This window comes from Diaphorobacter sp. B2A2W2, from assembly GCF_056730635.1.
Genome location: NZ_JBWZOR010000006.1, coordinates 55,817 through 168,697 on the forward strand (window position 1 = coordinate 55,817; position 112,881 = coordinate 168,697).

Annotated in this window: 109 protein-coding genes, 1 pseudogene and 1 riboswitch (2 of these 111 only partly in view); of the genes and pseudogenes, 57 read left to right on the plus strand and 53 right to left on the minus strand. The window is 65.6% G+C overall.

Translation table 11 applies throughout. The annotated features are described in order from the left end of the window. Positions 1-435, plus strand: partial view of a nitronate monooxygenase gene (locus tag AC1PPL_RS11815; protein WP_479973321.1) — the final stretch only. Its footprint begins 1,044 nt before the window's first position; only the last 435 of its 1,479 coding nucleotides appear in the window; the start codon falls outside the window, past its left edge; the stop codon is at positions 433-435. Between the two features lie 49 nt (positions 436-484). On the opposite strand, the gene AC1PPL_RS11820 is transcribed toward AC1PPL_RS11815, so the two are convergent. After that, a complete protein-coding gene (locus AC1PPL_RS11820) occupies positions 485-1,942 on the minus strand; it encodes an aminotransferase-like domain-containing protein (RefSeq protein WP_015914376.1) in 1,458 nt (485 codons plus the stop codon). 144 nt (positions 1,943-2,086) lie between these two features. Here AC1PPL_RS11820 and AC1PPL_RS11825 point away from each other — a divergent pair, with 144 nt between their 5' ends. The 9 genes from AC1PPL_RS11825 to AC1PPL_RS11865 all read left to right on the plus strand — a co-directional run bounded on the left by AC1PPL_RS11825 (position 2,087) and on the right by AC1PPL_RS11865 (position 11,335). Then, the gene (locus AC1PPL_RS11825; RefSeq protein ID WP_011806930.1) at positions 2,087-2,686 is read left to right on the plus strand and encodes a LysE family translocator; all 600 of its coding nucleotides are present in this window, start codon (positions 2,087-2,089) and stop codon (positions 2,684-2,686) included. Then, complete coding sequence (locus AC1PPL_RS11830; protein WP_088888260.1) at positions 2,683-3,621, plus strand: DMT family transporter; 939 nt, start codon at positions 2,683-2,685, stop codon at positions 3,619-3,621. Before AC1PPL_RS11825 ends, AC1PPL_RS11830 begins: the two co-directional genes overlap by 4 nt. Before the next feature lie 165 nt (positions 3,622-3,786). After that, positions 3,787-4,965, plus strand: a complete 1,179-nt coding sequence (locus tag AC1PPL_RS11835) for an aminotransferase-like domain-containing protein (RefSeq protein ID WP_172208743.1) — start codon at positions 3,787-3,789, stop codon at positions 4,963-4,965. A 114-nt stretch (positions 4,966-5,079) separates the two neighbouring features. Beyond that, positions 5,080-5,955, plus strand: a complete 876-nt coding sequence (locus AC1PPL_RS11840; RefSeq protein WP_015914380.1) for a PhzF family phenazine biosynthesis protein — start codon at positions 5,080-5,082, stop codon at positions 5,953-5,955. Next, complete coding sequence (locus AC1PPL_RS11845; RefSeq protein ID WP_479973322.1) at positions 5,952-6,929, plus strand: threonine dehydratase; 978 nt, start codon at positions 5,952-5,954, stop codon at positions 6,927-6,929. Before AC1PPL_RS11840 ends, AC1PPL_RS11845 begins: the two co-directional genes overlap by 4 nt. A 174-nt stretch (positions 6,930-7,103) precedes the next feature. Next, complete coding sequence (locus AC1PPL_RS11850; RefSeq protein WP_011806935.1) at positions 7,104-8,192, plus strand: cyclase family protein; 1,089 nt, start codon at positions 7,104-7,106, stop codon at positions 8,190-8,192. 33 nt (positions 8,193-8,225) lie between these two features. Beyond that, positions 8,226-9,485 carry an ABC transporter substrate-binding protein gene (locus tag AC1PPL_RS11855; RefSeq protein ID WP_287740255.1) on the plus strand — a complete coding sequence of 420 codons (1,260 nt, stop codon included), beginning with the start codon at positions 8,226-8,228 and terminating at the stop codon, positions 9,483-9,485. After that, complete coding sequence (locus AC1PPL_RS11860) at positions 9,482-10,603, plus strand: SDR family oxidoreductase (protein WP_287740256.1); 1,122 nt, start codon at positions 9,482-9,484, stop codon at positions 10,601-10,603. The genes AC1PPL_RS11855 and AC1PPL_RS11860 overlap by 4 nt, the downstream gene beginning before the upstream one ends. Before the next feature lie 60 nt (positions 10,604-10,663). Continuing rightward, on the plus strand, positions 10,664-11,335 hold the full coding sequence (locus AC1PPL_RS11865) for a histidine phosphatase family protein (RefSeq protein WP_479973323.1): 672 nt from the start codon (positions 10,664-10,666) through the stop codon (positions 11,333-11,335). Positions 11,336-11,400: 65 nt separating this feature from the next. On the opposite strand, the gene AC1PPL_RS11870 is transcribed toward AC1PPL_RS11865, so the two are convergent. Further along, complete coding sequence (locus AC1PPL_RS11870) at positions 11,401-12,228, minus strand: creatininase family protein (RefSeq protein ID WP_479973324.1); 828 nt, start codon at positions 12,226-12,228, stop codon at positions 11,401-11,403. Positions 12,229-12,278: 50 nt separating this feature from the next. On the opposite strand from AC1PPL_RS11870, the gene AC1PPL_RS11875 reads away from it, so the two are divergent. After that, positions 12,279-13,031 carry an alanyl-tRNA editing protein gene (locus AC1PPL_RS11875; protein WP_479973325.1) on the plus strand — a complete coding sequence of 251 codons (753 nt, stop codon included), beginning with the start codon at positions 12,279-12,281 and terminating at the stop codon, positions 13,029-13,031. A gap of 52 nt (positions 13,032-13,083) precedes the next feature. Next, positions 13,084-15,300, plus strand: a complete 2,217-nt coding sequence (locus AC1PPL_RS11880; RefSeq protein ID WP_479973326.1) for a protein-disulfide reductase DsbD family protein — start codon at positions 13,084-13,086, stop codon at positions 15,298-15,300. On the opposite strand, the gene AC1PPL_RS11885 is transcribed toward AC1PPL_RS11880, so the two are convergent. Continuing rightward, positions 15,301-16,347: a formylglycine-generating enzyme family protein gene (locus AC1PPL_RS11885; protein ID WP_479973327.1), complete on the minus strand. Its 1,047-nt coding sequence runs from the start codon at positions 16,345-16,347 to the stop codon at positions 15,301-15,303. 181 nt (positions 16,348-16,528) lie between these two features. On the opposite strand from AC1PPL_RS11885, the gene nhaA reads away from it, so the two are divergent. The 3 genes from nhaA to AC1PPL_RS11900 are packed head-to-tail and all read left to right on the plus strand — an operon-like array spanning position 16,529 to position 19,715. After that, positions 16,529-17,770 (plus strand): Na+/H+ antiporter NhaA, encoded by a 1,242-nt coding sequence (nhaA, locus tag AC1PPL_RS11890; RefSeq protein WP_479973328.1) that lies wholly within the window; start codon positions 16,529-16,531, stop codon positions 17,768-17,770. Between the two features lie 49 nt (positions 17,771-17,819). Further along, positions 17,820-18,335 carry a CoA-binding protein gene (locus AC1PPL_RS11895; RefSeq protein WP_270174375.1) on the plus strand — a complete coding sequence of 172 codons (516 nt, stop codon included), beginning with the start codon at positions 17,820-17,822 and terminating at the stop codon, positions 18,333-18,335. 54 nt (positions 18,336-18,389) lie between these two features. Further along, positions 18,390-19,715 (plus strand): O-acetylhomoserine aminocarboxypropyltransferase/cysteine synthase family protein, encoded by a 1,326-nt coding sequence (locus AC1PPL_RS11900; RefSeq protein ID WP_479973329.1) that lies wholly within the window; start codon positions 18,390-18,392, stop codon positions 19,713-19,715. Between the two features lie 52 nt (positions 19,716-19,767). On the opposite strand, the gene AC1PPL_RS11905 is transcribed toward AC1PPL_RS11900, so the two are convergent. Beyond that, positions 19,768-20,751, minus strand: coding sequence for a TerC family protein (locus tag AC1PPL_RS11905; RefSeq protein ID WP_015914391.1), 984 nt, complete (start codon positions 20,749-20,751; stop codon positions 19,768-19,770). 125 nt (positions 20,752-20,876) lie between these two features. On the opposite strand from AC1PPL_RS11905, the gene AC1PPL_RS11910 reads away from it, so the two are divergent. The 5 genes from AC1PPL_RS11910 (at position 20,877) to AC1PPL_RS11930 (ending at position 27,268) form a co-directional block, all read left to right on the plus strand. Next, complete coding sequence (locus tag AC1PPL_RS11910) at positions 20,877-21,803, plus strand: LysR family transcriptional regulator (RefSeq protein WP_479973330.1); 927 nt, start codon at positions 20,877-20,879, stop codon at positions 21,801-21,803. A 101-nt stretch (positions 21,804-21,904) separates the two neighbouring features. Beyond that, positions 21,905-23,017, plus strand: coding sequence for a uroporphyrinogen decarboxylase (hemE, locus tag AC1PPL_RS11915; protein ID WP_287802318.1), 1,113 nt, complete (start codon positions 21,905-21,907; stop codon positions 23,015-23,017). 649 nt (positions 23,018-23,666) lie between these two features. Then, positions 23,667-25,841, plus strand: a complete 2,175-nt coding sequence (gene priA, locus AC1PPL_RS11920; RefSeq protein WP_479973331.1) for a replication restart helicase PriA — start codon at positions 23,667-23,669, stop codon at positions 25,839-25,841. A gap of 239 nt (positions 25,842-26,080) precedes the next feature. Next, complete coding sequence (locus tag AC1PPL_RS11925; RefSeq protein ID WP_479973332.1) at positions 26,081-26,461, plus strand: hypothetical protein; 381 nt, start codon at positions 26,081-26,083, stop codon at positions 26,459-26,461. Next, positions 26,462-27,268: a hypothetical protein gene (locus tag AC1PPL_RS11930; RefSeq protein WP_479973333.1), complete on the plus strand. Its 807-nt coding sequence runs from the start codon at positions 26,462-26,464 to the stop codon at positions 27,266-27,268. A 75-nt stretch (positions 27,269-27,343) separates the two neighbouring features. Here the strand turns inward: AC1PPL_RS11930 and AC1PPL_RS11935 are convergent, their stop codons facing one another. Then, positions 27,344-28,294, minus strand: coding sequence for an AEC family transporter (locus AC1PPL_RS11935; RefSeq protein WP_088888243.1), 951 nt, complete (start codon positions 28,292-28,294; stop codon positions 27,344-27,346). Between the two features lie 177 nt (positions 28,295-28,471). On the opposite strand from AC1PPL_RS11935, the gene AC1PPL_RS11940 reads away from it, so the two are divergent. The 4 genes from AC1PPL_RS11940 to AC1PPL_RS11955 all read left to right on the plus strand — a co-directional run bounded on the left by AC1PPL_RS11940 (position 28,472) and on the right by AC1PPL_RS11955 (position 32,831). Beyond that, a complete protein-coding gene (locus AC1PPL_RS11940; protein WP_479973334.1) occupies positions 28,472-30,541 on the plus strand; it encodes an ATP-dependent helicase in 2,070 nt (689 codons plus the stop codon). A gap of 109 nt (positions 30,542-30,650) precedes the next feature. Beyond that, entirely contained in the window at positions 30,651-30,980 is a 330-nt protein-coding gene (locus AC1PPL_RS11945) for a hypothetical protein (RefSeq protein ID WP_238526544.1), read from the plus strand. 41 nt (positions 30,981-31,021) lie between these two features. Beyond that, complete coding sequence (locus AC1PPL_RS11950; protein ID WP_479973335.1) at positions 31,022-32,203, plus strand: phospholipase A; 1,182 nt, start codon at positions 31,022-31,024, stop codon at positions 32,201-32,203. A 241-nt stretch (positions 32,204-32,444) separates the two neighbouring features. After that, complete coding sequence (locus AC1PPL_RS11955) at positions 32,445-32,831, plus strand: hypothetical protein (RefSeq protein ID WP_011806955.1); 387 nt, start codon at positions 32,445-32,447, stop codon at positions 32,829-32,831. Positions 32,832-32,906: 75 nt separating this feature from the next. Here the strand turns inward: AC1PPL_RS11955 and AC1PPL_RS11960 are convergent, their stop codons facing one another. After that, positions 32,907-33,395, minus strand: a complete 489-nt coding sequence (locus AC1PPL_RS11960; RefSeq protein ID WP_088888240.1) for a universal stress protein — start codon at positions 33,393-33,395, stop codon at positions 32,907-32,909. Between the two features lie 102 nt (positions 33,396-33,497). Between AC1PPL_RS11960 and tgt the strand changes: the two genes are divergently transcribed. Both tgt and AC1PPL_RS11970 read left to right on the plus strand, forming a co-directional pair. After that, a complete protein-coding gene (gene tgt / locus AC1PPL_RS11965; protein WP_015914401.1) occupies positions 33,498-34,670 on the plus strand; it encodes a tRNA guanosine(34) transglycosylase Tgt in 1,173 nt (390 codons plus the stop codon). Between the two features lie 79 nt (positions 34,671-34,749). Beyond that, positions 34,750-35,502 carry a DUF72 domain-containing protein gene (locus AC1PPL_RS11970; RefSeq protein WP_479973336.1) on the plus strand — a complete coding sequence of 251 codons (753 nt, stop codon included), beginning with the start codon at positions 34,750-34,752 and terminating at the stop codon, positions 35,500-35,502. Here AC1PPL_RS11970 and AC1PPL_RS11975 read toward each other — a convergent pair. The 5 genes from AC1PPL_RS11975 to AC1PPL_RS11995 all read right to left on the minus strand — a co-directional run bounded on the left by AC1PPL_RS11975 (position 35,499) and on the right by AC1PPL_RS11995 (position 39,142). After that, positions 35,499-36,659 (minus strand): serine endopeptidase, encoded by a 1,161-nt coding sequence (locus AC1PPL_RS11975; RefSeq protein WP_479973337.1) that lies wholly within the window; start codon positions 36,657-36,659, stop codon positions 35,499-35,501. The genes AC1PPL_RS11970 and AC1PPL_RS11975 overlap by 4 nt on opposite strands. A 78-nt stretch (positions 36,660-36,737) precedes the next feature. Beyond that, complete coding sequence (locus AC1PPL_RS11980) at positions 36,738-37,538, minus strand: DUF2145 domain-containing protein (RefSeq protein ID WP_479973338.1); 801 nt, start codon at positions 37,536-37,538, stop codon at positions 36,738-36,740. Positions 37,539-37,540: 2 nt separating this feature from the next. After that, positions 37,541-37,999 (minus strand): hypothetical protein, encoded by a 459-nt coding sequence (locus tag AC1PPL_RS11985; RefSeq protein WP_172208781.1) that lies wholly within the window; start codon positions 37,997-37,999, stop codon positions 37,541-37,543. Between the two features lie 23 nt (positions 38,000-38,022). Further along, positions 38,023-38,505 carry a YiaA/YiaB family inner membrane protein gene (locus tag AC1PPL_RS11990; RefSeq protein WP_015914406.1) on the minus strand — a complete coding sequence of 161 codons (483 nt, stop codon included), beginning with the start codon at positions 38,503-38,505 and terminating at the stop codon, positions 38,023-38,025. A gap of 190 nt (positions 38,506-38,695) precedes the next feature. Beyond that, entirely contained in the window at positions 38,696-39,142 is a 447-nt protein-coding gene (locus AC1PPL_RS11995; RefSeq protein ID WP_479973339.1) for an Lrp/AsnC family transcriptional regulator, read from the minus strand. 140 nt (positions 39,143-39,282) lie between these two features. Between AC1PPL_RS11995 and AC1PPL_RS12000 the strand changes: the two genes are divergently transcribed. Further along, positions 39,283-40,299: a 1-aminocyclopropane-1-carboxylate deaminase gene (locus AC1PPL_RS12000; protein WP_479973340.1), complete on the plus strand. Its 1,017-nt coding sequence runs from the start codon at positions 39,283-39,285 to the stop codon at positions 40,297-40,299. Between the two features lie 39 nt (positions 40,300-40,338). On the opposite strand, the gene AC1PPL_RS12005 is transcribed toward AC1PPL_RS12000, so the two are convergent. Beyond that, a complete protein-coding gene (locus tag AC1PPL_RS12005) occupies positions 40,339-42,294 on the minus strand; it encodes an MFS transporter (protein ID WP_479973341.1) in 1,956 nt (651 codons plus the stop codon). A gap of 134 nt (positions 42,295-42,428) precedes the next feature. Here AC1PPL_RS12005 and AC1PPL_RS12010 point away from each other — a divergent pair, with 134 nt between their 5' ends. From AC1PPL_RS12010 to AC1PPL_RS12020, 3 genes are all read left to right on the plus strand, one after another. Next, positions 42,429-43,172 (plus strand): helix-turn-helix domain-containing protein, encoded by a 744-nt coding sequence (locus tag AC1PPL_RS12010; RefSeq protein ID WP_047349278.1) that lies wholly within the window; start codon positions 42,429-42,431, stop codon positions 43,170-43,172. A gap of 161 nt (positions 43,173-43,333) precedes the next feature. Continuing rightward, the gene (locus AC1PPL_RS12015) at positions 43,334-43,900 is read left to right on the plus strand and encodes a bifunctional pyr operon transcriptional regulator/uracil phosphoribosyltransferase PyrR (RefSeq protein ID WP_287803437.1); all 567 of its coding nucleotides are present in this window, start codon (positions 43,334-43,336) and stop codon (positions 43,898-43,900) included. Further along, positions 43,897-44,547, plus strand: coding sequence for a phosphoribosyltransferase (locus tag AC1PPL_RS12020; RefSeq protein WP_479973342.1), 651 nt, complete (start codon positions 43,897-43,899; stop codon positions 44,545-44,547). The genes AC1PPL_RS12015 and AC1PPL_RS12020 overlap by 4 nt, the downstream gene beginning before the upstream one ends. 83 nt (positions 44,548-44,630) lie before the next feature. Here AC1PPL_RS12020 and AC1PPL_RS12025 read toward each other — a convergent pair whose 3' ends face one another. The 3 genes and pseudogenes from AC1PPL_RS12025 to AC1PPL_RS12035 all read right to left on the minus strand — a co-directional run bounded on the left by AC1PPL_RS12025 (position 44,631) and on the right by AC1PPL_RS12035 (position 46,781). After that, entirely contained in the window at positions 44,631-45,287 is a 657-nt protein-coding gene (locus tag AC1PPL_RS12025; RefSeq protein ID WP_479973400.1) for a dienelactone hydrolase family protein, read from the minus strand. Between the two features lie 18 nt (positions 45,288-45,305). Beyond that, positions 45,306-46,318 (minus strand): annotated as a pseudogene (locus AC1PPL_RS12030) (zinc-dependent alcohol dehydrogenase family protein). Positions 46,319-46,343: 25 nt separating this feature from the next. Further along, on the minus strand, positions 46,344-46,781 hold the full coding sequence (locus AC1PPL_RS12035; RefSeq protein ID WP_479973343.1) for a host attachment protein: 438 nt from the start codon (positions 46,779-46,781) through the stop codon (positions 46,344-46,346). A gap of 362 nt (positions 46,782-47,143) precedes the next feature. On the opposite strand from AC1PPL_RS12035, the gene AC1PPL_RS12040 reads away from it, so the two are divergent. The 5 genes from AC1PPL_RS12040 (at position 47,144) to AC1PPL_RS12060 (ending at position 53,017) form a co-directional block, all read left to right on the plus strand. Continuing rightward, positions 47,144-47,560, plus strand: coding sequence for a YXWGXW repeat-containing protein (locus tag AC1PPL_RS12040; protein ID WP_103738087.1), 417 nt, complete (start codon positions 47,144-47,146; stop codon positions 47,558-47,560). A gap of 166 nt (positions 47,561-47,726) precedes the next feature. After that, positions 47,727-48,713, plus strand: a complete 987-nt coding sequence (locus AC1PPL_RS12045) for a Bug family tripartite tricarboxylate transporter substrate binding protein (RefSeq protein WP_011806970.1) — start codon at positions 47,727-47,729, stop codon at positions 48,711-48,713. A gap of 32 nt (positions 48,714-48,745) precedes the next feature. Beyond that, complete coding sequence (locus AC1PPL_RS12050) at positions 48,746-50,224, plus strand: NAD(P)-binding domain-containing protein (protein WP_123676806.1); 1,479 nt, start codon at positions 48,746-48,748, stop codon at positions 50,222-50,224. Next, on the plus strand, positions 50,221-51,330 hold the full coding sequence (locus AC1PPL_RS12055) for a peroxidase-related enzyme (protein WP_287740274.1): 1,110 nt from the start codon (positions 50,221-50,223) through the stop codon (positions 51,328-51,330). The genes AC1PPL_RS12050 and AC1PPL_RS12055 overlap by 4 nt, the downstream gene beginning before the upstream one ends. 171 nt (positions 51,331-51,501) lie before the next feature. After that, a riboswitch (glycine riboswitch) is annotated at positions 51,502-51,613 on the plus strand. A 93-nt stretch (positions 51,614-51,706) separates the two neighbouring features. After that, positions 51,707-53,017 (plus strand): D-amino acid dehydrogenase, encoded by a 1,311-nt coding sequence (locus AC1PPL_RS12060; protein ID WP_479973344.1) that lies wholly within the window; start codon positions 51,707-51,709, stop codon positions 53,015-53,017. Between the two features lie 71 nt (positions 53,018-53,088). On the opposite strand, the gene AC1PPL_RS12065 is transcribed toward AC1PPL_RS12060, so the two are convergent. Then, complete coding sequence (locus AC1PPL_RS12065; RefSeq protein WP_123676808.1) at positions 53,089-54,354, minus strand: FIST signal transduction protein; 1,266 nt, start codon at positions 54,352-54,354, stop codon at positions 53,089-53,091. Between the two features lie 40 nt (positions 54,355-54,394). Further along, a complete protein-coding gene (locus AC1PPL_RS12070; RefSeq protein ID WP_479973345.1) occupies positions 54,395-55,366 on the minus strand; it encodes a PhaM family polyhydroxyalkanoate granule multifunctional regulatory protein in 972 nt (323 codons plus the stop codon). 220 nt (positions 55,367-55,586) lie between these two features. On the opposite strand from AC1PPL_RS12070, the gene AC1PPL_RS12075 reads away from it, so the two are divergent. Continuing rightward, positions 55,587-56,006, plus strand: a complete 420-nt coding sequence (locus tag AC1PPL_RS12075) for an HU family DNA-binding protein (protein ID WP_011806976.1) — start codon at positions 55,587-55,589, stop codon at positions 56,004-56,006. An 86-nt stretch (positions 56,007-56,092) separates the two neighbouring features. Here the strand turns inward: AC1PPL_RS12075 and AC1PPL_RS12080 are convergent, their stop codons facing one another. Further along, positions 56,093-56,845 (minus strand): tyrosine-protein phosphatase, encoded by a 753-nt coding sequence (locus AC1PPL_RS12080; protein WP_312844271.1) that lies wholly within the window; start codon positions 56,843-56,845, stop codon positions 56,093-56,095. 416 nt (positions 56,846-57,261) lie between these two features. On the opposite strand from AC1PPL_RS12080, the gene AC1PPL_RS12085 reads away from it, so the two are divergent. After that, positions 57,262-57,438 carry a hypothetical protein gene (locus AC1PPL_RS12085; RefSeq protein ID WP_479973346.1) on the plus strand — a complete coding sequence of 59 codons (177 nt, stop codon included), beginning with the start codon at positions 57,262-57,264 and terminating at the stop codon, positions 57,436-57,438. A 337-nt stretch (positions 57,439-57,775) separates the two neighbouring features. Here the strand turns inward: AC1PPL_RS12085 and AC1PPL_RS12090 are convergent, their stop codons facing one another. From AC1PPL_RS12090 to AC1PPL_RS12110, 5 genes are all read right to left on the minus strand, one after another. Continuing rightward, the gene (locus AC1PPL_RS12090) at positions 57,776-57,991 is read right to left on the minus strand and encodes a helix-turn-helix transcriptional regulator (protein ID WP_479973347.1); all 216 of its coding nucleotides are present in this window, start codon (positions 57,989-57,991) and stop codon (positions 57,776-57,778) included. Between the two features lie 483 nt (positions 57,992-58,474). Continuing rightward, a complete protein-coding gene (locus AC1PPL_RS12095; protein ID WP_150982218.1) occupies positions 58,475-58,936 on the minus strand; it encodes a hypothetical protein in 462 nt (153 codons plus the stop codon). Between the two features lie 20 nt (positions 58,937-58,956). After that, a complete protein-coding gene (locus AC1PPL_RS12100; protein WP_020200504.1) occupies positions 58,957-59,205 on the minus strand; it encodes a hypothetical protein in 249 nt (82 codons plus the stop codon). Positions 59,206-59,221: 16 nt separating this feature from the next. Beyond that, positions 59,222-60,430: an XRE family transcriptional regulator gene (locus AC1PPL_RS12105; RefSeq protein ID WP_479973348.1), complete on the minus strand. Its 1,209-nt coding sequence runs from the start codon at positions 60,428-60,430 to the stop codon at positions 59,222-59,224. After that, positions 60,427-61,083, minus strand: coding sequence for an alpha/beta hydrolase (locus AC1PPL_RS12110; RefSeq protein ID WP_479973349.1), 657 nt, complete (start codon positions 61,081-61,083; stop codon positions 60,427-60,429). The genes AC1PPL_RS12105 and AC1PPL_RS12110 overlap by 4 nt, the downstream gene beginning before the upstream one ends. A 225-nt stretch (positions 61,084-61,308) precedes the next feature. Between AC1PPL_RS12110 and AC1PPL_RS12115 the strand changes: the two genes are divergently transcribed. The 15 genes from AC1PPL_RS12115 (at position 61,309) to AC1PPL_RS12185 (ending at position 83,683) form a co-directional block, all read left to right on the plus strand. Next, positions 61,309-61,914, plus strand: a complete 606-nt coding sequence (locus AC1PPL_RS12115) for a type IV toxin-antitoxin system AbiEi family antitoxin domain-containing protein (protein WP_062794306.1) — start codon at positions 61,309-61,311, stop codon at positions 61,912-61,914. Then, positions 61,911-62,774 (plus strand): nucleotidyl transferase AbiEii/AbiGii toxin family protein, encoded by an 864-nt coding sequence (locus tag AC1PPL_RS12120; RefSeq protein WP_479973350.1) that lies wholly within the window; start codon positions 61,911-61,913, stop codon positions 62,772-62,774. The genes AC1PPL_RS12115 and AC1PPL_RS12120 overlap by 4 nt, the downstream gene beginning before the upstream one ends. Positions 62,775-62,856: 82 nt before the next feature. Continuing rightward, positions 62,857-63,312, plus strand: a complete 456-nt coding sequence (locus AC1PPL_RS12125) for a hypothetical protein (protein ID WP_479973351.1) — start codon at positions 62,857-62,859, stop codon at positions 63,310-63,312. Positions 63,313-63,472: 160 nt separating this feature from the next. Next, positions 63,473-65,038, plus strand: a complete 1,566-nt coding sequence (locus tag AC1PPL_RS12130) for a recombinase family protein (protein ID WP_479973401.1) — start codon at positions 63,473-63,475, stop codon at positions 65,036-65,038. Next, positions 65,035-65,946, plus strand: a complete 912-nt coding sequence (locus AC1PPL_RS12135) for a ParB/RepB/Spo0J family partition protein (RefSeq protein ID WP_479973352.1) — start codon at positions 65,035-65,037, stop codon at positions 65,944-65,946. The genes AC1PPL_RS12130 and AC1PPL_RS12135 overlap by 4 nt, the downstream gene beginning before the upstream one ends. Next, positions 65,943-66,821, plus strand: coding sequence for a plasmid partitioning protein RepB C-terminal domain-containing protein (locus AC1PPL_RS12140; RefSeq protein WP_479973353.1), 879 nt, complete (start codon positions 65,943-65,945; stop codon positions 66,819-66,821). The genes AC1PPL_RS12135 and AC1PPL_RS12140 overlap by 4 nt, the downstream gene beginning before the upstream one ends. A gap of 355 nt (positions 66,822-67,176) precedes the next feature. Then, positions 67,177-68,088, plus strand: coding sequence for a helix-turn-helix transcriptional regulator (locus AC1PPL_RS12145; protein ID WP_479973402.1), 912 nt, complete (start codon positions 67,177-67,179; stop codon positions 68,086-68,088). 10 nt (positions 68,089-68,098) lie between these two features. Next, positions 68,099-68,554, plus strand: a complete 456-nt coding sequence (brxF, locus tag AC1PPL_RS12150) for a BREX-3 system P-loop-containing protein BrxF (RefSeq protein ID WP_479973354.1) — start codon at positions 68,099-68,101, stop codon at positions 68,552-68,554. 22 nt (positions 68,555-68,576) lie between these two features. Then, positions 68,577-72,329, plus strand: a complete 3,753-nt coding sequence (locus AC1PPL_RS12155) for a DUF6079 family protein (RefSeq protein ID WP_479973355.1) — start codon at positions 68,577-68,579, stop codon at positions 72,327-72,329. Between the two features lie 2 nt (positions 72,330-72,331). Further along, on the plus strand, positions 72,332-74,197 hold the full coding sequence (locus tag AC1PPL_RS12160) for an RNA-binding domain-containing protein (protein ID WP_479973356.1): 1,866 nt from the start codon (positions 72,332-72,334) through the stop codon (positions 74,195-74,197). Next, the gene (locus AC1PPL_RS12165) at positions 74,194-76,992 is read left to right on the plus strand and encodes a DNA methyltransferase (protein WP_479973357.1); all 2,799 of its coding nucleotides are present in this window, start codon (positions 74,194-74,196) and stop codon (positions 76,990-76,992) included. Before AC1PPL_RS12160 ends, AC1PPL_RS12165 begins: the two co-directional genes overlap by 4 nt. Positions 76,993-76,994: 2 nt before the next feature. Next, positions 76,995-79,838, plus strand: coding sequence for a DEAD/DEAH box helicase (locus AC1PPL_RS12170; protein WP_479973358.1), 2,844 nt, complete (start codon positions 76,995-76,997; stop codon positions 79,836-79,838). After that, positions 79,835-81,856 (plus strand): BREX-3 system phosphatase PglZ, encoded by a 2,022-nt coding sequence (pglZ, locus tag AC1PPL_RS12175; protein WP_479973359.1) that lies wholly within the window; start codon positions 79,835-79,837, stop codon positions 81,854-81,856. Before AC1PPL_RS12170 ends, pglZ begins: the two co-directional genes overlap by 4 nt. Further along, the gene (locus AC1PPL_RS12180) at positions 81,853-82,575 is read left to right on the plus strand and encodes a hypothetical protein (protein WP_479973360.1); all 723 of its coding nucleotides are present in this window, start codon (positions 81,853-81,855) and stop codon (positions 82,573-82,575) included. Before pglZ ends, AC1PPL_RS12180 begins: the two co-directional genes overlap by 4 nt. A gap of 16 nt (positions 82,576-82,591) precedes the next feature. Then, positions 82,592-83,683, plus strand: a complete 1,092-nt coding sequence (locus tag AC1PPL_RS12185; protein WP_479973361.1) for a hypothetical protein — start codon at positions 82,592-82,594, stop codon at positions 83,681-83,683. Positions 83,684-83,898: 215 nt separating this feature from the next. Here AC1PPL_RS12185 and AC1PPL_RS12190 read toward each other — a convergent pair whose 3' ends face one another. The 28 genes from AC1PPL_RS12190 to AC1PPL_RS12325 all read right to left on the minus strand — a co-directional run bounded on the left by AC1PPL_RS12190 (position 83,899) and on the right by AC1PPL_RS12325 (position 109,492). Next, positions 83,899-84,399, minus strand: a complete 501-nt coding sequence (locus tag AC1PPL_RS12190; RefSeq protein WP_479973362.1) for a hypothetical protein — start codon at positions 84,397-84,399, stop codon at positions 83,899-83,901. Further along, positions 84,396-84,896, minus strand: coding sequence for a lysozyme (locus AC1PPL_RS12195; protein WP_479973363.1), 501 nt, complete (start codon positions 84,894-84,896; stop codon positions 84,396-84,398). Before AC1PPL_RS12195 ends, AC1PPL_RS12190 begins: the two co-directional genes overlap by 4 nt. Then, positions 84,893-85,120, minus strand: a complete 228-nt coding sequence (locus tag AC1PPL_RS12200; RefSeq protein WP_054066618.1) for a DUF7940 domain-containing protein — start codon at positions 85,118-85,120, stop codon at positions 84,893-84,895. Before AC1PPL_RS12200 ends, AC1PPL_RS12195 begins: the two co-directional genes overlap by 4 nt. After that, positions 85,117-85,422 carry a DUF6127 family protein gene (locus AC1PPL_RS12205; protein ID WP_115075718.1) on the minus strand — a complete coding sequence of 102 codons (306 nt, stop codon included), beginning with the start codon at positions 85,420-85,422 and terminating at the stop codon, positions 85,117-85,119. Before AC1PPL_RS12205 ends, AC1PPL_RS12200 begins: the two co-directional genes overlap by 4 nt. A 79-nt stretch (positions 85,423-85,501) precedes the next feature. Beyond that, positions 85,502-85,723, minus strand: a complete 222-nt coding sequence (locus AC1PPL_RS12210) for a hypothetical protein (RefSeq protein WP_479973364.1) — start codon at positions 85,721-85,723, stop codon at positions 85,502-85,504. Then, entirely contained in the window at positions 85,716-87,743 is a 2,028-nt protein-coding gene (locus tag AC1PPL_RS12215; protein ID WP_479973365.1) for a hypothetical protein, read from the minus strand. The genes AC1PPL_RS12210 and AC1PPL_RS12215 overlap by 8 nt, the downstream gene beginning before the upstream one ends. A gap of 3 nt (positions 87,744-87,746) precedes the next feature. Further along, positions 87,747-88,142, minus strand: coding sequence for a hypothetical protein (locus AC1PPL_RS12220; RefSeq protein WP_479973366.1), 396 nt, complete (start codon positions 88,140-88,142; stop codon positions 87,747-87,749). Continuing rightward, complete coding sequence (locus AC1PPL_RS12225; RefSeq protein ID WP_479973367.1) at positions 88,139-89,224, minus strand: hypothetical protein; 1,086 nt, start codon at positions 89,222-89,224, stop codon at positions 88,139-88,141. Before AC1PPL_RS12225 ends, AC1PPL_RS12220 begins: the two co-directional genes overlap by 4 nt. 3 nt (positions 89,225-89,227) lie before the next feature. Further along, complete coding sequence (locus tag AC1PPL_RS12230) at positions 89,228-90,493, minus strand: hypothetical protein (RefSeq protein ID WP_479973368.1); 1,266 nt, start codon at positions 90,491-90,493, stop codon at positions 89,228-89,230. Between the two features lie 47 nt (positions 90,494-90,540). Then, positions 90,541-94,149: a hypothetical protein gene (locus AC1PPL_RS12235; RefSeq protein ID WP_479973369.1), complete on the minus strand. Its 3,609-nt coding sequence runs from the start codon at positions 94,147-94,149 to the stop codon at positions 90,541-90,543. Then, positions 94,149-94,559 (minus strand): hypothetical protein, encoded by a 411-nt coding sequence (locus AC1PPL_RS12240; RefSeq protein WP_479973370.1) that lies wholly within the window; start codon positions 94,557-94,559, stop codon positions 94,149-94,151. Before AC1PPL_RS12240 ends, AC1PPL_RS12235 begins: the two co-directional genes overlap by 1 nt. Positions 94,560-94,595: 36 nt before the next feature. Beyond that, positions 94,596-98,576 (minus strand): tape measure protein, encoded by a 3,981-nt coding sequence (locus AC1PPL_RS12245; protein ID WP_479973371.1) that lies wholly within the window; start codon positions 98,574-98,576, stop codon positions 94,596-94,598. Between the two features lies 1 nt (position 98,577). After that, positions 98,578-99,222 carry a DUF6441 family protein gene (locus AC1PPL_RS12250; protein WP_479973372.1) on the minus strand — a complete coding sequence of 215 codons (645 nt, stop codon included), beginning with the start codon at positions 99,220-99,222 and terminating at the stop codon, positions 98,578-98,580. Beyond that, complete coding sequence (locus AC1PPL_RS12255) at positions 99,197-99,406, minus strand: hypothetical protein (RefSeq protein WP_479973403.1); 210 nt, start codon at positions 99,404-99,406, stop codon at positions 99,197-99,199. Before AC1PPL_RS12255 ends, AC1PPL_RS12250 begins: the two co-directional genes overlap by 26 nt. Beyond that, a complete protein-coding gene (locus tag AC1PPL_RS12260) occupies positions 99,403-99,801 on the minus strand; it encodes a hypothetical protein (protein WP_479973373.1) in 399 nt (132 codons plus the stop codon). The genes AC1PPL_RS12255 and AC1PPL_RS12260 overlap by 4 nt, the downstream gene beginning before the upstream one ends. 11 nt (positions 99,802-99,812) lie before the next feature. After that, complete coding sequence (locus tag AC1PPL_RS12265) at positions 99,813-100,565, minus strand: phage tail tube protein (RefSeq protein WP_479973374.1); 753 nt, start codon at positions 100,563-100,565, stop codon at positions 99,813-99,815. Then, a complete protein-coding gene (locus tag AC1PPL_RS12270; RefSeq protein ID WP_479973375.1) occupies positions 100,562-100,780 on the minus strand; it encodes a DUF7210 family protein in 219 nt (72 codons plus the stop codon). The genes AC1PPL_RS12265 and AC1PPL_RS12270 overlap by 4 nt, the downstream gene beginning before the upstream one ends. A 5-nt stretch (positions 100,781-100,785) precedes the next feature. Then, complete coding sequence (locus AC1PPL_RS12275) at positions 100,786-101,232, minus strand: hypothetical protein (protein ID WP_479973376.1); 447 nt, start codon at positions 101,230-101,232, stop codon at positions 100,786-100,788. A 4-nt stretch (positions 101,233-101,236) separates the two neighbouring features. Beyond that, the gene (locus tag AC1PPL_RS12280; protein WP_479973377.1) at positions 101,237-101,539 is read right to left on the minus strand and encodes a head-tail joining protein; all 303 of its coding nucleotides are present in this window, start codon (positions 101,537-101,539) and stop codon (positions 101,237-101,239) included. Continuing rightward, entirely contained in the window at positions 101,539-102,561 is a 1,023-nt protein-coding gene (locus AC1PPL_RS12285; RefSeq protein ID WP_479973378.1) for a major capsid protein, read from the minus strand. The genes AC1PPL_RS12280 and AC1PPL_RS12285 overlap by 1 nt, the downstream gene beginning before the upstream one ends. Before the next feature lie 74 nt (positions 102,562-102,635). Beyond that, positions 102,636-103,013: a head decoration protein gene (locus tag AC1PPL_RS12290; RefSeq protein ID WP_479973379.1), complete on the minus strand. Its 378-nt coding sequence runs from the start codon at positions 103,011-103,013 to the stop codon at positions 102,636-102,638. A gap of 3 nt (positions 103,014-103,016) precedes the next feature. Next, on the minus strand, positions 103,017-104,324 hold the full coding sequence (locus AC1PPL_RS12295) for a S49 family peptidase (RefSeq protein ID WP_479973380.1): 1,308 nt from the start codon (positions 104,322-104,324) through the stop codon (positions 103,017-103,019). 1 nt (position 104,325) lies between these two features. Continuing rightward, entirely contained in the window at positions 104,326-105,858 is a 1,533-nt protein-coding gene (locus tag AC1PPL_RS12300) for a phage portal protein (protein ID WP_479973381.1), read from the minus strand. A 2-nt stretch (positions 105,859-105,860) separates the two neighbouring features. Next, a complete protein-coding gene (locus AC1PPL_RS12305; protein ID WP_009521720.1) occupies positions 105,861-106,082 on the minus strand; it encodes a phage head-tail joining protein in 222 nt (73 codons plus the stop codon). Then, complete coding sequence (locus AC1PPL_RS12310) at positions 106,082-106,474, minus strand: hypothetical protein (protein ID WP_024958053.1); 393 nt, start codon at positions 106,472-106,474, stop codon at positions 106,082-106,084. The genes AC1PPL_RS12305 and AC1PPL_RS12310 overlap by 1 nt, the downstream gene beginning before the upstream one ends. Further along, the gene (locus AC1PPL_RS12315; RefSeq protein WP_024958054.1) at positions 106,474-106,965 is read right to left on the minus strand and encodes a hypothetical protein; all 492 of its coding nucleotides are present in this window, start codon (positions 106,963-106,965) and stop codon (positions 106,474-106,476) included. The genes AC1PPL_RS12310 and AC1PPL_RS12315 overlap by 1 nt, the downstream gene beginning before the upstream one ends. Before the next feature lie 17 nt (positions 106,966-106,982). Next, entirely contained in the window at positions 106,983-108,944 is a 1,962-nt protein-coding gene (locus AC1PPL_RS12320) for a phage terminase large subunit family protein (protein ID WP_020200544.1), read from the minus strand. After that, positions 108,944-109,492 carry a hypothetical protein gene (locus AC1PPL_RS12325; protein ID WP_029043081.1) on the minus strand — a complete coding sequence of 183 codons (549 nt, stop codon included), beginning with the start codon at positions 109,490-109,492 and terminating at the stop codon, positions 108,944-108,946. The genes AC1PPL_RS12320 and AC1PPL_RS12325 overlap by 1 nt, the downstream gene beginning before the upstream one ends. Positions 109,493-109,609: 117 nt before the next feature. Between AC1PPL_RS12325 and AC1PPL_RS12330 the strand changes: the two genes are divergently transcribed. From AC1PPL_RS12330 to AC1PPL_RS12350, 5 genes are all read left to right on the plus strand, one after another. Then, a complete protein-coding gene (locus tag AC1PPL_RS12330) occupies positions 109,610-109,807 on the plus strand; it encodes a DUF6900 domain-containing protein (RefSeq protein ID WP_479973382.1) in 198 nt (65 codons plus the stop codon). A 94-nt stretch (positions 109,808-109,901) separates the two neighbouring features. Continuing rightward, positions 109,902-110,465, plus strand: a complete 564-nt coding sequence (locus tag AC1PPL_RS12335) for a DUF3489 domain-containing protein (RefSeq protein ID WP_024958058.1) — start codon at positions 109,902-109,904, stop codon at positions 110,463-110,465. Between the two features lie 129 nt (positions 110,466-110,594). Further along, entirely contained in the window at positions 110,595-110,954 is a 360-nt protein-coding gene (locus AC1PPL_RS12340; protein ID WP_024958059.1) for a hypothetical protein, read from the plus strand. 97 nt (positions 110,955-111,051) lie between these two features. Then, on the plus strand, positions 111,052-111,414 hold the full coding sequence (locus AC1PPL_RS12345) for a hypothetical protein (RefSeq protein WP_024958060.1): 363 nt from the start codon (positions 111,052-111,054) through the stop codon (positions 111,412-111,414). Next, positions 111,414-111,653, plus strand: a complete 240-nt coding sequence (locus tag AC1PPL_RS12350) for a hypothetical protein (RefSeq protein WP_479973383.1) — start codon at positions 111,414-111,416, stop codon at positions 111,651-111,653. The genes AC1PPL_RS12345 and AC1PPL_RS12350 overlap by 1 nt, the downstream gene beginning before the upstream one ends. On the opposite strand, the gene AC1PPL_RS12355 is transcribed toward AC1PPL_RS12350, so the two are convergent. Together AC1PPL_RS12355 and AC1PPL_RS12360 are read right to left on the minus strand one after the other, a co-directional pair. Beyond that, complete coding sequence (locus AC1PPL_RS12355; protein WP_479973384.1) at positions 111,598-112,839, minus strand: site-specific DNA-methyltransferase; 1,242 nt, start codon at positions 112,837-112,839, stop codon at positions 111,598-111,600. The genes AC1PPL_RS12350 and AC1PPL_RS12355 overlap by 56 nt on opposite strands. Next, on the minus strand, positions 112,836-112,881 hold the 3' end of the coding sequence (locus tag AC1PPL_RS12360) for a site-specific DNA-methyltransferase (RefSeq protein ID WP_479973385.1). 1,388 nt of this gene lie beyond the right edge of the window; 46 of the gene's 1,434 nt are visible here — the last part of the coding sequence; its start codon lies beyond the right edge, outside the window — the gene reads right to left on this strand; it ends in the stop codon at positions 112,836-112,838. The genes AC1PPL_RS12355 and AC1PPL_RS12360 overlap by 4 nt, the downstream gene beginning before the upstream one ends.

A 112,881-nucleotide genomic window follows, 5' to 3' on the forward strand; every position in this document is an offset into this window, starting at 1 on the left:
GCGGAGCGCGAGCGCCACGCCCCACTCATCGCGCGGCTGGACGAGCTGCTGGAAGCCGAGCGCGCCGGCGCGCGCGTGGCGCTGCGCAGCCGCACCGAAACCGAGGACGAAGCGCTGCGCGCGCTGATCGACGCCATCCACCGCGACGAAGTGAAGTGGTGCGGCATGCTGATGCGCGCCATCCGCACGCTGGAGGGCACGCCCGGCAGCCGCACGGGCGACTTTTACGACAAGGCCATGGCCGTGCCCGATCTGCGCGAGCGCCTGGCCTTCCTCAACCGCGGCCAGGGCTGGGTGGCCAAGAAGCTGCGCGAACTGCTGCCGCTGGTGGACGATGCGGGCATCCGCGCCGGGCTGCAGGAGATGCTGCAGGCACACGTGGACAACCTGGACAAGGTGAACACCGCCTTGGGGCTCACGCCGCCGCGGCGTTGACGCCAACGCTACGCAAAAGAGAGCTGCTTGCGCTTGCCCATCAAGCGCTTCAGCCCGATTGGACCACTCTCTTCCACGTGCGCCAGAACGCCGGGTCCTGCGTGGTGCAGAAGTTGATGCGCATCAGCGTGCAGGGGCGGCGCGTGGCGTGGAACAGCGCGCCCGGCGCGATGAGGTAGCCCTCGTCCAGCATGCGCTGGGCCAGCATGTCGGTGTCCACGCCGGTTTCCACCCAGCCAAACATGCCCGCGGGCTCGGCGGCAAAGCTGCAGCCCGCCTCCAGCGCCAGTTGCACGCTGCGCGCGCGGGCCTGCGCCAGGCGCAGCCGCATGCGGTCGGCATGGCGGCGCAGCTGGCCCTGCTCGATGCACAGCGCGAGGGCCTTTTCCAGCAGCGAGGGCGTGGTCAGCGTGGACAGCAGCTTGGTGTCCAGCAGCCGCTCCACCAGGTCGGGCGGCGCGGCCAGGTAGCCCACGCGCCAGTTGGGCGCCAGGATCTTGGCGAAGCCGCTCACGTAGATGGTGCGGCGCAGCCCGTCCAGCGCCGTGAGGCGCGTGGCGTGGTCGGCGGCGATGTGGCCATAGGTGTCGTCCTCGACCACGTGGAAGTTGTGCTGCTGCGCCAGCTGCAGCACCTGGTGCGCGCTGCCCGGCGACAGGCTGTAGCCCGTGGGGTTGTGCAGCACGCTCACGCTCACGAAGAGCTTGGGCGCATGCAGCTCGCAGTAGCGCGCCATGACGGCGAGGTCCGGCCCCTCGGGGCCGCGCGGCACGGGCAGCACGCGCATGCCCAGCGCGTCCAGGCGCGCGAACTCCACCGACCAGCCGGGCTCCTCCACCATCACCGGGTCGCCCGCCTTGAGCAGCGTGCGGCTCACGATGTCCAGCGCCTGCGTGGCGCCCACGGTGGTCATGATCTGATCGGGCTGGGCGTGGATGTTGATGTCGGCCATGCGCCGCGCCAGCGCCTCGCGCAGCGCGGGCTCGCCCATGGGCTCGCCGTAGCTCAGCGAGCCGTCGCGCAGCGCGCTGCTGCCGGTGATCTTGCGCACCGCGGCGCCCATGAAGCGCGCCTCGTCCAGCCAGCCGATGGGCAGCACGCCCGCACCGGGCTGGGGCTTGCTCGACGCCTGGTGGAACATGCCGCGGATCAGCGCCGTCGCGTTGATGTGCGAGCCCGACAGGCGCATGCCGACACCGGTCAGCGGCGACACATTTTTTGCTCCTTTTGTAGGAGCTGTCAGCGCTTGCCCCTCGGGCATCGGAGCCTGTTTTTGCACAAAATCGCGCACGAAGAAGCCACGCTGGCGCCGAGCCTCCACCAGCCCCTGGGCCAGCAGCTTGTCGTAGGCTGCCACCACGGTGTAGGGGCTCACGCCCTGCTGGCGCGCGCATTCGCGCACCGAAGGCAGGCGGGCACCTGCGGGCAGCAGCCGCGCGCGGATGCGCTCGGCAAAGCGCTCGGCGAGCTGTTCGGTCAGGGTGCGGTCGGGGGTGCGGGTCAGCATGGAGGCGTTTCCTGAGCCGGCACTGTGCCAATGCAATTGCCGATACAGTGCATGAAATTGTGGGGTTTGACTGTATTGGTACTGTAATGGACTTTGCCCCTACAGTGCATCGCATAACTTCATTCCCAACGATGGACCCCACCCATGCCCCTGGTTGAATTCACCGCCCTGCTGGTGCTGGCCACCGCCATGAGCTTTACCCCCGGGCCCAACACCACCCTGTCCACCGCGCTGGCCGCCAACCGCGGCCTGCCCGCCGCCATGCGCTTCGTGGTGGCGGTGCCCGTGGGCTGGAGCCTGCTGCTGGTGCTGTGCGCTGCCGGGCTGGGCGCGGTGGTGGTGGCGGTGCCGGCGCTGCGCTGGGCCATCAAGGCCCTGGGCATCGGCTACCTGCTGTGGCTCGCGTTCAAGCTGTCGAACACGGGCCGTCTGTCCGAGGCCGATGCGGCACGCCTGTCGGTGGGCTTCTGGCAGGGCGTGGCGCTGCAGTTCGTGAACATCAAGGCCTGGCTGCTGGCGCTGACCATCGTGGCCGGCTGGGTCATCGGGCGCGACGACAGCCTGCAGCGCATGGCCGTGGTGCTGCCGGCGATGGCCTTCTTCGCACTGACCAGCAACTTCACCTACGCCGCCACGGGTGCGCTGCTGCGCCACTGGCTGGCCCACGGGCAGCGCCTGCTGTGGTTCAACCGCGCCATGGCGGTGGTGCTGCTGGCCACGGCGCTGTGGATGGTGGCGGCATGAGCACGCGCCCTCCGTCGGCCCCAGCCGTGGCTCCACCGGGCGAGCCGTTGTCCGCCGAGACACGCGGCCTGCTGCTGGGCTTGCTGGGCGTGGCGATCTTCGCGCTCACACTGCCCATGACGCGCCTGGCCGTCGGCACGCCCGAGGCACCGCTGATGTCCGGCCTGTTCCTGGCCATGGGCCGCGCGGCGGTGGCCGGGCTGCTGTCGGCCGCGCTGCTGCTGTGGCAGCGCGCCCCATTGCCGCAGCGCGGCGACTGGTGGCCGCTGGCCGTGACGGCGCTGGGCGTGGTGTTCGGCTTTCCGCTGCTCACCTCCATCGCCATGCGCTACGTGGGCGCCGTGCACGCGGCCGTGATCATCGGCCTGCTGCCGCTGGCGACCGCCACCGTGGGCGCGCTGCTGCACCGCCAGCGACCGTCTGCCGCGTTCTGGGCCTGCGCGCTGCTGGGCTCGGCGCTGGTGGTGGTGTTCGCGGTGCTGCGCTCGGGCCGGCAGGGCCTGTCGCTGCATCCAGCCGATCTGCTGCTGATGGCCGCCGTGGCCTGCGCCGCCGTGGGCTACGCCTGGGGCGGGCGGCTGGCGCAGCACATGCGCGCCGATGCGGTGATCTGCTGGGCCCTGGTGCTGTCGCTGCCCGTATCGCTGCCGCTGGCCTGGCTGGCATGGCCGCAGGCGGCGGTGCCTGCCGCGGCCTGGGCTGGCTTTGCCTACGTGGCGGTGTTTTCGATGTGGCTGGGCTTCTTCGCCTGGTACCGCGGCCTGGCCCTGGGCGGCACGGTGCGGGTGAGCCAGGTGCAACTGGCCCAGCCGTTCATGAGCATGCTGTTTGCCGTGCCGCTGCTGGGCGAGTCGCTGGACGCGGTGAGCGTGGCGTTTGGCCTGGCGGTGCTGGCCACCGTGGCCCTGGGGCGGCGCATGCCGGTGCGCCGGTGAACCGCCGCCCCGTGAAAACCCTGGACCCGGCGCCGCGCCCCTCGGGCGGTGCGCCGTTGCCGTATGCTGCGCGCGCTGCCCCACCCGCAGGGCCGCACACCGCCGCACAACGGCATTTCTGAGTGGATAGACGGCGCGCAGCAGCGCGCCATTGGAGATAAACGAATGACGAACTGGACCCTGGCCGCACGCGCCGAAAAGATGAACCCCTCGGTGATCCGGGAAATCCTGAAGGTGACCGAGAAGCCCGGCATCATCAGCCTGGCCGGCGGGCTGCCCTCGCCCAAGACCTTCCCGATCGAGTCCTTCGCCGCCGCGGCCGCGTCCGTGCTGGCCACCGACGGCGCATCGGCGCTGCAGTACGCGGCCAGTGAGGGCTATACCCCGCTGCGCGAGGCCATTGCCGCATTCCTGCCCTGGGACGTGCACCCCGACCAAGTGCTGATCACCACCGGATCGCAGCAGGCGCTGGACCTGATCGGCAAGGTGCTCATCGACGCGGGCAGCCGCGTGCTGGTGGAAACGCCCACCTACCTGGGCGCGCTGCAGGCCTTCGCGCCCATGGAACCCCAGGTGGTGTCGGTGGCCAGCGACAGCGAGGGCGTGCTGATCGACGACCTGGCGGCCAAGGCCGGCAGCGGCGCGGACAAGGCGCGCTTCCTGTACGTGCTGCCCAACTTCCAGAACCCCACGGGCCGCACCATGAGCGAAGCCCGCCGCGAGGCCCTGGTGGCCCAGGCCGCCGCGCTGAACCTGCCGCTGGTGGAAGACAACCCCTATGGCGACCTGTGGTTCGACCAGGCGCCCCCCCAACCCCTGACGGCGCGCAACCCCGAGGGCTGCATCTACATGGGTTCGTTCTCCAAGGTGCTGGCCCCCGGCCTGCGCCTGGGCTACGTCGTCGCGCCGCGCCAGATGTACCCCAAGCTGCTGCAGGCCAAGCAGGCGGCCGACCTGCACACGCCCAGCTTCAACCAGCGCCTGGTGTCCGAGGTCATCAAGAACGGCTTCCTGGACCGCCACGTGCCCACCATCCGCCAGCTCTACAAGGAGCAGTGCCAGGCCATGGTGGCCGCGCTGGAGCAGGAGATGCAGGGCCTGGGCGTGACCTGGAACCGCCCCGACGGCGGCATGTTCCTGTGGCTGCGCCTGCCCGAAGGCATGAGCGCGCTGCAACTGCTGCCGCGCGCGGTGGAGCGCAACGTGGCCTTCGTGCCCGGCGCGGCCTTCTACGCCGACCAGCCGGACGACCGCACGCTGCGCCTGTCCTTCGTGACGGCCTCGCAGGGCCAGATCCGCACCGCGATTGCCGCGCTGGCCGCCGCCATCCGCGAAGCGGCCTGACGCCCTTCAAACCCTGACCTTCCCGCGCGGGATGGTGCCTGCCGCCCTGCGCACGCGCAGGTGCCGCCGCCGCATGCCCGCCCCATCCTCTATCACCACCACCGGAGCCGTTCCATGCGCCTGCGCCCGTTCCAGCAAGTCGATGTCTTCACCGCCACGCCCTACCTCGGCAACCCGCTGGCCGTGGTGCTGGACGGCGAGGGCCTGTCCACCGAGGAGATGCAGCGGTTCACCAACTGGACCAACCTGTCCGAGGCCACCTTCGTGCTGCCGCCCACGCCTGAAGGGCATGCGGCCGGCGCGGACTACCGCGTGCGCATCTTCTGCCCTGGGCGCGAGCTGCCCTTTGCCGGCCACCCCACGCTGGGCACCTGCCACGCCTGGCTGCAGGCCGGCGGCCAGCCGCGCGCCACGGGGCGCATCGTGCAGGAATGCGGCGTGGGGCTGGTCACACTGCGGCGCGACGGCGAGCAGCTTGCCTTTGCCGCGCCGCCGCTCGTCAAGAGCGGCCCGCTGGCCGAAGACGACGTGCAGCTCATCGCACGCGGCCTGGGCGTGGCACGGGACGACATCGTGGCGCATGCCTGGTGCGACAACGGCCCCAACTGGCGCGGCGTGATGCTGCGCTCGGCCGAGCAGGTACTCGGGCTCAGGCCCGACGGCGCGGTACTGGCCGGGCTGGACGTGGGCGTGGTGGGGCCGCGCGGCAAGGTCGGCGTGGTGGGTGCCAGCGATGCCGAGGGCATTGCGTTCGAGGTGCGCGCCTTCTTCCCGGGCAACAACGGTCTGGCGGAAGACCCCGTCACCGGCAGCCTGAACGCGGCGCTGGCGCAATGGCTCATCGGCGCGGGCCTGGCGCCCAGCCGCTATGTGGCCAGCCAGGGTACGGCGCTGGGCCGCGCCGGGCGCGTGCATGTGCAGCAGGACGGCCCGCAAATCTGGGTGGGCGGCCACTCCGTCACCTGCGTGCGCGGCGAGGTGCGGCTGTGACGCGCGCCGCAGCACCGCTGCCCACGCTGGCCGACATCGAAGCCGCGGCACGCACCGTCTACCAGGAGCTCCAGCCCACGCCGCAGTACCGCTGGGGCCTGCTGGGCGAGCGCCTCGGCACGGAGTGCTGGCTCAAGCACGAGAACCACAACCCGGTGGGCGCGTTCAAGATCCGCGGCGGCCTGACGTACTTCGACCAGCTGGCGCAGCGGGGTGAGCTGCCGCACGAGGTCATCAGCGCCACGCGCGGCAACCACGGCCAGAGCATCGGCTGGGCCGCGCGACGCCATGGCGTGGCCTGCACCATCGTCGTGCCGCACGGCAATTCGGTGGAGAAGAACACGGCCATGCGCGCACTGGGCGTGAACCTGGTGGAACACGGCGACGACTTCCAGGCCGCCCGCGAGCACGCTCTGCAACTGGCCGCCGAACGCGGCGCCCACATGGTGCCCAGCTACCACCCCGACCTGGTGCGCGGCGTGGCTACCTACTGGTGGGAATTCCTGCGCGCCGTGCCGCACATGGATGTGGCCTATGTGCCCATCGGCCTGGGTTCCGGCGCCTGCGCTGCCGTGGCGGCCAAGCGGGCATTGGGACATGGAGTGCGCCTGGTGGGCGTGGTGAGCTGCCACGCCACCACCTATGCCGACTCATTCGCCGCGGGCCATGTGGTGGCGTCGCCCGTCAGCACGCAGATCGCCGACGGCCTGGCGGTGCGCATGGCCGACCCGGACGCATTGGCCGTGCTGCTGCCTGAACTGGACCGGGTGGTGCAGGTCAACGATGACGCAGTGGCCGCCGCCATGCGCGCGCTGTTCACGGACACCCACAACGTGGCCGAGGGCGCGGGCGCGGCGGCACTGGCTGCCGCGCTGCAGCAGCGGGAAGCTCTGCGCGGCCAGTGCGTGGGCCTGCCGCTCACGGGCGGGAATGTGGATGCGGCGTTGTTCGCCCGGGTACTGATGGGGCAGTGACTGCGGGTTTCGTCCTGCAAAACACGCCGCACGAGGCCGGCCAGAGAACGCCAGGGTTTTCCCGGCGGGTGATTTCAACCAACAAAACTTTCATCGCGGTGTTTGACGCAGCCCTGCCTGCGCCAACACCATTGCTTCCAAGCCGCACCCATCCGCGGCGCTGGAGACACCAATATGCGATGGAGACAACGCCCCGCCGGCTCCAACTGGGGTGACTTCGGGCCCGACGACCAGTTGGGCCGCACCAACCTGATAGGCCCGGAACAGGTGCGCAAGGGCGTGCAGGAAGTGCGCGAGGGCATCAGCCTGTGCCTGTCGCTGCCGCTGGACTACCCCGGCGGCAACGTGCTGAACGCGCGCCGCCTGCCGCCCCAACTGCGCCCCACGCGGCGCGAAGGCATTCCGTACGTCAACTTTCCGCTGGGCCATGTGTACCCCGGCGCCACCGACGTGGTCAGCGACGACCAGGTGCTGCTGTCGTTGCAGTACTCCACGCAATGGGACTCGCTGGCGCATGTGGGCGCGCTGTTCGACCCCGACGGCGATGGCCAGCCGCGCACGGTGTACTACAACGGCTACCGCGGCCACGAGCACATCCTGGGTCCGCAGGACCATGGCATCCCCGCGCGCGACGGCGACGGCGCGGCGGCACGTTACCAGCCCGTGTGCTGCGCCGGCCGCGCGCCGGACGAGAGCGTGGCCCGCGCGCTGGGCGTGGAGCACCTGGCCGTGAAGGGCATGCAGGGGCGCGGGGTGCTGGTGGACCTGGAGCGCGCCTACGGCACCGACTTCCGCGACATCGGCTACGACGAACTCATGCGTGCCATGGAGCGCAGCGGCGCCAGCGTGGAGCCCGGCGACATGCTGCTGCTGCGCACCGGCTTTGCCGAGCTGGTGCTGTCCATGCAGCGCCAGCCCGACGCGCACCGCCTGCACCACAGCTGCGCCGCGCTGGACGGCGGCGACGAAAAGCTGCTGCAGTGGATCACCGACAGCGGCATCGCCGCGCTGATTGCCGACAACTACGCCGTGGAGCGCCACCCGCCACGCCGCGTTCCCGAGGACGGTGCGCCCTACCCCGTGCTGCCGCTGCACGAGCACTGCCTGTTCAAGCTGGGCCTGCCGCTGGGCGAGCTGTGGTACCTGAAAGAACTGGCCGACCACCTGCACGCCCTCGGGCGCACCCGCTTCCTGCTCACCGCGCCACCGCTGCGCCTGCCGGGCGCCGTGGGCTCGCCCGTGACCCCCATTGCCACCCTGTGATTCCCCAAACACACACCAACCAAGGAGACAACCATGAACCGCCCCGTCCACCTCACTCCGCGTCCCCTGACCCGCGCCTGCCGCGCGCTGTGCACGGGACTTGCCCTGCTGGCCGCCACGGCCACCGTCACCGCCCAGGGCATGGCAATTTCTGACGACGTGGTGCGCCTGGGCATCCTCACCGACCTGAACGGTCCGTTCGCCGACATCACCGGCCCAGGCAGCGCCGCCGCCATCCAGATGGCCATCGACGACTTCGGCGGCAAGGTAGCGGGCAAGAAGATCGAACTGGTGGTGGCCGATCACCAGAACAAGGCCGACATCGCCTCCAGCAAGGCGCGCGAGTGGTTCGATACCGGCAAGGTGGACGCCATCATGGACGTGGCCGTCTCCGCGCCGGCGCTGGCGGTGCTGGAGGTGGCCAAGCAAAAGCAGAAGGTCGTCATCTTCAACGGCCCCGGCCTGGACCGCCTCACGGGCGACCTGTGCATGCCCAGCACCGTGCACTACGTGTACGACACCTACGCCCTGGCCAACGTGACGGCCAGCGCCATCACCGCACGCGGCGGAAAGGACTGGTTCTTCATCACCGCCGACTACGCCTTCGGCCACAGCCTGCAGGAGCAGGCCAGCGCCGTCGTCACGGCCCAGGGCGGCAAGGTGCTGGGCGCGGCCCGCCACCCGATCGCTGCGACCGACTTCGCCTCGTTCCTGATCAGCGCGCAGAACAGCAAGGCCCAGGTCGTCGGCCTGGCCAACGCGGGGGGCGATACGGTGAACACCATCAAGGCCGCGCGCGAGTTCGGCCTGACCACGGGCAAGAACAAACAGACCCTGGCCGGCCTGCTCATGTACATCAACGACATCCACGCCATCGGCCTGCGCACCGCCGGCGGCCTGATGCTGACCGAGGGCTTCTACTGGGACATGAATGACGAGACGCGCGCCTGGTCCAAGCGCTACTTCGAGAAGATGAAGAAGATGCCCAACATGAGCCAGGCGGGCGCCTATTCCTCGACCATGCATTACCTGAAGGCCGTGCAGGCCGCCAAGACCGACGACACGGCCCAGGTCATGGCCAAGATGAAGGCCACGCCTATCAACGACTTCTTCGCCAAGAACGGCCGCATCCGCGAGGACGGCCGCATGGTGCATGACATGTACCTGTTCGAGGTCAAGTCGCAGGCCGAGTCCAAGTACCCGTGGGACTACTACAAGCTCGTGGCCACGGTGCCCGGCGACAAGGCCTTCCTGCCACTGTCGCAGTCCAAGTGCCCCCTGGTGAAGAAATGACGAACACCGTACTCGTCGTGGGCGCCACCGGCGTTGTGGGCCAGGCCTGCCTGCGCCACTTCGCCGCCCTGCCCGGCTGGCGCGCCGTGGGCGTGGCGCGCCGCGCCATCGCCCTGCCCGCGGGCGCCACCGCGCTGCAGCTGGACCTGCAGGACGCAGCGGCCTGCCAGGCTGCGCTGGGCGCGCGGGACGACATCACCCATGTGGTCTATGCCGCCGTGTACGAGCAGCCCGGGGGCCTCGTGGGCGGCTGGCGCGACCAGGAGCAGATGCGCATCAACCTGCAAATGCTGCGCAACGTGGTCGAGCCGCTGGACCGCCCGGGCGGTGCGCTGCGCCATGTGACCATCATGCAGGGCGGCAAGGCCTACGGCGTGCACATCCACCCGCAGATCGCCGTGCCCGCACGCGAACGCTGGCCGCGCGACCCCCACGAGAACTTCTACTGGCTGCAGGAGGACTTCCTGCGCGAGCGCCAGGCCAAGGGCCCGTGGCACTTCACCATCATGCGCCCGCGCATCGTGTTCGGCGACGCGGCGGGCAGCAACATGAACCCCATCCCGGCCATCGGCGTCTATGCCTGGCTGCGCCATGAACAGGGCCTGCCGCTGGCCTACCCCGGCGGCCCGGCGCGCGTGAACCAAGCCATCGACGCCGACCTGATCGCCCAGGCCTGCGCCTGGGCTGCCAAGTCGCCCAACGCACGCAACGAAACCTTCAACCTGGAAAACGGCGACGTGTTCGTCTGGCAGAACGTTTGGCCCACCATCGCCGACGCGCTGGGCATGCCCGTGGGCGAGCCCGAGCCCCAGTCGCTGGCCACCGCGCTGGCCGACCAGCAGCCCGCGTGGGAGCGCCTGGTGGACAAGTACCAGTTGGCGGCGCCGCGCGATCTGACCGCCTTCATCGGCCAGGGCGCAGCGTATGCCGACTTCCAGATGAACCAGGGCAGGGCCGCCCCGCTGCCACCGGTGATCATGAGTTCGGTGAAGATCCGCCAGGCGGGCTTTCATGCGTGCATGGACACCGAGGATATGTTCCGCAAATGGTTCGGCCAGTTGCAGCAGCGCCGCCTGCTGCCCACGGCGGCGCAGGCGCGGGCGGCGCTTGCCGCCTAGCGCGCCGCCGGTCGCAGCCGCGACAAGCGCGCGGCTGCGGCCTCGCCACAATTCCAGACCATGGGAACCCTCTACCTCGTGCGCCACGGCCAGGCCTCGTTTGGCGCGGACGACTATGACCAGCTCAGCCCGCGCGGCCATGAGCAGGCGGTGCGCCTGGGCGCGTACTGGCGCGAGCGCGGGCTGCAGTTCGATGCGGTGCTGTGCGGCACGCTACGGCGCCATGCGCAGACGCTGCAAGGCATTCAGCAAGGGCTGGAGGGCACGCCCGAGCCCCTGCTGATGCCGGGACTCAACGAATACGACAGCCATGCGCTGATCCACTGCGTGCATCCCATGCCGTTGCCGCGTCCCGACACGCCCGAGTTGTACAAGCAGCACTTTCGCCTGCTGTGCGATGCCATGGCGCAGTGGATGGCGGGCACCATCAGCCCGGCGGGCATGCCCTGCTGGGACGATTTCTCTGGCGGGGTGCGCGCCGCGCTGGACCATGTGCGGCGCCAGCACACGGGGCACAACGTGCTGCTGGTCTCCAGCGGCGGGCCCATCGCCGCCGCCGTGGGCGAGGTGCTCTGCACCCCGCCCGAGGTCACGATCGCGCTGAACATGCGCATCTGCAACAGCGCGGTCACGGAGTTCAGCATCAGCCCCAAACGCCTGATGCTGCAGACCTTCAACACGCTGCCGCACCTGGACACGCCCGAACACCGCGACTGGGCAACGCACGCCTGAGAACGTTTGCTATTGAAAAGTGAGCTGTTAGCGCTTGATGGAAAAGCGCTAGAGCCGATTTTTGCTTAAATTTTTGCCACCGTCTCGGGCGGCAGCGCATGCAGCTCGCCCAGCAACTGGGCCAGCCCCCTTGCGGCAGCCTGCACCATGGCCTGTCCCTGGGTGGCAGTGGCAGCCGCGGCATTGCCAACGGCGCCCGCGGGGTTGTAGTCCTCGATGGCCCAGCCCATCTTGGCGCTCTTGCCGTTGCCCAGCAGCCCGTAGCGCGCCGCGCGGTCCTGCGAGGTCGAGTGGAAGTGCTGCGCATGCTCCATGCGCACGGTGGCGGGCGACAGGTGCAGCATCATGGACGTCTCGATCTCGCCGCCGTGGATGCCGAAGCGGTGCTCCTGCGCAGCAACACGTGCGTTGGTGGCCTCGTCCACCAGGTTGAACCAGCTGCTGCCGTACACCAGCAACCCGTGGCGCTGGCGCAGCTCGCGCGCCACGATGTCCATGGCCGCCACGTTGCCCCCGTGGCCGTTGAGCAGCAGGAGCTTCCTCACCCCCGCGCGCGCGATGCAGGCGCCCAGCTCGGTCCACAGGGCGATCAGCGTGGCGGGCGACAGCGTGAGCGTGCCGGGGTAAGACAGGTGCTCGGTGGACAGGCCCACGTTCTGCGGCGGCAGCAGCAGCACGGGCAGATCGGCGGGCAGCAAGGGCAGCGCAGCGTCGATCACACCGGCCAGCAGCGTGGCATCGACCGACAGCGGCAGGTGCGGCCCATGCTGCTCGACGGCGGCCACGGGCAGCACCGCCACGGTCTGCGCGGCCAGGCCCGAGGCCTGCGCCTGGGCAAAGTCGCGGGCGGACAGATCGGCCCAAAAGCGGGAGGGATATCGCATGCGGGCCATCTTAGAGCCTGTCCGCGCACTCCTGGGCGGACGCTCTACCATTGCCCACCATGACCCACGACCTTTTCCGCGCCGACAGCTACCTGCGCGAATGCAGCGCCACCGTCACCGCTCTCACGCCCGAAGGTGGCGTGGTGCTGGACCGCACCGTGTTCTACCCGCTGGGCGGCGGCCAGGCGGGCGATGCCGGCGTGTTGCTGCGCCCCGATGGCACGGCACTGGCCATCGCCGACACGCGCAAGGGCAAGGACGCCGAGGGGCGGCCCACCGCGGACATCGTGCATGTGCCCGCACCAGGCCAGGCGCTCGGCCTGGCGGTGGGCGATGCGGTCACGGCGCGCATCGACTGGGAGCGCCGCCACCGGCTGATGCGCTTTCACACCACCACGCACCTGCTGTGCCACATCGTCGCGCAGCCGGTGAACGGCTGCTCGATTACGCCCGACTACGCGCGCCTGGACTTCCACATGGACGGCGCGCTGGACAAGGACGCGCTCACCGCCGCCATCGCGCGCCTGGTGGCGCAAGACCATGCGGTGACCATCGGCGCGATCAGCGACGCGGCACTGGACGCCAACCCGCAGCTCGTCAAGAGCATGAGCGTGCAGCCCCCGCGCGGCACCGGCACGGTGCGCACGGTGCGCGTGGGCGGCGCCCGCGATGGCGACGCCGCGCAGATCGACCTGCAGCCCTGCGGCGGCACGCATGTGGCGCGCACCGGCGAGATCGGCGCCGTGGTGGTCACCAAGATCGAGAAAAAGGGCGCCATGTCGCGCCGCGTGGTGCTGGGCTTGGGCGCCTGAACGCCAGCCCCCAAGGAACCAAACCCCGTCCCCGCCGCTCCCACCCTGCGCCATGTCCTGCCTTCGCCGCTTGCAGCGCTCCCTGCACACTCTTTTTTTCATAGCTGCTTGCGCTTTATCCACGGGCGCCATCGGCCAAATTCAACTCAAGACAACCGCCGCCGCGGGCAGCAGCAGCGTCGTCACGCCGCATGTGCGCGCCGAGCTGGTGGCCCAGGCACCCGACGGCGTGGGCCCGGGCAAGCCGCTGTGGCTGGGCCTGTCGATCACGCACCAGCCCGAGTGGCACACCTACTGGAAGAACCCGGGCGACTCCGGCCTGCCCACGCAACTGGACTGGCAGCTGCCAGCGGGCATCGACGCGGGCGAGGTCGCCTGGCCCGTGCCCAAGAAGATTCCGCTGGGCAACCTGGCCAACTACGGCTACGAGGGCACGGTGCTGTTGCCCGTGCCCATGACTGTCTCCCCAGCATTCAACCCCGGCCCGCTGGCCAAGGAAGCGACCTTCCAGCTCAAGGCCTCGTGGCTGGTGTGCCGCCAGGAATGCATCCCCGAGGAGGGCAGCTTCACGCTGCAATTGCCCTTGCGCGGTACGACGGCGTTGCATGCCGCCGCGTTCGATGCCGCCGCCGCGGCCCACCCGCGCGATCTGCCGGCTCTAGGCGGCAGCAGCGCACAGGTCGAGGGCGACGCCGTGCTGCTGCGCGTGGCCGGCCTACCCCCGGCGCTGCAGGGCCAGACGCTGGAGGTGTTCCCCGAGACCACGGGCGTGGTGGAGACCGCCGCCACGCCCACGCAGCAGTGGGACGGCGCGGTGTGGACCGCGCGCCTGCCGCTGTCGCCCCAGCGCAGCGACGGGCCCGTGCCGATGCCGGTGGTGCTGGCCCATGGCGGCCAGGGCTGGCGTGCCGAGCTGCCCGTGCCGGGCGGCTGGCCCGCCGTGGCGGCACTGAAGGGCATGTCGCCCGCGCTGGAGGCCGCGCTGAAAGCCAACGCCGCCAATGCCGCCGCGCCCACGGCGCCCGCCGCTGCGACACCCGCGCCGCTGGGCACCTGGCTGGCCGCTCTGGCCGGCGCGCTGCTGGGCGGGCTGATCCTGAACCTCATGCCCTGCGTGTTCCCGGTGCTGGCGATCAAGGTGGTGGGCTTTGCGCGCCATGCGCAGAACCAGCGCGCCCACCGTATCGGCGGGCTGGCCTACACCGCGGGCGTGGTGCTGTCGTTCCTGCTGCTGGGCGCGCTGATGCTGGGCCTGCGCACCGCGGGCGAAGCCGTGGGCTGGGGCTTTCAGCTGCAGTCACCGGCGGTGGTGGCGTCGCTGGCCGCGCTGTTCACGCTGATCGGATTGAACCTGGCGGGCGTCTTCGAGTTCGGGCGCATGCTGCCCTCGTCGCTGGCGGGCCTGCAGGCGCGCCACCCCGTGCTGGATGCCTTCCTGACCGGCGTGCTCGCCGTGGCCGTGGCCTCGCCGTGCACGGCGCCGTTCATGGGCGCGTCGCTGGGCCTCACGGCCACGCTGCCCGCGGGGCAGGCACTGTCCATCTTCGCGGCGCTGGGCCTGGGCCTGGCCCTGCCGTACCTGCTGGCCAGCTGGCTGCCCGCGTTTGCCCGCCTGCTGCCGCGGCCGGGCGCGTGGATGGACACGCTGCGCCGCCTGCTGGCGTTCCCGATGTTCGCCACCGTGGTGTGGCTGGTGTGGGTGCTGGGCCAGCAAAGCGGCATCAACGGTGCGGCGGCGCTGCTGGCGCTGCTGGTGGCGCTCAGCATGGCCGTGTGGGCGCTCACGCTGCGCGGGGCCACGCGGGCTGTTCTCGCTCCTCTTTCAATAGCTGCTTGCGCTTGGCTGGTATGGCTTTGGGGCCCAAAGATCATTGAACTGGACAGTGCACCCATTGCCGCAGCCTCCGCCCCCAGCGGCGTGGCCGGCGTGACCTCCTGGCAGTCCTGGCGCCCTGGCTTGGCCGACGAGCTGGTGGCCCAGGGCCGCCCGGTGTTCGTGGACTACACGGCCGCCTGGTGCGTAACCTGCCAGTACAACAAGAACACCACGCTGGCCAGCGCTGCGGTGCTGCAGGACTTTGCAACGAAGAACGTGGCCCTGCTGCGCGCCGACTGGACGCGGCGCGACCCCGCCATCACCGCCGCGCTGGCACAGCTCGGCCGCAGCGGCGTGCCGGTCTATGTGCTGCATGCGCCGGGCAAGGCGCCGGTGGTGTTCTCCGAGATCCTGGGCGAGTCGGAACTGCGCGCCGCCGTGTCCGCGCTCTGATCACCGCCGCGCGCCGCGTGGCCGTGGCGATTGCGGCGGGTCGATCTCGCGCACCAGGCGCAGGCCCACCAGGGTGTAGCGCGTCTGGGGCGTGTTCCAGTTGCGGAACCCACAGCGCGCGTACAGCGGCCATGTGTGCCAGGAACCGCCGCGGCGCACGCGCACCTGGCCGGTGGCCGGGCCCTGCGGATCGTCCCGCGGGGAGTGCGCATAGCCCTCCTCGGCATACCAGTCCGACACCCATTCCCACACGTTGCCCAGCATGTCGTGCACGCCGAAGGCGTTGGGCGCGTAGCGGCCCACGGGCGCGGTGAACGCATGCCCGTCGTGCCCCGGCGCGGCCTGGGGCCGCCAGCGCGGCCAGTAGGGCGCGGCATCCTCGTCGAACACGTTCGCGTGGCGCGCCAGAGCGGCCGGGTCGTCGCCATGCGGGTAGCGCGTGCGCGTGCCCGCGCGGCAGGCGTATTCCCACTCGGCTTCGGTGGGCAGGCGGTAGCGGTGGCCCTCGGTGGCGCTGAGCCACGCGGCCAGCGCATGCGCGTCGTGCCAGGTGATGTTGACCACCGGGTGGTCGTCGCCCTGGGCGAAGCCGGGGTTGCGCCAGGAATAGCGCGGGTCGCGCCCCTCGAATGCGTCGCCGCGCGCGCTGGCGGCGGGGTCGTAGGCCGGGTTGTAGCCGTAGCCGCCCGTGCCGTCGGCCTCGGACTCGGGCACGTAGCCGGAGGCCTGCACGAAGCGGCGGAACTGCCCCACCGTCACCTCCGTCTGCCCCAGGTAGAAGGCGCGCGTGATGCGCACGGTATGGGCGGGCGCCTCGTCGGCCAACTGCTCAAACCGCCAGCGCTCCAGCGTCGGGTAGGCACGGGCCAGCGCGTCGACGGGCTCGCTGCTGCCCATGCGGAAGCTGCCCGGCGCGATGCGCACGAAGGGCATGCCCAGCGCATTCACCCAGAGGGTCGGCGCGGCCGGCTGCGCCTGCGCCGCGCTGGCGGCCAGGACAAGCGCCAAACAGACGCCTTGCAAAGCGGCAGAGGTGGCACGGACCATCGCAAACTCCTGGGCATGCGAAAAAAGCCAGTGTAGGACCGGGGCATTGCGCGGGCACGCTGGGCGCGGCTTCCTATACTGCCCGCGGGTGTCCACCGCATGGGGCGGCAGGGCAGGATTGTTGCAGCGCAGGTCGGGCCGCCTGTGCACCACGGGCCGCAGCATGCGGCTCCGCCTGTCCATGACCGACCGCCTTACCCCGCGGCGCGCTGCGCCGCGCCAGCCCGCCCTGCTTCCCCTGGCCGACCGCTGCACCGCCCTGCTCTCGCGCCTGTCGCATGCCGATGCCGCAGGCGGCATCGTGCTGCTGATCGCGGCCGCCGCCGCGCTGGCCTGGGCCAATTCACCCTGGGCCGCCAGCTACCACGCACTGTGGCACGTGCCGCTGTCGGTCGCCGTGGGCGGCTGGCAGCTCACGCAGTCGCTGCATTTCTGGGTGAACGATGCGCTGATGACGGTGTTCTTCCTCGTGGTGGGGCTGGAGATCCGGCGCGAACTGCACGACGGCGCCCTGGCCCGGCCGCGCGATGCGCTGCTGCCCGTGCTGGCCGCGCTGGGCGGCGTGGCCGTGCCGGCGCTGCTGTACCTGGCGCTGGTGCCGCCCGCGTTGCGCAGCGGCTGGGCCGTGCCGACCGCCACCGACATCGCCTTCGCGGTGGGCGTGCTGGCCCTGCTGGGGCGCGGCCTGCCGCCGGTGCTGCGGGTGTTCCTTCTCACGCTGGCCATCATCGACGACCTGGTGGCCGTGCTCATCATCGCGCTGTTCTACTCGGGCGGGCTGCAGTGGCCGATGTTCGGCATCGCCGCGCTGGGCCTGGTGGGCGTGCTGCTGCAGCAGCAGCTGGGTGTGCGCCGCGCCTGGGCCTATGTGCCGGCCGGCGCGGTGCTGTGGTGGGGCATCTGGCAAACGGGCGCCCACCCCACGCTGGCCGGCGTGGTGCTGGGCCTGGTGACGCCGGTGCACGCACTGGCCGGGCGCGAGCCCGCGCCCCCGGTGCAGCGCGTGCAGGCCAGCCTGCACCCGTGGGTGACCTTTGGCGTGATGCCGCTGTTTGCGCTGGCCAATGCGGGCGTGGCTCTAGGTGGCGCGCAGCTGGCGGCGCCGGGCGCCGGCCTGCTCATGGCCGCGGTGGCCCTGGCGCTGGTGGCCGGCAAGCCGCTGGGCGTGCTGCTGGCCTGCTGGCTGGCGGTGCGCCTGCGCCTGTGCGCCCTGCCCGCGGGCATGGGCTGGGGCGGGCTGCTGCTGACCGGGCTGCTGGCGGGCATCGGCTTCACCATGGCGATCTTCATCGCCACCCTGGCGTTCGACAGCGCCGCGCTGCTGGACGCCGCCAAGCGCGGCGTGCTGCTGGCCTCGGGCCTGGCGGCGTTGCTGGGACTGGCGTGGGGGTGGTGGCTCCAGCGCCGCGCCACGACCGCCTGAGGGGTGGCGCGGATACCCGAGGGCCCACGGCTGTGCATACTCTGCCGCCATGCTCCGCACACCCGACACCATCAGCACTTTGCGTGACGTGCTCACGCAGTGCCACACCATCGCCGTGGTGGGCCTGTCGCCGCAATGGCACCGGCCCAGCCACTTTGCCGCCAAGTACATGCAGGCGCACGGCTACCGCGTGATTCCTGTGAACCCGCTGGTCGCGCGCGAAGGCGGTCAGATCCTGGGCGAGACCGCCTACGCCAGCGTGACCGAGGCCTCCGCCGCGCTGGCCGCGCAGGGCGCGCGCATCGATATGGTGGATTGCTTTCGCAAGAGCGAGGACATCCCGCCGCTGGCGGCTGAAGCCATCGCGGTGGGCGCGCAATGCCTGTGGCTGCAGCTGGGCGTGTTCAACGAGGCCGCCGGCGCGCAGGCCGAGGCCGCGGGCCTGCGCGTGATCCAGAACCGCTGCGTGAAGATCGAGCACGCACGCCTGTTCGGCGGCCTGGGCTGGATGGGCGTGAACACCCAGGTGATCTCGTCCAAGCGCCTGCGCAAGCTCCCATATTGATAGCTGCTAGCGCTTGATGGATAAGCGCTAGAGGCCTATTTTACCCATAACACCATGACCGCATCCACCCCACCCGGCTCTGGAGCCGACCGTGCCTTCGGCTTCGGCACGCGCGCCATCCACGCCGGCGCCCAGCCCGACCCCGTGACCGGCGCGCGCGCCACGCCCATCCACCAGACCACGAGCTTCGTCTTCGACGACGCCGAACACGCCAGCAGCCTGTTCAACCTGCAGACCTTCGGCAACGTCTACAGCCGCATCAGCAACCCCACGGTCGCCGTGTTCGAGGAGCGCATGGCCAGCCTGGAGGGCGGCCGCGCGGCCCTCGCCTGCGCCAGCGGCATGGCTGCGCAGATGGCGGCGCTGCTGGCCATCCTGAAGGCCGGCGACCACATCGTGGCCGCCAGCACGCTCTATGGCGGCACGGTGGGGCAGCTGGGCGTGGGTTTCAGCCGCCTGGGCATCGAGACGACCTTCGTCGACCCGTCCGACCCCGAGAACTTCACCCGCGCCATGCGCCCGAACACGCGCGCCGTGTACGGCGAGACCATCGGCAACCCGCTGGTCAACGTGCTCGACATCGCGGCGATTGCGGAGGTGGCCCACGCCCACGGCGTGCCGCTGGTCATCGACAACACCGTGGCCAGCCCCTACCTGTGCAACCCGCTGGCCCTGGGTGCCGACATCGTGGTGCACAGTGCCACCAAGTACATCGGCGGCCACGGCACCACCATGGGTGGCGTGGTGGTGGAGGGCGGCACATTCCCCTGGGACAACGGCCACTTCCCCGAGATGGTGGAGCCCAGCCGCGCCTACCACGGCGTGAAGTTCTACGAGACCTTTGGCGACTTCGGCTACACCATGAAGGCGCGCATGGAGGTCAACCGCACCTTCGGCGGCGTACTCTCGCCCCTCAACGCCTGGCTGCTGCTGCAGGGCGCCGAGACGCTGCACCTGCGCATGCGCGAGCATTGCCGCAACGCGCTGGCCGTCGCGCGGTTCCTGCAGCAGCACCCGCAGGTGGCCTGGGTCAACTACCCGGGCCTGCCGGACTCGCCGTACTACGCGCTGGCGCAAAAACAGTTCCGCGCGGTGGATGGCAGCCCCGGCGCCTCGGGCATCCTGACCTTCGGCGTGAAGGGCGGCGCCGCGGCGGGCGAGCGGTTCATCGACGCCTGCGAGTTCTTGAGCCACCTGGCCAACATCGGCGACGCGAAGACGCTGGTGATCCATCCCGCCTCCACCACGCACCGCCAGCTCAACGAGGAAGAGCTGGCCCGCGCCGGCGTGCGCGCGGACATGGTGCGCCTGAGCGTGGGCATCGAGGAGCTGGACGACATCCTCTGGGACATCGACCAGGCCCTGGCACGCACGCGCTGAACCGGACCACCCACGGCCAGGGTCACGCCCGACCGGGGGCGCGCAGGGCAGGTCAGCGCTTGCCCGGCAGTGGGGGCGCGGGGCGCGCCGCGCTCCCCCCCGAGCCGCGCAGCGACAGCACGATGGAGCCGGCAATCAGCGTCGCCGTGACCAGCAGCGCGTAGCCGATGGGAATCTTCACCAGGTCGATCAGCAGCATCTTGGTGCCGATGAACACCAGCACCAGCGCCAGGCCATAGGCCAGCAGGTGGAACCGGTTGGCCAGGTCGGCCAGCAGGAAGTACAGCGCGCGCAGGCCCAGGATGGCGAACACGTTGGCCGTGAGCACGATGAACGGGTCGCTGGTGATGGCGAAGATGGCGGGGATGCTGTCCACCGCGAAGATGATGTCGGTGGTGCCGATCAGCACCAGCACCACGAACAGCGGGGTGTAGTGCTTGACGCCGTCGATCATGGTGGAGAGCTTCTCTCCGTCGAACCGGTCGGTGATGCGCATGCGCTGGCGCAGCAGCTTGAGCACCGGGTTGGTCGCGATGTCGGGCTCCTGCCCCGCGGCCAACCACATCTTGATGCCGGTGACCACGAGGAACGCGCCAAACACGTACAGCAGCCAGTGGAACGTGGCCAGCAGCCACGCACCCGCCAGGATCAGCAGCGTGCGCAGCACGATGGCGCCGATGATGCCGATGATGAGGGCGCGCTTTTGGTATTGCGGCGGCACGGCAAAGTAGCTGAACAGCATCAGGAACACGAAGATGTTGTCCACCGACAGGCTCTTTTCGACGAGGTAGCCGGTGATGAACTGCATCGACACCGTGTTGGCCACGTCGCGGCCCTGGCTGCCGTCCAGGTACCACCACAGCAGTCCCACGAACACGAATGCCAGCGCAAACCACAGCAGGCTCCAGCGCGCGGCCTCGCCCATCGTCACCCGGTGCGCGCCCTGGCGCTCCATCACCAGCAGGTCCACGGCGATCGCCACGACCACAAAGGCGGCGAAGCCCGCCCACATCCACCAAGTGCCTATCGTTTCCATGCGTCCTTCTCCAATGGGGTTGTACTGACGGGCCCACCGCCCGAGGGGTGCAATGTAGGAGGCGCGTGGATTCCAAAAAACCTGCCTTATCGGTACTATTACTTCGGTTTTTACGAAGTAACTCCATGAGCCAGAGCTTCAACTACCGCCACCTGTACTACTTCTGGGTCGTCGCCAAGGAGGGCGGCATGGCACGGGCCGCCGAGCGGCTGGACATGGCGGTGCAGACCATCAGCGCACAGGTGCGCGAGCTGGAGAAGTCCCTGGGGGTGAGCCTGCTGCGCGCCGAGGGCCGCAACCTCATGCTGACCGAGGCCGGCGTGGCCGCGCTGCACGAGGCCGACCACATCTTCGCGCTGGGCGAGCAGCTGCCCCAGCGCGTGCGCGAGGCCGCCTCGGGCCCCACACTGCGCCTGAACCTGGGCATCTCCGACGGCATTGTCAAACTGGCGGTGCACCGGCTGCTCACCCCCGTGCTGGACGAGCCCCACCTGCGCCTGCTGTGCCACGAGGGGGAATTCCAGCCCCTGCTGGGCGAGTTGGCGCTGCACAAGCTGCACGCGGTACTGGCCGACCGCCCCGCCCCGCCCAACCCGGCGCTGCGCACCACCAGCCAGTTGCTGGGCACCAGCGCCATTGGCTGGTATGCCCCGCCGCTGTGGGCGCAGGCCGCGCGCCACGCATTCCCGCGCAGCCTGGCGGTCGTCCCCGTGCTGCTGCCCACCGAGCACGCCGCGCTGCGCGCGCGCATCGACCACTGGCTGGAACGCGAGCGCATCCGCCCGCGCATTGCAGGGGAATTCGAGGACAGCGCCCTGCTCAGCACCTTCGCTGCCACCGGCATGGGCGTGATGCCCGCGCCCGAGACCCTGGGCGCGCACCTGGAGCAGACCCATGGCCTCGTGCCCGTGGGCACCACCCCTGAGGTGCATGAGCAGTTCCACCTGATCTACAGCGCCCGCAAGGTGATGCACCCGCTGCTGACCCGGCTGCTGGAGGCCGGAGCCGATGGGACGCTGTGGAACCCGGACCCCACCCGTTCCCCCGTCTGAGGAGACGGCGCATCGTCCTGCAGCGCCCCTTTTCTTGATCTGAGGCAAGCCCGCGGGGCTTGCCCAAGGCCTGCGGGAGCCGGCCTGCGACAATCGCGCGCATGAGCTTCGCCCCCCTCCAGAACGACACCTTCCTGCGGGCCTGCCGTCGTCAGGCCACCGACTACACGCCCCTGTGGCTGATGCGCCAGGCGGGCCGCTACCTGCCCGAATACAAGGCCACGCGCGCCAAGGCCGGCAGCTTCATGGGCCTGGCCACGAACGTGGAGTACGCCACCGAGGTGACGCTGCAGCCGCTGGAGCGCTTCCCGCTGGACGCGGCCATCCTGTTCAGCGACATCCTCACCGTGCCCGACGCCATGGGCCTGGGCCTGTCGTTCGCCGAGGGCGAAGGCCCGCGCTTTGCCAAGGCGGTGCGCGACGAGGCCGACGTGGCCGCGCTGGCCGTGCCCGACCTGGACAAGCTGCGCTATGTGTTCGACGCCGTCACCAGCATCCGCCGCGCGCTGAACGGCCGTGTGCCGCTGATCGGCTTCTCGGGCAGCCCCTGGACGCTGGCCTGCTACATGGTCGAGGGCAAGGGCAGCGACGACTACCGCCTCGTCAAGACGCTGATGTACAGCCGCCCGGACCTGATGCACCGCATCCTGGCGGTGAATGCGGACGCCGTGGCCGCGTACCTGAATGCCCAGATCGACGCCGGCGCCCAGGCCGTGATGGTCTTCGACAGCTGGGGCGGCGTGCTGGCCGACGGGTGCTTCCAGGACTTCAGCCTGGAATACACCCGGCGCGTGCTGGCGCAGCTCAAGCGCACCGGCGTGGACGGGCAGGATGTGCCGCGCATCGTCTTCACCAAGGGCGGCGGCATCTGGCTCGACGACATGAAGGACATCGACTGCGAGGTGCTCGGCCTGGACTGGACGGCCCACCTGGGCAAGGCGCGCGCCATCGTCGGCGGGCAGGTGGGCGGCCCCGGCAAGGCGCTGCAGGGCAACATCGACCCGAACGTGCTGTTTGCCCCGCCCGAGGCCGTGGCCGCGCAGGTGCGGGGCGTGCTCGACAGCTTCGGCACACCCCACACCGACAAGACCACCACCGGCCCCACGCACATCTTCAACCTGGGCCACGGCATCAGCCAGTTCACCCCGCCCGAACACGTGGCCGCGCTGGTGGAAGCCGTGCATGGCTATTCACGCAGCCTGCGGCAGCGGTGAATGCCTACTTACCAGGGCTGCTGCGCCGGCATGACTTATTCACACTGCGGCAGCCGCATCCGGCGTGCCGCGCGGCCCGCAGTGAGCAGCGCAACAACCGGCAACAAATCACTCAGAACCTCGTAAGTGGTTGATTCATATGAAAGTCCTGCGCCTGCCGATTTTGTGGGCACCCTAAGCAAACCACGGCCAGACAAGGGCTTTCGGGCGGCCCACCCGGGATATCAACAAAGTTATCCACAGAAAATCTGAACTTCCTGTGTTTCCCTCGTAAAATCAAGCACTTGCCGCACGAAGTGAAGGAAAAGTCCCACAGTGGCTGCGGCGCCTACCACATCCGGGGGATGCTCTTCCCTATTGACAGCGCCAGTTGTTCACATGCTGGCAACTGCGGCCCCCTGCGCAGAGCGTCGCCCGACAACCGCTACGGCACTTTTTGCGGCGCAGCAAAGAACGTTGATTCATAAGCTTTTTTGCATCGCGCCGTCTACAAATCCGCTAGCGCGCAGTCCAGCAGGGGCGCGCCCCGCAGCCTGTTGCACGCTGCTTTTCAACAAAGTTATCCACAGCATCTCTCGTAGCAGTGGGCAAGCTTGTGGAATCATGCGGGGCCGCGCCCCGGCGCCGCCCGCCTTTTCACCCACCGCCCATGCCTGACCCTTCCCCGCCCCCGACCACGCCGCATGACAGCGCCGCCTGCCTGCTCTGCGTGGCCGTGAGCACGCCGGCGCACAGTGGCGTGGGCGAACCGCTGAGCTATGCCAGCCCGCGCCCGCTGCCTCCGGGGACACTGGTGCGCGTGCCGCTGGGCGCGCGCGAGGTGCTGGGCGTGGTCTGGGACGCGCCCGCCGAGCCAGCGGTGCTACCGCCGGGCATGGTGCCGCGCACGGTGGCGGGCGTGCTCGAAGGCGTGGCGCCGCTGGACGCCGCCTGGCGCCGTCTGGTGACCTTCGCCGCGCGCTACTACCAACGCGCGGTGGGCGAGGTGGCGCTGGCCGCCCTGCCCCCACAGCTGCGCGACCTCACGCCCGAGCAGTTGGCGCGGCGCCTGCGCCGCCCCGCACCGCCGGCGCACCCGTCCGAAGCAGTTACAAAAACAATAGCACTTACCGCAGAACAGGCAAGCGCTACAGCCCAAATCGATGCAGAGAGCGGGCCCTTCCTGCTGTTCGGCAGCACGGGCAGCGGCAAGACCGAGGTGTACCTGCACTGCGTGCAGCGCGCCCTGGCCGGCCATCCCGCCGCACAGGCACTGGTGATGGTGCCCGAGATCAACCTCACCCCGCAGCTGGAGGCGCGCTTTCGCGAGCGCTTCGCGCCCCTGTACGGCGAGGCGGTCGTGGTCAGCATGCACAGCGGGATGACGCCGGCACAGCGCCTGAAGAGCTGGCTCGCCGCGCATACGGGCGCTGCGCGCATCGTGCTCGGCACGCGCATGGCGGTGTTTGCCAGCCTGCCGGGGCTGGCGCTGGTCGTGGTGGACGAGGAGCATGACGCCAGCTACAAGCAGCAGGAGGGCGCGCGCTACTCCGCGCGCGACCTGGCGCTGTGGCGCGGACGCGAGCAGGGCGCCAAGGTGATCCTGGGCAGCGCCACCCCGTCGCTGGAGAGCTGGCATGCCAGCACCCCGGCCAGCGAGGGGGGCCCGGGCCGTTACCTGCGCCTGCACATGCCCAGCCGTATCGGCTCCGCAGAAGGCGCCGGCGCAGGCGAGCTGCCGCGCGTGCGCCTGGTGGACATGGGACAACAGCCGCGCAGTTCGGGGGCGGGTGGCGTGTTCTCGCCCCCGCTGCTGGCCGCCATCACCGAACGGGTGCAACGCGGGGAGCAATGCCTGGTGCTGCTCAACCGCCGGGGCTTTGCACCCGTGCTGCACTGCCATGACTGCAGCTGGAAGAGCGACTGCCCGCACTGCAGCGCCCACCAGGTGTTCCACAAGAGCGACCGCACGCTGCGCTGCCACCACTGTGGCTTTACGCAACGCGTGCCGCGCGCCTGCCCCAGCTGCGGCAACCCGGACATCCTGCCCCTGGGCCGGGGCACCGAGCAGTTGGAAGAGCAACTGGCCGCCCTGCTGCGCAACGTGATCACCCCGGACCGCCGCGCCGCGCGCGTGGCACGCATCGACGCCGACACCACCCGCGCCAAGGGGGCGCTGGAGGAGCAACTGGCCCAGGTGCACAGCGGCGAGGTGGACGTGCTGGTCGGCACGCAGATGGTGGCCAAGGGGCATGACTTTCGGCGCATCACCCTGGTGGCGGCCGTGCAGCCCGACGGAGCGCTCTTCAGCAGCGACTTCCGCGCGCCCGAGCGCATGTTCGCCCTGCTGATGCAGGCCGCGGGCCGCGCGGGGCGCGATGCGCGCTATGTGGCCGCGCAGGGCAGCCCGCCCGAGATGTGGATCCAGACCTGGCACCCCGACCACGCCGTCTATGCCGCGCTGCGCCGCCACGACTACCCGGCCTTCGCCGCGCGCCAGCTGGCCGAGCGCCAGGAAGCCGGCATGCCGCCCTTCGCCTATCAGGCGCTGGTGCGCGCGGACGCCCGCACGCAGGAGGCGGCCCAGGCCTTCCTGCAGGCCGCCAGCGACGCCGCGCGCGCCGCCGGGCTGCCGGGGCTGGACCAGGTCTTCTTGTTCCCGCCGGTGCCGCTCGCCATCCAGCGCGTGGCCAATGTGGAGCGCGCGCAGATGCTGCTGGAAAGTCCCCAGCGCGGCGCGCTGCAGCGCTTTCTGGCCGCATGGCAGCCGCTGCTGCATGCCGAGCGCCCGCGCCACCGCGGCCTGGTGCGCTGGCTGGTGGACGTGGACCCGCAGGCGATCTGAAGGAAATCCCGCGTAGTGCAACTACGGCAAAGGTGCTGCCAGCACTTTTCAACCAGCGCTTACAGCTATCCTCCTAACAGCATTTTTTGCGCCATGCAGGCGCGCATGACTCGCGGTATCGCCCCGCGCTACCGGGAGTAGCCGCTGGCAGGCTGGGCTGGGAAACCGCTCGCCATACTCGCCCGCGCTGCCCACACTGCGCAGCACCGCCCACCGGCATACTCGGGACAACTCACCGAATGAACCGCTACCAAGACATTCTGCCTCCGCTTTGGAGCACCGTCGCACTGACCGTGGCCACGCTGGTCACCAACTGGGTCTGGGCAGCCTGGTTCGCAGAAACCGACGGCACGGGCCTGATGGCACTGATGATCGCCAGCCTGTTTTTCTGGCCGGTGATGCTGATCCTGATCTACCTTGCGCTGGCGCACACCCTCCGATTTTGCGAAGACTACGGTTTCCTGCGCATGGCGGTCGTTGTGGGCGTTGCCGTAGGGGGTACGGCCATCTTCGGCGTGCCCGGCCCCTGGAACCTGCTGATCTGCGCGGTCACGGCCGTCACGGTGGGGATTCAGATCAGGCGCGCGGCGCAGGACGACGCCGACCTGGAGGACTTGTGAATGGCTTTCAAGGAGAAGCCGCCGCGCGGTCTACTCGAGAGCTTTTCAGACCCGCTCTGGCAACGGCTGGGCCTAGTTGTGGTGGGCCCGCAGTGGATCGTGAAGGGCCGGCATCGAGGATTCGACTGGATGGCCATCGAGCTGCTACATCGCCCCACGGGCTTTCGGCAAACGATCATGACCACCACCGTCTTCGTGGTACGGCTGCCGCGCAAGTCCAAGGACTGGTATTTGCCAGCCGACCGCATCACCCCTGACAAGCAGGTGTGCGTGGACGACGCCTGCGTCTATGCCGCAGCGCTGGGCGAACAGCCCCGCGTGCGCACGTGGCGCCAGTGGCTGGACCTGGCCGTGGACGCTGCCGAAGAGGTGATCCGCACTGAAGGCGCGCGCCGTAAGGAGAACCCGCAGCAGAAAGCGGAACGCGCCGATGCCCCGAGTTGGAACGTGGTGGACGGCAACCTGGCCTCTATCTGGTTGGTGGCGATGGCGTTTTTCAGCTTTCTCAACGTGATGGGGCTTTGGCAGGCGTACGGCGACTGGCAAGGCCAAGGAGCCATCCTCCTGTGCCACGGGTCGAAGCCCTTCGGCACGTACCTGCAGGGCTGGAAGGCCGCCGTTTACGCCGTATCGCTCGTCGCGCCCCTGCCCATCGTGGCCAAAGCGCTGCATACCGTGACCACGCGGATGTACCGGCAGGCGTTCCGGCTCCAGCTTTGTGTCGAAGGCCTGGTCTGGGCAGGGGCGATGGTCGGGATGCACTACGTGCGGGACGTCCTCGTCCAATCGGTGCGCCAGGCCTGCTGAGAAGATTTCTCGATTTTTTGCCACTCAACGCTTATGCCGTAAGCGCTTATAGCTATCAAAACAGAAGTAAACAGGTCAAGTCAAAAGCGCAACGGCCGCCGAAAAGCTGACGAACGCCAGCGCCGTACTCACCAGGATGATGCGCGCCACGCGCCCGCCGTGGGCCCCGAAGCGCTCCACCAGCAGCGCCACGTTGCTCGCGCTGGGCAGCGCGGCCAGCAGCACCATCACCGTGAGCGTGAACGGCGACAGGTCCACCCCCAGCGCCATCGCCGCACGTCCCACGCACCACACCAGCAGCGGGTGCACGACGAGCTTGGCCAGCGCGATCGGCACGTACTGGCCCGGCGGCACGTATTCCTGCTGGTTCATCTGCGAGCGCGCCAGCACCGCGCCAATGGTGAACAGCGCCACCGGCGATGCCGCGCCCGCCAGCATGGCCAGGGTCTGATCCACGGGGCCCGGCGGCTGCCACTGCAGGACCGACGCCACGCCGCCCAGCACGATGGACCAGGGCATGGGGTTGGTGGCCATGCCGCGCAGCGCGTTGCGCAGCGCCACGGCCACGCCGTGCGCACCCGCGCCATCCAGGCGCGACAGCGCGATGCACGCCGAACTGGTGATCACCAGGTCCACCGCCAGCACCACGATCACGGTGCCGGCACTGGCCTCGCCCAGCAACGCCACCAGCAGCGGAACGCCCATGAAGCCGGTGTTGGGAAAGGCAGCCACCAGCGCGCCGAAGGCCGCATCGTTCCACCCCCGGCGCCGCAGCGTGAGGGCCACCGTGCCGCCCACCATGAGCAGCGCACACAGCAGGTACAGCCCGGCGACGGCCGGGTCCAGCAGCTGTGCGATGGGCGTGCTGGCGCCGAAGCGGTACAGCATGCATGGCAGCGCGAAATACAGCACGAAGCTGTTCAGCCCCCCGATGGCGGACACCGGCAGCGCCCCGGCCCGCGTGGCCAGGTAACCGCACAGCACGAGGGCGAAGAAGGGGAAGGTGATCAGCAGGACGGACAGCACGGGCGCGATTGTCGCAGCGCCGCCGCGCGCTGAAACGCCTTGTCACCGGGCGTGCCACCCCGGGCAATCACCCTGGTGCGCGCACGCCGCTATCATGCACACCCGCTGTTCTCCCTCTCACCCGCCGCCCGCCGCAGCCCGTGGCGCAGGCGCGCCCCCGTTCCTCCCGCTGCATCCATGTCCGGTCTCAATCTTGCTCAGTTGCAGGCAGTGCACTACACCGAGGGCCCGTGCCTGGTGCTGGCGGGCGCGGGCTCGGGCAAGACGCGGGTGATCACGCACAAGATCGCGCGGCTGATCGAGACGGGCCTGGCGCCCCGGCGCATCGCCGCCATCACCTTCACCAACAAGGCCGCGGCCGAGATGCGCGAGCGCGCCGCCGGCCTGATCGGCCGCCAGGCCAAGGACGTGCTGGTGTGCACCTTCCACGCCCTGGGCGTGCGCATGGTGCGCGAGGACGGCCATGTGCTGGGCCTCAAGCCCTCGTTCAGCATCCTGGACCAGGACGACGTGACGGGCATCCTCAAGGACTGCGCGGGCGGCACCACCGACCTGGCCACCGCGCGCCAGTGGCAATGGACCATCAGCAACTGGAAGAACCAGGGCTGGGACGCGCGCAAGGCGCTGGCCATGGCCCAGGACGACCATGAGCGCAGCATCGCCCTGATCATGCAGCGCTACGAGGAGCGCCTGACGGCCTACCAGAGCGTGGATTTCGACGACCTGATCGGCATGCCCATGCGCCTCTTGCGCCACCACCCCGAGGTGCGCGAGAAGTGGCAGCGCCTCTTGGGCCACGTGCTGGTGGACGAGTACCAGGACACCAACGCCACGCAGTACGAGCTGCTGAAATACCTGGTGGGCGAACGCGCGCGCTTCACCGCCGTGGGCGACGACGACCAGAGCATCTACGGCTGGCGCGGCGCCACGCTGGACAACCTGAAGAAGCTGCCGCAGGACTTCCCGCAGCTCAACGTCATCAAGCTGGAGCAGAACTACCGCTCGACCAGCGCCATCCTGCGCGCGGCCAACCACGTCATCCAGCCCAATCCCAAGCTGTTTCCCAAGACGCTGTTCAGCGAGCTGGGCGAGGGCGAGCCCGTGCGCGTGGTCGATTGCGACAACGAGGAGCATGAGGCCGAGCGCGCCGTGGCGCGCATCCAGGGCCTGCGGGCAGCCAGCAATCCACCGCCGGCGTGGAAGAACTTCGCCATCCTCTACCGCGCCAACCACCAGGCCAAACCGTTCGAGAAGGCCCTGCGCAAGGCCAACATCCCCTACAAGGTTTCGGGCGGCACCAGCTTCTTCGACCGCGCCGAGATCAAGGACCTGTGCGCGTGGTTCCGCCTGTGGATCAACAACGACGACGACCCGGCCTTTCTGCGCGCCGTCACCAGCCCGCGGCGCGGCGTGGGCCACACCACACTGGCGGCGCTGGGCGAGTTCGCCACGCAGCACAAGCAAAGCATGTTCGGCGCGCTATTCAACGCCATGCTGCCCGCCGTGATCCCCAAGCGGGGCCTGGAAGGCCTGCTGGAGTTCGGCCGCACCGTCAACGACCTGGAGCACCGCGCACGCCACACGCACGGCCACGAAGCCGCGCGTGCCTTCCTGGCCGACTGGCTCAAGGACATGGGCTACGAGCAGCACCTGTACGACAGCGAGGACAGCGAAAAGGTGGCCGCCGCGCGCTGGAGCAACGTGCTGGAGTTCTGCGACTGGATGGCGCAGCGCGCGGGCGGCCAGATCGACGACACCGCGGGCGCGACGGTGCAGGCCGCGACCAAGAGCCTGCTGGAGGTGGCGCAGACCATCGCCCTGCTGTCCACCATCTCCGAGCGCGAACAGGAGCAGGACATGGTGGTGCTGTCCACGCTGCATGCCAGCAAGGGGCTGGAGTGGCCGCACGTGATCCTGGCCGGCGTAACCGAAGGCATGCTGCCCTTCAAGCTGGACGATGACGATGGCCGCCAGCAGAAGGTGAGTGACGACATCCTGCAGCGCCTGCAGGAGGAGCGCCGCCTGATGTACGTGGGCATCACCCGCGCCCAGCGCACGCTGGCCGTGAGCTGGACCAAGAAACGCAAGAAGGGGCGCGAGATGGTGGCCTGCCAGCCCAGCCGCTTCATTGCCGAGATGAAACTGGACGCCGCCACGGCGCGCGAGAACCCACGCGACAAGTTGCGCCAGTTGCGTGAAGAATTCGCGCGCAAGGCCCAGGCCTCCCCCAGTCCCGCCACGCCCTGAACACATGCTGAAAACTATATTTTTGATAGCTACTAGCGCTTTACTGGTAAGCGCTTGTGCCCAAAAACCCTCTCAACCTCCCCGCCCGACCTGCCCCACGGCCGCGCAGATGGAGCAGCCCGAACTGGTGGGCCGCTGGCAGGCGCGGCTGGACGGCATGGCCGAGCCCGTGCTGCTGGAACTGGGCCCCCACCCCGAATGGGACGGCACGGTGAAGGGACGCATCCAGTGGCCGGGCTTCACCTCGGTGGTGGTGGGCGACGTGCACCAGGGCCGGCTCACCATGGAAGAGTCGCGCGACGGCACGCGGGTCAGCGGCAACTGGAGCGGCGACGTCGTCGAGGGCAGCTGCGCGCGCGAGATCCGCGGCGAATGGACCGACGAGGCCGACCGGCCCTACACCTTCACCCTGCGCAAGCAGGCCCCTTCCCGGCCCTGACCTGCATGCCAGCCGTCACCGACCACGCGCATCATCCGACCATGACACAGCCTTCACACCCCCTGTCCCGCCTGGGCCTGGCCACCGCGCTGCTGGGCACGGCCCTGCCGCTGGTCAGCTGGGCCGAAACCGCCGCAGCCCCCGCCGTCAACCGGGTGGCCGGCTGGCGCCAGTGCGCCGCCCTCACCGGTGACAGCCAGGCACGCCTGGCCTGCTTTGACCAGTGGGCCGGCGAGCAGAGCTGGCAGGCGCCGCCCGCTTCGGCCAGCGCCCAGCCCGCCGCCGCCACGCAGGCGCCGCCCCCGCCGGTGGACGCCACGCTGCCGGCCACGCGCATCATCGACGTGGCGCAGGTGGACGGCTGCCGCGACGGCCAGTACAGCACCCTGTCGCGCTTCTGGGAGCTGGAGACGGGCAGCGACTGCGGGGCGTTCCGCTTTCGCGGCTACCGGCCCATGAGCGTGTCCGTCGTGGGCGCCACCAGCGTCAACCGCCTGCCCACCTCGGGCAGCCCGGACAACAACGCCACCAGCGAGGTGGACTACCGCAAGACCGAGATGCGCGTGCAGCTGTCGGTGCGTACCAAGCTCGCGCAGGGCCTGCTCACGCGCGGCCACCCCACGCTGCGCGACTCGCTGTGGGCGGGCTACACGCAGCAGTCGTACTGGCAGCTGTTCTCGCCGGGCATCTCGCGGCCGTTCCGCAACACGGACCACGAGCCCGAGATCATGTACGTGTACCCCACCGACGCCAAGCTGCCCTTCGGCTGGCGCTGGCGCTACAGCGGCATCGGCCTGGTGCACCAGTCCAACGGCCAGAGCCTGCCGCTGTCGCGCAGCTGGAACCGCGTGTACCTGATGACCGGCATGGAGCTGGACAACCGCTGGACCGTCACCGGCCGCCTGTGGAAGCGCCTGCACGAGAGCGCGGACAGCGACGACAACCCCGGCATCAGCAACTACGTGGGCCGGGCCGAGCTGGGCCTGACCTGGAACGTGGACAAGGACAACACCCTGGCGCTGACCGCACGGCATTCGCTGGGGGCGACCGGGCGCGGCTCGGCACGGCTGGAATGGCTGCAAACCCTCGGAACCAGCCTGGTGGGCAACCGCACCAACCTGCGCCTGCACACCCAGCTGTTCACGGGCTACGGCGACAGCCTGATCGACTACAACCGCAAGCGCACCGTGTTCAGCGTAGGCCTGAGCCTGGTGGATTTCTGAACCCCACAGCGCGAATGGATGGGCGGGCGCGCCGCTCGCGCCTGCCGGCCCGATCACAACCGGTTACCCTTTGACCGGGCCGACAGGTTGAAGGCGCCGCGGTGCGCCGACACAATCGGGCGCACCCCGGCGCCGCCGGGGGCGGGCCCGCGCCCTGCGCAATAAGCGCCTGCTTTCGCGCGGTATTCGCCCCATCACCGGCCAGCGCCGTCCGCACAATGCAGCCCGGAGGACGACGACCATGGACCTGCAATACCAGCTGAAGGCCGGCAGCTACTACCTGTACGACATGCGCGAAACGCCCAGCGCAGTCACGGGCGAGCGTCGCTTCAAGCTCAAGACCGACACCGTGGCCATTGCCTTCGACCTGCACACCGGCGAGGTGCACCAGCACGGCAGCCCGGCACGCATCCAGTCCTGGGCCACGCACACGCGCCGGCGCCTGCGCGCCGCTGGCGCGGCGGACGTGGCCAACGACATCGTGGTCGTCTCCGGCCCGCTGCCCGTGGACGAGCTCAACAAATGCCTGTGGATCAGCGGCTACTGCCGGCGCATGTTCACGCGCCTGGCCAGCCTGCCGCACGGCAAGCTGCAGCGCGCGGCGCAGCAATGGAAAAAAGCGGCCTGAACGCCCTGTCCATCTGCGCCAGCAGCTCTTGATTCAATAGCACAACGGGTCCCGCGGGACCCGTTGTTTCTGGTGTCAATCCTGCGCACCTAGGTCGTCGTCCTGGTCGTCATCCTCGGGCAGTTCCTCCGGCTCCGCATGCTTGACCACGGTGACGGGCACGGGACTTTGCTGTACCAGCGCCTGCGACACCGAGCCCAGCAGCGTGCCGCGCAGCCCGCCCAGGCCGCGCGCGCCGATGATGAGCGCGTCGCAGCCGCAGCGCTCCACCATGTCCACCAGCGTGGCCGCCACGGGGCCCAGACCGATCTCGGTCTCATACGGCACGCCCGCGGCCTCCACCATCGCCACGGCCGACGCCATCAGGTGCTGGCCGGCCTCCACGCTCGCGGCGGCCACGGCGTCCGCGCCCTGCGTGGCCAGCTCGATCAGCGAGGCCTCTTCCTGCACATGGCCCAGTACCAGCGTGGCCTGCAGGCCGCCGCGGCGCACCAGGGCCACGCCATGGCGCACGGCGTCGAGCGCGAGTTCGGAGCCATCAACGGCGATCAGGATTCGGAACATGGGGGCACCTCCTTGCAATGCTGTGTCGATAGGGTCAGTGTAGGCCGCGCGGGGCGCTACGGGCACCAATCCCCGCCGGTGCAGTCTGGGACAATCGCGCCCATGCTCAAGTTTGAAATCCTGGCCACCGACACCTCCAGCCACGCGCGCCGCGGCACGCTCACGCTCAACCACGGCGTGGTGCAGACCCCCATCTTCATGCCCGTGGGCACCTACGGCACCGTCAAGGGCGTGATGCCGCGCAGCCTGCGCGAGATGGGCGCGCAGATCATCCTGGGCAACACTTTCCACCTGTGGATGCGGCCCGGCCTGGACGTGATGCAGAGCTTTGGCGGTCTGCACGGCTTCGAGCAGTGGGACAAGCCCATCCTCACGGACTCGGGCGGGTTCCAGGTCTGGAGCCTGGGCAGCATGCGCAAGATCACCGAAGAAGGCGTGCATTTCGCGTCACCCGTGAACGGCGACAAGCTGTTCATGTCCCCCGAGGTGAGCATGCAGATCCAGACCACGCTCAACAGCGACATCGTGATGCAGCTGGACGAGTGCACGCCCTACGAGACCAACGGCCACAAGACCACCGAGGCCGAGGCGCGCAAGAGCATGGAGATGAGCCGCCGCTGGGCGGTGCGTTCCAAGAATGAATTCGAGCGCCTGGGCAACCCCAACGCGCTGTTCGGCATCGTGCAGGGCGGCATGTACAAGAACCTGCGCCAGGAATCGCTCGAAGCCCTGGTGGAGATGGACTTCCCCGGCTACGCCGTGGGCGGCGTGAGCGTGGGCGAGCCCAAGGACGAGATGCTGGACATCATGGCGCACACCCCCCACCGCCTGCCCGCGCACAAGCCCCGCTACCTGATGGGTGTGGGCACGCCCGAGGATCTGGTGGAGGGCGTGGCCCAGGGCGTGGACATGTTCGACTGCGTGATGCCCACGCGCAATGCGCGCAACGGCACGCTGTTCACGCGCTATGGCGACCTGAAAATCCGCAACGCCCGCCACAAGACCGACCACCAGCCGCTGGACCCGAGCTGTACCTGCCACGCCTGCGCGGGCACCGAGGGCGTAAGCTGGAACGACGGGGGCCGCGGCGGCTTCTCGCGCGCCTACCTGCACCACCTGGACCGCTGCGGCGAGATGCTGGGGCCCATGCTCACCACCATCCACAACCTGCACTACTACCTGAACCTGATGCGCGAGGTGCGCGAAGCGCTGGATGCCGGCCAGTTCGGCGCATTCCGCGCGCGCTTCAAGGCCGAGCGCGCACGCGGCGTATAGCGCCGCGTAGGCGGCGGCTGACGGCGAGGGCCTGCGCATTCCGCGCGCGGCGCCGCGCCATCCTTCCTATGCTGGCGCGATGGACACCCGACCGTCGACGGCCGCACCGCTGCACATCGGCACCGCGGGGTGGAACGTGCCGCAGGGCAGCCGACACCGGTTCCCGGCCGAAGGCTCGCACCTGGAGCGCTACGCCGCCCGGCTGCCCGCCGTGGAGATCAATTCATCGTTCTACCGCCCCCACCAGCGCAGCACTTACGAGCGCTGGGCCGCGTCCACGCCGCCAACGTTCCGCTTCAGCGTCAAGCTGCCACGCAGCATCACGCACACGGCGCGCCTGAAGGGCACGGACGCGCTGCTGGAGGCTTTCCTGGCGCAGGCGCAGGGACTGGAGGAGCGCCTGGGCTGTCTGCTGGTGCAATTGCCGCCCAGCCTGCGGCTCGACCGGCCCGTCGCCGAGGCGTTCCTGCGCGGCCTGCGCGAACGGCATCCGCACGGCAGCGTTGCCGTGGAGCCGCGCCACGCCAGCTGGTTCACACCGGAGGGCGACGCGCTGCTGCGCGCCTGGCAGGCCGGCCGCGTGCTCGCCGACCCGGTGCTGCATGCGGGCGGCGAGGTGCCCGGTGGCTGGCCCGGCCTGGTCTACTGCCGGCTGCACGGCGCACCGCGCGTGTACTACTCGGCCTATGACGCGGCGCTGGTCGACGCGCTAGCGGCACGGCTGCGGGTCGCCGCCCTGGCGGCGCGCAGCGTCTGGTGCATCTTCGACAACACGGCCAGCGGCGCGGCAGCTGCCAACGCGTTGGACCTGCACCAGGCCTGCGCCGCCTAGTGATTCCCTGCCGCGCCGGGCATCGCACCCTGGGGTGGCGTACCGGCGGGGGCCGCGCCGGCGGGCGGCATGCCCGAGGGGACCGCACCGGCAGGGGCCACACCGGGCGAGGCCATCCCGGACGGCGCCGCACCGGCCCCGCAGGCATGGCAGAAACGGGCGAAGGCGCTCTTGCGCGTGCCGCAGGCACCGCAGCGGTCGAACAGGCCGATGCCGCAGTGCGGGCAGAAGTCGGTCACCCCGTCCTTCAGGTCCACCAGCCGTTCGCACCCCGGGCACACGCCCTTGGCCAGGCGCGCCAGGGCCACGTCGTAGCCCAGCTCCTTGCGGCGCTCCTGCTCGGGCAGGGCCTCGGCCTGTTTCTGGCGCTCCAGGTAGCGGTTGAGCGCAAGGATGGCGTAGCGCCCCACCAGCGCCGTGACCACGATGCCCACCACGTAGCGCACGTAGCCGCCATAGCTGGGCAGGTAGGGCACCAGCTCCACGAAGAACGCGAACACCGCGAAGAAGATGAAGCCCCACACGAACGGCCACCAGGTGCTCTTGCGCTTTTTGGCGAACAGCCAGCCTGCCGCCACCAGCAGCGGCAGCGTGAGCGCCAGGCGGTAGAGGAACACGCGCAACTCCACCTTGCGCCGCTCGGCGGCCATCTTCTCGTAACCGCCCTGCTCGAGGCGCCCCAGGCGCTGCTGCGCGGCCTGCGCGGTCTGGCGCGCGTCCAGCAGGGCTTGGTCCTGCGCCTGCACGGCCTGCTGGGCCCGGCGCTCCTGGCCCTTGAGGGCGTCCAGCGCCTGGGTGCGCGCGATCACCTCGGGGTCGTGCTCGGCGCGCTGGGTGGCGCGGCGTGCGGCCAGCCAGTTGCTGAAGGTCTCGCGCTCGGCCTGCGTCTCGCTGCGCGCCTTGGCGTGCTGCAGCCGGGCCTGCTCCAGCGCGGTCTGGGCCTCCTGCTCGGCCTGGCGCGCTTCCTTCACCTGGGCGCGCAGCGCCTGGGCGGCGTTGCGGTCCAGGAAGTCGTCCAGCTGCAGGGGCGCCTCCACCTTGGGCAGGTCGCCCACGATGGTGCCGCCCAGCCCGATCAGAAAGCTGGCGAACACCAGCGCCACCAGCCACAGGCCGCGGCGAAACCATTTCTCCGACAGTCGCAATGCCTTGCTCATGTGTGATCCCTCACGATGTTTGCTATTGGAATAGTAGCTGCTCGCGCTTGATGGATAAGCGCAGGAGCCCATTTTTGCTTAAAACTTCTCCGGACCCAGCACCTGCACCTGCGGGGCACCCGCCAGCCGCGCATGCTGCAGCCATGCGAGGGCGGAGTCCACCGTCACGGTCTCGATGCGGTCGGCGTAGCGCTGCGCGGGCGGATGGTCGTCGAAGGCGACGTTGGCCGCCGTCATGCGCCCGCCCAGCCGCGTGAGCGGCCCGATGCGCAGCACCGTGGGCTGGTAGCCCTGCAGCCGCAGCCAGGCCTGGGCCTGCGCGCGGGTCTGGGCGCGCTCGGGCTCCATGGCCAGGGCCAGGGTCTCCAGCGCCCACTGGTTGGACTGCTGGTAGATCGTGCCCCACGCATAGCTCACCATGCTGTAGACACGCTGGTGCAGCCGCGTGGCGCGCGTGCCGTCGGCCAGCACGGGCAGCAGCGCCTGCTGCACGGCGGGCGTGGGCACGGCCCACACGGCCTCATGGCGCCACAGGTCGTCCAGGAAGAACTCGCCCAGCCCCTGGCGGTACACGGCGGCCACGGCGGTGCCGCAATCGTTGAGCTTGTGCACCACGCGCCACGGGCCCTCGGGCGTCTTGTAGGCCCAGCCCAGGTGCGAGTAGCGCAGGCCGTAGCGGGACAAGTCCTGCCCCGCGCGCGCCAGCACCACCACGCGGGCGCCGCTGGCGTCCAGCGCCTGGGCCGTCTGCTGCGCCAGCTGCATGCCCTGTGCGATGGTCTGCGCCGTGGGTTTGTGCGGCTCGCAGGAGCGGCCCGCATGTGCCGCCATGGCCGCCAGTGCCAGGGCGGCGGCCGCGATCCAGTGCAGGGTGCGCATGGTCAGAGCCTTTCGTTGTGCAGCAGCGCGCGGCCCAGCGCGTTGGGCACGAAGGCCAGCACCTCGCCCGCGGCCGACAGGATCACGCCCGTGCCGATCACGCTGCAGGTGAGCACCGTGCCCACGGCACCACTGGCGGCACCGGCGGCGCGGCCCGACACCTCCACGCTGGCCTGGGCGCCGTCCGATGCACGCTCCAGCAGGTACACCGTGCCCGTGGCCGAGGCCTGCACGGCCTTCACCGTGAGCACCGCGCCGCCCACCGACAGCGCCGCCGGCAGGGCCACTACGGCGCCCGCCGCCGCGGACGCCCCGCCCGCGGCCACGACCACGGAGGCCACCGGCATCAGCGACAGCGCTGCAGAGGCCTCGCTGTGCGCCCGCGCCGGCAGCGCCGCGCCGCACAGCAGGCCCAGCGCCAGCAGCGCGGGGGCGAAGGTCTTGCGAAAAAGGGTTGGCATGTGGGTCTCCTGCGCGGCGGGCATCATTCAGCGGCCTCGGTGCGGGCCTGCAGGCGGCTGCGCAGGCGGGCGTCGGCCAGATCCGCCTCGTGGCGGTCGCGCAGCATCTTGGCCAGCGTGAACGCGCAGGTGATGAGGTACAGCCAGCTCACGCCCAAAAAGGCCTTGTAGGTGGCGCTGATCGCCATGCCCCACAGCCCCCAGCCGGTGAGCCCCATGGCCACCGCAAAGCCGCCCCAGACGACGAGCTTCCACAGCGGGGTGTCGCCACCACCCTGGCCAGCGCCGCGGCGCGCGCCCTGGTTGTCGCGCACGAACTTGGCCAGCATGAAGGCCGCCGACAGGCAGAACACGTAGCCCATGAACATGAAGGCCACCTCCAGCCGCTCGCCCGGCAACCAGGCCAGGCCGGTGGCGCACAGAAACACGGCGATGCCGAACGAGGCCCACACCTGAAACTGCCAGGCCCGCGTGTCGCGCTGGAGGGTGGGGGTAGAGGAATGCATGGTGGTCGGTGCCCGCAGGCGTTGGTTGAACACGGGGCGGATACTGCGGCGCGCGGCGCCAAAGCAGCCGATATTCCGACGCAGTAACCTATCCAGCGGCGAAAAGTATCGCCATGCGATACCACATTCAGATCGCCAGCGGCAGCTCGGTGGTGGACAGCACGTTGCGCAGCACCATGAACGAGCGCACCTACCGCACGCCCGGCAGGTACAGCAGCTGCTCGGCATGCAGGCGGTTGAAGCTCTCGCTGTCGCGCGTGCGGATCAGCATGAAGTAGTCGAACTCGCCCGTGACCACGTGGCATTCCATGCAGCCCGAGATCTTGGCCGCCGCCTTCTCGAAGGCCGAGAACGACTCGGGCGTGGAGCGGTCCAGCACCACGCCGATCATCACCAGCATGCCCGCACCCACCGCCTGCGGGTTCAGCCGCGCCACCACGCCATCGATGAAGCCCAGCCGCTTGAGCCGCTCCACGCGGCGCAGGCAGGCCGGCGGGCTCAGGTGCACCTTGGCCGCCAGGGCCACGTTGGACAGCGACGCGTCGCGCTGCAGCAGGCGCAGGATGGCGCGGTCGGTGCGGTCCACCTCAGCGCCCTCTACCGCGGCATTCATGTTGCGTTTTTTTATTGCGGCCATGGCTTGATTGGAGAAATGAAATACTGCTATTTGGCGTTGAGTACTCTTTTTGATTCTTGAGATCATCTTATTTCACAACCCTGTTAATGCGCGGTTTTCCTACGATGCAAGGCACCTTCCCCATCGACCGGAACACCGCCATGAACCTGCAGAAATTCCCCCGCCATCCCCTGACCTTCGGCCCCACGCCCATCCAGCCGCTCAAGCGCCTGTCGCAGCACCTGGGCGGCAAGGTGGATCTGTACGCCAAGCGCGAGGACTGCAACTCCGGCCTGGCCTTCGGCGGCAACAAGACGCGCAAGCTGGAGTACCTGATCCCCGAGGCGATTGCCGGCGGCTACGACACGCTGGTGTCCATCGGCGGCATCCAGTCCAACCAGACGCGCCAGGTGGCCGCCGTGGCCGCGCATTTGGGGCTCAAGTGCGTGCTGGTGCAGGAGAACTGGGTGAACTACAGCGACGCGGTGTACGACCGCGTCGGCAACATCGAGATGAGCCGCATCCTGGGCGCCGACGTGCGCCTGGACGCGGCGGGCTTCGACATCGGCATCCGCCCGAGCTGGGAGCAGGCCATGGCGGACGTGAAGCAGGCCGGCGGCAAGCCCTTTCCCATTCCTGCTGGCTGCTCCGAGCACCCTTATGGCGGCCTGGGCTTCGTCGGCTTTGCCGAAGAGGTGCGCCAGCAGGAAAAAGAGCTGGGCTTTCGGTTTGACTACATCGTCGTGTGCTCGGTCACGGGCAGCACGCAGGCGGGCATGGTGGTGGGCTTTGCCGCCGAAGGGCGCGCGCGCCGGGTGATCGGCATCGACGCATCGGCCACGCCCGAGAAGACCCACGCGCAGATCCTGCGCATCGCGCAGAGCACCGCCGATCTGGTGGAGCTGGGCCAGGACATCACTGCCGAGGATGTGGTGCTGGACACGCGCTACGGCGGCCCAGAATACGGCCTGCCCAATGAAGGCACGCTGGAGGCCATCCGCCTGTGTGCGCGCCAGGAGGGCATGCTCACGGACCCGGTGTACGAAGGCAAGTCCATGCACGGCATGATCGAGCGGGTGCGCAACGGCGAATTCCCGGCCGGATCGAAGGTGCTGTACGCGCATCTGGGCGGCGTGCCGGCCCTGAACGCGTACAGCTTTCTTTTTCGCAACGGCTGAAGCCGCAGCGGATGCGCAGGCCCTGGGGCGCCTGCTGGCTCAGGCGCTGATCTGAAGCAGCCCCGCCACCCGCTCACGCAGCAGGGCTGGCTGCACCTCGGCAGCCGGCAGCGGTGCGCCCACGTTCAGCCCCACGCGGTTGAACATGCCGCGGCGGAACGGCCGCACCATGGCGCCGCCCTGCTCGATGCGGCTGAAGAACGAGCCCCACAGGTTGGTCAGCGCCATGGGCACCACCGGCGCCTGCACGCCGTCGGCCTGCGCGCGTTCGATGATCTTCATGATGCCGCCCTTGAACGCCTGCAGTTGCCCGTCGCGCGTGATGCCGCCCTCGGGGAAGATGGCGAGCAGGTCGCCGTCCTTCAGCACCTGGGCCGCGCGCTCGAACGCGGCTTCGTAGGTGGCGGCATCGTCCTTTTGCGGCGCGACGGGAATGGCCTTGGCCAGGCGGAACAGCGCACCCAGCACCGGGATGCGGAAGATGCGGTGGTCCATGATGAAGTAGATGGGGCGCGGGCTGGCCGCCATCAGCAGCACGGCATCGACGAAGCTCACATGGTTGCAGGCCAGGATGGCCGCGCCCTCCGTGGGAATGTGCTCGTCGCCGCGCACCTTGAAACGGTAGATGCAGCGCGACAGCACCCAGGCCACGAAGCGCAGCAGGTACTCGGGCACCAGCAGGAAGATGTAGAACGCCACCACCGCATTGGCGATGCCGGTGAACAGGAAGATCTGCGGCACCGTGAAGCCCGCCGACAGCAGCGCCCCCGCGAGCACGGCACTGGCGATCATGAACAGCGCGTTGAGGATGTTGTTGGCGGCGATGATGCGCGCGCGGTGCGTGGGCTGGCTGCGCATCTGGATCAACGCGTACATGGGCACGCTGTACAGGCCCGCGAACAGCGACAGCAGCAGCAGGTCGGCCATCACGCGCCAGTGCGCGGGCTGCGCCGCGAAGGCCGCCAGGGTGAGCACCTCCGACGGCGGCAGGGCCCGCGAGGCGAAGTACAGGTCGATGGCGAACACGCTCATGCCGATGGCGCCCAGCGGCACCAGGCCGATCTCCACATGCCGGCGCGAGAGCACCTCGCACAGCAGCGAGCCGATGCCGATGCCCACCGAGAACACCACCAGCAGCAGCGACGCCACCTGTTCGTTGCCATGCAGCACGTCCTTGGCGAAGCTGGGGAACTGCGACAGGAACACCGCGCCGAAGAACCACATCCACGAGATGCCCAGCAGCGAGCGGAACACCACGGTGTTGCCGTGCGCCAGCTTCAGGTTGCGCCACGTCTCGCTCACCGGGTTCCAGTTCACCGTCAGGCCCGGGTCGGTGGCCGGTGCTGGTGGAATGAACTGCGCCACCAAGCGGCCCAGCAAAGCCAGCGCCAGACAGGCCAACGCCACCGTGGTGTGGCCGATGCCCGGCAGCGCCACCAGCAGACCGCCCGCCACGTTACCCAGCAGGATGGCGACGAAGGTGCCCATCTCCACCATGCCGTTGCCGCCCGTCAGCTCGCGCTCGTTCAAGGCCTGCGGCAGGTAGGCGAACTTCACGGGGCCGAACAGCGTGGAATGCAGCCCCATCAGGAACACGCAGCCCAGCAGGATGGCCGCGCTGCCGGCCACGAAACCCGCGCCCGCCACCAGCATGATGGCGATCTCCAGGTTCTTCACGAAGCGGATGATGCGCGTCTTCTCGTACTTGTCCGTGAGCTGCCCTGCCGTGGCGGAAAACAGCAGGAACGGCAGGATGAACAGCGCGCCGATCACCAGTCCCGCCAGCGCCGGCGGCATCCACGACACGCTGAGCTGGTAGGTCACCATCACCGTGAAGGCGAACTTGAACAGGTTGTCATTGGCCGCGCCGGCGAATTGCGTCCAGAAGAACGGCGCGAAGCGGCGCTGGCGCAGCAGCGCGAACTGGTTGGGGTGCGCCGCCGCCTCGGCAGGCTGGGCGGTGGGCGACAAGGTCACGGGGTGCTGCGCGCTCATATGCGGTGTGCTGGGGTGTGAAGGTGCCGCGCATTGTGCGCACAAAGCCCGCGCAGGCCAGACGCTTGTGGGCCTTTGTGGCTTGGATCACACTTAAGGTATCGCCATTCGATACTTTTTACGTTCCACGCCCCATGAGCACCACCGCCGACCTCGTCATCGCCCTGAAGAAGGAACTCAAGTCCGCCCAGATGACCTATGCCAGCCTGGCACAGGCGCTGGGCATGGCCGAGTCCAGCGTCAAGCGCATGCTGGCCAAGGGCGACATGCCGCTGTCGCGCATCGACGCCATCTGCCGCGTGCTGCGGCTGGACTTTGCCGACCTGGCGCGGCGCGTGGCCGACAGCCAGCCGCTGCTGAGCGAGCTGACGCAGGAGCAGGAAAAGGCTGTGGTGGCCGACAAGAAGCTGCTGCTGATGGCGATCTGCGTGCTGAGCCAGTGGACCCTGGAGCAGATCACCACCACCTACCGGCTGAGCGAGGCCGAGGGCATCCAGTACCTGGCGCAGCTCGACCGCATCGGCATCATCGAACTGCGACCGCTCAACCGCTACCGCCTGAAGCTTGCCAAGACCTTCCGCTGGCGCCCGCACGGGCCGGTGATGCACTACTTCCGCGACCATGCACTGCTGGACTACTTCAACGGCGGCTTCGACGCGCCGGGCGAGGGCGTGCTGCTGGTGCACGGCTCCATCGCACGCAGCCTGGCGCCGGCCTTCACCGAGCGGCTGCAACGCGTGGCCCAGGATTTCGCGCAGCAGCACCTGGCCGACCAGCGCCTGCCCGAGCGTGAGCGCGAGGGCTACACCCTGCTGCTGGCCATGCGCAGCTGGGAGTTCGAGGCCTTTGCCCAGATGCGCCGCACCGCAAGGCCGTGATGCTCCTATATTAATAGCTTATGGCGCTTGATGGACGGGTGCCAGCGCCTTAAAACACCCAAAACCCGACGCAGTCGGCCTGCCATTGACTTCCCCCTTCGCGGTGCCCACACTGGACCATCCGTCACCCCCGGTGGCGGCTGCCGCTCCTGGAGGTTGCCATGCACCCATCCGCCCCCCTCCGCACCTGCCTGTATGACGAAGCCGCATTGCAAACGGTGCTGCAGGCCATGGCCCGGCAGATCGCCGCCCGGCTGCCGCCGCGGGAGCCCCTGGCCGTGATCGGCATCCTGCGGCGCGGCGCGCCTCTCGCCCATCGCCTGACCGACCTGCTGGTGCAACGCCACGGCCTGGCGCCGCCACTGCGGCTGGACCTGTCGGTCAAGCGCTATGCCGACGACCTCACGCTGCTGTACCCGGAAACCCGGCTCGACGAACCCGCCGAAGCGGCGGCGCCCGATCTGGCGAATCACCACCTGCTCGTGGTGGACGACGTGCTGTACGGCGGGCATTCGCTGCTGCGCGTATTGCAGTACCTTGCCCGCCAGCAGCCTCGCCAGATCCATGTCGCGGTGCTCGTGGACCGCTGCGTGGCCCGTCTGCCGGTGCATGCCGATGTGGTGGGGCTGCGGCTGCAGGTCGCCCCCGACAGCATCATCGACTGCCATGTGCCGCCCTATGAGCCTGAGTTCTGCATCGACCTTGTGCAGCCGGCGCCCGCGCCATGAGGCACGCATCAGAGCCCCAGGTCTTTCGGGACCGGCTGGACGCCGCCCACCAGCTGGCGCAGCGGCTGCAGTCCTATCGCGGCCAGCGCCCCCTGGTGCTGGCGATTCCCCGCGGCGCGGCGCCCATGGCACGCGCCCTGGCGCAGGCGCTGCAGGGGGACTTCGACGTGGTGCTGGTGCGCAAACTGCGTGCGCCCTACCAGCCTGAGCTGGCGATTGGCTCCGTGGATGAAAGCGGCTGGGTGTATTTGGCTCCGCATGCCGCCGGCACGGGTGCGGGGGCCGACTACCTTGCCGCCGAGAAGGACCGGCAGCTTGAGGTCATTCGCCACCGGCGCGCCCAGTACACGCCGGTGCGCCCGCCGCTGGATCCCGCGGGGCGCACCGTGATCGTGGTGGACGATGGACTCGCTACCGGCGCCACGATGGTCGCCGCGCTGCACAGCCTGCGCCAGCGCCACCCGGCGCGACTGGTGTGCGCGGTGTCGGTGGCATCGCCGCAGGCGCTGGCGCTGGTGCGCCCGCTGGCGGACGAGGTGCTGTGCCTGCAGGCACCGCGCCACTTCCAGGCCGTGGGCCAGTTCTACCAGCACTTTGCGCAGGTGGAGGACGACGACGTGGTCGCCCTGCTCAAAAGTCGGGCGTGAGTCCGGTGTGCTTGGTCATGCCGCGGGACGCGACAGATCGAAGCCGCCGGGGCACCCCGGCACGGCGTACTGGTTCAGCTCCCTCAGCCCCCCAAGCCCTGCGGCGAAGGCAAGTGCATGGCAAACCAGTCTGCGGCCTGCTGGGCCACCACGTCCAGGGTGCCTGGTTCCTCAAAGAGATGGGTCGCCCCCCGGACCACGCTCAGGTGGTGCATGCAGCGCAGATGCGAGGCGGCTTGCCGGTTCAGCGCCAGCACTTCGGTATCGCGACTGCCCACCAACAGCAAGGTGGGGCAGGCCACACCCGCCAGGGCCTCGCCGGAGGCCAGATCGGGCCGCCCACCGCGTGACACCACGGCGCGCAGGTCCGCCCCCTGCCGTGCCGCCGCCTCCAGCGCCGCAGCGGCGCCAGTGCTGGCACCGAAATACCCCAGGGGCAGCCCGTGGGTGAGCGGCTGGCCGCTGGCCCAGCGCGTGGCCGCGTCCAGGCGCCGGGCCAACAGCGCGATGTCAAAGCGTGCGAGGTAGTCGCTATCCTCCTCCAGGGTGAGCAGATCCAGCAGCAAGGTGCCGATGCCCCGCGCGTGCAATGCCCGGGCCACATGGACATTGCGCGGACTGAAGCGGCTGCTGCCGCTGCCATGGGCGAACAACACGAGTCCGATGGGCGCGGCGGGCAGCACCAGCACGCCCTCGATCTCCGCGCTCCCGGCCGGGATGCGCACGGAATGCTCCCGCAGCGACACCATGCCCGTCTCCTACTCCGCAGTCCACGCGGCCTCATCACCCGCCACGCGCAACACCGCCGCGCCCTGGAAGGCCCCACGGCGCAACTGTTCCAGCGCCTCGTTGGCCTGCTCCAGCGGGAACACACGGACCTCGGTGCGCGGCGGTGCCTGGCGGATGGCCTCGAAAAACGCCTGCCCGTCGGCGCGCGTCAGATGGGCCACGGAGCGGATGCTGCGCTCGCCCCACAGCCAGGCATAAGGGAAGCCGGGGATATCGCTCATGTGGATGCCCGCGCACACCACGCAGCCCCCTTTGTCCAGATGCCGCAGTGCCAGCGGTACCAGCGCGCCGGCGGGTGCAAAGATCAATGCCGCGTCGAGTGGCTCGGGGGGCGGCGCATCGCTGCCGCCCGCCCAGCATGCACCAGACTCAGGGCAAACGCCTGGCTGGCGCCATCGCCAGGGCGGGTGAAGGCATAGACCGCCCGGCCCTGCCCGCACGCCAGCTGGGTGATGAGGTGTGCGGCCGCACCAAAGCCATAGATGCCCAGCCGCCCTGCATCGCCGGCCATGCGCAGCGCGCGGTAGCCGATGAGGCCGGCACACAGCAACGGTGCGAGATGCTCGGGCGCGGGGGCCTCGGGCAGGGGCAGGCAGTAGCGCGCATCGGCCAGCGTGTACTCGGCATAGCCTCCCGGCAGTTGGTAGCCCGTGAAACACGCCTGCACGCACAGGTTCTCGCGCCCACTGGTGCAGAACCGGCAGTGCCCGCAGGTCCACCCCAGCCAAGGAACGCCTACCCGCTGTCCCTGCCGCCAGCCCCGCACGCCCGGCCCCAGGCCGGCGACACGGGCCACGATCTCATGCCCCGGCACAAGGGGCCACACCGCGTCCGGCAGCTCGCCGTCACGCAGATGGAGGTCCGTGCGGCACACGCCGCAGGCTTGCACTGCCAGCAGCAACTGGCCTGCCTGCGGAACGGGGCACGGCAACTCCGCCAGCCGCAGCGGCTGGCCGGGTCCGTCCAGCACCATGGCGCGCATGGTCGGTCCTCACACCGGGGCCGTGTCAGCTGCCGCGTTCCGCCTGCAAATGCCGCGCCAGCTCCTGCAAGCTCTGGTGCGTCAGGTCCTTTGCATGGCTGGCCACCAGCCGCTGGTGGGTGACACCATCCAGCTGTTCCATCAGCTCGCCCAGGAAGGGGTTGGACGCGAACACGGCCACGCGGCTGCGCTCGGCCGTGCCCACGGCCTCGCGCCGCGCGTGGGCCACCTCGCGCGCGAAGGTGCGCCGCTCCTGCGCGGCGGCCTCGCTGCGCGGCGCCAGACCGCTGCGTCCTGCGATCGAATGTCCGGGCGGCTCATGCCCCGCCGCACTGCCATGCAGGCGGGCGGCCGGATGCGTCAGGCATTGCCTTTCCGTCCAGTGCGTGGCTGCCGCAGGGTCAAGCTCCAGCAGGCGCGCCATCGAGCCATTGGCCACCAGGGCCCAGTTGGGCGTGTCCATGCAAAGCCCCCAGTTCTCCAAGCCGTGTGCGGTGTTTGATCTTGGGGGGCGGCCCCAGAGGGGTCAATCCCACGGTACATGCAACCAATCGTGGCGTGGCGGGCGGTGCGCCAAGCACCGCGGCGCCTCGCCGCGCACTGGTCGCGCCTCTCTCACTATTGAAAAAGGAGCTTGTGGCGCTTCTCAGACAAGGGCTGCAGCCTTTCCAGCACCTGAATCCTGCCCGCCGGAAGGCCGCCGTCACACCTGCTCACAAACCTTTGCCGGGGATGCAACAACGCGGCCGAAACGTTGACATGCGGGCCGCAGCATGGAGTCTCCCGCAGCGCCCCGCGCCGCATCCCACAACACAGGAGAACACCATGGTCCGCACCACCACCCTTGCCGCAGCCGGCAGCCTCGTCGCCCTGCTGTCATTGGCAGGCGCCGCGCATGCGGCCACCAACGCCACCGTCGTGATCCAGGCCGGCACGCCCCACTACTCGGCACCGCCCGCCTATGCGGTGCAATACCACGCGCCACCGCCTCCACGCTACGAGCGCGTGCCCCCGCCGCGCCGCGGCATGGTCTGGTCGCAGGGCCACTGGGAATGGCGCGGCCACCGCCATGTGTGGGTGCCCGGCCAGTGGATGCAGGTGCGCCACGGCCACCATTACCGCCAGCCGCGTTGGGTGCAGCGCGGTGACCAATGGCGCTTCGTGCGCGGCGGCTGGGACCGCGATGGCGACGGCGTGCCCAACCGCCACGACCGCCGGCCCGACAACCCCTACCGGAGATGAACGGCCGAGCGCCGGTCGTCCGCGCGCAGCATGGCCCGGGACGGCGACGGGCCGTCCATATGCATATAGCGCGTGCGCATGTGAATTTCTCCACAATGGGTGTGTTTCGGCTGCGCCTACACGATAGGGCGCCGCCTTGCACTGACCCATCACAAGGAAATTCGCCATGCCCCTCCTGCGCCACGCCACCGCCGCCCTGGCCACGCTGCTGACCGTCACATCCGCTCTCGCCCAGGCCACGGACTGGCCCAAGCAGCCCGTCACCCTGATCATGGGCTTTCCGGCCGGGTCGGGCGTGGACGTGGTGGCGCGCGCGGTGCAGGAGCCGCTGGGCCAGAAACTCGGCCAGCCCGTTGTGATCGACTACAAGTCCGGCGCGGCCGGCAACATCGCCAGTGAGTACGTGGCCCGCGCCAAGGCCGACGGTTACACCCTGGCCTTCGGTACGGCCGCCACGCACGGCAGCAATGCAGCGCTCTACAAGAACCTGCCGTTCGACGTGGAGGCCGACTTCGTGCCCGTCGCCCCGCTGATCGACGTGTCCAACGTGCTCACCATCAACCCCGCGGTGATCGACGCCAAGAACCTCAAGGAGTTCGTCGAGACCGTGCGCGCCAACCCGGGCAAGTACAACTTCGCATCCACCGGCAACGGCACGGGCACGCACATGGCCTTTGCCGAGCTGAATGCGCGCCTGGGCCTGAACATGGTGCACGTGCCCTACAAGGGCGGGCCCGAGGCCATCACCTCGGTGCTGCGCGGAGAGACCTGCTGCATCATGAACCAGGTGCAGACCGTGCTGCCGCACTACAAGACCGGCAAGGTGCGCCTGCTGGGGGTGACCACGGCCAAGCCCGTGGCGGCCGTGAAGGAGGTGCCGCCCATCGGCGCCAGCGGCCTGCCCGGCACCAAGGGCTTTGACAGCTCGATCTGGTTCGGCATCTTCGCCCCCAAGGGCACCGACCCGGCCGTGGTCCAGAAGCTGAACACCGCCTTGCGCGAGGTGCTGGAGCAGCCCGACGTGCGCCAGCGCTTCGAGTCGCAGGGCAACACGGTGCGCATCGAAACGCCCGAGCAGTTCCGCCAGACGGTCCACAAGGACCGCGCGAAGTGGGCGCAGGTGGTGAAGGACGCCAAAATCAGCATCGACTGATTTCGCCCTCCACGCTTTCTTCGACGTCCTCCATGTCTTTTTCGCTTCCCCTGGGGGTGGCCGGCCTGGCCGCCCTCGAAGACCGCCTGCGGCACGACCTGCTCACCCTCAACTGGCGTGCCCGCGCATGGCTGCCTCCACGCACCCATGAAGGGCAGCCCGTCACCGACGTGCTCATCATCGGCGCCGGCCAGGCAGGCCTGGCGGCCAGCATGGCGCTGGCGCAGCAGGGCATTGCCGCCGTGCTGCTGGACCGCGCGCCCGCCGACTACGAAGGCCCATGGGCCACCACGGCGCGCATGGACACGCTGCGCTCGCCCAAGGAGCTCACCGGCCCCGCGCTCGGCGTGCCCTCGCTCACCTTCCGCGCCTGGTTCGAGGCCCAGTGGGGCCGCGAGGCCTGGGCCGCGCTCGACAAGATCCCGCGCCTGCAGTGGATGGACTACCTGCGCTGGTACCGCCGCGTGACGCAGGCCGACGTGCGCAATGAACACACCGTCACCGCCGTGCACCCACGCGCCGACGGCCTGGTGGCGGTGGACGTGCAGACCCCCACCGGCCACGCCACCTGGCTGGCGCGCCGCGTGGTGCTGGCCACGGGCCGCGACGGCCTGGGCGGCCCGCAGGTCCCTGCCTTCATGCGGGGCGTGGCCCACGCCGCACAGGGTGGCCTGTGGGCGCATTCGTCCGACGTGCTGGACTACGCCACGCTCAAGGGCAAGCGCGTGGGCGTGATCGGCATGGGCTCGTCCGCCATGGACAGCGCCGGCACGGCGCTGGAATGCGGCGCCGCCAGCGTGGACCTGATCGCGCGTCGCGCGGTCATGCCCACGGTGAACAAGTCCAAGGGCTCGGGCGTGCCCGGCCTCACGCAAGGGCACCACGACCTGCCCGACGCATGGAAGTGGCGCATACGCCACTACATCAACGTGCAGCAGGTGCCGCCGCCGCACGGCAGCACGCTGCGCGTGTCGCGGCACGCCCATGCGTTCTTCCACTTCGGTTGCGCGGTGCAGGGCGTCACGCAGGTGGGCGACGCGCTGCACGTGGCGACGGCCCAGGGCACGTTCGCATTCGACTTCCTGGTTCTCGCCACGGGCTTCGTGATCGACTGGGCACAAAAGCCCGAGTTCGCGCCGTTTGCGCGCCATGTGCGCACCTGGGGCGAGCGCTACCAGCCGCCCGCCGGCGATGAAGATCGCGAACTGTCCGACTCGCCCGACCTCGGCCCGGCGTTCGAATTCCGCGAGAAAGCCGCCGGCGCCTGCCCCGGCCTGGACCGCATCCACTGCTTCTGCTACCCGGCGGCGCTGTCACACGGCACGGTGTCGGGCGACATCCCCGCCATCAGCGACGGTGCACGGCGCCTGGCCAGCGGCATCGCCGGCCTGCTGTACCGCGAGGACGTGGAGCACCACTTCGCCGCGCTGCAGGCCTATGCCGAGCCGGAACTGCTGGGCGACGAATGGACGCCCGCCGACACCTCCCAACGCATCCTGCCTTCGCCATGACCGACACCATCGACCAACTCGCCCGCCTGGGCCATGCCCCCCATGCCCAGGCCGCGCGCCAACAGCGCGCCAAGGCCATCACCGCCACCCAGGCCTGCGAAGACCTGCTGCTCGCGCCAGCACTGCCCGGGGGCCTGGCGCTGGCCGAGCGCCTGTCCGTGGCCCAGGCCGTGGCGGCCGCCAGCGGCGTGGCAACGCTGGCCGACTATTACGGCGCGCGCCTGGCCGGCCTGCCCGCCCCCGCGGCGGATGCCCGCTGGCAAGCCATCACGCATTTCACGCAGCTGCTGGCCACGCAGCCCGCTGCGGCCGACCGCGCGGCCCTGCTCGCCCTGCCCCAGGCGGGCCTCGCCACGCCGGACGTGGTGCTGCTCGCGCAACTCATCGGCTTCGTGGCCTACCAGGCGCGGTTGGTGGCCGGCGTGGCGGCGCTGGCCGCCCTCGGCCCCGCGGGCACCGCAGCCACGGCGGTCGCTCCCACCACGCCGGACGCGCCCTTCGTGCACCCTGCCAACCTACCCCCGCCCGGCGAGCCGCTGCGCCTGGCCGGCTACACCAGCGAGACGCTGGACTGGAAGGCCTGGCTGCCCGTGGTGGACCCCGCCACCGCCAGCGCCGAGCAGAACGCCGTGCTGGACGCAAGCCACCCCAAGGCACGCACGTCGGACTTCTACCTCGTGCTGGCGCACCAGCCCCGCGTGCTCGCCGAGCGCTCGGAGGCGTTCAACGCCATCATGTATGCGCCTGGCGGCCTGCCGCGCGCGGAGCGCGAGGTGGCCACCACCGTGGTCTCGCGCATCAACGGCTGCGTGTACTGCGCGTCGGTGCATGCGCAGCGCTTCGAGCAGCTGGCCAAGCGCAACGACGTGATCGCGCAGATCTTCACCGACCCCGACAGCGCCGGCACCAACGCCCGCGAACGCGCGCTGGCGCAGGCCAGCGCCGCGCTCACGCGCGCGCCCGGTGCATTCGGGCCGCAGCACCTCGCGCCGCTGCGCGCCGCGGGCCTGAGCGACCTGGAAATCCTGGACACGGTGCACGCCGCCGCGCTGTTCGCCTGGGCCAACCGCCTCATGCTCAACCTGGGCGAAGCGGTCTACCCCTGAGCATGCGCCCAGCGCCCCACCCTGAGAGCGTGTTCATGGTCTGAGGGTTAGCCCGCTGGGGCCATCGCGCCCGCGCAGCTACGATGGCCGGCGCAGGAGAGCAAACGGCCATGTGCCGTTTCACCGAAGGCGCAAACTCCCATACACGCTCAGGTTCCGTACTGCACACCCACACAGCCGTCTGGAGAGCCGCCACGCCCGCCGTGGCGCACCGAAGGAGCAAGTGCCGCGCACGGTCCCGCGCGGCATGAATCTCTCAGGTACCAAGGACAGGGGGAGCGGCAGCCAGGCCATGTCGCGCCCGCTGTTCGCTATTCATTCAATAGCTGCTCGCGCGCGCCCTGCCTGCGCAAACCTTGAAAAAGGCTTGTAAACCATGCGCGTGATCGTTCTCGGCGCCGGCGTCGTCGGCACCACCTCTGCGTACTTCCTCCAGCAACTCGGCCACGAGGTCACCGTCATCGACCGGCAGGCTGTGCCCGGTGCGGAAACCAGCTTCGCCAACGGCGGCCAGATCTCGGTCAGCCACGCCGAGCCCTGGGCCAACCCCGGCGCGCCGCTCAAGGTGCTGCAGTGGCTGGGCAAAGAGGATGCGCCGCTCTTGTTTCGCCTGCGCGCGGACATGCGCCAGTGGCTTTGGGGCCTGCAATTCCTGCGCGAATGCACGCCCGCGCGCACGCGCCACAACATCGAGCAGATCGTGAGCCTGGGCAGCTACAGCCGCAGCACGCTGCAGCAACTGCGCGCCGACACGGGCCTGCAGTACGACCAGCGCACGCAGGGCATCCTGCACTTCTACACCAGCACCCAGGAGTTCGACGCCGCGCTGGCGCCCGCCGAGCAGATGCGTGCGCTGGGCTGCCACCGCCGCGTGGTGGACGCAGACGAGGCCGTGCGCATCGAGCCAGCCCTGGCCCACGTCCGCCCGCAGCTGGCGGGCGCCACCTACACGGCGGAGGACGAGTCCGGCGACGCCCACCTGTTCACGCGCGCGCTGGCCAGCGTGGCCCAGGCCGCGGGCGTGCAATTCCGCCTGGGTTGCCACATCACCGCGCTGCACCCGGCGGGCGGCGCCATCGACCATGTGGAGATCACCAACGAGGCCGGCGGCTACGAGCGCGTGCGCGGCGACGCCTACGTGCTGGCGCTGGGCGCATTCACCCCGCTGCTGGCCCAGCCCCTGGGCCTGCGCCTGCCCATCTACCCGGCCAAGGGCTATTCGGTGACGCTGCCGGTGCGCGACGCGGCCGCCGCCTACCAGGTGAGCCTGACGGACGACGAGTACAAGCTGGTCTTCTCGCGCTACACCAGTGCCCAGGGCGACCGGCTGCGCATCGCGGGGACGGCCGAGCTCAACGGCTACGAGCGCGCACTGAACGCCGTGCGCTGCGAAGCCATCGTGCGGCGCGTGGAGCAGCTCTTTCCCGGGGCGGGCGATGCGAGCCAGGCGCAGTTCTGGAGTGGCCTGCGCCCCGCCACGCCGAGCAACGTGCCGCTGATCGGCAAGACGCGCTACGGCAACCTGTTCCTGAACACCGGCCACGGCACGCTGGGCTGGACGCACGCCTGCGGCTCGGGCAAGTCCATCGCGCGCATCGTGAGCGGGCTGGAGCCGGAGCTGGACTTCGCGTTCTGCGGCCTGCCGCGCCCTGCTGCGGCGCCCCGCCCCGCCGTCATCGGCGTTTGAGCAAGCGCCACGGTGCTATGCATTGCATAGCTGTTTGCGCTTGATGGACGGGCGCTAGAGGCCCAAAAGGCTTATAAAGCCCCGTCCGGTGCGACGAACACCGTCAGCACGCCCGTGTAGCCATAGAGCCGGTGCGCGGCGATTTCGCCGCCGGCGAAGAAGCCCGCCAGGGGCACGTCGCCCAGCGCATGGCGCACGATCTGCAGCTCGGCGCTGGGCCCACCGAAGTGCGGCCCGCCGCGGCCCGAGCAACTCACATACAGCGCACCGCAAATGCGTCGGCCGCCCGCCGGCTCGGCATGCGGCGCGCTGCCTGCGGCGGGCAGCGCCTGCGCCTCTTCGAGTTGGGGCGATAGCTCCTCACGGATCTCGGCGCAGATGCGCATCAGGTCGGCACGGGCCGCGCCGACGTTGCGCTGGCAGAAGGCCAGGCGCATGCCCACCTCGACATGGTCACCCAGCGCCACGCCGCTGCGCGTCGCGTCCAGCCCGACGATGTGGCGCACGCGCGTGTCGGCGCCGAAATGGCCCGTGCGCTGGCGCTGCGGTGCGTCCGCGTCCTCCAGCCCTGCCAGCGTGGCGCGCACGGCGCGCAGGGCGGCCTGGGCGTCGCCCTGCAGCGTCACGCCCAGCGTGTCCAGCAGCACGTCCAGCGCGGGCTCGCCGTCCAGCTCCAGCACCACGTTGTCCTGCGCGGCGGTGATGGCCGCCTGCGCGCCGATGGGCTGGCAGCCCTGCGTGACGCGCGAGACCAGTTCCACCTGCGCATCAAAGGCCACGCCCGACAGGCCGCCGTGCAGCACGCCGTCGCCCTCGCCCCCGGCGGGCAGCGCCAGCTGCACCTGCGCCCCGCGGCTGGCCACCACGCCGCCAAACAGGTAGCCGCTGCTGGTGCGGCCCGCCATCTCGGCCACCAGGTCCGCCAGTTCGGGGGTCTGGCCGTCCGCATGCACCAGCGCCGTGTGGGCCGCAAAGCCCACCCCGGCCGCATCGCCGTGCGCCAGCGGCGCCACGCCCGAGAACACACGGTAGTGCGCGCGCGGCAGGTCGCACAGCATCAGCGAGAGCGCGGGTTCATCGAAATATTCGACGTTGTTGCCCGCCACGCCCACGCCGACCGCGCCTGCCCAGTCGGTGACCGTCGGCAGTTCGCGCCGCAGCAGGTCCAGCAGGGCCGCGGCATCGTCCGCGTAGTGGTCGGTGATGTAGAGCAGCCCCAGCGTGGGTGCACTGGCGTACTGGGGCAGCGCCATCTGCGCCCGCAGTTGCGCCAGCACCAGCACCGCGGCCATGTGCCACTGCGGATGGGTGGCGTGTGCGTTGGGAAAGAGTCTCATGTGTCAGCCCTGCGGTGGGGTACAGGCGCCGCCGCGCAGCTCAGCCTGCCGGCCGCCGCGTGCGGGACGCGGCAGCCTTTTGGGTGGGCGATGGTGCGGGGGCACGCTTGGCGCCCGCGCTGGCCGCGGCAGTCCGTTTGGCGGCCGGACGTGCCTTGTCGTTAGCCTTGTCGTTGGCCTTGCCGCCCGGTTGGGTCGCCGGCCGGGCGGCCGCCTTTGCGGAAGGCTTCCCGGCGGCAGGGGCGGGCGTTGCCGCAGGCGCCGCACCGGCGGCCTGCGCCGCCGCGCGCATGCCGTGCATGCCCTGCGCGGCCATCTGCGCCGCCATGCTGGAAGCGGTCTTGAGTGCGCCGCTGGCCATCTCGCGCGTGGCATCGAAGGCCGCCTGGTGCGTGCCCGCATCCCGCAGGGCATGCGCAGCGATCTGCTGGAACTGGCTGGTCAGCGCACCCCACCATTGCATCGGGTCGGCCGCGCCCTTGGTCTGCTCGGGCGCGGCCTCATCGTCCGGTGGTGTTCGCGCGCTGCGCGCCGCCGAAGCGTCGTTGGCCGGGGACGGCGCCTCCGGTGCAGGTGCAGGTGCAGGTGCAGGTGCAGGTGCAGGTGCAGGTGCAGGTGCAGGTGTGGGTGGAGAAGTGAACGGGAACGCGGACGGTGGCTCGGCGGCTCGTGCGGCGGGCCGCTCCTTGTCCTGGCCTGCGGCGGCGCCGAAGCTCGCGGCCAGGTCGCCCATCGCCACGTTCATATCCTGCAGCGTGGCCAGCGTCATCTTCTGCACCTCCAGCGCCTGCACGGTGGCGGCCAGGGCGCGCGCGTTCTGCTCCAGCCAAAACTGCACGGCCTTGAGCTCCTGGATGCGCTTGTCCAGCTCGTCCACACTCACCGTGGGCGCCACCCAGCCCGACAGCCCCGGCATGGTGGGCATACCCGCCGCAGCGCCCTTGGCCAGGTTCTGCAGGAAATCAAATCCCGGGACGAAACGCCCGAAGCCGAAAGGGGTGCTATCGCTCATGGCCTGCTCCTGGTGCATCAGGGAATGGTTGCACAGCTTACCCGCATGCGCGCCACCCGTGCGGCACGTGCGTGCCCTGTACCGTCCACAGGCCCGCGATAGCGTGGTTTTCTCGCGCAAACCCGCATGAATAGGGCACCCCACGCGCGCAGACAGCGCCTAGAATCCGATCACCAGCCTGGCTGGCCTGCTTCTATACACCTTACAACGATCCGACATCATGGCAACTGCAAAGAAGACCACCGCTCCGGTGAAAAAGACCGCCGCCAAAAAGGCTGCGGCACCTGCCAAGAAGGCAGCCGCCCCCGCAGCTCCTGCTGCCATCAAGCCCGTGAAGGAAGCCTTCACCAAGACCGCGCTGATCGCCCACCTCGCCACGCAGGCGGGTGTCGAGCCCAAGGCCGCCAAGGCCGTGCTCGCCGCGCTGGAGACGGCCATCCTGGCTTCCGTGCACAAGAAGGGCTCCGGCGAGTTCACGCTACCCGGCCTGCTCAAGATCGGCCTGCAGCAAGTGCCCGCCAAGAAGAAGCGCTTCGGCAAGGACCCGTTCACCGGCGAAGAGCGCTGGTTCCCCGCCAAGCCCGCGTCGGTCAAGATCAAGACCCGCGCACTGAAGAAACTCAAGGACGCCACGCTCTGACACCGTGGCGCGGGTTTCGCAAAAAAAGCAGCCTCCGGGCTGCTTTTTTTATACCCGAGCGACCCAGGGCGCACGGCCGCGGCGCCTCACTCCGGCAGCGGCTGCAGGTACAGCTGCGCCAGGCGGCTGCGTGCAGCATCGTCCACGCCCAGTCGACGCTCCAGGTAACGCTGCACGCCGCCGTGGTCCTGGTCAACGGCTTGCAATGCGGCCTCCAGGAAGTCCTCCTGCACGCGCCAGATCACGTTCAGCACCTCCTGCGGCGCAGAGCTGACCAGCCCCGCGGGCCGACGGTACAGAGCGTTGGTCAACAGGTAGTCCTGCATCACCACCTCGCGCGACACGCCGAGCGCCAGCAGAATCAGGGCCGCGGCGAAACCGGTGCGGTCCTTGCCCGCAGTGCAGTGAAAGACCAGGGGAGAATCCTCTGCCAGCAACTGCTCGAACAAGCCCGCAAACTGCTGCGCGTTGTCGGAAACAAAAGCGCGGTAGGTGTCCTGCATCAGCCCTACCGCAACGGGTGCCGTAATCTGTTGACCCGCCACCGCCAGCTCCTTCGCGCGCTGCACGACGGTCGGCTCGATCGGCAGCGCGTGATAGCGCACCTGCGGCAGCGCATACGACTGGGCCGCGCTCTCCACCAGCCCGCGGAAGTCCACCGAGCGGGTCAGCCCCAGACCGGCCAGCACCTGCGCGTCCTGTGGTGTCAGGGCCGCCAGATGATCGGAGCGGAACAACCGGCGCCAGCGTACCGTGCGTCCATCCAGCCCCGCATAGCCTCCCAGATCACGGAAGTTGGACGCCCCCGTCAGCGAAAGCGTGCGTGAAAAGTCTTGCATCCGGTCACTGTAGTTCAAAGCCGTCACACGCTCATGACACATGGACGTACATGCAGCCAGAAGTGTCGCCCTGCGTAGAGCTGCCCGCAGCGCGGGATCTTTGGGGGAATGGACAGTGCGTGGCTGCTGTACGCCCCGTGCCCGTGCCTGCACGTATTGGCTTCCAAAGCAAGGACTACCGCTCCGTGAAAGAGACGGGGCCCCGAATCACGGAGAGGTCCTGTGCAGCGTTAGAGGATGAGGACACGCAACCACTGCGTCGTTCCATGCAGCGTGGCAGTGCAAAAACAAACGCCCAACCGAATGGTTGGGCGTTGTATGTGGTGGCTGGGACGCTCTCGAAAACCAGAGCCGACCCCGCAAAAGCAATGAGTTTGCCTATACGTGGTTCCTCATGTTACTGGAGAAGTTACTGTATGGCTACCATGGCCCTCTCTGACACCACCATTCGCAGCGTCAAACCCGGAGATCTGCGCTACGTCTGCGCGCGCCAGCGCATCACGTTGCAGATCCAAGTTCTGCTCGTGCGTGCTGACCCGCGCGTACCCAATGTGTGCCATATCGAGACTCCTTTGTTGGACGTTGATAGGTGAATGGCTTATTGCACATTTGGTATAGCGCGCGGAGGGCAAAAAACGATCGTGCGAAGAGTGTCCAGAAATCCTAGGTTTTTTGGACTGTCCGGGTCCATTGACACAAAGAAGACGATTCACGAGCAACGAATGACTGCCTTTGTCTAAATGCAGCGAGTACCCACTCACTGAATCACACCAGCTATTCGGTCGGAAGCTCTCTACATGCTACGGTGCAGATGCCGCTTGGCAGTTGGCGATACGCCCCGGTTGCCGCCGAGGCGCTTTCTTTTTTTGGGGCGTTTGACTGGTACCGCTCAGGGCATGGCACGGCAACGAGCGTAGCGCCCCTCGGCACTCATGCGCGCCCCCCAGACGGCGCTGGTTCATAGCTGCCATTTGCTACCAGTCGCTCAATATCCGAGCGCCGCCAAGCGACTGCGCGTGCGCCAAGTTTGACCGGCGCAGGGTAGCGTCCTGTCCGGACACCTTCATACCAACCAGAACGGCTCACAGGAAACACCTGAAGCACAGCTGGCAGACGCATAAGCACGTCAGTTGTTGTGGTCGTCATCACATCATCTCCACCCCCTTGGTGGCCCGGCGCGATGTGTCCTCTATCTAAGCTATCTGTCCTTGAACCGCAGCGGGGGATGTGCTGCGGGGATCCGGTGGCTCCCTGGAATGCCCAGGTGCTCCAGATGTATAGGCATAAAAAGGGAAAAACGAGCAACAGTAACTTTTTAGAGCAACAGACGTCCTTGCGGAGGTTCCTGTAAAAGTTACTGCACAATGGGACGGTTGTTCTTGGACTGTGATGGAACGCCTTGGACAAAAAAAATCCCTAAGTCTTTGATACTTAGGGATTTTTTGCAGATCATCGCCAGTTGCGCGTGGCGCCAAAGCAGTAATTTGGTGGTGTAGTCCCCTACTAGAGCGAACCTTCCTGCCGCACCGGCGAGGATACCGTAGGCGAGATTATATACGATGCGGAGGTCCGGGTGGACTTTGGCTGTCTCCGCGCATTTCCGACCATCGATAGCTTGCGCTGCCCCGGTCAGCGCCCGGGGTTCTTGACCTTCAGATGGCGGCATGAATAGCGCTGCTGGCCCCAGGACACGGCGAAGGTTTCGGAAACCTCGTACCAGTTACCGCCTGGATGGCCACCGCCGTGGTTCTCCCCCATGCAGGAGCATTCGCAATGAAAGCCCGACGCATTCCAGCACGCCGGAGCGCATTTTTGGTGCTCCCGGTACAACTGGATCACATAGACCTCTTGGTGTCGTCTCAGCGCAAGTTTGATCACGCTGTCGAACCACGCAGTCGGAATTTCCCAGGCCTTGAACTGCGCACACCAGTCGGGCTTCGAGCGTCGGCCATCCCGCAGCCACTCCATGTTCCCTTCGGCAAACGGAATGCGTGCCAAGACCGGGAGTGGCTTATTGCGCTTGAAGATGACCGGGATTTTTCCCTGACGCCAGAGATCCTTCAGTTGCGAGTCGCTCAGATCCTGTGACATGAGGGACTCGACTCCCTGGCTCAGCGCTGCTTGTTGGCTTGGGACAGAACCGAAGCCGCCAGTTCTTTCGTCTCTTTGGCGTATCGGTCGCTGGCCAAAACGCGTGCGGCCTTGTCCTCCATCTGGGCACCGGTCTGTTTGTCGCCGCTGCGCTGAGACAGTGCCGAGGCGGCCAGACTCTTGGCTACTTGCGACGAACTGCTGCTTTGCAGCGTTTCCGACGCCAGCCGACCAATTCGTGAGGACGTCTGCTTTGTGTTCTTGGACATCGCTGTTCCTTTCACATCAGGATTTGGAGACGGGCCGGAATGGCACCACCTTATTGCCTTGGGCTGGTTGGTCATCAACCTGCTTCTGGGTTGCTTTCAGCCGTGCAAACTCCACGACATTGGTTTTGCCCTGGAAGTAGCCTTCGGGCAATCCGGCGAGTGCTTCCACGTCGCCCGCAGCCAGTCCGATGTGTCTCGGGATGGCGTCCAAAGGCATGACCTTCTCTTCGACCAACAGATCGATGGTGCGACGAAGCAGACGTGGCTGCTCTGGGCGACGATCCTCGTCTCCGGGTTCTGATTTCGCACCCCACCGAGCAGAGCGACGCTTGAAAAGCATCAGAGCACCATCTTCATCCAGCATCTCAAGTGCCTTGAGCCGCATGATGATCGCCGCCGCCGACACGCCCCAACGGCGCTTCAACAGCAACAAGTCATCCAGAGTCGGTGGCACACGAACTTCGCTGGCGAACGTTTCGGCGGGCAGCAAAAATGCGCCTGCGAAACGGTGTGCCTGCTGCTCCATCAACTTGTGGCGTGCGCTATCAGTCGTGCGTTGAATGTGACGATGCAAAACAAGATGCCCGATTTCGTGGGCAAGGTCGAAGCGACTGCGGTAACCATTGTCCTTGTCGGCAGACAGGAGAATCAACGGTCGGCCCAATACCTCGCTCCAAGCCGACAGCCCTTCAATCTGGGCAACGCCGGTTTCTTCCCGAACGAGGATGACCCCAGCGCCTTCCACGGCCAGTGCCAAGTCTTGAATCGCCGAGCGGCCCAAACGCCACAGATCCCGGCATTCGCAGGCAGCCTTCTCGATGTCCTCGTTGGTGATCTGCTCCGGCTCGGTGTAATCACGAGAGGGCAAATTGACATCGGGGTAGTCAACGTACTCCATCAGGGCAGCCGCCACGTCTTGGGCCCACTCCAAGCGGGCCTCAAGCATGGCGCGTGCAGCGACGTGCGCTGACGCGTTGCTGCGAAAAAGCGGCAACGACAACTTCGCCCCGGGCGCACGCGTAAACCATTCCGGTGTGACGTTGACCACGCCAGCAAGGCGTTCAAGCGCATCACGCTCGGGCGCTTGCGTTCCTGCGCGCCACTTACTGATGGTCGCCGGAGACACATCGACCATTGAGGCCAGCTGGACTTGAGTCAGACGACGGGCCGCAAGAATTTGGCTGAGTCGATCTTTCTGAAATCCTTGTACACCACCCCTGCTCATGATCCTGTTCCGTCTTTGTCTTGTTGTTTGCCAATGTTCTTCTTCAGCTTCGGCACAGCCAAATCGTCCTGGCCTGCTGTCAGCTGCTGGTCGTAGCGCTTGATGAATGCGTCAATGGGTTCCCGGAAAAGCCAGCCTTGCATGTGGCGATCTGGAACCGCGATTTCGATGGAGACGGGTGTGTCCGGCTGGCTGTGCAGCGATCCTGCAAAGCAGGCCACGACGAACACAACCGCTTGGGATGGCTCCACGTAGCCTGAAAAGAGCCCGGGTTGAACCAGTGGCTCGATGGCTGCGTTTGCCAGCGACATCTGTTTTCGGGTTTCGCTACGCCGCCCGCTGTTCCAGACCCCATACTTGGTGTTGAACCGTGCCAAGGTAAAGATCCCAGACCGACCCGTGACGATCTGATTGCCGCGCAGCGGTGAAGGAGATGCGTCCGCAACGGCGAGTGCGCGATGGAACGACTCATTCATATGGAAGTGTCGCAACTGACCGACCACGCTGGGCAAGTGCCCGTCATCCATCCCGCGCGCTGCGGCATAGGCACGTTGCGCGCCGACCAGCTTGGCTTCTTCGAGGCCCATGACAAGCTCACGCGGGATATTCCTCACGAGCAGGTCATGGATCGTTTCTTGGTTCGGCTGGGCCATTGGCAACTCCGTCATCGGATTTCGTTCAAACGGATTCTATCATCAAATAATTTCGCTTAAAAGGTTTTCATGTAGGGTATGCTGCGATTGAGGCCATAACGCCCCCGATTTGTAGCGTGCCCAGCGGATCGTCTACCAGCGGTGATACCGGGAGAACGTGGGCTCAATGTTTCGTTTTGTCTCCCAGAAGTTGCATTCGACGAAATAACGAAACATACTCCACCCATGCTCTCCAGTACCCACAATCAGCGCGTCCTTGATCTGGCTAGCCAGAAGGGGCTACTGCGCGCCAGCGATCTGGACGCCATCAGTGCGCCTCGGGTCGTTCTGACGCGCCTGACCGCTGCGGGTCTACTAGAGAAGGTGGGGCGTGGCCTGTACCGTCTGCCGGATGCACAGGTTTCGGAATTCGAGAGCCTTGGTACCATCGCCACCAAGGTACCTCAAGCGGTGTTCTGCCTGCTTACGGCGCTGCAGTTTCACGAGCTGACCACGCAGCTGCCGCGTCAGATCTGGATCGCCATGCCTCGGGGCAGCCACCCGCCCCGTGTCGACTACCCACCCGTCAAGATGGTGCAGTTCACGGGTGATGCCTACTCGGCAGGGATTGAGGAAGTCGAACGCGACGGTGTCAGGCTCCGGGTGTACGGCGTGGCCAAGACCGTGGCGGACTGCTTCAAGCACCGCAACAAGATCGGGCTGGATGTGGCGCTGGAGGCGCTGAAGGACGCCCGGGCACGCAGCAAAGCCTCCGTCGACGACATCTGGCGTTTCGCCAAGATATGCCGCGTGGCCAATGTGATGCGTCCCTATCTGGAGAGTGTCGGATGAGTGCGGCCACCCCAAATGTCGCGGCATCCGTCCGTGCGCGTCTGCTCAATGTCGCCAAGGCGCAAGGCGTCGATTTCAATCAGGTGCTGGTGCGCTTTGCCTTGGAGCGCATCCTCTATCGGCTGACCCAGTCGCCGCACGCGGACCGTTTTCTGCTCAAAGGTGCGCTGCTGTTCACGCTCTGGTACGACATGCCACACCGGGCCACACGCGACGCCGATCTGTTGGGTTTCGGTGCCAGTGATCTGGAGTCAGTGGCCCAAGTATTCCGGGACATCGCAGCTGTACCGGTCGACGACGGCATCGTGTTCGACCCAGCCTCGGTCACAGTCGAGGAGATCCGCAAGGAAGCTGGCTACGGCGGCGTTCGCGTGATGATTGCAGGCGATCTGGCCAGAGCACGTTGCAAGACCCAAATCGATGTCGGCTTCGGCGACGCCGTCACCCCGGCGCCTGTTGATTCGGTCTACCCAGTGCTGCTGGAGGAAATGCCCGCACCACGGCTGCGGGCCTACCCAACGTACACCGTCATCGCGGAAAAGCTCCACGCCATCGCATTGCTGGGTATGACCAACAGCCGCCTGAAGGACTACTTCGATCTGTCGGTGCTGTTGGAACGAGAAACTCTGGACACTGATCTGCTGGCCCAAGCGATCAAGGCCACGTTCGAAAGACGGGGCATGGCGGTTCCTGACGCGCTGCCAGTCGGCCTGACGGACGAGTTTGCGCACGACGCTTCGCGCCAGGCGCTGTGGCTGGCATTTCTCAAGAAGAACGAACTTCCGCCAGAACCTTTGCCCGCCATCGTTGGCCGCTTGAGCGTGGCATTGGCACCCGCGCTGAACGTCATCGCTCGTTGAATATCCCTTCATAGGGCAGCCGCTTCGCGCCCTTCGCCACGGTCAGTGGCGGTCTCCATACGGACTTTGCATGGAGACCACGATGACTACTCGACTTTGCGCGCACTGCGGCCACCCCTTCGAACCCCGCCCACAGGTTCACGACCAAGCGTTCTGCTCCGCCCCTGAATGCCAGCGGGCTCGCAAGCGCGAATGGCAGCGGGCAAAACTCCAATCCGATCCTGACTACCGCATCAACCAGCAGGCGGCCCAGCGCGCGTGGTCACAACGCAATCACGACTATTGGCGCAATCACCGAGACGCACAACAGGCCAGCGGAGATCAAGGGGATCAACCTACCACCGCCCATCGGCACCCAGTCATCGATCCGGTAAAGATGGACGTGTCAGCTCTGCCTTCCGGCATCTACCGGATCACAAGACGTCCAGACTTTCCGAATGGAACACCGGGCTCGTGGGTGGTTGAAATCACGCTGCTGTACGAAACCTGTGAATGCAAGATGGATGCGTCAAGAGATGACTTGATCGACACCCAGTGAATCCGGCCTTAACTTCAAGCCCAAATGGGCTCTCGATCATCCTGGATGGCAACAATTTCAACCCTGTGCATTCCGGCCGCGCATTGCAGGCCACGTGTATGCCATTGAGGTGAAAGGCAGGCCCGAGAGCAAGTTCACACAACATAAAGTGATCGGGTCTATGCAGGCAGAAGAGTTCTCCATTCCGGGGGCGGATCAGCCACCGACATTTCGGGCCGCCGAGTACGTGCGGATGTCGACCGAGCACCAGCAGTATTCGACGGAAAACCAAGCCGACAAGATCCGCGAGTACGCGGCCCGGCGCAATATCGAGATCGTTCGCACCTATGCCGACGAGGGCAAGAGCGGCTTGCGCATCGATGGGCGGCGAGCGCTGCAGCAGCTGATCAAAGACGTCGAGGCAGGCATCGCGGACTTCCAGATCATCCTGGTCTACGACGTCAGCCGCTGGGGCCGGTTTCAGGATGCCGACGAGAGCGCTTACTACGAATACATCTGCCGCCGCGCCGGAATCCAGGTCGCGTACTGCGCCGAGCAGTTCGAAAACGACGGCTCGCCCGTGTCGACCATCGTCAAGGGCGTCAAGCGTGCGATGGCGGGCGAATACAGCCGGGAGTTGTCGGCCAAGGTGTTTGCAGGGCAGTGCCGCCTGATCGAGTTGGGCTTTCGTCAAGGCGGACCCGCTGGCTATGGCCTGCGACGCGTGCTGGTCGATCAGTCCGGCACGCTCAAAGGTGAGTTGGCGCGTGGCGAGCACAAAAGCCTGCAAACCGACCGCGTCATCCTTCAGCCAGGTCCGGATGATGAGGTTGCCGTGGTCAACCAGATCTACCGCTGGTTTGTCACCGACAACCTGACGGAGCTGGACATCGCCGAAAGGCTGAACGCCCAAGGCACACGTACTGACCTTGGGCGGGATTGGACACGCGCGACCATCCGAGAAGTGTTGTCCAACGAGAAATACATCGGCAACAACATCTACAACCGGCGATCCTTCAAACTCAAGAAGCACCGGGTGGTCAACAGCCCCGAGATGTGGATCAAGAAGGAAGGCGCGTTCGAGGGCATCGTTCCACCGGAGCTCTTCTACACGGCGCAGGGGATCTTGCGCGCAAGGGCACATCGGTACAGCGACGAGGAGTTGATCGAGAAGCTGCGCAATCTTTACCAGCGCCACGGCTACCTGTCCGGCCTGATCATCGATGAAGCTGAAGGCATGCCCTCGTCGGCGGCCTACGCGCATCGTTTCGGCAGTCTGATTCGCGCGTACCAGACGGTGGGCTTCACTCCGGATCGGGACTACCAGTATCTGGAAGCGAATCAGTTCCTGCGCCGATTACACCCGGAGATCGTCGGCCAGACTGAACGGATGATCGCCGAGGTGGGCGGCATGGTGGAACGCGATCCGGCCACCGACCTCCTCACCGTGAATCGCGAGTTCACCGTTTCACTGGTGCTGGCGCGCTGCCAATTGCTCGATAACGGGCGACGGCGCTGGAAAGTGCGCTTCGATACCAGCCTCGCGCCCGACATCACGGTGGCCGTGCGGCTGGACGACTGCAATCAGGCCGCCTTGGATTACTACCTGCTGCCCCGACTGGACTTCGGCCAGGCACGTATCCATCTGGCCGACCACAACGGCATCGAGTTTGAGTGCTATCGCTTCGACAGCCTGGACTACCTGTATGGCATGGCCCGGCGCATCCGCATAAGGAGGGCCGCATGAATCAAGACAAAGAGCATCGGCATTCGGAGTTACGGATGATTCCTCTCGACCGGATTGAAGTTCTCAACCCCCGCGAACGCAACAGCCGTGTGTTCGAGCAGATCGTTGGCAACATCCAGAACATCGGCCTGAAAAAGCCCATCATCGTGACGCCGCGTCCTGGGAGCAACGGCGAGCACTATCTCCTCATCTGCGGCGAGGGGCGCTTCAAGGCCTTCAAGACGCTCGGGCATCAAGAAATCCCTGCAATGGTGATGAACGTCGATGACGAATCGGCCTTCATCATGAGCCTCACCGAGAACATCGCCCGGCGAAAGTTCAGCCCGTTGGAATTGCTGTCCGGCATCGAGCAACTGCGGGATCAGGGCTATGACAAGAAATCCATTGCACAAAAGACAGGCCTGAGTCCGGAGTACGTGCAGGGCATCCTGCAATTGCTGCAGAACGGTGAGCAACGACTGCTGATGGCCGTGGGCAGCGGGCGCATCCCTCTCAATGCGGCGATCACCATCGCCGGCGCGGGCAGCGATGAGAAAGCGATTCAAGCTGCACTACAAGATGCCTACGAAACCGGAAAGCTGCGTGGCAGCCAGTTGATCCAAGCCCGTCGTGTGATCGAACGTCGCCGCACCCAAGGCAAGTCCATCGGCGGCAGGATGACATCCCGAAAGACCAATGAGGATGTCACCACGTCCAGCCTGGTGCGGAACTACCAGCGGGAGGTCGAACGGCAAAAGCTACTGGTCAGGAAGGCGGAGACCGCTCAGCGCAACTTGCTGTTCATTGTCGGGGCCCTGCGCCAATTGCTGGCCGACGAGAACTTCACCACCCTGCTGCGCGCGGAAGGGCTCGACACACTGCCCCAGTATCTGGCGGAGCGGGTCTGGGCTCGAGGGAGCGGCACATGAGCAAACTGCCCCTTGGCTTCGTGCCGGAGCCATTGATTCTTTCCCTCTCGTCCGTTCTGCCTTCGCGCAAGACGCCAGAAGGCTTGCTTGCCTCACGGAAATTCAAGCAGATCACCGCATCCATCGAGGCGGTCGGGCTGATCGAACCCTTGTCGGTGGGCAAGCCCAACCGCGAGGGGCAGCACATCTTGCTGGACGGACACACACGACTGGTCGCGCTGAAACAGTTGGGCTTCGACAAGGCTCCCTGCCTGGTGGCCACCGATGACGAAAGCTACACCTACAACAACCGGATCAATCGTCTCTCCAGTATTCAGGAGCACCTCATGATCCGTCGCGCTGTCGAACGGGGCGTCACCCCGGAAAAGCTGGCGAAGGCCTTGGACGTGGACATCAGCCACATCATCAAGAAGCTAAACCTGCTGGAAGGGATCTGCCCCGAGGCCGCCGAGTTGCTGCGCGACCAGACGTTTTCGGCAAACCTTGGCGCAGTCCTGCGCAAGCTCAAGCCGACACGTCAGGTTGAGTGTGTCGAACTGATGGTCAGCGCCAACAACATCACGGTCGCCTATGCCCAAGCGCTGGTTGCGGCCACGCCCAGCAACTTGCTCGTCGGTGAAACCAAGCCCAAGAAGATGACCGGCGTCAGCGCCGACCAGATGGCCAAGATGGAGAGGGAGATGGGCAACCTCCACGAGCAGTTCAAGCTCGCCGAGCAGACCTATGGTCAGGACATCCTCAACCTGGTGCTGGCCAAGGGCTATCTCGCCAAGCTCATGGCCAACGAAGCCATCTTGCGCCACCTGACCAGGAACCACCCTGACGTGCTGAACGAGTTCGACAGCATCGTCCGCATAGTGGCGCTGGACAAATAAGCGGCGCGCAATCAGGCGCAGTGCGCGAAATCCTTCCACCGGAAGGTCGTGATGGCGTCCACGCAGGCGACTCACGGTTCTTTAACAATTTGCAAGCATCAGGGTCATCGCCCCCGAAACGGAGTCTCTGCTCCCCTCCGTGATTAAGGGCGGTGGCCGACAGGCTTGCCGCTGGCCTGCTCATTTGCATTGGGGCGTGCTAATGGGCGAACAGCGGCACCTAAGCGCCCTTGTTCATGCACAAGGAATGGCGCATAATGTAATCATATTGATGATATAAACGGCGCCATGATGAGCAGTCAATCCGATTTTCACGGTCTTCCCGTCGTCTCACATGGATGAGGAGTCTTTGACGATGCACCCTCAGCGTGTCGAAAGTTTGAGTCATACCCAGCGCGAGCGCTTGGCCTACATCGACTTCCGCCTGTACTTCATGGGGGAAGTTGGCCGTCCTGATTTGGCCAGCCGCTTTGGAGTGGCACCCGCAGCAGCCACTCGCGATCTGGCTCTGTACCGCGAGGTTGCGCCGAAAAACATCGAGTTCGACGGCAGCAGCAAGATCTACAGGATTGGCAAAGCGTTCGCGCCTTTGTTCGACCATGCCCCGCAGCGGGTTCTGTCAGCACTTTCGCTTGGGTTCGGCGATGGGGTGAATGGCGAGTCGCTGCCAATGCTTCCCTGCGAGTCACCAGCGGCGCTGAGTAATCCCCGCATGGATGTACTGGCACCTATCTGTCGCGCGATCCACGCCAAGCGTCCGGTGGCCATCCGCTACCACTCGATGAGCAGCGGAGAGTCCGAACGGGTGATCGTGCCCTTCGCCTTGGTCGACACAGGCCTGCGCTGGCACGTCCGTGCTTTTGATCGCAAGAGTGGCGAGTTCCGAGACTTCGTCGTCACCCGCATCGAAACACCGACATTGCTCGATGAGGAGCCCAAGGCCAACGAGCGACCGGACAACGATATCCAGTGGACTCGGATCGTCGAATTGGACTTGGTACCCCACCCGCGCTTGAACCGTCCCGAGATCATTCGAATGGACTACGGGATGAAAGATGGTTCGATCCGGATGCACGTCCGTGCGGCAGTCGCTGGCTACATGCTCCAGCGTTGGAGCGTTGATGCCTCGCCAGACCACAGCTTGCAAGGTCACGAGTACCGACTCTGGCTGAAAGACCATTTGGCGCTCTACGGCGTCAAGAACGCGCTGTTGGCACCCGGCTACCGCTCGCCTGACCACCTTCGGCCAGAAGCCGAAGCGGAATGAGGGGCCGCTGATGCTAACGAAACTTGAACGGTACGTAGACCAGCTTGGCGAGTTGCACACGAAGCTCATCGTGCTGGCCGGGCCACGTGGCAGCGGCAAAACGAAGTTGCTGCAGGAGCTGGGAGCCAAGCTGGGTGTTCAGCCGCTGAACATCAACCTGGAGTTGGGGCGTCGCTTGTCGGCTACGCCTCATGCAGCGCGTGGCTTTTCTGCGGGCCAGCTGCTGCGGGAAATCGCTGACAAGCAGCGCAAAGATGAGGTGCTGCTGCTCGACAACATAGAGTTGTTGTTTGAGCGCGGCCTGGAGATCAATCCGCTGGATCTGATCAAGCGGCTGGCCCACGCAAAGCGTGTCGTGGCGGTTTGGCCCGGCGAACTACGCGGGAATCGGTTGTATTACGCCGAAATGACCCATCCGGAATATCGCGACTACGACGCTGATGGCGTGGTCGCAATCGAGATTTGAAGCATAGGGGAACGAGGAAAACATGGCTAACAAGATGAAATACGGTGATCTGGTCCAGTTCGAACAAATCGAATCGGTCATTCAATTGCTCGATGCCGGGCGGCCCGATGAGGCCAAGAAGCTCGTCACCACCTATGTCATTTCCGATGACATGGCAGAGCGGATCGCCAAGCTCATGATTCCCCAACTCAGCTTCGACGACACCGTTGACCACAAGGGTGTGCTGATCGTCGGCAACTACGGTACGGGTAAGTCGCACCTGATGTCGGTGTTGTCGCTGGTGGCCGAGGATGCAGCGTATGCGCCGATGATCCGCCATCCTAAGGTGGCCGAAGCCGCTACCTCGATCGCGGGCAAGTTCAAGGTGCTGCGCATCGAAGTTGGCGGTTTGGAAATGCCGCTGCGCCAGATCATCACCCGCAGGCTACAAGAGTTCCTGGCCAGCCTTGGCGTTTCCTACACGTTCCCCACCGCCGATCAGGAGCTGGACAACAAGCACTCCTTCGAGGAAATGATGGGGGCGTTTGAAGACGTCTACCCTGGCCAAGGCATCCTGCTGGTGGTGGACGAGTTCCTTGAGTACCTCGATTCGCGTCGCGGCCACGAACTGGCACTGGATCTGGCCATCCTGCGTCAGATTGGCGAAGTCACCAAGCACCTCAAATTCCGCTTTGTGGCGGGCGTGCAGGAAGCCATTTTCGACAGCGCCCGCTTCGAGCACGTCGCCAGCAGCATGCGCCGCGTGCACGAACGCTTTACGCAAATTCTGATCGACCGCAATGACGTCAGCTTTGTCGTCGCTGCGCGCTTGCTGAAAAAGAGTGTCGATCAGCAAAACAAGATCCGCGAGTACCTCACGCCGTTCACCAAGTTCTACGGCTCCATGAACGAACGCATGGATGAGTACGTCCGCCTGTTCCCCGTTCACCCGGACTACCTCAAAACCTTTGAGCAGATCCACTTCGCCGAAAAACGGGGCGCACTGACCACCATCGAAGCCGCGATGAAGGCGCTACTCGACCAGGAAGTGCCCACCGACAAGCCTGAGCTCATCAGCTATGAGAGCTACTGGCAGACCATCAAGAAAAATTCTGCGCTGCGCCCAGATGCCAACATCAAGGAGGTTCTGCGCGTCTCCGACGTGCTGGAGTCTCGCGTGCAGCAGTCGTTCACGCGCCCAGCCTACAAGGGGATGGCACTGCGCGTCATCAACGCACTGGCCGTGCATCGCTTGACCACCGGCGGCGACATCCATGTGCCGATCGGCCCCACGGCAGCAGAGTTGCGTGACGCGCTTTGCTTGTTTGACCCGACCATTGCTGATTTGCCGGGCGATGCTGCGGAGAACTTGCTCTCCAAGGTCGTCACGGTCCTGCGGGAAGTACTGAAAACCGTCAACGGTCAATTCATCTCCAAGGCCGCTGACACCGAGCAGTACTACCTCGACCTGAAGAAAGACATCGACTACGACGCGCAAATCGAAAACCGCATCGGCAGCCTCGATGACGACCAGCTCGACCGCGCCTATTACGCAGCACTGCTGCAGTTGGTTCGAGAAAATCCGAACGACCCGAGCTACGTCTCAGGTTTCCAGATCTGGCAGTACCAGATCGAATGGCAGGAACGCCGTGCCGATCGCATCGGTTACCTGTTCTTTGGCGCACCGAACGACCGGCCCACAGCCCAGCCCGAGCGGGACTTCTACGTCTACTTCATCCCGCCGTTCGAGAAGCGAAAGTTCACGGACAACAACCTGGCCGATGAAGTCTTCTTCCGCCTGAAAGGCCTGGACGAAGACATCAAGCGCCACCTGTCCTCCTACGCTGCGGCGCTGGAGCTGGCTTCCACCGCCAGTGGCGGAGCCAAGGCCATCTACATGTCCAAGGCCCAGGACTTTCTCAAAGCCATGGGCAAATGGCTCCAGGAAAAGCAGATGACCGCCTTCGAGGTGACCTACCAAGGCAAAACCAAGACTCTGCAAGACTGGTCCAAAGGCATCTCCCTGCGTGACCGTGCGCGCCTTGGGCCTGATGAGCGCATCAACTTCCGCGACGTGGTCAACATCACCTCCGGTCTGGCCCTGAGCCAGCACTTTGTCGATCTGGCCCCGGAATACCCCACGTTCTCGGTTCTATTCACCGAAGGCAACCGCAAGCAACTGGTCGGCAATGCACTGCGCGCCCTGGCCGGTGGCAACCGCACCAAAGACGCCATTGCCGTTCTGGATGCACTGGAATTGCTGGACGGCGATCGGGTCGAGCCAGCCAACTCCCGCTATGCCCAAGAGGTTCTCAAGCGCTTGAAGGAAAAAGGCCACGGCCAGGTACTCAACCGCAGCGAACTGCTCTCGGGCAATGCGGATGTCGAATACTTTGCGCCCATCAAGTACCGCTTGGAACCCGACCTGCTGGTCACCGTGTTGAGCGGCTTGGTTTACTCCGGTGACTTGGTGCTGTCCATCACCGGCGACAAGATCGATTCCGGCAAGCTGGTGCAACTGGCTGAACGCTCGCTTGAAGATCTCAAGCAGTTCAAACACATCGAAGCGCCCAAGGAAATCAATGTCGCCGTCCTGAAGGCCTTGTTCGAGTTCTTTGGCTTGGCCTCCGGCTGGGCGCAAAAGGCTACGCAGGGTGACCCAGAGGCGGTGCGCGAGCTGCAAGACCGCATCAGCGCCATGACGCCACGGGTACTCAAGGCTGGCTCCGACCTGCAACAAGGCAAGCTCGGTTTTTGGGGCCAAAATCTGCTGCGCGAGGAAGAAGCCAAAGACTGGCACGCCCGGCTGGATTCGCTCAAGAAGTTCACCGAAGACCTGTCGCCGTACAACACCGTCGGCAAGCTGAAGAATCTGCGCGTCACCCAAGAGGACATCGAGGCGCAGAAGAAGAATCTGGAAATCCTTGCAGCCGTTGAACGCATGCTCGATCTGGTGGTGGAGCTGGGCAGCACCGCTGCCTACTTGTCCCAGGCCGAAATGGTGCTGCCTGCCGGGCACGAGTGGGTCAAGCAGGCCGAAGCCGCGCGCAAGGCAATGCAGGAAAAGTTGAGCAAAGACCGCACGGCCGAACACGCCAGCGAGTACCGGCAAACGCTCAACCAGCTCAAGGAAGACTACAAAAAGGCCTACATCGCTAGCCACACCAAGGCGCGGCTCGGCGTGTCGGAAGAAAAGAGCCGCAACACCCTGCGCTACGATCCGCGTCTACAAGGCCTGCGCGTCCTGGCCGGTGTGGAAATGATGAACGTCAGCCAGCTCACCACGTTTGAAGAGGCACTCAATGGCCTCAAGAGCTGCTCCGCGCTGGACGAACCCACTCTCAACACGGTCGCCGTGTGCCCGCACTGCCAGTACCGCCCCTCCGCAGAACAGTTGGAGCTGAGCATCCCCGCAGCCAAAGCGCTGCACAAGCTGGATGACGATCTGGATCAGCTTGTCGCGAACTGGCAGCAAACCCTGCTGGAAAACCTGGAAGACCCCTTCACGCAGGAAAGTCTCGGCTTGCTGCCGGACGCCAGCAAGAAGCTAATCAACGCCTTTTTGTCCTCACGCACGCTGCCAGACCCGGTCACCAGCGAGTTTGCCAACGCGGTGCAGATGGCGCTGGTCGGCCTGGAGAAAGTGGTGGTCAAGACCGACGAGATCAAGCAGGCGCTGCTGCTGGGCGGTTCACCGGCCACGCTCAAGGATGTGCGCGAGCGGTTTGATGCCTTCCTGAAAGAGCGCTGCAAGGGTAAGGAAGACCCCGAAAAACTGCGCTTCATCGTGGAGTGACTATGAATCGCGATGAACTCCTCAACCGATTGAATTCCATTGAATGGAACGATATTGAATTCAAGGAAGCGGCTTGGGCGGTACCAAAGGACGCGTTGTCGACAGTGAGCGCCTTTGCTAACACGGCAGGGGGTTATCTTGTATTTGGCGTCAAACAGCAGAACGGAACCTTTTCGGTTTCCGGCGTGGTTGATGCCGACAAAGTACAGAATGATTTTTTGGGTCAAATAAGGGACAAGAACAAGATCAGCATCTTTCTCCCTGTCGACGGAAAGATACACAGCCTTGATGAAGGCATGGTTATCGTTTTCTATGTGCCAGAAGCACAAAGAAGTGAGAAGCCTGTGTACATCGATGGCAATCCCAAGAAATCCTATGTCCGCCGTGGCGGCAGAGACGACACTTGCACGGGCGACGAGCTGCAGCGCTTTATGCGGGATGCCGCATCGGATCGCTTTGATGCAGAGCCGCTGGATCTGGATGTTCACCAGTGCTTTGACGAGGCTTCGGTGAATTGGTATCGCAAGCGATTTGATATCAGCAACCCTGGCAAAGGCAGCACGCAAGACAACGCCACTTTTTTACGCAAATGGGGTTTTGTCATTGAGCGTGGCGGAGTGTTGTTGCCAACGCGTGCGGCCATATTGGTTCTCGGAGCTGACGAGTACGTGAGGCAGGTTCTGCCACGCATGGTGGTTGACCTACAGCTCTACCGTTACAAGAAAGACGAATACACACCAAGCGTACGTTGGGCTGACCGCGTTACCGTTGAAGAAAACCTGATTAAAGCCTGGCAATCGGTCATTGAGTTTTACTTCAAGCACAGTGAGCGGCCGTTCTCGGTGGATGCTGCAACTTTGCGCCGCGACGATGATCCGCCAGATTACATCTCCTTCCGCGAAGCCGCGATTAACTTGCTGATACACCAAGATTTTGGTGACCACACACGCGTTCCTGCAATTCGCTTGTTTCGTGACTGCGCCGAATTTTTTAACCCCGGCGATGCTTTTGCCTCAGCAGAGCAGCTACTTGATCCGGGCGACAAGGAGGTTCGCAATCCGAGTATCGTGAGTGCCTTTCGTCGCGTTGGTTTGTCCGATCAAGGTGGTACCGGCGTCGGTGCAATTTTTGAAGGCTGGCGTAAATTGGGCTACGTACCGCCCGAGATCGACAACAACAAAGCCGAAAAAATTTTTCGCATTCGCTTAAGCAAAGAAAAGCTGTTGAGCGAGGCTCAACTGCTGGCTCAAGCCAGCTTGGGCATGAGCTTGTCGGAGCACGAGGCAGCTGTATTCGCTTACCTTATCCGTCAAGGGCAGGTCGATTTGGCGGACATCAAAGGCCTAACCGGCCTGTCTGGACCGGCGGCATTGGCTCTTGTTCAGCGACTTACCGTACAAGCCTTGCTGGCACCGCTGACCGAAGGTGCCCACTTGTACACTTTGGCGGAGCATCTGAGGCAGAGGTTCTTGCCGTCCGGCGCAGTTGTTTCCCAGCAAGATCAACCAGTTACAACCCATGCCGCACAGGGGGCGGCGACTGAACAAGTCACTGTACAAGTCGTGCCTGAGGTGACTGAACAAGTCCAAGCACTTGTTCAGTTGAGCCCCATTCAATGGCTGATTGTTGAGCACACCGACACTCCGCGAACGCTCAGCGAACTGCTCAACATTTCCGGATACAAGCAGCGTCCACACTTCAAGGCCCAGCATCTGGAGCCATTGCTGGCAGGCGGCGTAATCCGCATGACGGTGCCAGACAAGCCCACATCCTCCAAACAGCAGTACGTGCTAACCGAAACCGGCGTGAAACTCAAAACCCTGCGTATGCAGGATAAACCTGCCACCAAACAGGAACCAGAACAATGACATCATCCAGCTCCCTTTTTAATGATTCAGCCAAACCATCCGCTCCGGTGGAATGTCTGGGCCAGACGTTCCCGAGCGAAGATGCGCGCCGCGAGCATTTTTTGAAATTACTGGCTGACAAACTCAAAGATCCGGCATTCCGCAAAATCGAAGGCTTCCCGCAGGGGACGGACGAGGCCATCTTGGCGATGTCGGACCCACCGTACTACACCGCGTGTCCAAACCCATTCCTCGAAGAATTCGTGCGACAGAACGGAAAACAGTATGACCCAAGCCTAAAGTACAGCCGAGAACCGCAAACAATTGATGTCTCAGTGGGAAAGACGGACCAGATATATCGTGCACATTCCTATCACACAAAGGTGCCACATCTCGCGATCGTGCCATCAATTCTCCATTACACAGAGCCTGGCGAAATCGTACTAGATGGCTTTGGCGGCTCAGGAATGACCGGGGTGGCCGCTCAGTGGTGTGCAATCGCACCACCCACGTATCGCCACGAGCTGGAAACAGAATGGAAAAAACAGGGCAAGGCGTTGCCACGGTGGGGATCAAGAAAAGTTGTCATCAATGACTTGTCTCCGGCCGCCACATTTATTGCTGCCAATTACAACTTGCCTTTCGATGTTCAGGCGTTTTCCAAAGCTGGCACCAAGCTACTAAAGGATGTGGAGGATGAGCTTGGATGGATGTATGAGACTTTGCATAGCGATGGCGTTACGAAAGCAAGGATCGAGTACACGGTTTGGAGTGAGGTCCTGTCCTGCTCGTCTTGCGCTGGCGAGCTAATTTTTACTGATGTCGCACTCGACGAGGAGACTCAGCGTGTTGATGACGTCATTACGTGCCCACATTGTGGAGCAATGGGAACGAAGGAGCAGATGGACCTATCCTTCGAAAGTTTTCTTGATCCAGCGACCAATACCCCTGAAAAGCGACCAAAACGCGTCCCCGCATTTATCCAATATCGAATTGGGAAAACCAAGTACGAGAAAAAACCAGATGCAAATGATTTGAAGGTTTTGCAGCGCATCAAGTCTCTGCCTATTCCAGATGACTTTCCGATGGACAGACTGCCGGATTGTCAGATGACTCGCGTTGGGCGAATGAAAACAACCAACACAGCTGCAGTTCACTTCATGTTCCTTGATAGGTCGATGCAATCTATGGCCTTTCTTTGGCGCAAAGCAAAGCAGCATCCAGACCAAAGAGTGCGGCAGATGCTCATGTTTTTCATCGAGCAAGGCATCCGTGGGATGTCTGTCCTGAATCGATACAAGCCGATTCAGCATGGACGCATCGGCGGTTCTCAGGTGGGGCTTGATCTGCCGGGCGTTTTCTATGTCCCATCAATCATTTCCGAAGTGAGCCCCTGGGCGCAATTTGAAGGCAAGCTCGACCGTTTGGTCAAAGCATTCTCAGCATTCAAAACCAGCGTTGGAAATGCGATTATCGGGACGGGTAGTGCCCACGCCACAACCCTACCAAAAGAATCGGTGGACTACATTTTCACCGACCCACCATTTGGTGAAAACATCTATTACTCGGACTTAAATTTCTTTGTTGAGTCCTGGCATGGAGTAACTACTGCCCCCGCATCAGAAGCCATTATTGATCGCGTTAAGAAAAAAGGTATCCCTGAGTACCAACTTCTTATGCAGAAATGTTTTGCTGAGTATTACAGAGTTCTGAAGCCGGGCAGATGGATGACCGTGGTGTTCTCCAATAGCCGCGCGGCCGTTTGGAATGCTATTCAAGTCGCTTTGCAACAGGTGGGGTTTGTTGTAGCAGAAGTTACCGCCTTAGATAAGGTTCAAGGTAGTTTTCAGCAAGTTGTGTCGCCGAATACGGTGAAGCAGGATTTGGTGATCTCGGCCTACAAGCCCAACGGAGGGCTTGAGGATCGACTTAGTCAACACGGGCCGACGGTCGAATCGGCGTGGGATTTTGTACAGACACATTTGAAACAGTTGCCAGCCGTCAAAGTCACCGGAGGTGACTTCCCCGAGCTAGTCAATATCGTTGAGCGCGATCCACGCCGCATTTATGACCGTATGGCCTCTTGGTTTATTCGTCACGGCGTAATGGTGCCGCTTTCCACTCCAGAGTTTTTGGCTGAACTGCCGCAGCGCTTCGCAGAGCGCGATGGCATGTACTTTTTGCCAGACCAAGCCGTGGAGTACGACAAGAAGCGCCAACAGATTCCCCAGGTGCGCGCGATGGAGCTGTTTGTGTCGGATGAGCGCAGTGCGATCGATTGGCTCAGCAATTTCTTGAAGCGCAAACCGTCTACCTATCCTGAAATCCACACGGAATACATTCCGATCGTTGGAGCCGCGAAGAAGAAAGGCGAAGTGATCCCTGAGCTGGCCCAGTTGCTTGAAAGCAACTTTATTCAGTACGACGGTTCCGGGGAAGTGCCCAGCCAGATCCACAGTCTGCTATCTACAAACTTCAAGGATCTGCGCGGATTGGAAAAAGACGATCCGCGCTTGATCGCCAAGGCGAAAGATCGCTGGTATGTGCCCGACCCGAATAAGGCGCAGGACCTAGAGAAGAAGCGCGAGAAGGCGCTGCTCAAGGAGTTCGAGGCCTACAAGGCCTTCACCGGTCGCAAGATCAAGGAGTCGCGTCTGGAAGTGCTGCGAGCTGGTTTCCGGGCGGCTTGGGCAGCCAAGGAGTACCAGACCATCATCAACATCGCCAACAAACTGCCAGAGGAAACGCTGCAGGAAGACGAAAAGCTGCTCACCCTGTATGACATGGCATTGACCCGTACCGAGGACGGGCTCTGAGCGTGGCGGGCGGCGGCTTCAATGTTGGCGATTGGTGCTGGCTGACGCGGCAGGCTGCGTCGTGCCGCGTCATCGATCGGCAGGAGGTGTGGGGCGAAAGTATCTACCGCGTTTGGCTGCCTGCCAAAGACGCAGTGGTGCGGGCGCGCGCCTCGGACCTTGCGCCGCTCGAGAGTGTTCGCCCTACGGTGGAGGAAATCCTGCACACCACGGCGGCGGCCAAGCTGCTGGATGCGCTGGAAGACAACCTGTTGCTCGCGCCCATCCAGTCCAGCGTGGTGCCGCTGCCACACCAGTTGTACGCACTGAATCGTGCCATCAGCCGCGACCGCATTCGCTACCTGTTTGCTGATGAGGTGGGCTTGGGCAAAACCATCGAAGCCGGGCTGGTGTTGCGCGAATTGAAGCTGCGGGGCCGGGTGAAGCGCGTGCTGGTGGTTGCGCCCAAAGGGCTGGTGCGCCAGTGGCAGGCGGAAATGCGCCTGCACTTTGGTGAACATCTGCAGTTCATCGAACCCTCTGAGTTGGCCGCGTTTCGGCAGTGGCGCAGTGGTAACCAGGGGGATGAAGACAACCTGTGGCGTATGCACGACCAGGTGATCTGCTCACTGGATTCGGTCAAGCCGATGGAGAGTCGGCGTGGCTGGAGTCTGGAGCAACTCAACAACTACAACCGCGAGCGCTTTGAAGATCTGATCTCCGCCTCCTGGGATCTGGTCATCATCGATGAAGCCCACCGCATGGGGGGCAGCACCGAACAAGTGGCGCGTTACAAGCTGGGTGCAGCGCTGGCCGAGGCTTCACCCTATCTTCTGCTGCTGTCGGCCACACCGCACCAAGGCAAGACCGACCAGTTCCTGCGTTTGATGCAGTTGCTGGATCGCGAAGCCTTCCCGGACGAAAGCAGCGTGAATCGAGACCGCGTGCGTCCGTTTGTGATTCGCACAGAAAAGCGCTTGTCGATCAATGCCGATGGCCAGCCCCTGTTCAAACCGCGAGTGACCCGGCTCCAAGCGGTGGCATGGCAGGCGCGGCACAACGCACAGCAGCGCTTGTATGAAGCCGTAACCGACTACGTGCGCCACGGCTACAACCAGGCAATGGCGGCCAAGCAGCGCCACATCGGGTTCCTGATGATTCTGATGCAGCGCTTGGTGACGTCCAGCACAGCAGCCATACGTACCACGCTGGAAAAGCGCATGGCGCTGCTGGAGGAGCCTCAGGCGCAACCCTCCTTGTTTGAAAACACCAGCGAGGAAGACTGGGCCGATCTGGACGGCCAGTCGCAAGTGGACTTGGCCATGCAGGCTACTGGCTGGGAGCTGGAAAAGTCTGAGGTGGAAACGCTGCTCGACCTGGCCCGCGAGACCGAGGCTTCGGGCACCGATGCCAAGGCAGAGGCGTTGCTGGAGCTGATTTACAAGCTGCAGCAGGAAGAAAACGACCCGGCACTGAAGGTCTTGATCTTCACGGAGTTTGTGCCAACCCAGGCAATGCTGGCCAATTACCTAGAGAGCCGTGGCTTCTCGGTAGCCACCCTCAACGGCGGCATGGATCTGGATGCCCGCACCAAGGCGCAAAAGGCATTCTCGCAGGATGTGCGCGTGCTGATCTCGACGGATGCTGGCGGCGAAGGTTTGAACCTGCAGTTTTGCCACGTCATCGTGAATTTCGACATGCCGTGGAACCCGATGCGTATTGAGCAGCGCATTGGTCGTGTCGACCGGATTGGCCAGCGGCATGTGGTGCGCGCCATCAACTTCGTGCTGGAAGACACTGTGGAGCACAGAGTGCGCCAGGTGCTGGAAGAGAAGCTGGAAGTGATCGCCCAGCAGTTCGGCGTGGACAAGGCGTCTGACGTGATGGACTCTGCGGAAGCAGAGCCTTTGTTCGAAGAACTGTTCGTGCACGGTTTGCAGAACCCGGCTTCGATCGAGCAGGAATGCGATGCGGTGGTTTCGCATTTGCGCGAAACCTTGGCCGAGTCGAAAAAGAGCAGCGAGTTGCTGTCGGACGCGCACTCGCTGGAAGCAGACGATGCCCGCAAGTGGCGCGACCACCCCGCGCAGTTTTGGCTGGAACGCGCCATCACCTCTGGCTTGGCCACACGCGGCGGCGCAGCAACGAAGGTGGGCAAGGCCTGGCGGGTGACTTGGGCGGATGGCACCGAAGCAGCGCAGGTGTGCTTTGACGCGCGCACCGCTGACGAGAACCCAGAGATCGAGTGGGTGACGCTGGAAGACCCGCGCGCCCGCGCAGTGATCAGCGAACTACCCCGCTTTGTGGCGGGCCAACTCTTGCCAGTGATTCGGGTAACGGGCCTGCCTGACTCTGTGAGTGGCATCTGGTCACTGTGGGAGATCAGCCTGTCCGCAGAAGGCTTGAACCGTAAACGCTACCTGCCCGTTTTCACCAACGAAGAGGGACGCGCCTTTGTGCCGACAGCCAAACGCGTGTGGGATTTGCTGCTGACTGAAACGGTGGTTGTGCACGGGGTTAGCGGCACAGAAGATGCGGTGAAGTGGTTTGGCGCAGCACTGACGGCGGCAAAAGCCCAAGGCGAACGGATCTTTACCGAGTTGCTGGATGCGCATCGGACCCGACTGCAAGAAGAGCGGGAGCGTGCCGACTATGCCTTTGAAGCAAGGCAACAGGCGATCGGTCGCATCGGACTGCCTGCTGTGCGCGAGCATCGCCGCAAACGCCTGCAACAAGAACACGACGCCAGATTGGCTGCGTTGGCCGACGCTGCGGCCAGCGTGCCAGATCTGAATGCGGTCATGATGGTGCGCGTCTCCGCCGAGGTTCAACCCGGCGAGAGCGTGAGGAAGACACAAAGTACATGAGCCAGTGGATTGAACGAATTCTCAGCAGCTTCACAGCTGATCTCGATCGGCTGTGGGTGGCCTGCGATCCGGACGACGTCTTGCTGGACGAGCGTTTGCTGGCCGAGCTGCGCAGCCGTGGCTTCGAGGTCATGCTGTACGAAGACCCGTTCGTGTTCCGCGCCGAGTTTGAAGAGCGTTATCGCACGGCATGGGATCGTGGCGAGCCGGGGTCGACACCCGCTGTGGTCGTGCACTGGCGCGGCGCAGACCCCAATGAACTGCCTTGGGACATTGGGCACTATGGGCGTGTCGTGAGTCTGGGCTTGGCGCAGTTGTTTCCGCGCTTGGCCTACAACGTGGTCAAGCAGCTTGAGCCTGAGCACTTTGCCGCCTTGCTGGAGACGCACGACAGCGAGTTGCAAGGCGTGCGCGGTGAAAACGAGTCGAAAGACTTTATCTTGGAGCGGATCTACCAGCTGGCACCCCGCTCCAGCATCCGCACGGAAAGCGACTTCTGGCGTGATGTGTTGCGGATGCACTTTGCCAACCGTGCGCTGCCCCAGGTCTTTGCCGAGCACGCTGCCAGCATCATCCAGAGCAAGGGGTTGCTGACAGGTCTTCCTGTGGCGACGTGGCTGTCCTCGAAGAGTGCGTTGCTGCGCGTGGTCCAAGATGCATGGCATCGCTACTTGGCGAATCTCGGCATGGAAGGCTCGCGCATTGGCGAACCACCGCCACCCGATTACGTGGCCAAGGTCGACATTCCCTTTGCGCACTCCGATGTGCAGTCCATCGTTGATTCGATGTTCTTGAATGGCTCCTTGCACCCGCTGGCTGTTGAGCTTGTGCCAGCAGGGGCACCAGGCTGGATCAAGGCCGGGATTGTTCAGGACCCACAGGCACGCAACGCTTTCGTGAAAAAAGGGATTGCCAAGCTGATTGATGCGATACCCGGCGCGACAGCCACACACAAAGCCTGGAGTGAATTCGCCAAGCAGTACGGCGAAATCCTCGCGCGCGTGCACGATCTGGGCAATGCCCATGGCGCGGAAGCCATGGAGGACGTTCATGCGCTCGTGAAGACGCTGCAGGAGCAGTCTGATGAGCAGATACAGGCGTGGGTGGCGGCCAAGCACTATGCGGATCTGAGCACGCTGTCGTTCCACAACGGGCCGGTGATGGTGCATCGCATCCCCGACTATTTGAGTTCGCGGCGGAAAGCGATCGGAGCCGACAAGATCGCACTCTTGGTTTTTGACGGTTTGGCCTTGGATCAGTGGGTGCAGATTCGGGAGCGGTTGGTCGAGGCAACGAAGCGCTTTGCGTTCGATGAGGGTACTTCCTTCGCGTGGCTCCCCACTGTGACCTCGGTGTCACGGCAGGCCATGTTCTCTGGCCGTAAACCGCGCGAATTCGAAGAGTCGATCGGCCATACCAACAAAGAAGAGTATCTGTGGAAGGCCTATTGGCAGGAGCAAGGCGTCAAGCCGGGCGAGATTTTCTACCAGCGCTCGTTGCGGCAGATTGAGCAGCTGGATGCCTTGCAAGCAGCGCTGGACGATCGTCGGCCCAAGGTGGTCGGGTTGGTGGTCGACGAAGTGGATGACCGACTGCACAAGGAACGTTCCAAACAAGATGTGGCCTTGTGGATCGCGAACTGGTTGAAAACAGGCTTCGTCGATCGCTTGTTTGCGCTGCTGCTCGACAGAGGCTTTCACATTTATCTGACAGCGGATCACGGCAACGTTGAAGCTGTTGGTGTGGGGCGTCCATCCGAAGGGGATGTTCCAGAAGCTCGTGGCGAACGGGTGCGCGTGTATCGCAGTGAATCGTTGCTGGCGAAATCCGCAGCGGCGAATACCAACTCAGTTCAGTTGGACATCGCTGGACTACCGGCGGGCTATATGCCCCTATTCGCAGGTGGCCGAACGGCTTTTGTTCCCGATGGTGAGCAGGTGGTCGTCCACGGTGGTATCTCGGTTGAAGAGCTGATCGTGCCGTTTGTGAAAGTTAAATATGTGATTGGAAACGAATGAATACATCAGCCCCTCAAATCGGGTTCGATCGGTTCATTCAGCTTGATTGGGCGGCTGCGGCACTGCGGGTTCGTGCGGGTACAGCTGGGCTAGATGATCTGAATGCACTGCTCGACGCAGCCGAGCTTGGCGTGGAGGCCAAGAAAAAAACACGAACCGTCTTGAACAGACTCTGGCTGGAGCCACGCGCCGAGTTGGTGGATTTCGCCGACCGGGCGGCGGCTCTCTACAAAAGCCAGCCGGACACGCCCATTCCAGCGCTGTGTTGGGGTGTGGCCGTGGCCTGCTACCCGTTTTTCGGGAAGGTGGCAGAGTTGGTCGGTCGCTTGTCAGCCATTCAGGACGATTGCGCTGCTGCGGAAGTGCATCGCCGCATGAGCGAGATCTACGGCGAACGCGAAGGCACGCGCCGCATGACCAATATGGTCATCCAGACACAAGCAAGCTGGGGCGCGGTTGAGCGAGTCGAGAAAGGCAAGCGCGTCATCCGCCTTGCACCGACCCCCATCCATAGTGACGAACTCACCGTTTGGCTGATCGAGGCGGCTGTGCGCTACGTCGGCAAGCCCGTATCGGTGAACAGCCTGCAATCGTTGCCGGCCCTCTTCCCGTTCAGCTTGACGAGGCCCTTGGCTTACTTGGTGTCGAATTGCCCGCACCTCGACATCCGGTCTGAGGGGCCGAATAACCAGTTCGTCGCATTGCGCAGCGCGATATGAATAGGGGACTTGGTCGATGACTGATGCTAATCCGAGTCCCGGCGATGAACCCAAGAAGAAATCGCTGAAGTTACTGCTGCGCTCGAAGCCTGTCGCCGAGGTAGATACGTCGGTTGGCCGCGTCTACCTGTATCCGCTGCGGGTACGGGATATGGCCGATTTCGGAAATTTGGAGCCTGGGAATGCTGTCTCTCAGATCAGGACCTTCCTCCCCAGTATTGCCAGTCTGAACGTGGAATCCGATGAGGCTCCGGAACGTGTGCCTCTCGACCCTCAGATCGCGAAGACGCTTTCGGAAGATGAAGTCGAGCAGTTAGCCGAAGCCTACGTGCAATCTTCTGGGTGGCAGACGGTTAGGGAAGAAGGCCAGGATGACAAAGTGCCGTCGAGGGAGCACGGTGAAGCAGGTTCGACATACCTGATTCGTCTGATTCAGCATGAAATTGAACAGCAGTTACAGGCATCGAAGCGGCTTCGAGAGAAGTTGCTCGGCTCCAGTAGCAGCTTATTCGATCAGGTGCGTAAAAGCACATCTGCATTGGGCTCAACTTTGAGCGCGTTTGAAAGACTCACCAAGCCATCGCGTGAATCAGTGCTGGAAATTCATCCCATCCAGACTGAGCACCTCAGTAGGGTGAACAATTTGATGGCTGAGCAAGCACGCGAGCGAGCCAAAGAGCGTGCTGAAGAAATGGAATTGACGCGGCTCACTGGTCAAATGACCGCAGAATCTGCCAAAGCACTCAAAGACTTGGTAGACGCAGCGACGACCATGATGGAGCAGATGGAGGCGCGCGACCAGAAGACTGACCAGTCGACGCGCACGCAAATCAAAATTGCGCTGTGGTCTGTCGCGTCTTCGGCAGTCTTGGCACTAGTCGCAGCAATTCTTGCTGGCTTCTCTTACCTCCAGGACCGTGATAACAACACCACCGGTGATCAGTGGCAGGCGAAAGTTTTGGCCGCCATCGAACAGGGGAATCAGCAACGCTCCGGTTTTGAACGAGAGAATCAATCGCTGCTGGAGCAAGTGAAAGCGCAGGGGACGCGTATCGCCGATCTGGAAGCTTCGCAGCGTGCCTCTGCTAAAGCTAAGACATCAAAGTGAAAACCGGATTGATTGGGTGCGTTTGCCAGCGTGATTCCAACTGTCATCAGCTTGAACTACGACCTCACCCTGTACTGGGTCAAGCAGATCTTCAACGTCACAACAAACGGCAGCTGATTCGAGGACGCGTTCCACAATGGTGATTTCCAGGCAGATTGGGAATATCTGCGACGGCTTTATGGCTGCTGAAACGATCCATGATGACGTCCTGAGCACTATTGCTCGGCGGAAACCGTCATCTCCCTGATCCACGTTTGCAGCGCCCTCAGTTGCTCAGAGTTCTCATGGCAGGTCTGGTAGTTGGCGGCAACGGTTCCGGCGACGGCAGAGAGCGCAATGCCTGCGGCGGCCTCATCAGCATCTCGGGCGGGCTCGGGCAGCTCACCGGCGGCGGCAGCGTCGTGCAGGCGCACAAAGCCACGGTTGATAGTGCAAGCAGCATCGGCTTGAACGGGCACATAGACGGGAACCTCCTTGAAGATGGTGTCGCCCTTCTCGCGGATGACGCGGACGCGGTCGACGTACTGGGTGACGACCTTGACGGTGGCTTGTGCGTTCCGCTCGCGGGCGGCGGCGGTCTGTAGGGCTTGTTGCTGGATGGCGGCATCCCATTGCGCTTGGACGTGGCTCGCACCCTTGATCCAGCCGAAGCCAATCAGGGCGACGCCGAGCGCCGTGAGGGCCAGCAGCCGGTACGGCCACGGAATCGCGCTCACGACGCCTCCCCGATGCACTGCCGGTATTCGGCTTCTCGCCGTATAGCCAGCCCGCCGCACAGCCGCGCATTGGTGGGCAGCGCGCAGTCTTTTCCCTGGAAGAAGCGCCAGCGCAGCAGCTCGGCACAGGCTCCCGCGTAGTCCTCGGCGTTGAGTTTCCTGACCAGCGTGGACTGGCAGAACGCGCGGCTGCCGACGTTATAGGAAAAGCTCACCAACGCGTCGTACTCGTGCTGGGCCAGCGGCACAGTGACGCACTGCTTGAGCGCGCCCTCGAACTGCTGCACATCGGTGAGCGCACGCGCCAGCGCCTTCGGCGGCGTGGTGGTGTCGCCCAGCTTCACCCCGGTGGTGGTGCCGAAACCAATGGTCGGCACATCGCCCTTGACCGGGATCACTGCACGGTCGGTGTACCCCTCGTGCAGCACGATACCGACCAGGGCAGCGGCGGACAGCGTCAGCGCGGCCACCGTGCGTCTTTGCGGTGGCCGGATCATCGGTGCATCTCCGGCTGTGCCACGATGCGAGCCACGGTTGCGCCAATGCTGGCGGCAAAGGCCAGCAGCACAAACGCGCCGCGCGGCAGTACGTCACCGAACAGCGGCACCACCACTTCCGCCGCCGTAAAGGCAGCGGCCAGCAGCGAGAAGCGGATGCTCCAGGCCCGTCGCAACACGCGCTGCCAGTCGTCCAGAAGGCAGATCTTCGGCTTGGCAGTCATTGCACGCCTCCCATCAGTTTCAATTTGATGGCGGCCCCCACCAGTAGCGCGGCCAGGATGCCGGTGGTCACGACCTTGATGGTGGTCTGCCACGCCGTGCGACGGGCATCACGCCACGCTTCCAGCAGATCGCGCAGCTCGCGGATGTCCTTCGCAGCACTGCCGTTCTCCAGCCCGAGATGGGCAAGGCAACGCTCAGCTCCGCGTTCGGCTGCCCGGTCGAGCAGTTCGTCAAAGTCCTCGCGGCGCAGCAGGAGCATGTTTTCCACGAGGGCGGCGGGTTGATGTTCGGGTTCAGTCATTGCGGGTCTCCAGAAAAGCGAAACCCGCCTGATGCACGTGGCACCAAGGCGGGTTCAGGGGTGATCAGGAAGATGGGTTTCAGATTTCGATGATTTCCAGCGTCAGGCTGGGTGCGCCGCCTTCGATGACGTCGTCTCGCACGAACACCTTCTGGCCGATGGCGGCGCTGCCGCGTGCACGGGTCAAGCCGCCGCCGGGCAAGGCGACAGTCACAACGCCGGAGCCGACGCCCACGACCGTGCCCGCCTGTAATGGCGGTTCAGGGATGAGTTGGCGGAACTGCTCGTAGAGGTTATGCATGGCTCTGCACCCCCAGGGTCTGCCAGACCTCCGGCATTCCTGCCTCGACTTGCGTCGAGCGCACGATGCCCAGCCTCGTCACGCTGCCGTCCTGGTACTCGACGAACGCACCCGGCTCGATGATCCCCGTCTCGGCCAGCACCGGCAGGCGCAGGGTCACCTCGATCTGTTGCCCGGTATCAGCCAGAACCGAGATGCCCCGCTGGCGCGCCGCAGCGGCTTCGGTGATCAGCGCATCGACCACCATCGGGGCCAGCACATCCCCGGCAGTCCCAGCCCGGCTCACCTGCCCAAGCACACCGACATCCTGGCCGGACACGAACACGCGGTTGTAGCCGGGCTTCTCTACCCAGCGCAGCGACTCGCGGGCCACCGCATCGACGGGCAGCACGAAGTCTGGCGTGACGGTGTTCCACTCCCACGGCGCGACCGGATACCGGTGGCGCACGCGGATGCTCTGGTCGGACGGGTGCGGGATCAGGTAACCCCCGGCCGCACTGGCAATCGCCACCAGCGCCTCCATCCACGTGCCCTGCTGGGTGAACACGCCGACCGGGACGTTCCAGTCGGTCAGGCCCCAATCGATGCTCCAGCCCAGCGGAATGCCGTTGAGCGTAAGTACGTCTTCCATCAACTGCCGCGCCGTGCGCGCCTGCGGTTGCTGGAAGTTCATCACCGGCGCGTAGGGCGCGGCCAGCACGGCGTTACGCCCTCTTCCTGAGATGCGGATGCTCGCGTCGCCGAACACCCGCTCGCGGCTGATGCTCTCAGCCAGCACGCGAAACGGTGTGCCGTTGACGCTGGCCACCAGTTCGACCGGGCCGCCGTTGCTGCCAGGGGCGACGAGGCTTGTAGCGGCGGCGGGCAGCAGCGCATCGAAGCCCCACGTCCAGGAGGCGGCATCGAGCGCCAGTGAGAGGCTAAACACCGGCACCGGCAGGCCATCGGGCAGCCGGTGCAGGGTCACGTTGTTGATCACGAAATACACCCTCCGAACGGGAACGATTACCGGCTCCCCATCAGGAGGTGGCGGGTCGATGTGGTTTTCACAAACGAACAGCAAGTGGCTGTTTGCTGGGGACAACGCTGCGAACACCAGCTGGGCGCTAGGTGTGTAGCAAGGTTGCGGCGCGGGCGGCACTGGGATCACACAGATGCTGATTCCAGGCGGTGGCGGGACGGCATCCTGATACAGGCCACGCCATCCCCTCGCTGATGGACTCGCGCTCTGAAAATCACTCCCTCGACGCTGGGTGAGCTGCTGCGCGGTTTGCCAAAGGTTCACCCGTCCCGCGCGCTTGGTGCGGTCGCCGTCTTGATGACGAAATCTCGTCGCATCGCGCAGGCGGGACGCGTTCTGGAACAAGCTCAGTCGAGCCAATTCGAGATACGTGCCATCCTGATGCGCGAACCACGTCAAGTCGTGGAAGCGGCGAGCCTGTTGCTGGCCGGTGCGATGCTGCGCAGGCAGCGAGGCCAAGACCGGGGGTAACCGATGGTCGACACCTTGCGGCGCGGCAATCGTACGTCGCCAGAACGTCTTCCAACCTGCGGGCGTTGCAGCCGCATCCTGCTGGCCCTGCTTCGCGCCGTCCTCCGTCTGCTGCGCCACCTGCCAGAGGTGCGCAGTCCGACCCACCGTGGGACGCTGCGTGTGCGACGCGTACCTGACCTCTGCGGTGAACACGACGCCGGGCAGGCTTGCGCCAGCACCAGCTCCCACATTCAAGGGCACGCTCGGGCGCAAGACCAGTGACTGCACCGTGAGGCCCGGCAGTTGGGCCAACAACTCTGCCCGGGCCGGTGGAATGAACTTGATCGTGACGACGGGCAGCGGCAGTGTGGCCCGCACCGTCACATCGTCGCGCGGGGCGATGTAGTTGGCCCCGAACACCAAATTGGCATCGGTGGCGGCCGGTTGATCGAAGAGCAGGTCGACCAGGGGCGGACCGACCACCACGGTGACGGCGGGCGCGGGTAACGTGGCGACCAGGGTCACCTCGTTAGACACGGCAGGCACGGCTTACCCCAGGATGGCCGACACCATCCGGGCGTCACCGCCCAGATAGAGGTTGGTGCTGGCCAGTTTCACATCGCCATCGCCGTCAGTACCGCTGCAATCCAGATCCAAAGCCGTGACTTCGTTGCCGTTGACCAGCCGCGCCCACGTGGCGACGCCGGTGCCGGTGATCAAACCGTCCTCCTGTTGCGTCAGGGTGAGAAGTCCGCCCGCAATCGTGCCTGCGGGCTTGGTGAGCCTGATTTCGACCAACATCGCGCTCGCGGGCGTCGTCGCCGGGGTGGCGGGACGCGTACCGCCGTAAATGCGCAGGCGCGCCGGATTGGTGCCTGCGTCGAGGAAGGCCAAGGTGCCTGCCAGCCGCGCCTCGTTGTGTTCAACAGTGATGGCAACGGTCACGGCATCATCTCCGGGCGTAGGTTGTCCGCGATCACGGCGCGGTACATCTGCTTGTGGTCGTAGCTGACCACGGTGTATCGCTGCGCCGGGTCAAGCAGTTCGAATCGGTAGTTGCCTCTGGTGTCTGACCAGGTCTCGGCGACCAGGACGCGGGTGTTCTCGCTGATGAGCTGCACTCGCCGCGCCAGCGGTTGGTCGGGTTGTCCCTTCTCCTTGACCGTTCCGACGATGAATCCGTGGCCGCTGAAGTGGATGTTCTTGCGTCCGTTCGGAATCGGATGGAACTGCCAGTCGTAGCCACCACCTCGGTTCCACAGATTGCTCGACGGGCTGTTGAGACGCGACAAGTCGACCTGGGAATTGACGCCGATGTTGGCGGCGGGATTGGGCGGCACCGAGGTCGAGCCCCCGGCCAGGGGCAGCAGATCGTCGTCGGCGTTTACGTCCACCGTCGTCGGAAAAGCGGGCAAACCAGACGGGGTGTCGCCTGCGATAGCGTGGACGCGTGCCGTGGCTCCGTACAAAAAGACGCCAGGAATCAGCTTGCCCCGGTAGGCGGCATCGCCAACCTGAAACATCAGCACGCCATCCGCTTTGAACTGGATGAACCGCGCCCAAGGCACGCCGTTAGCGTCAATGGCTCCGGTGATCACATCGCAACGCAGGGTCAGCCGCTGGCCGACATTGAAGGTCGGAGCCACGTCGGCCAACCCAGCAATGGGCCTCGCCCCATCATTGACCCCAACCGTCACCCCAGCCCCGTCACCGAAACCACTGTTCCAACGGGAAACGCTCCAACCGCCATCAAGATGGGCGAACCGGTAGCCTTCGGAGCCATTGCCAGTGGTCATCCACAACCCGATGTGCTTGCGGGCACTTGGGTCGGTCAGCAACTCGACGTCAACCTCGAACCAGAAATCGCCGTGGGCGGTTTCATTGAAGCGCAGGATGGACTGGCTGTTGGGAGCTGAAATGTCGATGGATTGCTGCGCGCTGTTGTGCGTCGCCGACATTCCGCCCAGGACTGCGGTGTAGCCGGTGGCAGGCGCAGTGGCGAAGGACTCGCTCAGCGGGTAGCTCATGGCTTACCTCCACGGCCCGGTGATGTCGAATGCGATCTGCGCGCCTTCGGTTTCCGAGCTGTATTGCGTCCTGACCAACAGGAACCTTCTGCCTTCCTGGCCGACGACGTTGTCGACGATGGTCTGGTCGCTGTACGGACGATCCTGGGGCATCCAGAGCATTCCAGGCAGGATGCCGCGCATATGGCCGTCCTCCTGCCGGACGTAGGTCGGCAGAAGCCACAGGCTGTAGTCGGACCCATTCGGGAACGGCGTTGGGCCTCGGCCGCAGATCTGCTGGCCGTTGTTCGTGTTCAGGGACGTGAGCCCAAACCGCACCGGGTTGCCGAGTTGGGTGTGGTTGCGCAGCAGGACCTTGCCCGTGAAGTCCAGGGACGAGACCAACCCGTAGCCGCTGAACTGGCCGGGATAGCTCCAGTAGTTGCTCATCCCCGAGTAGTTGTCATCGGCAGCCAGCACCGTGGCGTAGTTGTCACCCGGCTTGAAGCTGATGATGTCCCCGAAGCAGTAGCTATTGCGGCCATACCAGCCGTAGCCCGCCGCGTTGGTGCAGAAGAGGAAGAACAGTCGGTCGTCACCGATCAGCACCCAGTTGCGCCCACCGCCGCCGCTGTCACCATTGCTCTCGTACTGGGGGCCACGCGCGTGGAACCACTTGTACCAACCCCACTGGCTGGCAGTGACCTGTTTCCAGTTCTGCGTCGGGTTGTTCGGGTCGTAGGGAGCCTGCGCGCCGACGATGGTGTCGATGTCCGACAGGTCTTCGACGATGCCGACGTTGGCCCACTTGGCCCAGCCCGTCGTGTAGTTGGGCGTCTTGAGGCTGTTGTTGATCAGCAGCAGGTTTTGCGGTGACTGCGGGTTCTTGCTGCGGTAGGCGGCCTTGTGAGTCGCCGAGAACGGTTTCTCCCATCCCAGCGGGGCAACCTTGGCCGAGAGACTCGTCGCCGTCGTGGCGGGCGAGACGGGCGTGCCGGTCACCGCGTAGGTGAACGTGGTCATCGTCGCCGTCAGTACGCGGAACTGCCCGTTGTACTCGGGCTGCTCAGCGCCAGCGATCTCGACCACCTGAAAGGGCTGATAGGCGTGGCCCGAGGAAATGGTGGCCGTGGCGATGCCATCGGCGAAGGTCAATGTATCGATAGCTTTCAAAGCGAAGCCGTTGATCAGGCAAGCATCGAGCATCGTCACGAGATCGCCCCAGTTGTTGGCGATCTGGGGCGCGCCGGTCATGCCGCTGCTGAAGTATTTGACGGTCAGGTCGGTCATAGGAAGTCCTTCGAGAAGGGTTCAAAGATCAGGAGGCACTCACACCATCAAGGTGTGTCGACATCCCCGCGAATCAGCAACGTGAAGTGGTCGTCGGGTACGGACTCCGGCCCTTGCTGGACGGTGCGCACCACCCAGACCGGGAACTGGCTGCCGATGGTGTTAAAGCGCAGCACGTTGCCGGTGGCCCAGCCGTTGCCCCAGCCGAGCGCGGGCAGACGGAAGTACGGCACGCCGGTCGCCGGGTTGTTGGGGGCGCAGTCGGCGCTGGTATTTCCGGTGGCAATCACGCCGACGTTCTCGCCGATGACCTCGAACGAGGTGCTGTTGGTCATCCGAACGACCCAGCGCTCGGTGAGCGCCCCGCGATTAGTAACCGTGATCGGGTACTGGGTGTGGTTGAAGGTGGCGGTGGCGGCGCTGCCGATCAGTTCATCCGACCAACTGCCGTTCCAGGTGCTCTGGTCGAACACGAGGTTCACGCGGGCGAACAGGTCACCGGCCACCAGCGCGCTGGAGACAAAACTGCCAGAGACGGGGTCGCCAGGACTGGCCAGCGGATAGGCGTGGGTCAGCGGGCGCGTGAAGCTGATCTCGCCGTTGATCTGCACGTCGCGCACCACGGCCATGTCCTCGATGCGGTGCTCGATGGTCACTGGCTGGCTGTAGCCGGTCACGTCGGTGAACGTGACGGTGCCTGCTTCCAGATCAGTAACGTAGCCTGTGTGGATCACCACGCCGTTGTGGCCGACCACACGCACGCGCGAAAGACGCACCCGCGCGCAATCGATGGTCTGGCCGTTGCTGACCGACGCGGTGATGCGCCCGGTGTGGCCGACGACGGCGAAGCCTCCTGGACGGAAGATCGGCACACGGCCGTCGCTGGGCAGGCGTACCGGGTCGATGCCCAGCAATGCTGCATCCAGGGGCAGATAGCTGTAGGCCACGGCGCTGTAGCGCAGGCTGGAGGCCGCCACCGGCTCTGGCCGGAAAATCTTGCCGTCTGGCCGCACGTTCTCGGCGTCGAACCACGGCTCGCTCTCGTTGCCCACCGCCGTGACCACGGTGCCAAATCGCACCCGCACGAGGCCGGTTTCGTAATCGACGCTGCCGATGACGCCAGACGCGGTGATCGTGCCGTCGATGCCTGCCGTCACGGTCTGGGTTCCACCCACCGCGCGGGCGAACTGTATGGAGAGCGATCCTGGACGCAGCGGCGCAGCACCGGTGCGGAACACGTAATCGCTGGAGATGTTCTCGCCCACCGTGGTCACGCAACTGGCGCGCGTGATGCTATTGGTCGCGCCTGCCGACCACGAGGTGAGCGTCACCGCACCAGAGAGATAGTTGATACTGCCGCGCGTGACCCAGCCGCTGGGCGTGAATTCACGCAGCGTGCCCTGACCGTTGTCGCCCCAGGGCTGGCTGCCCGCGATGGCAAGCAACACAGTGCCGGTCACCACCTGAGCGTTGACGCCGGGCACCAGCCGAAACGATGGGCTGAACGCGAACGTCTCGCTGTGGTTGCTGGTCGAGCCCGCGCTGTTGTAGCGCAGTTTGACGTAGCCGGACTCGTCGTTCGGGTAAAGCGACGGCGCATCCACGTAGCTGATCCCGCCGTAGTTGAGGCGGAACATCTGGCCCACGCCCGATGCCCATCCAAGGCGCTGCGCCCCGTAGACGGGACTTGGAATCTTGGCAGTGACATCGGGCTGGAACTGCACCGCCCCGGTGGCGTAGTTGACGCTACCGATGACTTGGCCTGCACGCAGCACATTGCCCGCACCATCGTCGCGGGCGTATTGCGTGGGATCGACCCCGTTCCACAAGCCCAGCCCCATCGCCTGAATCTGCTGCAGCGTGTAGACCCCGAGTACGGCGGTGTCCGTAAGGGTGTTCCACTCGATCTCCAATGAACCCGGCTCGATGGAGCCCAGGGTTGCAGTCACCGGCACCTTGCCCTGGCCATCGCGCGAGGGGTGCGCGAAGCTGTCCTCCTGCTTGGGGCCCGCAACGTAGTCCACGGTCAGCAGTGCGCCGACTGGCGGCAGGACATTCGGCGCGAAGCTCAAGAGGTTCTGCGCGACGTTCAGACTACCGGTGGCAGCACCACTGAGCTCGCCAGACGTGGTGGCGGACGCCGTGCGCGTGCCCGTGCCGCTCTCGTGTGGCCAGGTGATGGTGAGCGTGCCCGGCTGAACGCTTTTGCCTTCGGGCGGGGCAAGCAGCAGGGCCTGCGATGCCTTCAGAGCGGCGGTTGGCTGCTGCGTTTCCTGGGTCGGCACGTTCCACGTCAGGATCAGCGATGAGCCCACGTCGGGCAGTGCCCCCAAGGTCACGACGAAGGCCCCGGTGTTCTTGTTGAAAGTACCCGCGCCATAGCTGGCATCCAGCCCTTTGAGGGAGCCATTGCCGCCATCCGAAAGCACGTACCAACGGCCCTGCGCCATGTAGCTGATGGCAAGCGTGCCGGGTTGCGGCACCGGATTTACGGTGCCGACGTAGGACTGGCTGCGCGATTCCGGCGTGACCGCGATCTCCGCGCTTTGCGGCGCGCGCTGCAGTTGTGCAGCAGGTATGTAGGTGATGGCCTTGCTGTTGGACATCGAGCCGGAGTTCAGGCTCAGGATGCCGTTGGCGTAGTCGATGGTGCCCAGCGTGCCGCTGGCGGTCTTGAGTAGGCCCGCATCGTCGAAGATCGTGATGCCATCGGTGACGATGGACAGCGACCCCGGCAGGCAGCCACCCGGCAGGTTGAATTTGATGCTGGTGTTCCAGGCGTGGCTGGCCGTGTAGCTCACGGGTGCCGCGCCCGGTACCGGCAACCCTGCTGCGGCGTAGGGTGGCACGAAGGAGATCGGCGTCTCGGTCTGGGCGCTGGGCACGAGCTGCGTGTAGATGGACGCGCCCTTGATGGTGAAGTCGCCCACATTGGCAGCCTGCGTCAGCGGCACGACGCCGACGTAGGTGCCCGCGTCGGCCACCACCGTGTCGCGCGTTTTCGTGCTGTTGGTTGCCCGCGTGAAGGTTCTGCTGGCGGGCGAGCCCGTGAAGTCAAAGCGCAGCGCGTCGCTGATGGCGACGGTGACGACCGCCGCCTTGTAGTCCTGGTCGGTGTTGTAAGTGAAGCTGCGCTCGACCACCGACACGGCGGTGGCGCGGATGTACTGCTCTTTCTGCGTGGGCAGTCCTTCGTTCTCGATCAGGACGAGGGTCTGGCCGACGTTGGGCACGGCGTCGCTGAGGCGTTGGAAGAGCTGGATCACCCGCTGGCCCGCAATGTGGTTCTCGAACAGGTAGCCCGCCCACTCCGGCCCTTTGTTGAGGTAGGCCTCGATTCGGGTCTGCGCCTGCTCACGGGTGTCGAAGGTCTTGCTGGTGGAAAACAGCGTGACGCTGACGCGCTCGTCCTGCGGCGGCTCAGCCACGATGACGTTGGCCCCGAAGTAGGTGTCGGTGTCATCCGTGGCCACTTGCACGAAGCTCTTGCGCAGGTTGACACGGCCTCCGGCGCGATCCAGCTCGGAGATGTCGGGGAAGATGGCGTTCGATACGCCATCGGCAATCACGAGGCCCGTGGGCGCGCCGCCGCCTTCGGGCACGTCCGCCATCACGGCGGACTTGAGCAGCTTCACGTCGCCAGATTGAATTGGCATCAGGCAATCTCCAAAAATCGAAGGGTCAGTCGGTAGAAGTCGTTGCCGGATCGCGCCGGGATGCCCAGCACGGGTTCGGCCTCGATGGCGACCTCCTGGTGGCGGAAAGCGACCGTGAAGACCCGGCCATCGGCGAAAGTGAGTTCGAAGCGGCCTGTGGTGCCGCCCACCGGAATCGCCGCCCACCCGCGCAACTGCTCCACGGCGGCACGCGTCACCCAAGCCATATCGGGTGCGCCCACCAGGGTGATCGGGCGGCCTGCCTGCCGGGTGGCCGACTGAATCAGCAAGGCCCCAGTGATCAGGTAGGACGCATTGCCAACCGCAGGCGACCAAGCGTGCTCGTCGCTCCACAGCAAGTCGTCCGGCAATGGCAGAGCCACCCCGGTGTCGAGGTTCTTCAGTTGCATCGGGAAACCCTCAGGCAGAGAAACAGGAGCGCACGGTCAAGCCGTGCGGGCGCGGGCGGCGTCCAGCAGTTGCAGCAGTCGCGCTTCGTCGCGCGCATCGACGGTGGCGTTGACCTTCTGTTGTCCAGAGGACAGTTCCACGCGTACGGTGCGGGTGGGCGTACCTTCGGGCAACGAGGGACGTGGCAGGCTGCGGCTTGCGGGCTGCACCAGACCGCCCGAGGCAAAACCCTGGATGCCCGCCAGCGCACGCCCGGCCAGGGCCTGCGCCGGGGCAGACAGGTTGTTGATGGCTTCAAAGAAGCCCACGCCAAGGCGCGCCACCACCGATCGGTTGACCACGTACTCACCCGGAGTGAGCATTGCTGGCACGGTGTCGGATTTGGACAGGCCGCCCTTGGCGAAAAACTCGCCGTCCAGCGATTCCATGTAATCGATCAGATCCCGCTCAAGATCCTTGCCGTAGATCATCGGCTGGGCCATAGCGAAGCGCCAGCGTTGCTTGATCTGGTCGAGGTTGGCGCGCTCGTTGGCGGTGAGCGTCTTGCGGTTGATGATCTTTTCCAACGCGGAGCGATCCTGACGCGCCAGAGGCGTCCAGTACGCGAAGGTCTTGTCGCGGGCGTCCAGACTGCCGCTGTAGCTGATCTGCCCCAGGCCTTGCAGCCCGAGTTCGATCATTTTTTCGGCTTCGACCACGTCCCGGTTGCGTTTGGGCTGGGTCACCGTGACCGGGCCACCCTTGGCAAAGTGCGCCACACCACCCATCGCCCGGTTAGCCAGTCGCGAGAGCGCGCCGCTGCCGTACTTCTGCACCGCCGCCTTGCGGATCACGAAGGCCCCGGCATCCAGGGTGCGCGGCACGGTGTCGTGGTGGCCGGAGCCGGGCACCGAGCCACCGATCATCCGGGGAAAGGCCGGAGCCACCGCACCGCCGTCGGCAAACCGCCGCACGCCACCCACCAGACCACCAGTGGCATTGGTTTCCACCTTGGTCACGTAGATGGTGTGGGTGCTGGAGGTGTTGCACCCGTTGAGGCTGTCGATCTCCGCGCGCACCGCACCGACGTTGCTGGCCACCTGATGCTGAGATTCGGTCTGGATGCGATCCAGCGCCTTGATCATTCCCTCGACGTTGGTGATGGCCGCCTGCGCCTTCTCGGTCGCCACCTTCAGCTCGAACTGTGCGTTCTGGTCAGCGTAGGTCTTGAGCTTGTCCAGCGCTTCCTTCGCCTTGGACACGTCGGCATCGACCGGCAGCGTCTTGCCGTCCTTGAGCAGCGCCTCGTATTCCTTGAGCTTCTTCTCCGCTTCCTGCAGGTCGGCCTGGATCTGGAGCAGGTACTCCTTTTCCGCCAGGGCCTTGTCCAGATCGGCGATGGCCTTGTCGAAGCGCGTGGTGTCAGCGTCGAGCGTGACCTTCAAGCCGTCCTTGAGCTTGGCGGTGATGTCGTCGATCTGGCGCGTGGTCTCGGTCAGCGTGCGCTGAATCTCATCGCGTGCGGTGATCGCCGAGCGTGCCGCCGTCTGGTGCGCCTTCGCTTCGGCATCGAGCGTCTGGTTGAGGATTTCCTCGGACTGGCGGATGCGGTCGATGGCGTCGCGCACGCCCTGTTTGCCTTGCGCGGCCTGCGCGTCGGCGTCCTTGGCCTTCTGCGCCAGTTCGGCGCGCAGCTGATCGGCCTGCCGCATCAAATCGGTGGCCTGCTGGTATTCCTGCCTGCGGTAGGCCTCGCGCGACTGCGCTTCGAGCTGCGTGACCTGCGACACCGCCTGCTCGGACTGCTTGCGCGCTTCCTCGCCGCGCTTGGCCTCGTTGGTCTGGCTGGTGGCCACCTGCGCGGCCATGTCCATCGACTTCTGCGCGAGCTGGCGGGCAAGTTCCAGTTCCCCGTTGGCCAGCGCCCGGCGCGCCTGCTCCTGCATCTCGGTGATCTGGCGTTTGCGATCCTCGGTGGCCTCGTACTCCGTCATGCCCTGACGGCGGATGTCGCGGATGCGCTCCTCCGTGGACATCGACAACTGGCGCTTGGCTTCCTCGATGCGCTGAACTTCGGCCAGATGCCGGTTGGCTTCGGCGTTGAGGGCGTCGATGTGCTGGCGGTACTCGGAGAGCGCCTGCGTCAAGGTCTGGCGCTTGGTGGCGAGGATGTCGTTCTCGACCCGCTGCACGTTGGCGCGGCGCTCTTCCTCGGTCAGGCCTTGCCGGGCAGCGGCGTCCTTGCGCGCTTGCGTTTCCTGATCGATCAGGCCGAGCGTCTCGGTCGTGGCCTGACGGCGCAGGGTTGCCTGCTGGGTCAGCGCCTCGGTGAGCAGCTGGGTGGATTTGGTGATCTTGGCGGTTTCGGACTGCTGGGTGCGCTCCAGTTCCGCCTTCTCCTGCTCGTAGCGGTTCTTCACCGCCTGCACCTGCTGCGCGAGACTGGCCTCGACGATGGAGGTCAGCCCCTTGTAGGCCTCGGCCATCTTGGCGGTGGCGTCGTTTACCACGCCTTGGGCCTTGCCCACTGCCTGTTCGACCTCGCCGAGCCGGGACTTGAGCTTTTCCAGCGCGGCGTGGACGGCCTCGATGCCGCGTCCGACCGCTTCCTGCGTGCCCTGGCGCACGGCTTCGAGCCGCTTGGCGATTTCCTCGGCGGCGGTCGCGGCGGTGTGCATCGCGCCCTTGGCCGCGTTCGCGCCTTCGGTGGCGTCGGCGTACATCTCGGCGAAGATGCGATTCATCTCCGCGAGCCGCTGCTCGTGGCGCTTGGTGGCTTCGGCGATGGTGTCGGACGTGAAGATGGCGGCGAACACCTCCCACTGGAAGCGCAGGTGCTCGATGCCCTTCATCAACACCTCGACCATGAAGATGCCCGCCTTGCGGACGATCTCGAACTTCTCCGACAGCCACGTGCCGATCTCCCAGCCGATGATGGCCGCACCGAGCACGACGAAGGCCACGCGCAGCTTGCCGACCGTGGCGATGGCGTTCGACACCGACAGGTTCGCCGTCGCCCACGCTGCCGCCGTGGTGCTGGCCGCCGTCACTGCCGCAGCGCCCGCCGTCTGCCACGCGATGATCAGCGCCGGAATCAGGCGGTAGACCAGCACCGCGAGGCCGACCTCGGCGATGCGTCCCAGCCACTTCATCACCGTGTCCAGGTTCTCCGACAGCCACGTCAGCGCCTCGGCGAGCTTCTTGGTGAAGCCGGTCGATTCGTCGAGTTTGCTGATCCACTGGCCGAAGGCGTTCGACAGGCGCGTGAAGGCCTGGCTGACGGTCATCGGCAGTTGCGCGTACTCGGCGGCCAGCTTGTCTTTCTGGCTCATCAGCGCGTTGACCACCACGTCGGCGGTGAGCCGCCCTTCTTCGGCGAGCTTGCGCAGCCGTCCGATGGGCACGTTCAGGCCATCGGCGAGCGCCTTGGCCAGACGCGGGCTGTTCTCGACGACGGAGTTGAATTCCTCGCCGCGCAACACGCCCGAGGCGAGCGCCTGACCGAACTGCAGCAGGGACGACTGCGCCTCGGTGGCCGATGCGCCGGAGATGCGCAGCGCCTGCGAGATGCTCTCGGTCAGCGAGAGCGCGTCCTTCTGCTCGCCGCCCAGCATCCGCACCGCCTGCTGGAGCTTGCCGTAGAGGGTGGCCGTCTCCTGGATCGGCACGCCGATGCGCTGCGCGATGGCGAACAGTTCCTTCTGCGCGACCGTGTATTCGCGCTGGCCTGCGGTGGCGAGCTTCAGGCGCGCAGACATCATGTTCCAGGCGTCGGCGATCTGGACGATCTCCTGCACTTTGCCCGCCGCCCAGTTGATGGTGAGGAAGGCCAGCAGCTGCGTCTTGGCCTTGGCGACCTGATCGCCGAAGGCGTTCATCCCAGCCTTGACCTCGGCCATCCCGGCGGCGGCCTTGTCGCCTGCGGTCTTGGCGCTGGAGCCGAACCCGCCGAGGCTGCGTTCGGCCGAGGTGATGGCGCGCTTGAGCCCCTCGTCGGCCCCTTCGAGCGCGACGAGGATGGAAATGCGGTTCGCCATCTCAGTCCACCAGCCGCAACTGCTTCTCGATGCGCGCGCTCAGGCGCGGGATGCGAGCGGCGACGATGCGTTCGACGTTCAGGCGCTTCTTGAGCTGCACGCGCGGCACCAGCACGGCGATGGGCACGTCGGCACCGCGCTTCAGCTTCTTGATGCCCTCGGCTTTTCGGTAGCGGCGCTTGAAGCCCGACAGTGGACGGTCGTGTTCCTTGATGTTCTCGGCCATCAGCACGATGTTCCCCTTGGCGTTCTTGATGAAATAGGCATTGCCGCCGCGCATCAGCTCGGCGATCTGCGCCTTGAAACGTTTGCGGCCCAAGCGCCCATGAAGCGGGATCAGCATCCGGCCGCCAATGACACCGCCACGTTCATGGATACCTGACCACGGGATGCGCGAGCCGACGTAGAGCGCGGGCAGTCGGTTCTTGTCTTTGTCGAGCACCTTGGCGGTGAAACCCTTGACGAAGGACTTCTTGACCACCGTCATCTGGCCCGCGACGTGGCTGCGCACGTCCTCTTTGAGTTCGGCGGCCTCGCTGGCGATGCCGCGCGCGACCGCCTGCTTGACCTTGTCGCGGAACTCGCCGCCCCAGCGGCGCAGTTGCGCCTGCGCGGCCTTGCTATCGATGCGAACCGAGATGCGCATGGTCTTGGAGCCTGTCGAGGGTCTGGTCGAGGTGACGGGCTTCGCCGCGCGCGCCAATGGCGATCAGCGAGAGCAGCCGCGCATCGCGTGCGGCGTCCTCCCGCGCGGTGGCGGCGGCGAAGCCGCGCACCTGCGCCAAGGTGTAGTCGAGGATGTCCGGCAACCGGTGGCCGTGGGCGATCAGGTGCTGGACGGTGTCGAACCAGCCGTGGCCATTGCTGCCGTCGCGCCCGTCCGCGCGATCAGGCCGTCGAGCCGGGGCATCACCGTCCGCGTAAAAAAATCGGCGTTGACCTCGATCACTTTGGCCGCCAGCAGAATGGCTTCGTCGGCGGCCAGCTCATCGACCCACGCGCGCGGTTTGCCGACGGCAATCGACACCGCCGTCAGCAGGTCGTCGCCGCGCTCGCCGAACAGCGCCAGCCAGTCGATACCGTCGCCGCCGATCTGCTGCATCACCGGGGTGATGGCGCGCAGGAAGGCGGGCATCTGGCCGACCTTGAGGGGCTTGATGGCCAACGGCTCCCCGTCGATGACCAGCTCCACCGCTTGTGGGATGAGAGCTTCCAGATCGCTCATGGCAGTCCCCATCACAGTTGCACGATGCGGCCGAACTGGCCCAGCACCGCGTCATAGGGCTTGGTGGTGTCGGCCAGGAGCGATCCTTCCAGTTCGAACTTGTTGTACTCGTCCGAGATGAAGGAGATTTCCTTCAAGGGATCGAAGGCTACGCGGTACAGCTCGACCAGCACCTTGGCGTTGCCCTGCGCGGTGTTGATGCCTTCCAGGCGCAGGTAGCGCTCGGGCAGCGCCTGCGTGAAGATGCCGATCTCGGTGGCGACGCCGTAGCTGTAGGCGGCCTTGAACGGTGCGGTGAAGCCGGTGATATCCAGAAACTGGAGGGCACCGAAGTCGATGTCGGCGGTGTAGTGCGTGCCTGCGGTCAGCGTCGCGGGCGTGCCCGCCGAGTCGGTCACCACCAATGCCGACACCTTGGGATGGGCGAAGAAGTAGCGGTCGCCGACCACCGGAGCAGCGCCGCCGATGGTTTCGGCGGTCACAGTGCCTGTGCTGCCGGTGATGTGGTTGCCGTACAGCGCCAGCGCGAGGTTTTCTTTGGTGAACTCCTCGATGGTGAGGTTCACGGTGGCCGATTTCTGCTTGACCATCCGGTGATCCAGCGAGCGCTGGCCCGTCTGGCTCTCGTAGTGCTCCAGCACGTCGGTCTTGAGCGAGAGCTTCAGCTCGGCGACGTTGCCGGGCGAGCGCACTTCGATGGGAAGGCCGTCGATATCGCGCTTGCCGAGGAAGACGCGGCCCTGAAAACTGGCGTAGGTGCTCATGATTTGGATTCCTTGCGTTGGGTGGGAGTGGGTTTGGCTTCAATGGGAGCGCTGTCGCCTTCCGGCTGCGGCACGGGTGCGAGCTGGCGGTCGTGGCGGGCGATGCCGTTGGCGATGAGCCAGTCGGCGGTGCTGCCATCCACATCGAGCCGTTCGCCCGTCTTGTGGGCTTGGCCCGCGTGGGTATGCGGGTGAGTCAGAACGATGGCAGTCATGGGTGTCATCCCTTGGTTGAAAGATCGGTGTCGAGCGTCCGGTAGGTGATCGCGTAGCGCGCGGGAATAGCGGCGGCCACCGCGTCGGCGTCCTCGATGTCCCATTCGCATTCCTGCTCGCGGATGCCCAGGCACAAGCCACCCAGATTCCGGTCGGCCAGCAGCGCGGCGTGGGCGGCGGTGAGCAGCCGGTCGGCTTCGGTTTCCGGAATGGCGGGTGGAACGGCCCGGGCCAGCGCCACGATGCGAACGATCAGTTCTCTGGTGACACGGTCGTTGGCGCGCTCGTTGATGGATTCAGACTCGGGGAACACCACCAGGGCCGGGCATTGCTCCCGGCTGATGGCCACCGTGGGCGAGCGGTGTAGCGTCGCACCGAGCGATTCCACGGGCGTTCGAACAGCCGCCATCACCGCGAGCAGGATCTGTTCTCGGATCGAGTTGCCGGACACGGCGCTACACCCTGGTGAGCTGCGCGTGCATCTCAGAGCCGTCGCCCACGGCCCGAGTGCTACGCACCTGATAGATCACGCCATCGATCTCGACCGTGTCGCGTGCTGCCAGACCTTTGAGGACCGATGCCGGGTAGGACATCTGGTAATCGGTGGTCGAGGCCAACCCGTCGAACACGGTGTCGTCCGGCGCAGTGAAGCCGACCGCGTGCGTCTGCAGTGGCGAGCCATCGGCAGGCTGCCACCGGCAATCGCGCAGCAAGCCCGCGTTCAAAGCGGCGGCATAGACCTGTTCGACGAGGCCCATCACGACACCGTCAACTTGATCAGCACGCCCGGGCGGTGGCACATCGGCAGCGGGTTCGATTGCGTGTGCAGATCGGTGCCCCGGTCGAATTTACGCGGCTCCTGCTTGGCGTACAGGGGCTGGCCGATGGTGTTCACGGTCTCGTTGAAGTCCGCTGGCGCGAAGTAGGTCGCGAAGGTATCCACCGTGCCGACCGGGAAGGCATGGGCTTCACCGGCGGCGATGAAGCGGCGCGACCCCAGCGTGCCGTCGGCCTGCACAAAAGACGCCTGGCCCCGGTATTCCTCAAAGGTGATGCCGCTGTAGCTGAAGCCCGAGCGCATGTCGTTGATCAGCACCGCGCCCTGTTGCCAGTTCTGGTAGGCGGTCTTGACCTCCTTGTGGGTCGTCAGCGCCCGGAAGAACTCGGTCGAGCACAACACATGCACGCCGGTCGAAAACTCGCCGGTGAGCCCATCTTCCATGAGCCCAAGCAGCTCCAGGCAGGAAGTCTTGATTTGCCCGTTGTCGGCCGCCGTCGAAAACTCGAAAGACACCGATTGCGCGGTGATGTCGAACTCATCGAACAGATCGACGAGCTCACTGCCGTCGGCATCGAGGATCTTGCCCTTGAGCGCGCCCATGCGCAGGTGCTCCAAAGTGATCGCGTGCTTGTTGCGCATGGTCTCCAGATGGCGGGCCATGACGCCGCCGATGGCTTCCATTTCGGTTTCGGAACCGAAGGCGCGCAGTCCTTGCACTTCCTCTGGCAGCACCACGTCGTCGTGGGGGATGTGCGGGATCACGAAGGAGCGCAGGTTGCGTTTGCCACGTTCACCCACCGTGCCGGGCGAACCGGGCGCGCGGGTGGGCAGCAGGTTCAGACGACCGGCGTACTCCTCGACGATGATCTGCCGGGTGCGCACAGGCTTGGCCGGGAACAGGTTGAGTTGCTCCAGCCGCCCGTAGCGGTTGGGCAGGAGGTTGATGGCGGCCGTCAGGCTCGCCATCGAGAAGCCGGGGTTTTCAAAAGGGTTCTGCATTTGGGATCTCCAGAAATGACGAAACCCGCCAGTGGCGGGTTTTCGGGGGAGTGAGATGGATCGTCGGGACGGGATCAGGCGTTATCGCGCACCAGCACCCCAAGGGCGGTGAGTTGGGCAACGGCAGTTGCCTTCTGCGCAACCGTGAGACCGGTCGGCCAGACCAATGCGCCGCGCGCAACGATGGCGTGGCGGGCGATCAAGATCGCGTCCTCGCGGTCGATCAGCGTCGCATCGATGTCATTGCCAAGCACGCCAACAGCGGATTCCGTACCGTCCGTGGCGCTCGGGTCGATTGCCTTGAGCTTGGCAGTGGCTGTTTCGCGGCCCACCACCGTGCCCAGCGACAGGTTCTGCGCGGCAGCGACGGTGTCCTGGTCGCGCGAGTAGAGGTTCGGCGCTTCGTACTTCAGCAGGTCACCGAGGTTCTTGAGTTGAGAGGCAGTGGGCATGGCTTACTCCTTGGCGGTGAGTTTTTTGACGGCAGCGACCACCGGACTGTTTTCCGGGTGCTGACTGGTTCCTGCATCGGCGGTGATGCACGAGGCAATTTCGGGTTGGTCGGCACGGGCATCCAGCAAGGCGCGGCGCACCTGCGCTTCCGAGAAGCCTGCTGCGAGGAATTCCGCCGTGCGTTGGGACTGGCCCGCGATCAGGCACATCTCTGCAATGGCCTGTGCCTGGCTGCGCCCGCTGGCGAACGACTGCGCCAGTGCTACTTGGGCAGCAGGCGTCGGTTGCGGATCGCTGTCGGTCTGCGGCTGGTCACCCTGTGGGGCGGTGTCGGCCGGATCGCTCGGGTTTTCGTGGTCGTCTTTGGGGTCGGTCATGGTGTTCTCCAGGGTGAAAGGTTTGCTTCGGGGCGGGTTTGAAATGGATTGAGTGGACAGGCTTCGCGGCGAGGCGCGGGCCACGCCAGGCTGCGCCAACCGCTGCTTGGCCGCCAACGCGTCGGTGAACTCGGTCATCACCGCATCAAACGGCATCACCGCGTCGGCGAGGCCCGCTGCCACCGCCTGCTCGCCATAGAACAGCCCCGCTTCGGTGGCGCGCACGGCATCCGGACCGATGCCGCGCATCTGTCCGACCTGATTCACGAAGATGTCGTAGAGGCGATCCACCTCGGTCTGCAACGCGGTGGTGGCCTGGGGGGTGAGTGGCTCGTGCGGGGAGAAATCGTTCTTGTGGCTGCCCGCGAAGACAGCGGTGTAGTTCAGGCCGTCCTTGGCGTCCTTCACCGACTGGTCGACGTGTAGCGCGATCACGCCAATCGACCCGACGCCAGCGGTCTGCGACAGCGTCAGGCGCTGGCAGGCTGCCGCGATGGCAAAAGCCGCCGAGTACGCGGCATCGTTGGCGTGCGCCCAGATCGGCTTGATGGTGCTGGCAGCGCGGATGCGCTCTGCCAACTCGAACACACCCGATGCCTCGCCGCCGGGAGAATCCAGATCGAGCAGGATGCCCGCCACCTGTGGGTCGGCCAGCGCGGCGTCCAGCCGGGCTTCGATCTCGCCGTAGGACATCAGGCCAGAGGCGGCTTCGATACCCATCGAACGTCTGACCAGCGTGCCGACCACCGGGATGACGGCAATGCCCGCCTGACCCGATGTGGCGTTCTGGCGCGGCATGGGCAGCGGCATCGCCATGTCCAGATCGGGCAAGCCGATGCGGGAACCCAGCACGGAGAGGATCACGTCGAGTTTGGGACGCGCAATGAGGAGCGGCGTCCCGTAGAGGCGGGACGCCAGATGAACGAGTTGCATGTCAGTTGTCCTGTTGGTCTTGCGGCACGGCCACTGTGGCGGCCGCATTTATGGGAGCGCCCGATGCCGATGGTTGGGGCGCTTTGTCGTGGCGCGGGTCGGAGTCAAAGACCAGACCGAGCTCATCGGCACGCTGGTTGTCGGCGGCGATCTCGCGGTCGATGTCCTCGGCGTCGTAGCCGAAGGCCGAGATGGCTTCCGAGCGAGACAGCAGCCCGGCGCGAATGGCGGTCAGCATCGCGTCGAATTCCTTCTTGGGATCGACCCACTGCCAACCCTGTGGAATCCATTTGGCCGCGAAGTAGTCGCGCTTCTTCTCGGTGAACTGCGGCAGCGCCAGCGCGCCTTCAAGTAGCGCCTGCTCCATCCAGGCACGCCAGATCGGGCGGCACAGCTGGTGGACGATCACGCCGTGCTGGATGGCCTCACAGCGGCGGCGAAACTCCAGCAGCCCGGCCCGGATCGACGAATAGTTCACTTGCGTCAGGTCGCCGGTCAGCATCTCGTAGGTGATGCCCATCGCCGCTGCCACCGCCCGGAACTGCATGCGCAGGAATTCGGCGTAGCTCGCGCCAACGTCGGCGGGCTGACTGAACTTCACGTCCTCGCCGGGCTCCAGGATCTGCATCGTGCCCGGCTCCAGCCCGGCCAATGCCGCACCGCTGGCATCCGGCAAGCCTTCACCCATCAGGTTGTCCTCAGGTGACAGGCGCGTGATGAAGCCCGCGAACATCGCGGCGGTTTTCTTGCGCACGAGCTCGGCGTCGTCGTACTGGTCGAGTTCGTTGAGCTTGACCAGTGCGCGCGCCAGCCACGGTTCGCCCCGGATCTGTCCGGGCCGCAAGGGACGAAACAGGTGAATGATTTCGCTGGCCGGGACACGCACTGTGTCGAGACCGCCCACCACGCCACCGGTGCCCGACATCGGAGCCAGCGAGCCATCACCCGGGTGTGAGCGATACAGGTGGTAAGCCACCCGCCGTCCGAGCTTGTCGAACTCGATGCCCGCACGGATCACATTTCCGGAAACTAACTCCTGATTCAGCGTGGCTGGCAGGTGTTCGGGTTCGAGCAACTGCAATTGCAGGCCCACCGGCAGGCCATCTTCCGGGCGGCGATAGCGCAGCCGCACCAGGCATTCCCCGCCTTCGAGCATGGCGCGACATGCCAAGGCCTGCAGGCCGTAGAAATCGGTCAGCCCGGCGGCATCGGCTTCCTCGCACCAGTCCCACCACAGGCTGTGGATCGCTTCACGTTGAGCCTGATCGGTCAACATGCTCTGCGGCTTGATGCCGGTGCCAATGGCGTTCGAGACAAAAGCTTCGACGCCTGCCGCTGCCCAGGCATTGCGGCGTACCAGATCGCGGCTCTTGGCGCGCAATTCGTTCTGGGTGAACGCGAGCGCTGCGACGGCACCGGGATTTCCGACCTGCCACGCCAAGGCGCGACGACCGCCACCGATGCCGTCATAGAACGGCGTGCCGCCAAGCAGGCTCATGCCAATGCGTCTACGCATTCGGTCAAACCATTGCATGTTCAGAACCCTTTGCCGGTGGTGACTCGGATCTGGCGTGGCGCACCAGGCCACAGTCCGGTGTCCACGGCCTGCTCGAAGAGGTCGCGCTTGACCGCCGCAATGGCGGCCTGGAGTTCATCGACGCTGCGGTACTCGACGGTCTTGTCGCCGAAGGTCACGCGCTTTTCGCCCTTGACCAGCGCAGCTTCCAGTGCGTCGAGATGTGCTTGTGTGTAGGCCATCAGCGGTACACCGTGAGGTTGATTTCGGTGGAGTCGTCGAACGATGCGGCCGTGGTGGCGCAACTGACGTCGACGTACTGGGCGGTTTTCTGGTCGGAGCTGGATCGCACGATGGCGATGCGCTGCGTGCCGCTGTTGGTGCTGCTGCGGGCAAGCGCCGTCCAGCAATAGTTGGCGTCGGGCATGGCAACGGCGAAGGTCACGCGGTAGCGACCCGCCGCCGTCCGGGTCACGCTGGCCACGTTGTGCGATGCACGCACGACGACCTGCGTGCCGACATAGCCGAAACACACCCACGCCCGGGCCACGCCGGGGTGGGTGGCGTCGATCTTAGTCTTGACCTCGAGCCCGACTCGGCTGGCCAGCGCACTGATGCGCGATGCGAGGCTCATCAGACCAGCGCACCCACAAAGACCGCGACGAAGTCAGTGTCGGTGTTGCCGACATCACTGGTCGCGACGGCACCGATGTTGCTGCGTGCCTGAAGTTGCTCGGCCACGGTCAGCGACTGCGCCGCATCGAAGCGCACGCGGTTGTTGACGGCGGCGAGCAGCGCATCCAGACCACTGGTGCCGTTCTGCAGCAGTTGCTGGATTTCCACCAGCGTGTCGTACGCGGCATCGGCACCGCCCAAGATCTCGGTCTTGAGCGCATCGAGCAGTGAGACGATCTTGTTGGACGAGTAAGTGGTCGTGGCCGCGACGTGCGCATCGTCGATCACCGCCGACGACACCACGGCGGCTTTCAGTTCGTTGATGGCCGCGACCAGATTCGACTTGTCGGTGGTGGTGAGGTTGGCCAGGTTGCCTGCCTTGGCGCGGACGTCGTTGAACTCCTGCGCGACGCGGATGACCAGGCTTTCGATACGGGTAGCAAGACTCATGTTTTCTCCTTGATGTGTCAGGACAGCCAGCGGCTTTTGATCACGCGCCGACCGGTGTTACGGTTGCCAGAAACAGCGAGGCCACCGCGTTGGGTGGCCTCGTTGATCGATTCAGTAGGTGTTTCAAGGGCTGGCGGACTAGACAGCCCCAGTTGTCGCTCCAGTTCCCGCCAGTGGCGTTCCTCGAAGCGATCCAGTCCCGCCGCCGATGCAGCCGCGCGGGCGTAGACGTAGCAGTCGAGCGCCTCATTGCGCTCACGCATCTTTTGCCACTCACGTACCGGGAAGCCGTTGCGGTCGCGGCGGGTGATCAGTTGTTCCGCGCAGAGTTGCTGGATGAACTCAGCATCGATCTTGGGCAGATGGACGAACCCGGCCGGGAACACCGTGGTCAATCCGTCCTCGCCAACATCGGCGCTCTTGCGCAGGTTGTTGTAGAACTCGAGCTTGGCGATGCTGACCGCCACCGAGTACACCTTGATGCCCCGGCGCAGCTTCTTTCCACCCTGCGAGACATCGATGGCGGTCGGCGTGCCGATCAAGGCTGCACCACGAGGTACCCCCTTGACCGCCATCACACGCGAATCGCGGCAAGCCCGCACAAAGGCGTAGGCCTCCTGCGTCGCAAAGCCGGTATCCAAGGCAAAACGCACCAGCGGCATCGCCGCGCCGGAGGCGTGTGTCCAGGTTTCGGCCAGCATTTCAGCAAGGCGCTTCCATACCGCGTCGCGGGCGGTGTCACCCATCAGCACGCGGTGCTCAACCAGCCAGGACTCCTTGCCGCGCCCAAAGGCCCAGACCGACGCCTCGATGCGATCTTTCTGCACGTCGGCCGCGCCGACCAAGAGCAGACCGCCTTGCGGCACGCTGCCGACGCGGTAGTCCTCGCGGCGTTCGACCAGTCGTTGCCAGTCCGGCGCTTCGCCTTCCTCGACCCAGGTTTCACCCAACTCGGTGTTCTTGAAGGTCTTGATGGCGGCGGCCGATCCCGACTCTTTACTGACGGCGGCTTCCCACGCAGCGGCGATCTCTCGCCACGAACGCCAGCCCACCGGGCTGTACAGCGACGACAGGTGGAAGCCTGCCGTCTTACCCGCGCCATCGGTGATCATCGCGCGCCACTCGCCGTGCTCCAGCATCCACGTCTTGTGGTGCTCGGCAATCGCGGTGTCACATGACTCGCAGATGTAGGCGGCGGTCTCCGGTTGCCCTCTGTCCCAACGCAGCTGCTCGAAACGCAGCCACTGACGGTGGGAGCAATGCGGACACGGCACAAAGTAGCGACGTTGGTCACTGGCCTCGTACTCGCGCTCGATAGCCGATGCCCCTGAGATCGTCGGCGTCGAGACGATGAAGATCTTGCGCCGCGCGAAGGTGCGTGTACGCGCCTCGGCCAGCGAGATCGCATCCCCTTCACCCTCAACGTCCAACGGATAGCCGTCGACCTCGTCGAGAAACAGATACCGCACCGGCATCGAGCGCAGTCCGACCGCGCTGTTGGCCCCAGTCATCACCAGCACGCCACCCCGGAACTCCTTGGCCAGGATGGTGTTGCCGGAATCCCGGCTGCGCGCCGGTGCAATCAGTTCGGCCAATGCCGATGACTCTTCGATCAGCGGATCAATCCGCTGCTTGGAGTTGCGCTTGGCCATCTCTACTGTTGGCCACACCGCCATCATCGGGCCCGGCGCGTGGTGGATCACGTAGCCGATCCAGTTCGATCCCATCTCCGTCGCGCCAAGCTGGGCGGCTTTCATGAACACGACGCGCTCGACCGGGGAGGTCGGCGACAGGCAATCCATGATTGCTTTCAGGTACGGCGTGCGGCTGGTGCGCCAGCGCCCCGGTTCGGCAGATGCCTTACTGGAGAGCATCCGGTGGCGATCTGACCATTCGGACACGGTGAGCAGCGGGTCTGGAGTCAGCCCTTCGCGCCACGCGCGTTCGATTTCTGCCGCGCCTTCGTAATCCATGTCCATCAATCCACCCTCGGGCGCATCTCGCCCAGTTCCTGCAGGTGCTCACGCACCGCCGCCTCCAAGGCGATGTGCATCGTGTGGGGATCGACGCCGAGCTTGGCTGCCATTTGTGCCGAGATGCGTGCGGGCCAGTTGAGCCACGCATCGCGTTCGGAGCGCGCCAGCTTGAAGACATGGGCGATGGCCTGCGGCCGATCCACCAGCTCGCCCTTGAGTCGGGCCAGACGCACCTTGTTGGTTTGCGCCTTGACCACTTCGTTGACCGTCCGCGCTTGCAACAAGGACGTGCCACCTGCTGCGGATGTTGCCAATGAGGCTGCTTGCCCGTCTCCTGTGGCCCCGCTGGATTCCTGGACGGCGACCTTGACCGCGCGGGTGGCCGTGCCATTGCGCGGTGCATCGGAATTGCGCGCCCACTCGCGGTCGACGCGCTCGGCATCAATCGTTCCGTCTGCCTCCGGCGTGATCCGCCCAGCAGCGATGGCCTTGCGCACCGCTGCATCGGACACCCCTCGGTGGCGTGCGTAGGCACGAATCGAAATACCCATATTTCCCCTTCGGGGCACCTTCAATCATTTGTTCGTCATTCATGCGAATTGAGCTTGGCTTCCATCTGGAACAGCGCGTTCATACGTTCGTCATCAACACCATGAAAGGACACGGACATGAGCAAGCTCGAACAACTCCTGACCCAGATCGCGCAAAACAAGCTGGGCATCGAAACCCTGGAAACCCGCCGCTCGGACAGCCTCGATTTCCACGATGTGGCGGTCTGGTGCCTACGCGATGCGCTTGAAGCCGCCTTCAACGCGGGTCTCGAGCAGGGGAGCAATGCCAACCCGTCAGACAAGGCCAACACCTGATTGCGAAGCGAAGAAGCCAAGCAAAAAGCGCTTGGCTTCACTTGAGAACAGCGCGTTCATCACATCACCGTCCACCACATCGAAGGAGCAAAACATGACCACCACTCAACTGACCCCTGCCCAGCACGCGATCCTGGCCCACGCGGTTGAACACACCAGCGGCAAGATCGACTGGTTCCCCGACAACATCAAAGGCGGCGCACGCAAGAAGGTGCTCGACGGACTTTTCAACCGCGCACTAATCACAACCGACGGCACCAACTGGTTTGTCGCTGCGGAGGGCTACGACGCCCTGGGCATTCCGCGTCCCGACGTGAACAGGAAGGGCATCGGTCAGTTCGAAGCCAATCTCGACCGGATCATCGCCAACGCTGAAGGCGCGCCTGCGGCCGCGAGCGATCCCGAACTGGAAGCCGCCGTAACCGCCGCAGAAGCAACGTGGGTCAAGCCGCGCACCCGCGAGAACAGCAAGCAGGCCGAATTGATCAGGATGCTGCAACGCCCCGAGGGCGCAACCATCGGCCAGATCTGCACCGCCACCGGTTGGCAGGCGCACACGGTGCGCGGCACCTTCGCCGGAGCCTTCAAGAAAAAGCTCGGCCTGAACATCGTCTCGGACAAGCCGAAGGGTGGCGAGCGGATCTACCGCATCGCCTGAAAACGAGCACAGCGAGTTTCGGCGAAGCCAAAAAGATGGCGAGAGGAGCCATGAATAGCTTGGCTTCTCTCCCCACCAGCGCGTTCATACAGATGTCGTGATTGACGACGCCAAACCAGGAAAACCGCCATGAGCACCATGACCATCACCATCGAACGCACCCCACGCACTCTGCAGTTCGCAGGCCAAAGCCTCCAGGTCGAAGAGTTGAGCATCCGCCTACCGTTTGCACGCAAACCTGCCGACCTCGGCGAACTGGGCGGGAGCGACCAGCACAATGTCTACGTGACCGAGACCAAGGAGCTCACCCCTGCCGAATTCGACGCCTTTGGGCGCAGCCTGCTGGTGTCACGCGACTGGCTGCGTGGCAAGGGTGGCGGCACTGGCGACGGCTACCTCTGCGTCGAGGTCACTGCTCCCGGACGCCCTTACCTCTACGTCAATCCCGAGGGCGGTGATTACGCCCGCTACGTAGCCCGTCTCGGGTAAGCGAAATTGATCGAGAAAGAGGCCAGGAACAGCTTGGCTTCTCAATCGAACAGCGCGTTACTACAGGTGTCGCAACGATCAACCCGGAGAAGACACCATGACCACCAACCAGATACCCGCCACCCAAAACGAAGCCTGGGGTTTTTGGGGCACGATGAACGAACACGCCAGCGCCGCATGGCCCCTGGCCATGAACGCTATTTCGGACGCCACCCACCAGCCCCTCGAATCGGTGCGGACCTTCCTCGACAGTCGCCACGGACGCCACTTTGCCGACGACGTCCAGAACGGCTTGTACCAAGGCCAAGCCTTGCAGGATGCGATCAAGGCCGCCACCCAACGTTGGATGGGCTGGACGATTGGCCGCCAGACCAGCAAGCAGTACGGCATCCCGCGCGGCCTGCCTTACCTGACAGGCTTTGTGATCCACTGCGAAGTCTGCGAAGAGATGGCTGCCTGATGAAAGCGCTCGCCACCGAACGCGAGCAGGCGCTGCGTTGGCTGATTGCCAACCGGCGTCCAGACATCTCCATCGAGCAGGCTGTGCGCGTCATGTGCATGGCACTGCCGCGCGATCTCACCACCCTGCAAATCCTACGGCGTATCGCCGAGGAAGAAGATGCCAAGCAGCCCGGCCAGCCATTCAACTGGCGCACACTTCCTGGTCTGCTGCCTCGCGGATGGCCGTCTGACCGGTGAAGTCCTCCCACCGGCGCACGATCACATCCACGTACTTCGGATCGAGTTCGATCAGCCGCGCGACGCGTCCCGATTTTTCGGCCGCAATCAACGTTGTGCCAGAACCACCGAACGGATCGAGCACCACGTTACCCGGGCGGCTCGAATTGCGGATGGCTCGCTCGACCAGCTCCACCGGCTTCATCGTCGGATGCAAATCGTTCTTCTGCGGCTTCTTGATAGCCCACACATCGCCCTGATCGCGGTCACCACACCAGTGGCGTTGCGCACCCTCGGGCCATCCGTACAAGATCGGTTCGTACTGGCGCTGGTAGTCGGCACGGCCCAGCGTGAAGGTGTTCTTGGCCCAGATAATGAACGTCGACCACTTTCCACCGGCGGCGCGAAAGGCGGCCTGCAGCACATCCAGCTCGCTGGATGACATCGCTACATAGATGCCGCCCCGGCAGTTCGCCACGGTGGGCGTCAATGCTGCAAGCAGGAAGTCGTAGAAACCGTCACCCAGGTTGTCGTTGAGGATCGCGCGATCCTTGCCGCGCATCTTGTCCTTGGCGCTGTTGGCGTAGTTCACGTTGTACGGTGGGTCGGTGAAGACCATGTCTGCCATGTCGCCTTGCATCAGCCGGGCATAGATCTCTGCCACGGTCGAGTCGCCGCACAGCAGTCGGTGCTGGCCCATGATCCAGACATCGCCCGGGCGCGATATTGGAATTTCGCCAACCTCCGGTACCGCGTCCTCATCGGTCTGGCCCTCGTTGTCCGGCTCGTCGCCCGCGATCAGTTCGGCCAGCGCGTCGGCGTCGAAGCCGGTGATGTCCAGATCGAAACCTTCCAGCTGCAAAGCCTCAAGTTCGATCCGCAACATCGCGGCATCCCAGCCAGCGTTCTCCGCGATGCGGTTGTCTGCGATGACCAAGGCGCGGCGCTGGGTCGGGCTCAGGTGATCCAGTACGACCACGGGCACGATTTCCAGCCCGAGTTTCTGCGCAGCGGCCAAGCGGCCATGCCCAGCGACGATGATGCCGTCACTGCCTGCAAGGATCGGATTGGTGAAGCCAAACTCGGCAATCGATGCGGCGATCTGCGCCACCTGATCATCCGAGTGCGTCCGCGCATTGCGGGCATAGGGCAGCAGTTTGGCTGTCGGCCACTGCTCGATCTTGTCTGCCAACCAGGACGCGCTCATTGTTCTACCTCCGTGGTCGCCAGCCGTTCTGTGGCCACGTCG

Coding starts and splice junctions, on each gene's coding strand:
- AC1PPL_RS11820 (WP_015914376.1), bottom strand. CDS start 1,942: ATGCTGACCCGCACCCCCGACCGCACCCTGACCGAACAGCTCGCCGAG.
- AC1PPL_RS11825 (WP_011806930.1), top strand. CDS start 2,087: ATGCCCCTGGTTGAATTCACCGCCCTGCTGGTGCTGGCCACCGCCATG.
- AC1PPL_RS11830 (WP_088888260.1), top strand. CDS start 2,683: ATGAGCACGCGCCCTCCGTCGGCCCCAGCCGTGGCTCCACCGGGCGAG.
- AC1PPL_RS11835 (WP_172208743.1), top strand. CDS start 3,787: ATGACGAACTGGACCCTGGCCGCACGCGCCGAAAAGATGAACCCCTCG.
- AC1PPL_RS11840 (WP_015914380.1), top strand. CDS start 5,080: ATGCGCCTGCGCCCGTTCCAGCAAGTCGATGTCTTCACCGCCACGCCC.
- AC1PPL_RS11850 (WP_011806935.1), top strand. CDS start 7,104: ATGCGATGGAGACAACGCCCCGCCGGCTCCAACTGGGGTGACTTCGGG.
- AC1PPL_RS11855 (WP_287740255.1), top strand. CDS start 8,226: ATGAACCGCCCCGTCCACCTCACTCCGCGTCCCCTGACCCGCGCCTGC.
- AC1PPL_RS11860 (WP_287740256.1), top strand. CDS start 9,482: ATGACGAACACCGTACTCGTCGTGGGCGCCACCGGCGTTGTGGGCCAG.
- AC1PPL_RS11865 (WP_479973323.1), top strand. CDS start 10,664: ATGGGAACCCTCTACCTCGTGCGCCACGGCCAGGCCTCGTTTGGCGCG.
- AC1PPL_RS11870 (WP_479973324.1), bottom strand. CDS start 12,228: ATGGCCCGCATGCGATATCCCTCCCGCTTTTGGGCCGATCTGTCCGCC.
- AC1PPL_RS11875 (WP_479973325.1), top strand. CDS start 12,279: ATGACCCACGACCTTTTCCGCGCCGACAGCTACCTGCGCGAATGCAGC.
- AC1PPL_RS11880 (WP_479973326.1), top strand. CDS start 13,084: ATGTCCTGCCTTCGCCGCTTGCAGCGCTCCCTGCACACTCTTTTTTTC.
- AC1PPL_RS11885 (WP_479973327.1), bottom strand. CDS start 16,347: ATGGTCCGTGCCACCTCTGCCGCTTTGCAAGGCGTCTGTTTGGCGCTT.
- nhaA (WP_479973328.1), top strand. CDS start 16,529: ATGACCGACCGCCTTACCCCGCGGCGCGCTGCGCCGCGCCAGCCCGCC.
- AC1PPL_RS11895 (WP_270174375.1), top strand. CDS start 17,820: ATGCTCCGCACACCCGACACCATCAGCACTTTGCGTGACGTGCTCACG.
- AC1PPL_RS11900 (WP_479973329.1), top strand. CDS start 18,390: ATGACCGCATCCACCCCACCCGGCTCTGGAGCCGACCGTGCCTTCGGC.
- AC1PPL_RS11905 (WP_015914391.1), bottom strand. CDS start 20,751: ATGGAAACGATAGGCACTTGGTGGATGTGGGCGGGCTTCGCCGCCTTT.
- AC1PPL_RS11910 (WP_479973330.1), top strand. CDS start 20,877: ATGAGCCAGAGCTTCAACTACCGCCACCTGTACTACTTCTGGGTCGTC.
- hemE (WP_287802318.1), top strand. CDS start 21,905: ATGAGCTTCGCCCCCCTCCAGAACGACACCTTCCTGCGGGCCTGCCGT.
- priA (WP_479973331.1), top strand. CDS start 23,667: ATGCCTGACCCTTCCCCGCCCCCGACCACGCCGCATGACAGCGCCGCC.
- AC1PPL_RS11925 (WP_479973332.1), top strand. CDS start 26,081: ATGAACCGCTACCAAGACATTCTGCCTCCGCTTTGGAGCACCGTCGCA.
- AC1PPL_RS11930 (WP_479973333.1), top strand. CDS start 26,462: ATGGCTTTCAAGGAGAAGCCGCCGCGCGGTCTACTCGAGAGCTTTTCA.
- AC1PPL_RS11940 (WP_479973334.1), top strand. CDS start 28,472: ATGTCCGGTCTCAATCTTGCTCAGTTGCAGGCAGTGCACTACACCGAG.
- AC1PPL_RS11945 (WP_238526544.1), top strand. CDS start 30,651: ATGGAGCAGCCCGAACTGGTGGGCCGCTGGCAGGCGCGGCTGGACGGC.
- AC1PPL_RS11950 (WP_479973335.1), top strand. CDS start 31,022: ATGACACAGCCTTCACACCCCCTGTCCCGCCTGGGCCTGGCCACCGCG.
- AC1PPL_RS11955 (WP_011806955.1), top strand. CDS start 32,445: ATGGACCTGCAATACCAGCTGAAGGCCGGCAGCTACTACCTGTACGAC.
- AC1PPL_RS11960 (WP_088888240.1), bottom strand. CDS start 33,395: ATGTTCCGAATCCTGATCGCCGTTGATGGCTCCGAACTCGCGCTCGAC.
- tgt (WP_015914401.1), top strand. CDS start 33,498: ATGCTCAAGTTTGAAATCCTGGCCACCGACACCTCCAGCCACGCGCGC.
- AC1PPL_RS11970 (WP_479973336.1), top strand. CDS start 34,750: ATGGACACCCGACCGTCGACGGCCGCACCGCTGCACATCGGCACCGCG.
- AC1PPL_RS11975 (WP_479973337.1), bottom strand. CDS start 36,659: ATGAGCAAGGCATTGCGACTGTCGGAGAAATGGTTTCGCCGCGGCCTG.
- AC1PPL_RS11980 (WP_479973338.1), bottom strand. CDS start 37,538: ATGCGCACCCTGCACTGGATCGCGGCCGCCGCCCTGGCACTGGCGGCC.
- AC1PPL_RS11985 (WP_172208781.1), bottom strand. CDS start 37,999: ATGCCAACCCTTTTTCGCAAGACCTTCGCCCCCGCGCTGCTGGCGCTG.
- AC1PPL_RS11990 (WP_015914406.1), bottom strand. CDS start 38,505: ATGCATTCCTCTACCCCCACCCTCCAGCGCGACACGCGGGCCTGGCAG.
- AC1PPL_RS11995 (WP_479973339.1), bottom strand. CDS start 39,142: ATGGCCGCAATAAAAAAACGCAACATGAATGCCGCGGTAGAGGGCGCT.
- AC1PPL_RS12000 (WP_479973340.1), top strand. CDS start 39,283: ATGAACCTGCAGAAATTCCCCCGCCATCCCCTGACCTTCGGCCCCACG.
- AC1PPL_RS12005 (WP_479973341.1), bottom strand. CDS start 42,294: ATGAGCGCGCAGCACCCCGTGACCTTGTCGCCCACCGCCCAGCCTGCC.
- AC1PPL_RS12010 (WP_047349278.1), top strand. CDS start 42,429: ATGAGCACCACCGCCGACCTCGTCATCGCCCTGAAGAAGGAACTCAAG.
- AC1PPL_RS12015 (WP_287803437.1), top strand. CDS start 43,334: ATGCACCCATCCGCCCCCCTCCGCACCTGCCTGTATGACGAAGCCGCA.
- AC1PPL_RS12020 (WP_479973342.1), top strand. CDS start 43,897: ATGAGGCACGCATCAGAGCCCCAGGTCTTTCGGGACCGGCTGGACGCC.
- AC1PPL_RS12035 (WP_479973343.1), bottom strand. CDS start 46,781: ATGGACACGCCCAACTGGGCCCTGGTGGCCAATGGCTCGATGGCGCGC.
- AC1PPL_RS12040 (WP_103738087.1), top strand. CDS start 47,144: ATGGTCCGCACCACCACCCTTGCCGCAGCCGGCAGCCTCGTCGCCCTG.
- AC1PPL_RS12045 (WP_011806970.1), top strand. CDS start 47,727: ATGCCCCTCCTGCGCCACGCCACCGCCGCCCTGGCCACGCTGCTGACC.
- AC1PPL_RS12050 (WP_123676806.1), top strand. CDS start 48,746: ATGTCTTTTTCGCTTCCCCTGGGGGTGGCCGGCCTGGCCGCCCTCGAA.
- AC1PPL_RS12055 (WP_287740274.1), top strand. CDS start 50,221: ATGACCGACACCATCGACCAACTCGCCCGCCTGGGCCATGCCCCCCAT.
- AC1PPL_RS12060 (WP_479973344.1), top strand. CDS start 51,707: ATGCGCGTGATCGTTCTCGGCGCCGGCGTCGTCGGCACCACCTCTGCG.
- AC1PPL_RS12065 (WP_123676808.1), bottom strand. CDS start 54,354: ATGAGACTCTTTCCCAACGCACACGCCACCCATCCGCAGTGGCACATG.
- AC1PPL_RS12070 (WP_479973345.1), bottom strand. CDS start 55,366: ATGAGCGATAGCACCCCTTTCGGCTTCGGGCGTTTCGTCCCGGGATTT.
- AC1PPL_RS12075 (WP_011806976.1), top strand. CDS start 55,587: ATGGCAACTGCAAAGAAGACCACCGCTCCGGTGAAAAAGACCGCCGCC.
- AC1PPL_RS12080 (WP_312844271.1), bottom strand. CDS start 56,845: ATGCAAGACTTTTCACGCACGCTTTCGCTGACGGGGGCGTCCAACTTC.
- AC1PPL_RS12085 (WP_479973346.1), top strand. CDS start 57,262: ATGGCTACCATGGCCCTCTCTGACACCACCATTCGCAGCGTCAAACCC.
- AC1PPL_RS12090 (WP_479973347.1), bottom strand. CDS start 57,991: ATGACGACCACAACAACTGACGTGCTTATGCGTCTGCCAGCTGTGCTT.
- AC1PPL_RS12095 (WP_150982218.1), bottom strand. CDS start 58,936: ATGTCACAGGATCTGAGCGACTCGCAACTGAAGGATCTCTGGCGTCAG.
- AC1PPL_RS12100 (WP_020200504.1), bottom strand. CDS start 59,205: ATGTCCAAGAACACAAAGCAGACGTCCTCACGAATTGGTCGGCTGGCG.
- AC1PPL_RS12105 (WP_479973348.1), bottom strand. CDS start 60,430: ATGAGCAGGGGTGGTGTACAAGGATTTCAGAAAGATCGACTCAGCCAA.
- AC1PPL_RS12110 (WP_479973349.1), bottom strand. CDS start 61,083: ATGGCCCAGCCGAACCAAGAAACGATCCATGACCTGCTCGTGAGGAAT.
- AC1PPL_RS12115 (WP_062794306.1), top strand. CDS start 61,309: ATGCTCTCCAGTACCCACAATCAGCGCGTCCTTGATCTGGCTAGCCAG.
- AC1PPL_RS12120 (WP_479973350.1), top strand. CDS start 61,911: ATGAGTGCGGCCACCCCAAATGTCGCGGCATCCGTCCGTGCGCGTCTG.
- AC1PPL_RS12125 (WP_479973351.1), top strand. CDS start 62,857: ATGACTACTCGACTTTGCGCGCACTGCGGCCACCCCTTCGAACCCCGC.
- AC1PPL_RS12130 (WP_479973401.1), top strand. CDS start 63,473: ATGCAGGCAGAAGAGTTCTCCATTCCGGGGGCGGATCAGCCACCGACA.
- AC1PPL_RS12135 (WP_479973352.1), top strand. CDS start 65,035: ATGAATCAAGACAAAGAGCATCGGCATTCGGAGTTACGGATGATTCCT.
- AC1PPL_RS12140 (WP_479973353.1), top strand. CDS start 65,943: ATGAGCAAACTGCCCCTTGGCTTCGTGCCGGAGCCATTGATTCTTTCC.
- AC1PPL_RS12145 (WP_479973402.1), top strand. CDS start 67,177: ATGCACCCTCAGCGTGTCGAAAGTTTGAGTCATACCCAGCGCGAGCGC.
- brxF (WP_479973354.1), top strand. CDS start 68,099: ATGCTAACGAAACTTGAACGGTACGTAGACCAGCTTGGCGAGTTGCAC.
- AC1PPL_RS12155 (WP_479973355.1), top strand. CDS start 68,577: ATGGCTAACAAGATGAAATACGGTGATCTGGTCCAGTTCGAACAAATC.
- AC1PPL_RS12160 (WP_479973356.1), top strand. CDS start 72,332: ATGAATCGCGATGAACTCCTCAACCGATTGAATTCCATTGAATGGAAC.
- AC1PPL_RS12165 (WP_479973357.1), top strand. CDS start 74,194: ATGACATCATCCAGCTCCCTTTTTAATGATTCAGCCAAACCATCCGCT.
- pglZ (WP_479973359.1), top strand. CDS start 79,835: ATGAGCCAGTGGATTGAACGAATTCTCAGCAGCTTCACAGCTGATCTC.
- AC1PPL_RS12180 (WP_479973360.1), top strand. CDS start 81,853: ATGAATACATCAGCCCCTCAAATCGGGTTCGATCGGTTCATTCAGCTT.
- AC1PPL_RS12185 (WP_479973361.1), top strand. CDS start 82,592: ATGACTGATGCTAATCCGAGTCCCGGCGATGAACCCAAGAAGAAATCG.
- AC1PPL_RS12195 (WP_479973363.1), bottom strand. CDS start 84,896: ATGATCCGGCCACCGCAAAGACGCACGGTGGCCGCGCTGACGCTGTCC.
- AC1PPL_RS12200 (WP_054066618.1), bottom strand. CDS start 85,120: ATGACTGCCAAGCCGAAGATCTGCCTTCTGGACGACTGGCAGCGCGTG.
- AC1PPL_RS12205 (WP_115075718.1), bottom strand. CDS start 85,422: ATGACTGAACCCGAACATCAACCCGCCGCCCTCGTGGAAAACATGCTC.
- AC1PPL_RS12210 (WP_479973364.1), bottom strand. CDS start 85,723: ATGCATAACCTCTACGAGCAGTTCCGCCAACTCATCCCTGAACCGCCA.
- AC1PPL_RS12225 (WP_479973367.1), bottom strand. CDS start 89,224: ATGAGCTACCCGCTGAGCGAGTCCTTCGCCACTGCGCCTGCCACCGGC.
- AC1PPL_RS12230 (WP_479973368.1), bottom strand. CDS start 90,493: ATGACCGACCTGACCGTCAAATACTTCAGCAGCGGCATGACCGGCGCG.
- AC1PPL_RS12235 (WP_479973369.1), bottom strand. CDS start 94,149: ATGCCAATTCAATCTGGCGACGTGAAGCTGCTCAAGTCCGCCGTGATG.
- AC1PPL_RS12240 (WP_479973370.1), bottom strand. CDS start 94,559: ATGCAACTGAAGAACCTCGACACCGGGGTGGCTCTGCCATTGCCGGAC.
- AC1PPL_RS12245 (WP_479973371.1), bottom strand. CDS start 98,576: ATGGCGAACCGCATTTCCATCCTCGTCGCGCTCGAAGGGGCCGACGAG.
- AC1PPL_RS12250 (WP_479973372.1), bottom strand. CDS start 99,222: ATGCGCATCTCGGTTCGCATCGATAGCAAGGCCGCGCAGGCGCAACTG.
- AC1PPL_RS12260 (WP_479973373.1), bottom strand. CDS start 99,801: ATGAGCGATCTGGAAGCTCTCATCCCACAAGCGGTGGAGCTGGTCATC.
- AC1PPL_RS12265 (WP_479973374.1), bottom strand. CDS start 100,565: ATGAGCACCTACGCCAGTTTTCAGGGCCGCGTCTTCCTCGGCAAGCGC.
- AC1PPL_RS12270 (WP_479973375.1), bottom strand. CDS start 100,780: ATGACTGCCATCGTTCTGACTCACCCGCATACCCACGCGGGCCAAGCC.
- AC1PPL_RS12280 (WP_479973377.1), bottom strand. CDS start 101,539: ATGGGCCTCGTCGAACAGGTCTATGCCGCCGCTTTGAACGCGGGCTTG.
- AC1PPL_RS12285 (WP_479973378.1), bottom strand. CDS start 102,561: ATGCAGAACCCTTTTGAAAACCCCGGCTTCTCGATGGCGAGCCTGACG.
- AC1PPL_RS12290 (WP_479973379.1), bottom strand. CDS start 103,013: ATGCCCACTGCCTCTCAACTCAAGAACCTCGGTGACCTGCTGAAGTAC.
- AC1PPL_RS12295 (WP_479973380.1), bottom strand. CDS start 104,324: ATGCAACTCGTTCATCTGGCGTCCCGCCTCTACGGGACGCCGCTCCTC.
- AC1PPL_RS12300 (WP_479973381.1), bottom strand. CDS start 105,858: ATGCAATGGTTTGACCGAATGCGTAGACGCATTGGCATGAGCCTGCTT.
- AC1PPL_RS12305 (WP_009521720.1), bottom strand. CDS start 106,082: ATGGCCTACACACAAGCACATCTCGACGCACTGGAAGCTGCGCTGGTC.
- AC1PPL_RS12310 (WP_024958053.1), bottom strand. CDS start 106,474: ATGAGCCTCGCATCGCGCATCAGTGCGCTGGCCAGCCGAGTCGGGCTC.
- AC1PPL_RS12315 (WP_024958054.1), bottom strand. CDS start 106,965: ATGAGTCTTGCTACCCGTATCGAAAGCCTGGTCATCCGCGTCGCGCAG.
- AC1PPL_RS12320 (WP_020200544.1), bottom strand. CDS start 108,944: ATGGACATGGATTACGAAGGCGCGGCAGAAATCGAACGCGCGTGGCGC.
- AC1PPL_RS12325 (WP_029043081.1), bottom strand. CDS start 109,492: ATGGGTATTTCGATTCGTGCCTACGCACGCCACCGAGGGGTGTCCGAT.
- AC1PPL_RS12330 (WP_479973382.1), top strand. CDS start 109,610: ATGAGCAAGCTCGAACAACTCCTGACCCAGATCGCGCAAAACAAGCTG.
- AC1PPL_RS12335 (WP_024958058.1), top strand. CDS start 109,902: ATGACCACCACTCAACTGACCCCTGCCCAGCACGCGATCCTGGCCCAC.
- AC1PPL_RS12340 (WP_024958059.1), top strand. CDS start 110,595: ATGAGCACCATGACCATCACCATCGAACGCACCCCACGCACTCTGCAG.
- AC1PPL_RS12345 (WP_024958060.1), top strand. CDS start 111,052: ATGACCACCAACCAGATACCCGCCACCCAAAACGAAGCCTGGGGTTTT.
- AC1PPL_RS12350 (WP_479973383.1), top strand. CDS start 111,414: ATGAAAGCGCTCGCCACCGAACGCGAGCAGGCGCTGCGTTGGCTGATT.
- AC1PPL_RS12355 (WP_479973384.1), bottom strand. CDS start 112,839: ATGAGCGCGTCCTGGTTGGCAGACAAGATCGAGCAGTGGCCGACAGCC.